Origin of the sequence: Cellulosimicrobium sp. NPDC057127, from assembly GCF_042670945.1 — a bacterium.
Lineage (GTDB): Bacteria > Actinomycetota > Actinomycetes > Actinomycetales > Cellulomonadaceae > Cellulosimicrobium.
On the sequence record NZ_JBHUUP010000002.1, the window covers coordinates 227517 to 340661 of the forward strand.

The 113145-nt window shown below is 75.0% G+C and carries 108 protein-coding genes (2 of these 108 running past the window's edge); 74 read left to right on the forward strand and 34 right to left on the reverse strand.

The genetic code is table 11. The features are described from left to right. From ACFTZA_RS02775 to ACFTZA_RS02800, 6 genes are all read left to right on the forward strand, one after another. Positions 1–279: the end of a DUF6297 family protein gene (locus tag ACFTZA_RS02775; protein WP_378190497.1), read on the forward strand. It extends 1302 nt beyond the left edge of the window; 279 of the gene's 1581 nt are visible here — the last part of the coding sequence; its start codon lies beyond the left edge, outside the window; its stop codon occupies positions 277–279. A 124-nt stretch (positions 280–403) separates the two neighbouring features. Next, positions 404–673, forward strand: coding sequence for a 30S ribosomal protein S15 (gene rpsO / locus ACFTZA_RS02780; RefSeq protein ID WP_075829509.1), 270 nt, complete (start codon positions 404–406; stop codon positions 671–673). Positions 674–936: 263 nt separating this feature from the next. Beyond that, positions 937–3192 (forward strand): polyribonucleotide nucleotidyltransferase, encoded by a 2256-nt coding sequence (locus ACFTZA_RS02785; RefSeq protein WP_378190499.1) that lies wholly within the window; start codon positions 937–939, stop codon positions 3190–3192. Between the two features lies 1 nt (position 3193). Continuing rightward, the gene (locus tag ACFTZA_RS02790) at positions 3194–4525 is read left to right on the forward strand and encodes a M16 family metallopeptidase (RefSeq protein WP_378190502.1); all 1332 of its coding nucleotides are present in this window, start codon (positions 3194–3196) and stop codon (positions 4523–4525) included. A gap of 205 nt (positions 4526–4730) precedes the next feature. Beyond that, the gene (gene dapB, locus ACFTZA_RS02795; protein WP_378190774.1) at positions 4731–5495 is read left to right on the forward strand and encodes a 4-hydroxy-tetrahydrodipicolinate reductase; all 765 of its coding nucleotides are present in this window, start codon (positions 4731–4733) and stop codon (positions 5493–5495) included. Then, a complete protein-coding gene (locus ACFTZA_RS02800) occupies positions 5492–6010 on the forward strand; it encodes a hypothetical protein (protein WP_378190504.1) in 519 nt (172 codons plus the stop codon). The genes dapB and ACFTZA_RS02800 overlap by 4 nt, the downstream gene beginning before the upstream one ends. 4 nt (positions 6011–6014) lie before the next feature. Here ACFTZA_RS02800 and ACFTZA_RS02805 read toward each other — a convergent pair whose 3' ends face one another. The 4 genes from ACFTZA_RS02805 to ACFTZA_RS02820 all read right to left on the reverse strand — a co-directional run bounded on the left by ACFTZA_RS02805 (position 6015) and on the right by ACFTZA_RS02820 (position 9279). Continuing rightward, positions 6015–6524 carry a GNAT family N-acetyltransferase gene (locus ACFTZA_RS02805; protein ID WP_378190507.1) on the reverse strand — a complete coding sequence of 170 codons (510 nt, stop codon included), beginning with the start codon at positions 6522–6524 and terminating at the stop codon, positions 6015–6017. An 80-nt stretch (positions 6525–6604) separates the two neighbouring features. Continuing rightward, complete coding sequence (locus ACFTZA_RS02810) at positions 6605–6925, reverse strand: AzlD domain-containing protein (protein WP_378190509.1); 321 nt, start codon at positions 6923–6925, stop codon at positions 6605–6607. Then, on the reverse strand, positions 6925–7716 hold the full coding sequence (locus tag ACFTZA_RS02815; protein ID WP_378190511.1) for an AzlC family ABC transporter permease: 792 nt from the start codon (positions 7714–7716) through the stop codon (positions 6925–6927). Before ACFTZA_RS02815 ends, ACFTZA_RS02810 begins: the two co-directional genes overlap by 1 nt. A 78-nt stretch (positions 7717–7794) precedes the next feature. Then, positions 7795–9279 (reverse strand): NAD-dependent succinate-semialdehyde dehydrogenase, encoded by a 1485-nt coding sequence (locus ACFTZA_RS02820; RefSeq protein WP_378190513.1) that lies wholly within the window; start codon positions 9277–9279, stop codon positions 7795–7797. Positions 9280–9375: 96 nt separating this feature from the next. On the opposite strand from ACFTZA_RS02820, the gene dapA reads away from it, so the two are divergent. Genes dapA through ACFTZA_RS02835 form a run of 3 tightly spaced genes read left to right on the forward strand, consistent with a single transcriptional unit; the run spans position 9376 to position 12811 of the window. Further along, on the forward strand, positions 9376–10311 hold the full coding sequence (dapA, locus tag ACFTZA_RS02825) for a 4-hydroxy-tetrahydrodipicolinate synthase (protein WP_378190515.1): 936 nt from the start codon (positions 9376–9378) through the stop codon (positions 10309–10311). A gap of 50 nt (positions 10312–10361) precedes the next feature. Beyond that, the gene (locus ACFTZA_RS02830; protein ID WP_378190517.1) at positions 10362–12047 is read left to right on the forward strand and encodes a ribonuclease J; all 1686 of its coding nucleotides are present in this window, start codon (positions 10362–10364) and stop codon (positions 12045–12047) included. Between the two features lie 8 nt (positions 12048–12055). Beyond that, the gene (locus tag ACFTZA_RS02835; RefSeq protein ID WP_378190519.1) at positions 12056–12811 is read left to right on the forward strand and encodes a DUF4328 domain-containing protein; all 756 of its coding nucleotides are present in this window, start codon (positions 12056–12058) and stop codon (positions 12809–12811) included. On the opposite strand, the gene ACFTZA_RS02840 is transcribed toward ACFTZA_RS02835, so the two are convergent. Next, a complete protein-coding gene (locus ACFTZA_RS02840) occupies positions 12792–13397 on the reverse strand; it encodes a TetR/AcrR family transcriptional regulator (protein WP_378190521.1) in 606 nt (201 codons plus the stop codon). The two genes, ACFTZA_RS02835 and ACFTZA_RS02840, sit on opposite strands and share 20 nt — an antisense overlap. A gap of 100 nt (positions 13398–13497) precedes the next feature. Here ACFTZA_RS02840 and ACFTZA_RS02845 point away from each other — a divergent pair, with 100 nt between their 5' ends. Next, the gene (locus tag ACFTZA_RS02845) at positions 13498–13908 is read left to right on the forward strand and encodes a hypothetical protein (protein WP_378190523.1); all 411 of its coding nucleotides are present in this window, start codon (positions 13498–13500) and stop codon (positions 13906–13908) included. On the opposite strand, the gene ACFTZA_RS02850 is transcribed toward ACFTZA_RS02845, so the two are convergent. Next, on the reverse strand, positions 13877–14791 hold the full coding sequence (locus ACFTZA_RS02850; protein ID WP_378190525.1) for an MBL fold metallo-hydrolase: 915 nt from the start codon (positions 14789–14791) through the stop codon (positions 13877–13879). The genes ACFTZA_RS02845 and ACFTZA_RS02850 overlap by 32 nt on opposite strands. 318 nt (positions 14792–15109) lie before the next feature. Between ACFTZA_RS02850 and ACFTZA_RS02855 the strand changes: the two genes are divergently transcribed. From ACFTZA_RS02855 to ACFTZA_RS02870, 4 genes are all read left to right on the forward strand, one after another. Continuing rightward, positions 15110–17827, forward strand: coding sequence for a DNA translocase FtsK 4TM domain-containing protein (locus ACFTZA_RS02855; protein WP_378190527.1), 2718 nt, complete (start codon positions 15110–15112; stop codon positions 17825–17827). A gap of 61 nt (positions 17828–17888) precedes the next feature. Further along, positions 17889–18512: a CDP-diacylglycerol--glycerol-3-phosphate 3-phosphatidyltransferase gene (pgsA, locus tag ACFTZA_RS02860; RefSeq protein ID WP_378190529.1), complete on the forward strand. Its 624-nt coding sequence runs from the start codon at positions 17889–17891 to the stop codon at positions 18510–18512. Then, a complete protein-coding gene (locus tag ACFTZA_RS02865; RefSeq protein ID WP_378190531.1) occupies positions 18509–19027 on the forward strand; it encodes a CinA family protein in 519 nt (172 codons plus the stop codon). The genes pgsA and ACFTZA_RS02865 overlap by 4 nt, the downstream gene beginning before the upstream one ends. A gap of 365 nt (positions 19028–19392) precedes the next feature. Continuing rightward, entirely contained in the window at positions 19393–19734 is a 342-nt protein-coding gene (locus ACFTZA_RS02870; protein WP_378190533.1) for a helix-turn-helix domain-containing protein, read from the forward strand. 33 nt (positions 19735–19767) lie between these two features. Here the strand turns inward: ACFTZA_RS02870 and ACFTZA_RS02875 are convergent, their stop codons facing one another. After that, positions 19768–20601 carry a DNA-formamidopyrimidine glycosylase family protein gene (locus ACFTZA_RS02875; RefSeq protein ID WP_378190534.1) on the reverse strand — a complete coding sequence of 278 codons (834 nt, stop codon included), beginning with the start codon at positions 20599–20601 and terminating at the stop codon, positions 19768–19770. Between the two features lie 17 nt (positions 20602–20618). Beyond that, positions 20619–25721, reverse strand: a complete 5103-nt coding sequence (locus ACFTZA_RS02880; protein WP_378190536.1) for a DEAD/DEAH box helicase — start codon at positions 25719–25721, stop codon at positions 20619–20621. 99 nt (positions 25722–25820) lie between these two features. Between ACFTZA_RS02880 and ACFTZA_RS02885 the strand changes: the two genes are divergently transcribed. The 5 genes from ACFTZA_RS02885 (at position 25821) to ACFTZA_RS02905 (ending at position 31268) form a co-directional block, all read left to right on the forward strand. After that, complete coding sequence (locus ACFTZA_RS02885; protein ID WP_378190538.1) at positions 25821–26054, forward strand: DUF3046 domain-containing protein; 234 nt, start codon at positions 25821–25823, stop codon at positions 26052–26054. A gap of 28 nt (positions 26055–26082) precedes the next feature. Beyond that, positions 26083–28479, forward strand: coding sequence for an alkaline phosphatase family protein (locus ACFTZA_RS02890; protein WP_378190541.1), 2397 nt, complete (start codon positions 26083–26085; stop codon positions 28477–28479). Beyond that, positions 28476–29279 carry an MBL fold metallo-hydrolase gene (locus ACFTZA_RS02895; protein WP_378190543.1) on the forward strand — a complete coding sequence of 268 codons (804 nt, stop codon included), beginning with the start codon at positions 28476–28478 and terminating at the stop codon, positions 29277–29279. The genes ACFTZA_RS02890 and ACFTZA_RS02895 overlap by 4 nt, the downstream gene beginning before the upstream one ends. Positions 29280–29547: 268 nt before the next feature. After that, entirely contained in the window at positions 29548–30666 is a 1119-nt protein-coding gene (gene recA / locus ACFTZA_RS02900) for a recombinase RecA (protein ID WP_378190545.1), read from the forward strand. A 134-nt stretch (positions 30667–30800) separates the two neighbouring features. Beyond that, complete coding sequence (locus tag ACFTZA_RS02905; RefSeq protein WP_378190547.1) at positions 30801–31268, forward strand: regulatory protein RecX; 468 nt, start codon at positions 30801–30803, stop codon at positions 31266–31268. Positions 31269–31292: 24 nt separating this feature from the next. On the opposite strand, the gene ACFTZA_RS02910 is transcribed toward ACFTZA_RS02905, so the two are convergent. The 4 genes from ACFTZA_RS02910 to ACFTZA_RS02925 form a co-directional block, all read right to left on the reverse strand. Next, on the reverse strand, positions 31293–32204 hold the full coding sequence (locus tag ACFTZA_RS02910; protein ID WP_378190549.1) for an amino acid ABC transporter permease: 912 nt from the start codon (positions 32202–32204) through the stop codon (positions 31293–31295). After that, complete coding sequence (locus tag ACFTZA_RS02915; protein WP_378190551.1) at positions 32201–32890, reverse strand: amino acid ABC transporter permease; 690 nt, start codon at positions 32888–32890, stop codon at positions 32201–32203. The genes ACFTZA_RS02910 and ACFTZA_RS02915 overlap by 4 nt, the downstream gene beginning before the upstream one ends. Positions 32891–32982: 92 nt before the next feature. Further along, positions 32983–33852 carry a glutamate ABC transporter substrate-binding protein gene (locus ACFTZA_RS02920; protein ID WP_378190553.1) on the reverse strand — a complete coding sequence of 290 codons (870 nt, stop codon included), beginning with the start codon at positions 33850–33852 and terminating at the stop codon, positions 32983–32985. A gap of 77 nt (positions 33853–33929) precedes the next feature. Beyond that, the gene (locus ACFTZA_RS02925) at positions 33930–34754 is read right to left on the reverse strand and encodes an amino acid ABC transporter ATP-binding protein (protein WP_378190556.1); all 825 of its coding nucleotides are present in this window, start codon (positions 34752–34754) and stop codon (positions 33930–33932) included. Positions 34755–34856: 102 nt separating this feature from the next. On the opposite strand from ACFTZA_RS02925, the gene miaB reads away from it, so the two are divergent. Further along, a complete protein-coding gene (miaB, locus tag ACFTZA_RS02930; protein WP_378190559.1) occupies positions 34857–36518 on the forward strand; it encodes a tRNA (N6-isopentenyl adenosine(37)-C2)-methylthiotransferase MiaB in 1662 nt (553 codons plus the stop codon). Between the two features lie 20 nt (positions 36519–36538). Here miaB and ACFTZA_RS02935 read toward each other — a convergent pair whose 3' ends face one another. Together ACFTZA_RS02935 and ACFTZA_RS02940 are read right to left on the reverse strand one after the other, a co-directional pair. Beyond that, entirely contained in the window at positions 36539–37051 is a 513-nt protein-coding gene (locus ACFTZA_RS02935; RefSeq protein ID WP_378190561.1) for a YbjN domain-containing protein, read from the reverse strand. Then, complete coding sequence (locus ACFTZA_RS02940) at positions 37048–37635, reverse strand: YbjN domain-containing protein (protein ID WP_378190564.1); 588 nt, start codon at positions 37633–37635, stop codon at positions 37048–37050. The genes ACFTZA_RS02935 and ACFTZA_RS02940 overlap by 4 nt, the downstream gene beginning before the upstream one ends. A 74-nt stretch (positions 37636–37709) precedes the next feature. On the opposite strand from ACFTZA_RS02940, the gene ACFTZA_RS02945 reads away from it, so the two are divergent. Genes ACFTZA_RS02945 through dapF form a run of 3 tightly spaced genes read left to right on the forward strand, consistent with a single transcriptional unit; the run spans position 37710 to position 40326 of the window. After that, the gene (locus tag ACFTZA_RS02945; RefSeq protein WP_378190566.1) at positions 37710–38297 is read left to right on the forward strand and encodes a hypothetical protein; all 588 of its coding nucleotides are present in this window, start codon (positions 37710–37712) and stop codon (positions 38295–38297) included. Beyond that, complete coding sequence (gene miaA / locus ACFTZA_RS02950; protein ID WP_378190568.1) at positions 38294–39316, forward strand: tRNA (adenosine(37)-N6)-dimethylallyltransferase MiaA; 1023 nt, start codon at positions 38294–38296, stop codon at positions 39314–39316. Before ACFTZA_RS02945 ends, miaA begins: the two co-directional genes overlap by 4 nt. Further along, entirely contained in the window at positions 39313–40326 is a 1014-nt protein-coding gene (gene dapF / locus ACFTZA_RS02955) for a diaminopimelate epimerase (protein ID WP_378190570.1), read from the forward strand. The genes miaA and dapF overlap by 4 nt, the downstream gene beginning before the upstream one ends. Before the next feature lie 19 nt (positions 40327–40345). Here the strand turns inward: dapF and ACFTZA_RS02960 are convergent, their stop codons facing one another. After that, the gene (locus ACFTZA_RS02960; RefSeq protein ID WP_378190572.1) at positions 40346–41005 is read right to left on the reverse strand and encodes a class I SAM-dependent methyltransferase; all 660 of its coding nucleotides are present in this window, start codon (positions 41003–41005) and stop codon (positions 40346–40348) included. Positions 41006–41158: 153 nt separating this feature from the next. Here ACFTZA_RS02960 and hflX point away from each other — a divergent pair, with 153 nt between their 5' ends. The 3 genes from hflX to ACFTZA_RS02975 all read left to right on the forward strand — a co-directional run bounded on the left by hflX (position 41159) and on the right by ACFTZA_RS02975 (position 45997). Further along, positions 41159–42706 (forward strand): GTPase HflX, encoded by a 1548-nt coding sequence (gene hflX, locus ACFTZA_RS02965; protein WP_378190574.1) that lies wholly within the window; start codon positions 41159–41161, stop codon positions 42704–42706. A 124-nt stretch (positions 42707–42830) separates the two neighbouring features. Then, the gene (locus ACFTZA_RS02970) at positions 42831–44951 is read left to right on the forward strand and encodes an ATP-dependent DNA helicase (RefSeq protein WP_378190576.1); all 2121 of its coding nucleotides are present in this window, start codon (positions 42831–42833) and stop codon (positions 44949–44951) included. 26 nt (positions 44952–44977) lie between these two features. Then, on the forward strand, positions 44978–45997 hold the full coding sequence (locus tag ACFTZA_RS02975; RefSeq protein WP_378190578.1) for an L-lactate dehydrogenase: 1020 nt from the start codon (positions 44978–44980) through the stop codon (positions 45995–45997). A gap of 1 nt (position 45998) precedes the next feature. Here ACFTZA_RS02975 and lexA read toward each other — a convergent pair whose 3' ends face one another. Further along, a complete protein-coding gene (gene lexA, locus ACFTZA_RS02980; RefSeq protein ID WP_378190580.1) occupies positions 45999–46757 on the reverse strand; it encodes a transcriptional repressor LexA in 759 nt (252 codons plus the stop codon). Positions 46758–47067: 310 nt separating this feature from the next. Here lexA and ACFTZA_RS02985 point away from each other — a divergent pair, with 310 nt between their 5' ends. Both ACFTZA_RS02985 and nrdR read left to right on the forward strand, forming a co-directional pair. Then, entirely contained in the window at positions 47068–47442 is a 375-nt protein-coding gene (locus tag ACFTZA_RS02985) for a LysM peptidoglycan-binding domain-containing protein (RefSeq protein ID WP_378190582.1), read from the forward strand. Between the two features lie 426 nt (positions 47443–47868). Next, complete coding sequence (gene nrdR, locus ACFTZA_RS02990) at positions 47869–48444, forward strand: transcriptional regulator NrdR (protein WP_378190584.1); 576 nt, start codon at positions 47869–47871, stop codon at positions 48442–48444. A 25-nt stretch (positions 48445–48469) separates the two neighbouring features. Here nrdR and ACFTZA_RS02995 read toward each other — a convergent pair whose 3' ends face one another. Then, a complete protein-coding gene (locus ACFTZA_RS02995) occupies positions 48470–49513 on the reverse strand; it encodes an aldo/keto reductase (RefSeq protein WP_378190586.1) in 1044 nt (347 codons plus the stop codon). Between the two features lie 145 nt (positions 49514–49658). On the opposite strand from ACFTZA_RS02995, the gene ACFTZA_RS03000 reads away from it, so the two are divergent. Then, positions 49659–49850, forward strand: coding sequence for a DUF5302 domain-containing protein (locus ACFTZA_RS03000; RefSeq protein ID WP_378190588.1), 192 nt, complete (start codon positions 49659–49661; stop codon positions 49848–49850). A gap of 41 nt (positions 49851–49891) precedes the next feature. Here ACFTZA_RS03000 and ACFTZA_RS03005 read toward each other — a convergent pair whose 3' ends face one another. From ACFTZA_RS03005 to ACFTZA_RS03015, 3 genes are all read right to left on the reverse strand, one after another. Further along, complete coding sequence (locus ACFTZA_RS03005) at positions 49892–50326, reverse strand: pyridoxamine 5'-phosphate oxidase family protein (RefSeq protein WP_378190590.1); 435 nt, start codon at positions 50324–50326, stop codon at positions 49892–49894. 90 nt (positions 50327–50416) lie between these two features. Beyond that, positions 50417–51616, reverse strand: coding sequence for a phosphoglycerate dehydrogenase (gene serA / locus ACFTZA_RS03010; RefSeq protein WP_378190592.1), 1200 nt, complete (start codon positions 51614–51616; stop codon positions 50417–50419). Between the two features lie 90 nt (positions 51617–51706). Beyond that, positions 51707–53995 (reverse strand): HelD family protein, encoded by a 2289-nt coding sequence (locus ACFTZA_RS03015; protein WP_378190594.1) that lies wholly within the window; start codon positions 53993–53995, stop codon positions 51707–51709. Between the two features lie 209 nt (positions 53996–54204). Here ACFTZA_RS03015 and ACFTZA_RS03020 point away from each other — a divergent pair, with 209 nt between their 5' ends. From ACFTZA_RS03020 to ACFTZA_RS03040, 5 genes are all read left to right on the forward strand, one after another. Next, complete coding sequence (locus ACFTZA_RS03020; RefSeq protein ID WP_378190596.1) at positions 54205–55548, forward strand: PP2C family protein-serine/threonine phosphatase; 1344 nt, start codon at positions 54205–54207, stop codon at positions 55546–55548. Further along, positions 55545–57182, forward strand: coding sequence for an ATP-binding protein (locus ACFTZA_RS03025; protein WP_378190598.1), 1638 nt, complete (start codon positions 55545–55547; stop codon positions 57180–57182). The genes ACFTZA_RS03020 and ACFTZA_RS03025 overlap by 4 nt, the downstream gene beginning before the upstream one ends. Then, a complete protein-coding gene (locus ACFTZA_RS03030; RefSeq protein WP_378190600.1) occupies positions 57179–57619 on the forward strand; it encodes a response regulator in 441 nt (146 codons plus the stop codon). The genes ACFTZA_RS03025 and ACFTZA_RS03030 overlap by 4 nt, the downstream gene beginning before the upstream one ends. 152 nt (positions 57620–57771) lie before the next feature. Then, positions 57772–58698: a proteasome assembly chaperone family protein gene (locus ACFTZA_RS03035; protein WP_378190602.1), complete on the forward strand. Its 927-nt coding sequence runs from the start codon at positions 57772–57774 to the stop codon at positions 58696–58698. Between the two features lie 288 nt (positions 58699–58986). Next, positions 58987–59190: a cold-shock protein gene (locus ACFTZA_RS03040; RefSeq protein ID WP_378190604.1), complete on the forward strand. Its 204-nt coding sequence runs from the start codon at positions 58987–58989 to the stop codon at positions 59188–59190. A gap of 103 nt (positions 59191–59293) precedes the next feature. Here ACFTZA_RS03040 and ACFTZA_RS03045 read toward each other — a convergent pair whose 3' ends face one another. Then, the gene (locus ACFTZA_RS03045; protein WP_378190606.1) at positions 59294–60304 is read right to left on the reverse strand and encodes a spermidine synthase; all 1011 of its coding nucleotides are present in this window, start codon (positions 60302–60304) and stop codon (positions 59294–59296) included. A gap of 80 nt (positions 60305–60384) precedes the next feature. Here ACFTZA_RS03045 and ACFTZA_RS03050 point away from each other — a divergent pair, with 80 nt between their 5' ends. Genes ACFTZA_RS03050 through ACFTZA_RS03060 form a run of 3 tightly spaced genes read left to right on the forward strand, consistent with a single transcriptional unit; the run spans position 60385 to position 62561 of the window. Next, the gene (locus ACFTZA_RS03050) at positions 60385–60843 is read left to right on the forward strand and encodes an SAV_6107 family HEPN domain-containing protein (protein ID WP_378190608.1); all 459 of its coding nucleotides are present in this window, start codon (positions 60385–60387) and stop codon (positions 60841–60843) included. Between the two features lie 22 nt (positions 60844–60865). Continuing rightward, positions 60866–62122 carry a DNA polymerase IV gene (locus ACFTZA_RS03055; RefSeq protein ID WP_378190610.1) on the forward strand — a complete coding sequence of 419 codons (1257 nt, stop codon included), beginning with the start codon at positions 60866–60868 and terminating at the stop codon, positions 62120–62122. 37 nt (positions 62123–62159) lie between these two features. Next, positions 62160–62561 (forward strand): DUF3040 domain-containing protein, encoded by a 402-nt coding sequence (locus ACFTZA_RS03060; RefSeq protein ID WP_378190612.1) that lies wholly within the window; start codon positions 62160–62162, stop codon positions 62559–62561. Here the strand turns inward: ACFTZA_RS03060 and ACFTZA_RS03065 are convergent. Genes ACFTZA_RS03065 through ACFTZA_RS03075 form a run of 3 tightly spaced genes read right to left on the reverse strand, consistent with a single transcriptional unit; the run spans position 62509 to position 67095 of the window. Then, positions 62509–64830: a transglutaminaseTgpA domain-containing protein gene (locus ACFTZA_RS03065; protein WP_378190614.1), complete on the reverse strand. Its 2322-nt coding sequence runs from the start codon at positions 64828–64830 to the stop codon at positions 62509–62511. The genes ACFTZA_RS03060 and ACFTZA_RS03065 overlap by 53 nt on opposite strands. Continuing rightward, a complete protein-coding gene (locus ACFTZA_RS03070; protein WP_378190616.1) occupies positions 64827–66167 on the reverse strand; it encodes a DUF58 domain-containing protein in 1341 nt (446 codons plus the stop codon). Before ACFTZA_RS03070 ends, ACFTZA_RS03065 begins: the two co-directional genes overlap by 4 nt. Position 66168: 1 nt before the next feature. Continuing rightward, entirely contained in the window at positions 66169–67095 is a 927-nt protein-coding gene (locus ACFTZA_RS03075; RefSeq protein WP_378190777.1) for an AAA family ATPase, read from the reverse strand. Positions 67096–67573: 478 nt separating this feature from the next. Between ACFTZA_RS03075 and mraZ the strand changes: the two genes are divergently transcribed. From mraZ to ACFTZA_RS03190, 23 genes are all read left to right on the forward strand, one after another. After that, positions 67574–68008, forward strand: coding sequence for a division/cell wall cluster transcriptional repressor MraZ (gene mraZ / locus ACFTZA_RS03080; RefSeq protein ID WP_075829536.1), 435 nt, complete (start codon positions 67574–67576; stop codon positions 68006–68008). A gap of 171 nt (positions 68009–68179) precedes the next feature. Then, positions 68180–69214 (forward strand): 16S rRNA (cytosine(1402)-N(4))-methyltransferase RsmH, encoded by a 1035-nt coding sequence (gene rsmH, locus ACFTZA_RS03085; protein ID WP_378190617.1) that lies wholly within the window; start codon positions 68180–68182, stop codon positions 69212–69214. Beyond that, on the forward strand, positions 69211–69669 hold the full coding sequence (locus ACFTZA_RS03090; protein WP_378190619.1) for a hypothetical protein: 459 nt from the start codon (positions 69211–69213) through the stop codon (positions 69667–69669). Before rsmH ends, ACFTZA_RS03090 begins: the two co-directional genes overlap by 4 nt. Before the next feature lie 347 nt (positions 69670–70016). After that, positions 70017–71738 (forward strand): peptidoglycan D,D-transpeptidase FtsI family protein, encoded by a 1722-nt coding sequence (locus ACFTZA_RS03095; protein WP_378190622.1) that lies wholly within the window; start codon positions 70017–70019, stop codon positions 71736–71738. Positions 71739–71865: 127 nt separating this feature from the next. Continuing rightward, positions 71866–73560, forward strand: a complete 1695-nt coding sequence (locus ACFTZA_RS03100; protein WP_378190624.1) for a UDP-N-acetylmuramoyl-L-alanyl-D-glutamate--2,6-diaminopimelate ligase — start codon at positions 71866–71868, stop codon at positions 73558–73560. Then, entirely contained in the window at positions 73557–74990 is a 1434-nt protein-coding gene (gene murF, locus ACFTZA_RS03105) for a UDP-N-acetylmuramoyl-tripeptide--D-alanyl-D-alanine ligase (RefSeq protein ID WP_378190626.1), read from the forward strand. Before ACFTZA_RS03100 ends, murF begins: the two co-directional genes overlap by 4 nt. Next, positions 74987–76069 carry a phospho-N-acetylmuramoyl-pentapeptide-transferase gene (mraY, locus tag ACFTZA_RS03110; RefSeq protein ID WP_378190628.1) on the forward strand — a complete coding sequence of 361 codons (1083 nt, stop codon included), beginning with the start codon at positions 74987–74989 and terminating at the stop codon, positions 76067–76069. The genes murF and mraY overlap by 4 nt, the downstream gene beginning before the upstream one ends. Further along, complete coding sequence (gene murD, locus ACFTZA_RS03115; RefSeq protein WP_378190630.1) at positions 76069–77514, forward strand: UDP-N-acetylmuramoyl-L-alanine--D-glutamate ligase; 1446 nt, start codon at positions 76069–76071, stop codon at positions 77512–77514. Before mraY ends, murD begins: the two co-directional genes overlap by 1 nt. A gap of 2 nt (positions 77515–77516) precedes the next feature. Further along, the gene (gene ftsW / locus ACFTZA_RS03120; RefSeq protein WP_378190632.1) at positions 77517–78854 is read left to right on the forward strand and encodes a putative lipid II flippase FtsW; all 1338 of its coding nucleotides are present in this window, start codon (positions 77517–77519) and stop codon (positions 78852–78854) included. Between the two features lie 146 nt (positions 78855–79000). Further along, complete coding sequence (murG, locus tag ACFTZA_RS03125) at positions 79001–80134, forward strand: undecaprenyldiphospho-muramoylpentapeptide beta-N-acetylglucosaminyltransferase (protein ID WP_378190634.1); 1134 nt, start codon at positions 79001–79003, stop codon at positions 80132–80134. Beyond that, positions 80131–81579: a UDP-N-acetylmuramate--L-alanine ligase gene (murC, locus tag ACFTZA_RS03130; protein ID WP_378190636.1), complete on the forward strand. Its 1449-nt coding sequence runs from the start codon at positions 80131–80133 to the stop codon at positions 81577–81579. Before murG ends, murC begins: the two co-directional genes overlap by 4 nt. A 221-nt stretch (positions 81580–81800) precedes the next feature. After that, on the forward strand, positions 81801–82604 hold the full coding sequence (locus tag ACFTZA_RS03135; RefSeq protein WP_378190638.1) for a cell division protein FtsQ/DivIB: 804 nt from the start codon (positions 81801–81803) through the stop codon (positions 82602–82604). A 193-nt stretch (positions 82605–82797) separates the two neighbouring features. Next, entirely contained in the window at positions 82798–84144 is a 1347-nt protein-coding gene (ftsZ, locus tag ACFTZA_RS03140) for a cell division protein FtsZ (protein ID WP_378190640.1), read from the forward strand. Further along, positions 84141–84956 (forward strand): polyphenol oxidase family protein, encoded by an 816-nt coding sequence (locus ACFTZA_RS03145; protein ID WP_378190642.1) that lies wholly within the window; start codon positions 84141–84143, stop codon positions 84954–84956. Before ftsZ ends, ACFTZA_RS03145 begins: the two co-directional genes overlap by 4 nt. Before the next feature lie 142 nt (positions 84957–85098). Beyond that, positions 85099–85581: a cell division protein SepF gene (locus ACFTZA_RS03150; RefSeq protein WP_378190644.1), complete on the forward strand. Its 483-nt coding sequence runs from the start codon at positions 85099–85101 to the stop codon at positions 85579–85581. Positions 85582–85652: 71 nt separating this feature from the next. Further along, positions 85653–85937, forward strand: a complete 285-nt coding sequence (locus tag ACFTZA_RS03155; RefSeq protein WP_378190780.1) for a YggT family protein — start codon at positions 85653–85655, stop codon at positions 85935–85937. A 126-nt stretch (positions 85938–86063) separates the two neighbouring features. Then, entirely contained in the window at positions 86064–86732 is a 669-nt protein-coding gene (locus ACFTZA_RS03160; RefSeq protein ID WP_378190646.1) for a DivIVA domain-containing protein, read from the forward strand. Positions 86733–86864: 132 nt separating this feature from the next. Further along, on the forward strand, positions 86865–87326 hold the full coding sequence (locus tag ACFTZA_RS03165) for a TraR/DksA family transcriptional regulator (protein ID WP_378190648.1): 462 nt from the start codon (positions 86865–86867) through the stop codon (positions 87324–87326). 112 nt (positions 87327–87438) lie between these two features. Next, on the forward strand, positions 87439–88119 hold the full coding sequence (locus ACFTZA_RS03170) for a signal peptidase II (RefSeq protein WP_378190650.1): 681 nt from the start codon (positions 87439–87441) through the stop codon (positions 88117–88119). Next, positions 88116–89048 (forward strand): RluA family pseudouridine synthase, encoded by a 933-nt coding sequence (locus tag ACFTZA_RS03175; protein ID WP_378190652.1) that lies wholly within the window; start codon positions 88116–88118, stop codon positions 89046–89048. The genes ACFTZA_RS03170 and ACFTZA_RS03175 overlap by 4 nt, the downstream gene beginning before the upstream one ends. Continuing rightward, entirely contained in the window at positions 89045–89557 is a 513-nt protein-coding gene (locus ACFTZA_RS03180) for a GNAT family N-acetyltransferase (RefSeq protein WP_378190653.1), read from the forward strand. The genes ACFTZA_RS03175 and ACFTZA_RS03180 overlap by 4 nt, the downstream gene beginning before the upstream one ends. A 179-nt stretch (positions 89558–89736) precedes the next feature. Then, a complete protein-coding gene (gene dnaE / locus ACFTZA_RS03185) occupies positions 89737–93270 on the forward strand; it encodes a DNA polymerase III subunit alpha (RefSeq protein WP_378190655.1) in 3534 nt (1177 codons plus the stop codon). Positions 93271–93307: 37 nt separating this feature from the next. After that, positions 93308–93715: a pyridoxamine 5'-phosphate oxidase family protein gene (locus tag ACFTZA_RS03190; RefSeq protein ID WP_378190657.1), complete on the forward strand. Its 408-nt coding sequence runs from the start codon at positions 93308–93310 to the stop codon at positions 93713–93715. Positions 93716–93743: 28 nt separating this feature from the next. Here the strand turns inward: ACFTZA_RS03190 and ACFTZA_RS03195 are convergent, their stop codons facing one another. Next, complete coding sequence (locus ACFTZA_RS03195) at positions 93744–93986, reverse strand: RNA-binding S4 domain-containing protein (protein ID WP_378190659.1); 243 nt, start codon at positions 93984–93986, stop codon at positions 93744–93746. A 66-nt stretch (positions 93987–94052) separates the two neighbouring features. Between ACFTZA_RS03195 and hisD the strand changes: the two genes are divergently transcribed. Beyond that, a complete protein-coding gene (hisD, locus tag ACFTZA_RS03200; RefSeq protein WP_378190661.1) occupies positions 94053–95378 on the forward strand; it encodes a histidinol dehydrogenase in 1326 nt (441 codons plus the stop codon). An 11-nt stretch (positions 95379–95389) separates the two neighbouring features. Continuing rightward, on the forward strand, positions 95390–95857 hold the full coding sequence (locus ACFTZA_RS03205; protein ID WP_378190663.1) for a GNAT family N-acetyltransferase: 468 nt from the start codon (positions 95390–95392) through the stop codon (positions 95855–95857). 24 nt (positions 95858–95881) lie between these two features. Here the strand turns inward: ACFTZA_RS03205 and ACFTZA_RS03210 are convergent, their stop codons facing one another. Continuing rightward, the gene (locus ACFTZA_RS03210; protein ID WP_378190782.1) at positions 95882–98110 is read right to left on the reverse strand and encodes a RecQ family ATP-dependent DNA helicase; all 2229 of its coding nucleotides are present in this window, start codon (positions 98108–98110) and stop codon (positions 95882–95884) included. 304 nt (positions 98111–98414) lie between these two features. After that, on the reverse strand, positions 98415–98843 hold the full coding sequence (locus tag ACFTZA_RS03215) for a hypothetical protein (RefSeq protein ID WP_378190665.1): 429 nt from the start codon (positions 98841–98843) through the stop codon (positions 98415–98417). Positions 98844–99036: 193 nt separating this feature from the next. Between ACFTZA_RS03215 and ACFTZA_RS03220 the strand changes: the two genes are divergently transcribed. From ACFTZA_RS03220 to ACFTZA_RS03250, 7 genes are all read left to right on the forward strand, one after another. Continuing rightward, the gene (locus ACFTZA_RS03220; RefSeq protein ID WP_378190667.1) at positions 99037–99555 is read left to right on the forward strand and encodes a Rieske (2Fe-2S) protein; all 519 of its coding nucleotides are present in this window, start codon (positions 99037–99039) and stop codon (positions 99553–99555) included. A gap of 61 nt (positions 99556–99616) precedes the next feature. Continuing rightward, positions 99617–100783, forward strand: a complete 1167-nt coding sequence (locus tag ACFTZA_RS03225; protein ID WP_378190669.1) for a histidinol-phosphate transaminase — start codon at positions 99617–99619, stop codon at positions 100781–100783. After that, entirely contained in the window at positions 100780–101379 is a 600-nt protein-coding gene (hisB, locus tag ACFTZA_RS03230; RefSeq protein WP_378190671.1) for an imidazoleglycerol-phosphate dehydratase HisB, read from the forward strand. Before ACFTZA_RS03225 ends, hisB begins: the two co-directional genes overlap by 4 nt. After that, positions 101376–101945, forward strand: a complete 570-nt coding sequence (locus ACFTZA_RS03235) for a hypothetical protein (protein WP_378190673.1) — start codon at positions 101376–101378, stop codon at positions 101943–101945. The genes hisB and ACFTZA_RS03235 overlap by 4 nt, the downstream gene beginning before the upstream one ends. 8 nt (positions 101946–101953) lie before the next feature. Beyond that, on the forward strand, positions 101954–102652 hold the full coding sequence (gene hisH / locus ACFTZA_RS03240) for an imidazole glycerol phosphate synthase subunit HisH (protein ID WP_378190675.1): 699 nt from the start codon (positions 101954–101956) through the stop codon (positions 102650–102652). A gap of 101 nt (positions 102653–102753) precedes the next feature. Further along, entirely contained in the window at positions 102754–103485 is a 732-nt protein-coding gene (gene priA / locus ACFTZA_RS03245) for a bifunctional 1-(5-phosphoribosyl)-5-((5-phosphoribosylamino)methylideneamino)imidazole-4-carboxamide isomerase/phosphoribosylanthranilate isomerase PriA (RefSeq protein WP_378190677.1), read from the forward strand. Then, the gene (locus ACFTZA_RS03250) at positions 103482–104231 is read left to right on the forward strand and encodes an SseB family protein (protein WP_378190680.1); all 750 of its coding nucleotides are present in this window, start codon (positions 103482–103484) and stop codon (positions 104229–104231) included. The genes priA and ACFTZA_RS03250 overlap by 4 nt, the downstream gene beginning before the upstream one ends. On the opposite strand, the gene ACFTZA_RS03255 is transcribed toward ACFTZA_RS03250, so the two are convergent. The 6 genes from ACFTZA_RS03255 to ACFTZA_RS03280 form a co-directional block, all read right to left on the reverse strand. Next, complete coding sequence (locus tag ACFTZA_RS03255) at positions 104228–104731, reverse strand: hypothetical protein (RefSeq protein ID WP_378190682.1); 504 nt, start codon at positions 104729–104731, stop codon at positions 104228–104230. The two genes, ACFTZA_RS03250 and ACFTZA_RS03255, sit on opposite strands and share 4 nt — an antisense overlap. A 61-nt stretch (positions 104732–104792) precedes the next feature. After that, a complete protein-coding gene (locus tag ACFTZA_RS03260; RefSeq protein WP_378190684.1) occupies positions 104793–105569 on the reverse strand; it encodes a S1C family serine protease in 777 nt (258 codons plus the stop codon). Beyond that, positions 105566–106234 carry a hypothetical protein gene (locus ACFTZA_RS03265; RefSeq protein ID WP_378190687.1) on the reverse strand — a complete coding sequence of 223 codons (669 nt, stop codon included), beginning with the start codon at positions 106232–106234 and terminating at the stop codon, positions 105566–105568. Before ACFTZA_RS03265 ends, ACFTZA_RS03260 begins: the two co-directional genes overlap by 4 nt. Positions 106235–106245: 11 nt before the next feature. After that, positions 106246–106608 (reverse strand): DUF1844 domain-containing protein, encoded by a 363-nt coding sequence (locus ACFTZA_RS03270; protein ID WP_378190689.1) that lies wholly within the window; start codon positions 106606–106608, stop codon positions 106246–106248. Between the two features lie 140 nt (positions 106609–106748). Continuing rightward, positions 106749–108263 carry a catalase gene (locus ACFTZA_RS03275; protein ID WP_378190690.1) on the reverse strand — a complete coding sequence of 505 codons (1515 nt, stop codon included), beginning with the start codon at positions 108261–108263 and terminating at the stop codon, positions 106749–106751. 68 nt (positions 108264–108331) lie between these two features. Beyond that, positions 108332–108802, reverse strand: coding sequence for a Fur family transcriptional regulator (locus ACFTZA_RS03280; RefSeq protein WP_378190692.1), 471 nt, complete (start codon positions 108800–108802; stop codon positions 108332–108334). Positions 108803–109276: 474 nt separating this feature from the next. Here ACFTZA_RS03280 and infC point away from each other — a divergent pair, with 474 nt between their 5' ends. The 5 genes from infC (at position 109277) to thpR (ending at position 112593) form a co-directional block, all read left to right on the forward strand. Next, complete coding sequence (infC, locus tag ACFTZA_RS03285) at positions 109277–110260, forward strand: translation initiation factor IF-3 (protein WP_378190783.1); 984 nt, start codon at positions 109277–109279, stop codon at positions 110258–110260. Between the two features lie 106 nt (positions 110261–110366). Further along, positions 110367–110561, forward strand: coding sequence for a 50S ribosomal protein L35 (gene rpmI / locus ACFTZA_RS03290; protein WP_069388206.1), 195 nt, complete (start codon positions 110367–110369; stop codon positions 110559–110561). 72 nt (positions 110562–110633) lie between these two features. Next, complete coding sequence (gene rplT / locus ACFTZA_RS03295) at positions 110634–111020, forward strand: 50S ribosomal protein L20 (RefSeq protein WP_378190695.1); 387 nt, start codon at positions 110634–110636, stop codon at positions 111018–111020. 32 nt (positions 111021–111052) lie between these two features. After that, positions 111053–111925 carry a TrmH family RNA methyltransferase gene (locus ACFTZA_RS03300; protein WP_378190699.1) on the forward strand — a complete coding sequence of 291 codons (873 nt, stop codon included), beginning with the start codon at positions 111053–111055 and terminating at the stop codon, positions 111923–111925. After that, entirely contained in the window at positions 111922–112593 is a 672-nt protein-coding gene (gene thpR, locus ACFTZA_RS03305; RefSeq protein ID WP_378190701.1) for an RNA 2',3'-cyclic phosphodiesterase, read from the forward strand. The genes ACFTZA_RS03300 and thpR overlap by 4 nt, the downstream gene beginning before the upstream one ends. 40 nt (positions 112594–112633) lie before the next feature. On the opposite strand, the gene ACFTZA_RS03310 is transcribed toward thpR, so the two are convergent. Then, positions 112634–113145: the 3' portion of a hypothetical protein gene (locus ACFTZA_RS03310; RefSeq protein ID WP_378190703.1), read on the reverse strand. The gene runs 142 nt beyond the window's last position; 512 of the gene's 654 nt are visible here — the last part of the coding sequence; the start codon falls outside the window, past its right edge — the gene reads right to left on this strand; its stop codon occupies positions 112634–112636.

Here is a 113145-nt window from a genome sequence, read left to right on the forward strand (position 1 = left end):
GGCGCGCTCGTCGGCGTGGGGTGCGGAGCGGGCGCGCTGCGCGGGATGCTGCGTCCCGAGCCCGACTGGTCCGGCCCGCTGCTCGCGACGCCCGCGGGCGCGGTCCCGGTCGACGCTGCGGCCGTGGCGCGACAGGGGCCCGACCTCGTTCTGCTCACGGCCGTGCCGTTCGCCGTCGCCGCGCTCCTGGGCGTGGCCGTGCCGGCCGTCGTGGCGGCCCAGGCCGTCGCGGCCCTGGTGGCGTGCGCCGTGGCGGCGCGACCGCCCCGTCGCCGCTGACGCCGGCCGCGGGGTGCGGGTCGTCCGCCTGGTAAGATCGATGCGCCGTCTGGACGGCCGCGGACCCAGAGAGCCCGGGATCACCGACCCGGCGCGCCGCGCAACGAACCCATGAAGGAGAGCCGTGCCGCTCGACACTGCCACGAAGCAGCGCATCATCACCGAGTACGCGACCAGCGAGGGCGACACCGGCTCGCCCGAGGTCCAGATCGCGCTGCTCTCGCAGCGCATCCGGGACCTGACCGAGCACCTCAAGGAGCACAAGCACGACCACCACAGCCGTCGTGGCCTGCTCCTGCTCGTCGGCCAGCGTCGCCGTCTCCTCGGCTACCTGCAGAAGGTCGACATCAACCGCTACCGCAGCCTCATCGAGCGCATCGGTCTGCGCCGCTGACACCCCGCCGCCAGCCCGGTCCCTGCAGGGGCCGGGCTGGTCTGGTGTGATGTACCCGTAAGACACCCACCGCGCCGCCGGCCCCTCGTTCGGTCCTCGGTAGTGGCCCACGGACCCGTGCCCGTCACGGTCCGCCGTGGACCTCGATCGAAGACCGCCGAGCGTCGAGCGCGACCGGTGCCCGGCACGCGAACGCGCGCGGGCACGGTCCGGAACCCCTCGACAGGGCTACCGGGCGGCGCTTCGAGAAAGGGAGGGCACCCGTGGAGGGTCCCGAGATCCAGTTCGCCGAGGCGACGATCGACAACGGTCGCTTCGGCACCCGCACCGTCCGGTTCGAGACCGGGCGCCTCGCCCGTCAGGCCGCCGGCTCCGTCGCCGCGTACCTCGACGACGAGACGATGCTCCTGTCGGCCACCACGGCCGGCAAGCACCCGAAGGAGCAGTTCGACTTCTTCCCGCTGACGGTGGACGTCGAGGAGCGCATGTACGCCGCGGGCCGCATCCCCGGCTCGTTCTTCCGTCGCGAGGGCCGTCCCTCGACGGACGCGATCCTCGCGTGCCGCCTCATCGACCGCCCGCTGCGCCCGCTCTTCGTCAAGGGCCTGCGCAACGAGGTCCAGGTCGTCATCACCGTCCTCGCCATCCACCCGGACGACGCGTACGACACGCTCGCGATCAACGCCGCCTCGGCGTCGACGCAGATCTCCGGCCTGCCCTTCTCGGGCCCGGTCGGCGCGGTGCGCATCGCGCTCGTGGACGGCCAGTGGGTCGCGTTCCCCAAGTACTCCGACAAGGAGCGCGCGGTCTTCGACATGGTCGTGGCCGGCCGTGTCGTGGGTGACGACGTGGCCATCGCGATGATCGAGGCCGAGGCCACGGACGACGCGTGGGGCCTGGTCAAGGACGAGGGCGCGACCGCCCCGACCGAGGAGGTCGTCGCCGAGGGCATCGAGGCGGCCAAGCCGTTCATCAAGGTCCTGTGCGACGCGCAGGCGGCCCTCGCGGCCCAGTCCGCCAAGCAGGTCCAGGAGTTCCCGGTCTTCCTGGACTACCAGGACGACGCGTTCGCCGCCGTCGAGGCCGAGGTCACGGCGGACCTGCGCGACGCGCTCGCGATCGCGGACAAGCAGGAGCGCGAGAACCGTCTCGACGAGATCAAGAACGAGATGGTCGGCAAGCTCCAGGCCGGCTTCGACGGTCGCGAGAAGGAGCTCTCGGCGGCCTACCGCTCGCTCCAGAAGAAGCTCGTGCGCCAGCGCGTCCTCACGGAGGGCGTGCGCATCGACGGCCGTGGCCTCGCGGACATCCGCACGCTCTCGGCCGAGGTCGAGGTGCTCCCGCGCGTGCACGGCTCCGCGCTGTTCGAGCGAGGCGAGACCCAGATCATGGGCGTCACCACGCTGAACATGCTCCGCATGGAGCAGCAGATCGACTCGCTCGGTCCGGAGACGCGCAAGCGGTACATGCACAACTACAACTTCCCGCCCTACTCGACCGGCGAGACCGGCCGCGTGGGCAGCCCGAAGCGCCGCGAGATCGGCCACGGTGCGCTCGCCGAGCGTGCGCTCGTGCCGGTGCTGCCGAGCCGCGAGGAGTTCCCCTACGCGATCCGCCAGGTGTCCGAGGCCCTCGGCTCCAACGGCTCGACGTCCATGGGCTCCGTGTGCGCCTCGACGCTGTCGCTGCTCAACGCGGGCGTGCCGCTGCGCGCACCCGTCGCGGGCATCGCGATGGGCCTCATCTCCGACACGGTGAGCACAGCCGACGGTGACGAAACTCGTTATGCGGCGCTCACCGACATCCTCGGAGCGGAGGACGCGTTCGGCGACATGGACTTCAAGGTCGCCGGCACGCGCGAGTTCGTCACGGCCATCCAGCTCGACACGAAGCTCGACGGCATCCCCGCGTCGGTCCTCGCCGGCGCGCTGACGCAGGCGCGCGACGCGCGCCTGACGATCCTCGACGTCATCGCCGAGGCCATCGACGTGCCCGACGAGATGTCCCCGAACGCCCCGCGCGTCATCTCCGTGAAGGTGCCGGTCGACAAGATCGGCGAGGTCATCGGCCCCAAGGGCAAGATGATCAACCAGATCCAGGAGGAGACGGGCGCGGACATCTCCATCGAGGACGACGGCACCGTCTACATCGGCGCCACCGACGGCCCGTCCGCCGAGGCCGCGCGCGCGGCGATCAACGCGATCGCCAACCCGCACGTGCCGGAGGTCGGCGAGCGCTTCGTCGGCACGGTCGTCAAGACGACGTCGTTCGGTGCGTTCGTCTCGCTCTCCCCGGGCAAGGACGGTCTGCTGCACATCAGCCAGATCCGCAAGCTCGTGGGCGGCAAGCGCGTCGAGAACGTCGAGGACGTCCTGTCCGTCGGCCAGAAGGTCCAGGTCGAGATCGGCGAGATCGACCCGCGCGGCAAGCTGTCGCTGCACGCGGTCGTCGAGGACGGCGCGGAGGACTCCGAGGGTGCGGCGGCGGACGCCGCCGCGACGGAGCCGGCCGAGGCCTGACGTGACCTGGCACCTCCCGCTCGTCCCCGCCGGCGAGCCCGGTGCCGAGCTGACCGCCGGGCAGGCCGGTGCGACGATCCGTCGCAGCGTCCTGCCCGGCGGGGTCCGCGTGCTCACCGAGACCATGCCGGGCCTGCGCTCGGCCACGATGGGCGCGTGGGTCGGCGTCGGCTCGCGCGACGAGACCGACGGGCACTTCGGCTCCACGCACTTCCTCGAGCACCTGCTGTTCAAGGGCACGGCGCGCCGATCGGCGATGGACATCGCCGAGGCGTTCGACGCCGTCGGCGGCGAGGCCAACGCCGCGACCGGCAAGGAGCACACGTGCTACTACGCGCGCGTGCTCGACACCGACCTGCCCATGGCGGTGGACGTCATCACGGACATGGTGACGTCCGCGCGTCTCGACCCCGCGGAGCTCGAGACGGAGCGCGGCGTCATCCTCGAAGAGCTCGCGATGAACGACGACGACCCGTCGGACGTCGTGCACGAGGAGTTCGCCGCCGCCGTGCTCGCGGGGCACCCGCTCGGGCGCCCCATCGGAGGCACCCCCGACACCATCACCGCCGTCCCGCGCGACGCCGTCTGGGAGCACTACCAGTGGCACTACCGGCCGGAGACGCTCGTCGTCGCCGCCGCGGGCGGCGTCGACCACGACGCGCTCGTGGACCAGGTCGAGCGCGCGCTGCGCGACGGCGGCTGGTCGCTCGACGCGTCCGCCGCGCCCCGTGCCCGGCGCGACCCGCGCGACCCCGCGCTCGAGGGCGTGGGGTCGGTCGGCGTCGAGCTCACCGTCCGCCGTGCGGTCGAGCAGGCGAACGTCATCATCGGCGGCACCGGCCTCGCGGCCACGGACGAGCGGCGCTTCGTCCTGTCCGTCCTCAGCGCGGCGCTGGGCGGCGGCATGAGCTCGCGCCTGTTCCAGGAGATCCGCGAGCGGCGCGGGCTCGCGTACTCGACGTACTCGTTCGCGTCCGGGCACGGCGGGACCGGCACGTTCGGCCTCTACGCCGGCTGCGCGCCGTCGAAGGTCGACGAGGTCACCGCGCTGCTGCACGGCGAGCTCGACCGCCTCGCGGACGACGGCATCACGCAGGCCGAGCTCGACCGCAGCATCGGCCAGCTCGCGGGCGGTCTGGTCCTCGGTCTCGAGGACTCCGGCTCCCGCATGAGCCGGCTCGGCAAGGCCGAGCTCGTCTACGGCGAGCTGCTGAGCCTCGAGGAGTCCCTGACGGCGATCCGCGAGGTCACCGCGGACGACGTCCGCAAGCTCGCGGGCGAGCTCGCGTCGCGCCCGCGCTCGGTGGTCCGCGTCGGACCCTTCGGCGACTGATCCGCCGGACCCCGCACGACGGCCGCCCCCGGTTCCCCCGGGAGGTGGCCGTCGTCGTCCGCGGGAGGGTGACGGGCGTCCTGGCGACGGACGTCCCGTTAGGCTGGCGCCCGTGACCTCGCACGACGACGCCTCGCCGACCACCGCCGTCCCGACCACCGACGCTCGCGGGGAGTACGCCGCGCAGCCCGCCGCGGCGGGCGCCGTGACGCCGGTCCGCGTGGCCGTGCTCGGCGCCGCCGGGCGCATGGGGTCGACCGTCTGCGCGGCGGTCGACGACGCCGCGGACCTCGAGCTCGTGGCCCGTCTCGACGCGGGCGACGAGGTGTCCGCGGAGACGCTCGGTGGCGCGGACGTCGCCGTCGACTTCACCGTGCCGGGCGCGACCGAGGCCAACGTCCATGCGCTCATCGACGCGGGCGTCCACGCCGTCGTCGGCACCACCGGCTGGACGGACGCCAGCCGCGGGCGCGTCGCCGACCACCTCGCGCGCGCGGCGGACCAGGGGCGTCCGGGACTCGGGGTGCTCATCGCCCCGAACTTCGGCCTGTCGGCCGTGCTCGCGATGACGTTCGCCGCCAAGGCCGCCCGTTACTTCGAGTCGGCCGAGGTCATCGAGCTGCACCACCCCGACAAGGTGGACGCGCCGTCGGGCACCGCCCGGCACACCGCCGCCGCGGTCGCCGCGGCACGGGCCGAGGCCGGGCTCGCGCCCGCGCCCGACGCGACCGAGACCGGCTGGGAGGCGCGCGGCGCGGACGTCGACGGCGTGCGGGTCCACGCGGTGCGGCTGCGCGGCCTCGTCGCGCACGAGGAGATCCTCTTCGGGAACCCGGGGGAGCAGCTCGTCATCCGTCAGGACTCCTTCGACCGGGTGTCGTTCATGCCGGGCGTGCTGCTCGCCGTGCGTGAGGTCGGCTCGCGGCCCGGCCTGACGGTCGGGCTCGAGAACGTCCTGGACCTCGCGTGAGCGGAGCGGACGGCCCGGAGCGCGACGCGCGCCGGGACCGCTCGGGCGGCTCCCGCCGCCCGAGCAGGGGCCTCGTCGGCGCGCTGCTCGTCACGGCGCTGCTCGCGCTGTACGTGTGGCAGATCGCCGGGCGTGCGTTCGCCCTGATGGGCACGGGCGAGCCCGTGGCCGTCGGCATCGGGGTCGCGGTGCTCGTCGTGCCGCTCCTCGTGATCGGTCTCGTCGTGCGCGAGCTGCGTCTCGCGACGACGGTCCAGCGCATGGCCGACGAGCTCGCGGCCGCGGGGCGCCTCCCGGTGGACGACCTGCCCCGTTCGCCGGGCGGGCGGATCGACCGGGACGCGGCCGACGCCGCGTTCGTTGCCCAGCGCGCCGCGGTGGAGGAGGACCCGCAGAGCTGGGAGGCGTGGTACCACCTCGCGTTCGCGTACGACGCCGCGCGCGACCGCCGGCGGGCGCGCGAGTCCGTGCGCCGCGCCGCCGCGTTCTACCGCTCCGCCGGCCACGGCGGCTGACCGGTCAGATCTGCGCGGTCCACCGGTGCTCGACGACGTCGCGCACCCCGGTCGCGAGCGTGCGGGCCCGGCCGTCGGGCCCGAGCCCCGCACCCCCGAGGAACGCCTCGCGCGCCGTGTCGCCGTCGAGGACCCAGGTGACGACCTCCTGAGCCCCGTCCCGGCGCAGCCGGTCGACGGCGGCGGCGAGCAGGCGCGACCCGTGCCCGCCGCGCTGGTGACGTGGGTCGACCTCGAGGGCGAGCACCTGCCCGGGCGACACCGCCGCGAAGCCCACGACGTCCGCTCCCGCGCACGCGACGAGGACGGCGAAGCCGGGGCCGGGCGGGGAGGAGATCGCGGCCGCCCACTGCTCGCGCATGCGGACGCCGTCGAGGGCGTCGAGCACGTCGGCGCCGAGCGTGCCGTCGTGCGCGACGCGCCACGCCCGCACCTGGATCGCCGTCATCGCGACGTCGTCACCGGGCACGGCCGGCCGCACCGAGACGTCGGCGGTCTCGCGGAAGAGGCTCACGTCGTTCACCCTACGTCCCTCGGGACGCCGGGTGGCACGGTGCGCAGGGACGGCCGGTGGACGGCCCGACGACCGTGGGCTCAGCCCCACCCGAGCGCACGCAGCCCGGCGGCCGTGACCGCGGCGAGCAGCACCACGACGACGAACGGCGCCCGCAGCGCGAGCGCGAGAGCGGCGACGGCGACGGCGGGCAGGCGCGCGTCGACGGTCAGCGCCCGGCCGTCGCCGACGGCCTGCACCGTGACCAGCGCGGCGAGGAGGGCGGCGGTCACGAGCGCGGCGGTGCGCGAGACGCGCTCGTCCGCGAGCCAGTGCTCGGGGACGAGGTGACCGGCCAGCTTCAGCACGAAGCAGACCGCGGACGCGGCGAGCACGACGAACCAGACGGTGGCGGGGGACATCAGGGCTCCTCCTGTGCGGTGCGCGACCGGCGGCGGGCGTCGACCTGCCCGACGACGATCGCGGCCGCGGCCGCGGCGAGCACCGGGACGCCGGGCGGCGCCACGGGGATGAGGGCGGCCGAGACGACGACCGCGGCGGCCGCCGCGGCCTGCACGGCGCGCGTCGCGAGACGCGGCCACAGCAGCGCCAGGAACGCCGCGGCGGCGGCCGCGTCGAGCCCCCACGAGCGCGGGTCGCCGAGGGCGTCACCGGCGAGCGCACCGACGAGGGTCATGAGGTTCCACAGCACGAAGACGCCGACGCCCGTGACCCAGAACCCGGCGCGGGCGGCTCGCCGCGAGCGCTGCGCCGTCGCGACCGCGGCCGACTCGTCGATCGTCAGCTGCGCGGCCGCGACCTTCTGCCACGCGCGCAGGGCCAGGAGGGGCCCGAGCTGGGCGCCGTACAGGGCGTTGCGCGCGCCCAGCAGACCGGCGGTGGCGACCGCGGCACCGGCGGTGCCCCCGGACCCCACGATCCCGACGAGCGCGAACTGCGACCCGCCCGAGAACATCAGCAGGCTCAGGGCGCTCGTCTGCGCGACGTCGAGACCGGCCACGACGGACAGCGCCCCGAAGGACACGCCGTACAGGCCCGTCGCGACGGAGACGGAGACGGCCTGGCGGACCGCCGCGCGGGTCTCGGCCTCGACCGCGGTCCCGGCCGCCTCGGCCGCCTGGTCGGCGAGGTCGCGCGCGGGAGCGGGACGCGTCGGGCCGTCGTCTCGAGGCGCGTGGGCGGGCACGGGCACGGTCGTCACTCCGTCACAGGGGTGGCGCGGCCCTGTCGTGACCGTCCGCGCCGGGGAGCGTCAGGCTACCAACGCGCCTCACAGCGCGACGTACACCGTCTCCTGGAACTCCTCGAGGCCCGCCTCGCCGCCCTCGCGGCCGAGCCCGGACTGCTTCACGCCCCCGAAGGGCGCGCTCGCGTCGGACACCATGCCGCGGTTGATGCCGATCATGCCCGCCTCGATCTCCTCCGAGACGCGCACGGCCCGGTCGAGCGACCTCGTGTACGCGTAGGCGGCGAGCCCGTACTCGGTCGCGTTCGCCAGCTCGACGCCTTCGTCGTCGTCGCCGAACGCGACCACGGGCGCCACCGGCCCGAAGATCTCCTCGGTGACGACGCGCGCGTCGGGGTCGACGCCGGACAGCACGGTGGGGGCGTAGAAGTGACCGACGTCGCGCACGCGCTCGGCGCCGGTGAGCACCTGGGCACCGCCGTCGACGGCGGCGTCGACGAGCTCGGCGACGCCGTCCACGGCCTTCGCCTCGATGAGCGGGCCGACGCGGACGCCGTCCTCGAAGCCCGGGCCCACGCGCAGCTCGGAGAAGGCGGCGGCGAGCCGCTGCGCGAACTCCCGCGCGACGCCGTCCTGGACGAGGAAGCGGTTCGCCGCGACGCAGCTCTGCCCGGCGTTGCGGAGCTTGGCGACGACGGCGCCCTCGACCGCCGCGTCGAGGTCCGCGTCGTCGAACACGACGAACGGGGCGTTGCCGCCGAGCTCCATCGACGTGCGCAGCACCTGCTGGGCGGCTCCCTCGAGGAGCGTCCGGCCGACCGGCGTCGACCCCGTGAAGGACAGCTTGCGCAGGCGCGGGTCCGCCAGGAGCGGCTCGCTGACCTGCGACGCCCGCGAGGACGGGACGACGTTCACCACGCCGGTCGGCAGGCCGCGCTCGGCCAGCTCGGAGCGGATGACCTCGGCGACGAGCGACGTGGTGAGCGGGGTCAGGCGCGCCGGCTTGATCACCACCGGGCACCCGGCGGCGAGCGCCGGCCCGATCTTGCGGGTCGCCATCGCGATGGGGAAGTTCCAGGGCGTGATGAGGAGCGCCGGACCGACGGGGCGCCGGTGGACGAGCTGGCGGTTCCCGCCCGCGGGCGCCGTGCGCACGAGCCCGTCGGCACGCACCGCCTGCTCCGCGTACCAGCGCAGGAAGTCGGCCCCGTACAGCACCTCGGCGCGCGCCTCGGCGAGCGGCTTGCCGCCTTCGGCCGTGATGAGCGCCGCGACGTCGTCGGCGCGCGCGACGAGGCGCTCGTGCACCGCGCGCAGCACCTCTGCGCGCTCCCTCGGCGGCGTGGCACGCCACGCCGGGGCCGCGCGGTGCGCGGCGTCGAGGGCCCGCAGCGCGTCCTCGCGTCCGCCGTCGGCGACGTCGAACAGCGACTCCTCGGTCGCCGGGTCCTCCACCTCGAACGTGGCACCGCCCTCGGCCGGTCCCCAGTGGCCGTCGACGAGCAGCCCCGTGGGGACGTGCGCGACGAGCGCGGGGGACAGGTGCGACGCGGCGGCAGGGCGAGACATGCTCCGAGTATCGCCCTGGGCGGTCAGCGGTCGCACGCGGGCCGGGCGTCGTCCGCACCGCTCGGGCGGGGACCGGCGGCACGGTAGTTTGTGCACATGGTCCTTCCCGCGACGCCTGCGCGGCCCTTCGGCGCCGTCCTCACCGCCATGGTCACGCCCATGAGGCCCGACGGTGCGGTGGACCTCGCGGCGGCGGCCCGTCTCGCGAGGCGGCTGGTGGACGACGGCAACGACGGCCTCGTGCTCAGCGGCACGACGGGCGAGTCGCCGACGACGCACGCCCCCGAGAAGGCGGACCTCGTGCGTGCCGTGGTCGACGCCGTCGGGGACCGCGCAGCAGTGGTCGCCGGGGCCGGCTCGAACGACACCGAGCACGCCATCCGCATGGCGGTCCAGGCGGCCGAGGCGGGGGCGGACGGGCTCCTCGTCGTGTCCCCGTACTACTCGCGCCCCAGCCCGGAGGGCCTGTACCGGCACTTCGCCGCGGTGGCGGACGCGACGCCGCTGCCGGTCATGCTGTACGACGTGCCGGCCCGGACGGGCGTGCGGATCGCCCCCTCGACCTACGAACGCATCGCCGCGCACGAGCGCGTCGTCGCCACCAAGGACGCGACGGGCGACGTCTACGCCGCGGCGCGGCTCGCCGCCTCGTCAGGCCTCGCCGTCTACAGCGGCGACGACGGCCTGCTCCTGCCGTTCCTCGCGCACGGCGGCGCGGGCGTCGTGTCGGTGGCCGCGCACGTGGTCGGCGGCCGGTTCGCCGAGGTCGTGCGCCGCTTCGACGCCGGCGACCACGCGGGCGCGCTCGAGACCTTCCTCACCACCACGCCCGTGATCGACGCCGTCAACGGCACCGGGTTCCAGGCCGTCATGGCCAAGGCCGCCGTCGAGCTGCTCGGCGTCACGGACAACCGGCACCTGCGCCTGCCCAACGTCGCGGCGACCGACGAGGAGTCCGCGCGCGTGCGCGACGCGCTCGTCGTCGCCGGCCTGCTCCCCGCCGCGGCACCGGCCGCGCACCCGGCGCCGTAGCGCGCCCCCCACGACACCGTCCCATCGGCTCAGCCACGACAGGAGGCCCCGTGAGCCACCCCCATCCCGAACTCTCCCTGCCGCCCGCCCTCCCCGCCGGAGGGCTGCGCGTCGTCGCCCTCGGCGGTCTGGGCGAGGTCGGCCGCAACATGGCCGTCCTCGAGTACGACGGCCGCCTGCTCGTCATCGACTGCGGCGTGCTGTTCCCCGAGGACAACCAGCCGGGCGTCGACCTGATCCTGCCGGACTTCGACTACATCAAGGACCGCCTCGACGACATCGAGGCGATCGTCCTCACCCACGGCCACGAGGACCACATCGGTGCCGTGCCGTACCTGCTGCGGCTGCGTCGCGACATCCCGCTCGTCGGCTCCCAGCTCACGCTCGCGTTCGTCGAGGCGAAGCTCAAGGAGCACCGCATCTCGCCGGTCACGCTCGCGGTCAAGGAGGGGCAGGTCGAGCAGCTCGGCGTGTTCGGGTGCGAGTTCGTCGCGGTCAACCACTCCATCCCGGACGCGCTGGCCGTCGCCGTGACCACGGGCGCCGGCACGGTGCTGCACACGGGCGACTTCAAGATGGACCAGCTGCCGCTCGACGGGCGCATCACCGACCTGCGCGCGTTCGCGCGCCTCGGCGAGCAGGGCGTGGACCTGTTCATGGTCGACTCGACCAACGCCGAGGTGCCCGGCTTCGTCACGCCCGAGGTCGAGATCGGCCCGGTCCTCGACAACGTGTTCGCCGCGTCCGAGAAGCGCATCATCGTCGCGTCCTTCTCCTCGCACGTCCACCGCGTGCAGCAGGTGCTCAACGCCGCGCACCACCACGGCCGCCGCGTCGCGCTCGTGGGCCGCTCGATGGTGCGCAACATGTCGATCGCCGCCGAGCTCGGGTACCTCCACGTCCCCGAGGGCGTGCTCATCGACCTCAAGAAGGTCGACTCGCTGCGCGACGACGAGACCGTCCTCATGTGCACGGGCTCGCAGGGCGAGCCCATGGCGGCGCTGTCCCGCATGGCGAACGGCGACCACCAGGTCCAGGTCGGTCACGGCGACACCGTGATCCTCGCGTCCTCGCTCATCCCGGGCAACGAGAACGCCGTCTTCCGCATCATCAACGGGCTCACGCGCCTCGGCGCGCGCGTCGTGCACGGCGGCAACGCCAAGGTGCACGTCTCGGGTCACGCGAGCGCGGGCGAGCTCCTGTACTGCTACAACGTGCTCCGGCCGAAGAACGTCATGCCGGTCCACGGCGAGGTGCGCCACCTCGTCGCCAACGGGGCGCTCGCGGTCCGCACCGGCGTGCCCGCCGACCGCGTCGTCCTCGCGGAGGACGGTGTGGTCGTCGACCTCGTCGACGGCAGGGCGTCCGTCGTGGGCGCGGTCCCGTGCGGGTACGTCTACGTCGACGGCTCGAGCGTCGGGGAGATCACCGACGCCGAGCTCAAGGACCGCCGCATCCTCGGCGAGGAGGGGTTCGTCTCGGTGTTCGCCGTGGTGGACTCCGCGACCGGCAAGGTGCTCGCGGGCCCCCAGATCCTCGCGCGCGGCTTCGCCGAGGACGACGCGGTGTTCGAGGGCATCCGCCCCGACGTCGTGCGCGCCCTCGAGGACGCGATCGCGGGCGGGGCGACCGACACGCACCAGCTCCAGCAGGTGATGCGCCGCGTGATCGGCCGCTGGGTGTCCAACCGGCTGCGCCGCCGTCCGATGATCGTCCCCGTCGTGGTCGAGGCGTAGATCCGACGGTGTCGCAGCACGACGCCTACCAGGTCCAGCCCTCGCACCAGCCGCCCGCCTACGGACAGCCGCCCGCCTACAGGCAGTACGCGCCGCCCGGTGCCGGGTACGGCGGCGCGGCCCGGCCGTGGGACGGGCCCGGACCGGCCCTGTCGGTGCCCAGCGGTCTCGCGACCGCGACCGTCGTCCTCGCCGTCGCGGTGACCGCCGTGCAGGTGCTGTCGTGGCTGACCTCCTTCGGCGCCGTGGAGCGGTACACGCAGGCGGCGTCGGTCGGCGTCCCGAGCGCTGAGGTCTTCACGGCGTACGACACCGTCGCGACGCTCCTCCTGCTGGTCCAGCTCGCGGCGGGGGTGGTCACGTGCGTGTGGCTGTGGTCCAGCCGCAGCATCGCCGAGGCCGTGGCGCCGGAGCGCGGCCACGCGCGCAGCAGGGTGTGGGTCTGGCTGGGGTGGATCGTCCCGGTCGTCTCGCTGTGGTTCCCGTACCAGGTCGTGCGCGACGTGCGCGCGGCGACCGTGGCGTCGCCGCGCCCGGGCCTCGGGTGGTGGTGGACCGGGTGGCTCGTGTTCGGCGTCGCCACGAACGTCGCCGCGCAGGTGGCGAGCTCCGGGCCCGCAGCCTCCCCGGAGGTCTACAGCGTGCTGCCCGTCGCCGAGTCGGTCGGGACGGCCGCCGTCGTGCTCGCGCTCGTGCTCTGGGCCCGCATCGTCCGCGAGGTCACCGCGGGTCAGCGCGCCGTGCTCACCACGTCGCCGCGCTGACCAGACCGCGGCCGACGGCGCGGGTCGTCGCGGCGTAGCGTGCGGCCCGCTCGTCCTCGTCGCCGGGGACGAGGCCGGCGAGCTCGAGCGACACGAGACCGTGCACGAGCCCCCACAGGCCGAGCGCGAGGTCCTGCGCGACGGCCGGCGTGCTCCCGGGTGCGGTCGCCGGCAGCACGCGCAGGACCGCGTCGCGCAGGGTGAGGAACGTGGCCCGCTCGACGGCGTCCTGCGCCTCGTGGGCCGGGCGCACGCCCCGGCCGAACATGACCGCGTAGAAGTGCGGGTCCGCGAGCGCGAAGGCGCGGTACGCGTCGGCGAGCCCGCCGAGGTCCGCCGCGGCGTCGTCGGTGCGCGGCGCGGTGCCCAGGTGCGCGGCGAACCGTCGGAACCCTTCCGCCGAGACCGCGGCGACGAGGTCGTCGCGGCTGCCGAACAGCGCGTAGACCGCGGACGCGCTCGTGCCGGCCTCGCCGGCGACCGACCGGACGGTGACGGCCGGCTCGCCGCTCTGCGAGATCCTGCGCGACGTGACGTCGAGGAGCCGTTCGCGCAGGGCGGCGTCGTGCACGCGGGGTCGGGCCATGCGAGGAGTCTAGGCCGTTGACGACAGTTCGCGAACAGTGTTCTATAACAGTGTTCGCACCGCGCCGTCGTCCGGCGCCCCGTCGTCCCGTGGAGGTCCCGTGCTCGAGCTCACCGACGCCGCGCGCGTCACCGCAGGGATCGTCCTGCTCACCGTCGTCGGCATCGAGTCCGGAGGGGCCTTCCTGGTCAAGGTCGTCACCGGCCGCGTCGCCGCCACGCCGTTCCAGACGTCGTTCTTCCGTGCCGGGCACGCTCACGCGGGCGTCCTCGTGATCCTGGGGCTCGTGTGCCTGCTGCTCGCCGAGAGCACCGGGCTCACGGGCTTCTGGCGCTGGCTCGCCGCGACCGGGGTGCTCGTCGCGGCGATCCTCATGCCCGCCGGGTTCTTCCTCTCCGCGACGGGCACGGGCCGCGAGGCGCCGAACCGAGCCGTCGTGCTGCTGCCCGCCGGGGCCGTGGTCCTCGCGGCCGGTCTCGTCACCCTGGCTGTGGGCCTGCTCGCCGGCTGACGAGCGCGTCGAGCTGCTCGGCGTGCCACGCGGCGACGTACCTGCGGAGGCGGTCGTCCACGACCTCGTGCTCCGGGTCGCGGGCGGCCCGCTCGAGGGCGGCGAGGTACGCCCGGTCGGCGGCGAACCGTGCGGCGACCGCGGCCGGGCCGAGCGCAGGGCTCCCGTGGCCGGGTACCAGGACGTCGGTGCCGCGCGCGGACTCCTCCAGCCGGTCCAGCGCTGCGCGGTACGCGCCGACGGGGTCCGTGGAGGTCACGTCGACGAGCGGGACCTCCACGTCGGACAGCATGTCCCCGGCGATCAGCACGCGCTGCGCGACGAGCGCCGCGTGGCCCGGTGCGTGCGCGTCGTGCTCCACGACGCGGACCGCGGGTGTGCCGTGCCCGGACCCGCCGGGTGCGTGCCGGTGCGGCGGGAGCCACGACGTCCCCGGTGCGAGAGCCTCGAGCGCACCGACGAGCGCGGGGTCGTGCCCGGGCGCGTCGGCGTCGGCGGCCGCGCGCACCGCGTCGGCGTCGTGCGCGAGCGCCTCGACCGTCCGGGCGGTCGCCCAGCGCGGGACGACGCCGAACCCCGGGTGCCACAGCACGTGGTCCCAGTGCGCGTGCGTCGCGAACCCCGCGGCGACGCGCCATCCCCGGTCGCGCACGGTCGCGGCGAGCGCCGCCGTCTCGGCGACGCTCACGCCGGGGTCGACGAGCAGAGCGCCGCCGTCGGCGTCGACGACGAGCGTCGACGTCGTCGACCACAGCGCGGCGGTCGCCACGTGCACGCCCGGCGCGACCTCGACCAGCTCGCGCAGGGTCTGCCGCGCCTCCGGGTCGTCCGGGACCACGTCGTCCCCTCTCGTCGTCCACTCCTGCGGCGTCTTCTCCTGCACCTCCGGTCCTGCACGTCCCCGCTCGCGCGGCTCCGTCGGACGTCCGACCGGTGAAGGGCGGAACGGGGGAGGGGGGCAGACACGCGCCGGCGGGTCCGCGCCGGCGTCGTCCCTCCCGGGTAGGTTAGGACCACTATGGCGACCCGCACGCCCCCTCAGGCACGTCGGACCGCGAGCAACCGCACGGCTGCGCCCAGGACGGCGCGCGGCGGTACGCAGGCGGCCCGCGGCTCGTCGCGCGCAGGCGGTGCCCGTCCGGCGTCGTCGACCACCAAGCGGGCGCCCGCCCGCGGGCCCGCAGCGCGTCCGCCGTGGCCCGTGCGTGCCGTGCGCGGGACGTGGCTCGGCGCGGCGCACGGCGTCGGGGCGCTGACACGGACGATCGGCAAGGGAGCGAAGGACCTGGACCCCGCACACCGGCGCGACGGCGTCGCGTTCCTCCTGCTCGCCCTCGCGGTGGTCGTCGCGGCGCGCGAGTGGTGGGGCATCTCCGGCGACTTCGGCACGGCCGTGCACGGCGTCGTCGCGGGCACGTTCGGCCTGGCGGGCGTCGCCGTCCCCGTGCTCCTGCTGTGGCTCGCGGTACGGATCATGCGTCACCCCGAGCGCGCGCAGGCGAACTCGCGCGTCGCGATCGGGCTCACGCTCATCGTCGTGTCGGTCTGCTCGCTCGTCCACCTGGCGGAGGACCTGCCGGCCCCGCGCGACGGCTTCGCCGCGGTGCAGGACGCGGGCGGGATCATCGGCTACCTGGTCGCGACGCCGGTCGCCACGGGGCTCACCGAGTGGTTCGCCGTGCCGATCTTCCTCCTGCTCGGCTTCTTCGGGCTCCTCGTCGTGACGGCCACGCCCGTGCACCGCATCCCGAGCAGGCTGCAGGCGGTGTACGACACGCTCACCGGCAACCACCGCGGCGACGCGGACGACGTCGCGGACGACGCGGACGGGCTCGCGCTCGCCGAGGGCGTGTCGCGCCACGACGGCACCGAGGAGGAGACGGGCGGCCGCCGCCGCGGACGCAAGCCGCGCAAGACCAAGGCTCAGCGCGCCGCCGAGGCGGCGGAGCTGGAGCGCCCCGAGGGCGGCTTCGCGGGAGACGAGGCGTTCGAGACCGCGGCGTTCCTCGACCACGAGGACGGCGGCCCGCGTCGGCAGCGCAACCGCCGGTCCGGGGACGCCCCCGCCTCCGCGGAGCCCTCGTGGACCCCGACCACCGCCGGGCCGACCGCAGGAGCGGCCACCGGGCCGACCGAGGTCGTGCCGGCCCTCGGGGGAGGGGCGGCCCAGGACACCGCGGCCGCCGGGCTCGGTGCGGTCGCGGCCACCCCCGACGACCAGGCCGGGACCGCGCCGGTCCCCCCGCCGCCGAACACCCCCGTGCCGCGCGGCGTGCAGCCCATGCTCGAGGGCGACACGGTCTACCTCCTGCCGAACGAGGACTCGCTCGTCAAGGGCGCCCCCCACAAGGTCCGGTCCGCGGCGAACGACCGTGTGGTGGACGCCCTCACGCAGACGTTCGAGCAGTTCGAGATCGACGCGAAGGTCACGGGCTTCACGCGCGGCCCGACGGTCACGCGCTACGAGGTCGAGGTCGGCCCCAAGGTCAAGGTCGAGCGCATCACGTCGCTGTCGAACAACATCGCGTACGCCGTGGCGAGCGCGGACGTGCGCATCCTCGCGCCCATCCCCGGCAAGTCCGCGATCGGCATCGAGATCCCGAACACCGACCGTGAGACGGTCGTGCTCGGCGACGTTCTGCGCTCGTCGGCGGCACGCCGCACCGAGCACCCGATGGTGATGGGCGTCGGCAAGGACGTCGAGGGCGGCTACGTCGTCGCGAACCTCGCCAAGATGCCGCACATCCTCGTCGCGGGCGCCACCGGCGCGGGAAAGTCCAGCTTCATCAACTCGATGATCACGTCGATCCTCATGCGGTCCACGCCGGAGCAGGTGCGGCTCGTGCTCGTCGACCCCAAGCGCGTCGAGCTGACGATCTACGAGGGCATCCCGCACCTCATCACGCCGATCATCACGAACCCGAAGAAGGCCGCCGAGGCGCTCGAGTGGGTCGTGCGCGAGATGGACGCGCGCTACGACGACCTCGCGGCGTTCGGGTACAAGCACATCGACGACTTCAACGCGGCGGTGCGCTCCGGCAAGGTCAAGCCGCTGCCGGGGTCCGAGCGCAAGATCGCCACGTACCCGTACCTGCTCGTGGTCGTCGACGAGCTGGCCGACCTCATGATGGTCGCACCGCGCGACGTCGAGGCGTCGATCCAGCGCATCACGCAGCTCGCGCGCGCCGCGGGCATCCACCTCGTGCTCGCCACCCAGCGGCCGTCGGTCGACGTCGTCACAGGGCTCATCAAGGCGAACGTGCCGTCGCGGCTCGCGTTCGCGACGTCGTCGCTCGCCGACTCGCGCGTCGTGCTCGACCAGCCGGGCGCCGAGAAGCTCATCGGCCAGGGCGACGCACTCTTCCTGCCCATGGGCGCGGCCAAGCCGATGCGCGTCCAGGGCGCGTGGGTGTCGGAGTCCGAGGTGCACGCGGTCGTCGAGCACGTGAAGTCCCAGCTCAAGCCCGTGTACCGCGAGGACGTCGCGCAGGTCTCCGCGAAGAAGCAGATCGACGAGGACATCGGTGACGACCTCGACCTGCTCCTGCAGGCCGCCGAGCTCGTGGTGACCTCGCAGTTCGGCTCGACCTCGATGCTCCAGCGCAAGCTGCGGGTCGGGTTCGCCAAGGCCGGGCGCCTCATGGACCTCCTCGAGTCGCGCGAGATCGTGGGACCGTCCGAGGGGTCCAAGGCGCGCGAGGTCCTCGTGACGCCGGAGGAGCTCCCGTCCGCGCTCGCGCTCATCCGCGGCGAGCCGGCCCAGGAGGTGTTCGACGGCCAGGCCGACGCGTCCCCGGCCGCCGCCGCGCCGGCAGGCCACGGCGGCGGGCACGACTACGGCGAGGGCACGGACGGGCACATGCCCGCCGCGGCGCAGGAGTACCACGACGGCGCGGACGTCGAGTCCGGCTGGCGCTGACGACCGGCGCCCCGGGTGGCTCGTGACGAGCGCACCCGGGGTCACCCCCTAGGCTGGATGCGTGGTCACCGCCGTCCCGTCCCCATGGAACTCCGCGAACGTCGTCACCATGGTGCGGATCCTGCTCGTCCCGGTCTTCGCGTGGACGCTCCTCGTCGACGGCGGGGAGTCGGTCACGTGGCGGCTCGTCGCGACCGGGGTCTTCGCGCTCGCGGCGATGTCCGACCGCCTCGACGGCTACCTCGCCCGGCGCTACGACCTCGTCACCGACCTCGGCAAGCTGCTCGACCCGATCGCGGACAAGCTGCTCGTCGGCACGGCGCTCGTGCTCCTCGCCTGGCCGCTGGGCGAGCTCCCGTGGTGGGTCCCGGTCGTCATCCTCGCGCGCGAGCTCGGCATCACGCTCATGCGCCTGGCGGTGCTCAAGTACGCCGTGATGCCGGCGTCGCGCGGGGGCAAGCTCAAGACGGTCCTGCAGTCGGTCGCGATCACGCTCTTCCTCCTCCCGCTGTCGCACCTGCCTGGCTGGGTCGGGATCGTGGCCTGGGTCGTGCTCGCGGCGGCCGTCGTCGTCACGGTGGTGACGGGCGTCGAGTACGCCTACCAGGGGTGGCGGCTGCGCCGGCGCGCGCTGCGCGCCGAGGAGGTCACGGGGCGCACCGCGGGCGGGCCGCGCACGCCGTGACGCCGGCTGCGCGCCTGGTCGAGACCCTCGCGCGCCGCGGGTGGACGATCGGCGTGGCCGAGTCGCTCACCGGAGGCCTCGTCGCCGCGTCCCTGGTCGACGTCCCCGGGGCGTCGCGGGTCCTGCGCGGGGGCGTGGTCGCCTACGCGACGGACCTCAAGGCGTCGGTCCTCGGGGTCGACCCGGAGCTGCTCGTGCGGCGCGGCGCGGTGGATCCCGACGTCGCGGCGCAGATGGCCGCGGGCGTCGTGCGCGTCCTGCACGCCGACGTGGGCGTCGCGACCACCGGTGTCGCCGGCCCGGACCCCCAGGACGGGCACCCGCCGGGGCTGGTCCACGTCGCGGTGCGCACCCCGGAGAGCACGGCCGGGCGCACGCTCCACCTCCCGGGCGGCCGGGACGCGGTGCGGCGCGCGAGCGCGCACGCCGCGCTGGTGCTCGCCCTGCGGCTCGTGGAGGACGACGAGGACGACGAGGACGGCGGCGAGGACGGCGGTGCGGGCCCGAGCGCGTGACGCCGTCGCGCGCGTCGCGTGGAGGGTTCGTGGACACCTGCGCAGCAGGATGCTCGCACGCGCGGCACGGGAACAACCCCCCGCGCGAGGGCGTTGGACAGCACGTGATCGCCAACAGGACCGCCACCAGGCCGGTGGGACGAGTCGACGCCGCGCAGGGACGTCCCGGTCGCCGTCCCGGGAACGTGAGCGGCGCGGCGTCGGGGTACGGTAGGACGACCCCCGCCGTCGGGGGCCGCAGTAGCAGCAGCAACAGCAAGAACGGCAGTACCAGCACGAACAGCAGTTCCAGCAAGAGTTCGCGCACCCAGGTGGCAGCCCGGCCGGCTCCCGCCAGCGCACAGGACACGGAAGGGGGTCGCCAGATGATTGTTCTTCGACGAGAGATCGGGGACGTGCTGCGAGACGCTCGCCAGCGTCAGGGGCGCACCCTGCGAGAGGTGTCCTCCGCCGCACGCGTCTCGCTCGGATACCTCAGCGAGGTCGAGCGCGGTCAGAAGGAAGCGTCGTCCGAGCTCCTCGGCTCAATCTGCGAGGCGCTCGACGTCCCGATGTCCCTGGTGCTGCGCGAGGTCAGCGACCGGGTCGCCGTGGCCGAGGGCCTGCTCATCCCGGACACGATCCCCGCGGACTTCGCGACGGCCGTGCTCGGGCGTCAGAACCCCGAGGGGACGACGCGGCGCGAGGACCTGCAGCCGGTCGGCTGACGCGGGTCGTCGCCCGACGCCGGTGGCCGCTCGTCAGGCAGGCGGCCGCTGGCACGCAGGACAGTAGAAGATCGGCCGGTCGTAGGGCGGTTCGTTCGCCCGACCGACCTCGACGGGCGTGCCGCAGCGATGGCACGCCCGTCCTTCGCGTCCGTGGACGTGCCGCGCGTAGCCGGACCGGCGCGCGAAGCCGTGCTGCACGCTGTGCTGCATGAGGCGGCGTGCGGTGAGCAGGACGTCCGCGAGGTCGGGAACTTCCCGCACCGGCGTCCATGGCCAGATCTTCAGGGCGTGCAGCGGCTCGGCCGTCCAGATCGTGCCGAGCCCCGCGACCGTGTGCTGGTCCAGCAGAGCTTCCGCGAGCGGGACGCCCGTCGCGACCCGCTCGGGTCGGTGCCGCGGCCCGAGACCGCCGGCGGCGTCGTCGGCGAGCAGACGTTCGACGGCCTCGCGCACGCCGTGCTCGGGGAAGTCGTCGGCGAGGACGTCCGGGCCGAGAGGGCCGACGATGCGGTGCTCGTCGGTCGTGCGCAGCACGTGGAGCATCCCGATCCGCACGCCGATCGCCGTCCACCACGAGTTCGCGAGGACGACCCGCACCGTCGGCCCGGCGGCTCGTGCGGACGACGTGCCCGTGCGGGCGACGTGCCACTCGCCCTCCATCCGCAGGTGCGTGTGCAGCGACCAGCCGTCGTCGAAGCGCACGAGCAGGTGCTTGCCGTACGGGGCGACGGACGTGACCGTCCGGCCCACCAGGTCGTGCTCCGCCGCGCTCGGCCAGCGCAGCTCCGAGCGCACGATCTCGCGGCCCGTGAGCGCCTCGTCGAGGCGGGTCGCGGTGAGACGTACGACGTCGCCCTCGGGCACGGGTGCAGCTCCTCGGCTCAGGCGGCGCGCAGGCCGCGCGGCGTGGGGCGGAACCCGGCCTCGACGAGCGCCCGGGCGGTCTCGTCGGCAGGCGTGCTTGCCGTGCCGGCACCCGCGAGCGCGTCGACGCCGTCGATCCGCTGGACCACGACCTTGCCGAGCCGGCCGGCCCGCACCGCGTCGGCGAGAGCGGCGCAGGCGGCGACGAGACGGGGACCGGCGACGAACGACAGGACCGAACGTCCGCCGCGCTCGACGTACAGCGCGAGGTCCCCTTCGCTGAGGACCACCACCGCGCCCGCCTTGCGTCCCGGTCGGTGCCCTCGGGCGCCGTCCTCGGCCGGGCCTGTCCCCCTCGGGCCCGCGGCACCACCGGTCACCGCACCACCGGTCACCGCACCACCGACCGCCGCGCCCTCGTCGACCGGTCGCGCCGCGCGAGCGCCGCCCGCGGTGCGTGTCGGCCACGCGAGGGCGGCGCCGTAGGGGTTGGCGGGATCGGTGGCCGCCAGCACGAGGGTCCCCGGCCGCGTGCCGCCGCGAGCGGTGGCCCCGGGGCCCGCGTCGAGCGCGCGCTCGCGGTCCTGCCCGTCGGTGCGCAGCTGGTCGACCGCTCCCGGCAGGGCGAACTGGGACCCGCCGAGGTGCTCGACGAAGTACCCCCGCCGCGCGGCGCCCGTCGCCTCGAGCTCGGTCAGGACGCGGTAGACGTTCCGGAACGACCCCGCGACGCCCTCGGCGGGCGCGACCGCGCGCGTCAGGACGCCGTGCCGGTCCAGCAGGACGCGGGCGAGGGCGTGCGCGCGGCGTGTCGGGTCGGGCTCGCGCGCGGGCAGCGCTGACCACCGTCCTCCGCCGCCGCGCAGGGTCGAGTCGGGGGTGGACGGCGGCCGCAGCCCCGCGAAGCGCGACCGAGCCATCGGGCGGGCGCGGTTCGGTGCGCGCGGCGCGCGGTGCGCGCCGCCGGACGAGCCGAGGCGCGACCGCAGCGCGCCGAAGCCGTCGTTGCTCACGTGGCCGGACCACACGAGCTCCCACAGGGCGTCGAGCGTCGGGCCGACGTCGGCGCCGGCGCGCTCGGCGAGCGCGGGCAGGAAGTACCCGCCGGATCCGCGCAGGAGGTCGAGCAGCGCCTGCGGCAGGTCGCCGTCCGGCACCGGCGCCTCGTCGGGGAGCGTCAGCGGCGCCCACTCGGCCAGGTGCAGGCTGACGAGGCCGTCGCCGCCTCCCGAGCCGGGCAGCGCCGCATGGCCGCACCACACGACCTCTCCCGCGGTCGTCAGCTCGTCGAGCATCGTGGGCGTGTAGTCGGCGACCCGGGCGGGGAGGACGAGCGTCTCGAGCGCCGACGCGGGCACCGCCGCACCCGAGAGCTGCTCGACGACCCGCAGCACGCCGTCCGCGCCGCGCAGCCCGCCCAACGCCTGCCAGCGCGGGAGGAACACCCCGAGCGTCTCGGACGGCACCGGCTCGACCTCCGCGCGCAGCGCCGCGAGCGAGCGCCGTCGCAGCACGCGCAGCACCTCGGCGTCGCACCAGTCGTCCCCGGTCCCGCCGAGCGACTCGGGCCGCAGACGGCCGCGCACGACCAGCCGGGCGGCCTCCAGCCGCTCGAGCGCGTGGAGCACCACCGCGACGCCGAGGCCCAGACGCGCGGCCAGGTCGTGGGCCGTGAACGGGCCGCGCGTGCGCGCGTGCCGCCGCACGAGGTCGCCGAGGGGGTCGGGCACGGGCTCGGTGAACACCTCGGGGATGCCGACCGGCAGCGCGACCCCGAGCGCGTCGCGCAGGCGGCCGGCGTCCTCGACGACCGCCCACTGCCGGGCGCACTCCTCGGGCACGCCGGCGAGCCGCACGGCGATGACGCGGCGGGCGGACTCCAGCTCGCGCAGCCACTCGCCGACCGCGACCCGCACGTCCGCCCGGGTGCGCGCCGCGAGCTCGTCGACCGTGAGCGGTCCGAGCCGGCGCAGGACGTCCCACAGGTCCTCGGCGTGGCGCGCCTGGCGTTCGGGCACGAGCGCCCCGAGCTCGCCCTCGGTGCGCTCGATCGCCGCGGGGTCGAGCAGGTCGGCGAGCTGGGCGCTGGCGCCGTCGCCGCCGAGCAGCTCGGCGAGCAGGGTCGGGTCGAGCGAGAGCGCGGCCGCGCGGCGCTCGGCGAGCGGCGCGTCGCCGTCGTAGAGGAACTGTGCGGTGTACCCGAACAGCAGCGACTGGGCGAACGGCGACGGCGTCGGCGTCGTCACCTCGACGAGGCGGACGCGGCCGTGCTCCAGGTCGCGCATGAGCTCGGCGAGCGCGGCGACGTCGAAGTCGTCCTGCAGGCACTCGCGCGCCGCCTCGAGCACGATGGGGAACTCAGGGTACTCGGACGCGACCGAGAGGAGCTGCGCCGAGCGCTGGCGCTGCTGCCACAGCGGCTGGCGCCGGTCCGGGCGGCGGCGGGGCAGCAGGAGCGCCCGGGCGGCGGCCTCCCGGAAGCGGGACGCGAACATCACGGACCCGCCGAGCTCGGTGCGCACCGCGTCGAGCACCTCGTCGGCGTCGACGAGCAGGTCCTCGACCGGCACCGGGACGTCCCCGCCGGCGCGCGAGGCGCCGTCGGCCTCCGCCGGGGCCGCGTCGAGCCACGAGTCGCCCGTGTCCGGCAGGCGCAGGACGATCCCGTCGTCCGCGTGCATCGCCGCGGCGTCGACCCCGTACCGCTCGCGCAGCCGCGCGGCGAGCACGAGCGCCCACGGCGCGTGCACCTTCGCGCCGAACGGCGAGTGCACGACGACGCGCCAGTCGCCCAGCTCGTCGCGGAACCGCTCGACGACGACGGTGCGGTCGTCCGGCACGCGGCCCGTCGCCGCGCGCTGCTCGTCCAGGTACGCCACGAGGTTGTCCGCGGCCCAGGCGTCGAGCCCGGCGCGGGCGAGCCGCTCGCGCGCCGCGTCGCCGTCGCGCGCGACGAGCGCGTCGGTCTCGCGCACCCACGCCCCGAGCGCGCGGCCGAGCTCGGCGGGTCGGCCGGGGGAGTCGCCCTTCCAGAACGGCAGGCGCCCGGGGATGCCCGGCGCTGGCGTGACGAGCACGCGGTCGGGCGTGATGTCCTCGATGCGCCACGTGCTCGACCCGAGGGTGAACGTGTCGCCGACGCGCGACTCGTAGACCATCTCCTCGTCGAGCTCGCCGACGCGCTTGCCGCCGCGCGGCGCACGCTCGCGGGCGGTCCCGTCACCGTCCGCGCCCTCGGCGACACCCGTGGCGGCGGCGTCGGTCGCGAGGAAGACGCCGTACAGCCCCCGGTCGGGGATCGTGCCGCCGCTCGTCGCCGCGAGGCGTAGCGCGCCCGGACGCCCCGTGAGCCGGCCGGACGCGCGGTCCCACACGATGCGGGCGCGCAGCTCGCCGAAGTCCTCGCTGGGGTAGCGCCCCGCGAGCATGTCGAGCACCGCGTGCAGCGACGCGTCGCCGAGGTGCGCGTACGGCGCGCTGCGCCGCACCACCGCGGCGAGCTCGTCGACCGTCCAGGCGTCCACCGCGACCATCGCCACGACCTGCTGCGCGAGCACGTCGAGCGGGTTGGAGAGCACGTGCAGCTCCTCGATGCCGCCGGTGCGCATGCGCTCCGCGACGACCGCCGACGGCACGAGGTCCCCGCGGTGGGTCGGGAACACGACGCCGTGCGAGACGGCGCCCACCTGGTGGCCGGCGCGGCCGATGCGCTGCAGCCCCGACGCCACCGACGGCGGCGCGCCGACCTGCACGACGAGGTCGACGGCGCCCATGTCGATGCCGAGCTCGAGGCTCGACGTCGCGACGACCGCGGGCAGGCGCCCGTCCTTGAGCTCGGTCTCGGTGCGGGTGCGCTCCGCGCGGCTCATGGACCCGTGGTGCGCCCGCGCGATGACGGGCTCGACGCCGGAGCTCGCGCCGGACTGCGCCTGGACCTGGGCGGCCGTGACCGTCGCCGGGTCGAGCACGTCCTCGCCCTGGCGCTCGGCCCACAGCTCGTTCATCCGCGCGGTGAGCCGCTCCGCCCCGCGGCGCGAGTTGGTGAACACGAGCGTCGAGCGGTGGTCGGAGACGAGGTCGACGACGCGTTCCTCCACGTGCGGCCACACGGACGGCCGGGCCGGGCGCGCCGACTCCGACCCGGTGGGCCGGGACGTCGCGGGGCCCGACAGGTCCCGCTCGCCGGGCGGGAGCGGGACGAGCCCGGGCAGCGACTCCGGGCCGACCGTCGTCGCGCCCGGTGCTCCCGGACCGGTGCCCGACGCCGGGCCCGCCGACGCGCCGGGGACCGGCGCCGACAGGTCCGCGAGGTCCGGGACCGGGACGACGACGTCCACCTCGATGCGCTTCGTGGCCGGCGGCTGCACCACGACGACCTCGCGCCCGCCGTCGGGCTCCGGGCGGTTGCCGCCGAGGAACGTCGCGACCGCCTCGACGGGCCGCACGGTCGCCGACAGGCCGACGCGCTGCGCGGGCGGGCGCTCGTGCGCCTCGAGGAACGCGTCGAGCCGCTCGAGCGACACCGCGAGGTGCGCGCCCCGCTTCGTCCCCGCCACGGCGTGGATCTCGTCGACGATCACGGTCTCGACCCCGACGAGCCCCGCGCGCGCCTGCGACGTGAGCACGAGGAACAGCGACTCCGGCGTCGTGATGAGGATGTCCGGCGGGTGGGTCGCGAGGCGGCGGCGCTCGCTCGTGGGCGTGTCGCCGGTGCGCGTGCCGACCACGACGTCCGGCACGTCCTGACCGAGCCGGACCGCGGCCTGGCGGATGCCCGCGAGCGGGGAGCGGAGGTTGCGCTCCACGTCCGCGGCGAGGGCCTTGAGGGGGGAGACGTACACCACGCGCAGCCGCTGCTCGCGCTCCGGGAGCGGCGTCGTCACGATGCGGTCGAGCGACCACAGGAACGCGGCGAGCGTCTTGCCCGACCCGGTGGGCGCCACCACGAGGGCGTGCCGGTCGCCCGAGACCGCGTCCCACGCCCCGGCCTGCGCGGCGGTCGGGGCGTCGAAGGCGCCCGAGAACCACGCGCGCGTCGGCGCGGCGAAGCGCGCGAGCGGGTCGCCCTCGTCCGTGCCGGGCGACGTGCCGGGCGAGGAGGCGCGCGGAGCGGTCGTCACCGCGCCATTCTCGCCGCGACCACCCACACGCGCCCGGCCACCGACGTCCAGGGCGAACCCGCGGACGCCCGACCGCCGCGCACGTGGCAGGCTGGGTCCGTGCGCTACCGCGAGTTCTGGGAGCTGGTCGACGAGGTCTTCGGCGACGCCTACGGGCGCACCCTCGCGCGCGACCAGGTGCTCACCGAGCTCGGCGACCGCACCGCCGCTCAGGCCGTCGAGGACGGCGTCGAGCCGCGCGTCGTCTGGCACGCGCTGTGCGACGCGCTCGACGTGCCCGACGCACGGCGCTGGGGCCACGACGACCACCGGCAGGCTCCGCCCGCGCGCTGAGCACGACGCGCCGTCGCATCATGGGCCCATGACCGACGCACGACGCGCGACCGGGCGGGCGGGCCCCGTCGTCACGGCGGCCGACGTGCGCGGGGCGGTGTGGTCGCTCGTGTCGACCGGGGCCGGGCTGGGCGTCGCGGTGTGGGTCGTGCCCGGCGTCGAGGCCACGACGGCCGCCTCGCTCCTGCTCGCGGCGCTCGCGGTGGGCGTCGGGGACGTGCTCCTGCGGCCGCTTCTGCGCCGCCTCGCCCGCGTCCTGGGCGTCGTCGGCGCGCTCGTGTCCGGCGTCGCCGCGCAGGTGCTCGTCGCCGGGGCCGCCCTGGGCTACCTGCCGGGCTTCCGGATCTCGTCGTGGGGTGCGGTGCTCGTGGTGCTCGTGCTCGCGGGCCTCGTGATGGCGGTGGGGCGCTGGCTCGTGGGGGCGAGCGACAACGAGTACGTGCTCGGGGACCTGCTGCGGCGTGCGCGCCGGGAGGCCGCGCGAGCAGGCGCGGACCCGTCCGGGCGTGCCGCCCCGCCGGCCCCCGGGTCCCCGGAGCTCGCGTCCCCGGAGCCCACGTCCCGGGAGCCCGGGTCCCCGGAGCCCGCGTCTCCTGGGCCCGCGGGACGCCCGGCGGGCCTGCTCGTCGTGATGCTCGACGGCGTCGCCCGCCCCACGCTGGACTACGCCCTGCAGGCGGGGCTCGTCCCGACGCTCGCGCGCTGGCTCGGCAGCGGGAGCCACCGGCTCACCTCGTGGTGGGCGAGGGTGCCGGCGACCACGCCGGCGAGCACCCTCGGTCTCCTGCACGGCACGACCGAGCACGTGCCGGCGTTCCGGTGGTGGTCGCGCGACCTCGGCCGGCTCGTCGTCACCAACCGGCCGGCCGACGCGGCCGCCGTCGAGGCGCGGGCGAGCGACGGCGCCGGCCTCCTCGCCGGCGGCGGCGCCGCGGTCGCGACGATGTTCTCGGGCGACGCGGCGACACCCCTGCTCGTGATGAGCCGGGCGTCGGCGGGGCTCGGGCCGGGGCAGCTGTTCGTGCGGTTCTTCGCGAGCCCGTTCGTGCTCGTGCGCGCGGTCGTGGTCGCGAGCGGCGAGCTGGTCAAGGAGCTGTACCAGGGCTGGCAGCAGGCGGTGCGCGGCGTGCGCCCGCGTGTCTCGCGGCTCGGCTGGTACCCGGTGCTGCGCGCGGTGACGAACGTCGTGCTGCGCGACCTCGGCACGACCCTCGTCGCCGAGCAGCTCGTGCGCGGGACCCCGGTCGTGTGCGTGGACCTGGTCGACTACGACGAGATCGCCCACCACGCCGGCCCGCTGCGCCCCGAGGCGCTGCGGGCCCTCGAGGGGCTCGACCGCGTGCTCGGTCTCTGGGAGCAGGTGGTCGCGGTCGCCCCGCGCCGGTACGAGGTCGTCGTGCTGTCCGACCACGGGCAGTCGCTCGGCGCGACGTTCGAGCAGGTGGTGGGCCGGTCGTTCCTCGCCGAGGTGCGTCGCCTCATGGCGCTCCCGGCGCCGGCCGACGGGTCCGACGGCGCACACCCGCGCGGGGCGACCTCCCGCGCCCACGCGCGACGTCGGGCCACGGCCCCGGACACCGAGGAGTGGGGACCGGCGAACGCGGCCCTGCACGCCCTGCGGAGCGGTGACGGACGCGCCGACGAGGCGGGCCGGATGGTCGTCGGCCCCGACCGCACCGAGCGCACCGGCCGCACCGGCCGCACGGACCGCACCGACCGCACGGAGCCCGCCGGGCACGACGCGGACGCGGGCGGAGAGGCGCAGGAGCTGCCCGAGGTGGCGGTCGTCGGGTCCGGCAACCTCGGCATGGTGTGGTTCCCGCGCACCCCACGACGCCTCACCGGGGACGAGGTCCGCGCCCGCTGGCCCGCGCTCCTGCCCGGTCTGGTCGAGAACCCCGCGGTCGGGGTCGTCATCGTGCACGAGCGCCCGGCGGGGCGGCCCGGCACCGTCGTCGCGCACGGCCCGGGCGGCACGCACGACCTCGTGACGGGCGAGGTCCACGGCCGCGACCCCCTCGCGCCCTACGGGACGCGCGCGGTGCCCGACCTCCTGCGCGTCGCCCGGCTCCCCGACGCGGGCGACGTCGTCCTCGTCTCCCGCGTGGACGACGTGGGCATGGTGCACGCGTTCGAAGGTCTGGTCGGCTCGCACGGCGGGCTGGGCGGCGCCCAGAACGCCGCGGTCCTCGTCCGTCCGGCGCACCTGCACGTGCCCGACGACGAGCTCGAGGAGGTGGACGGCGAGCCGGTCCTCGTGGGCGCGGAGGCCGTGCACCGCCGGCTCGTCGCCTGGCTCGAGGACCTCGGGGTGCGCGCGCCGTCGCCGACGCCCGAGGCGGTCCCGGGCGGGGCGGTGCCGGGCGAGACGGTCCCGGGGGTGGCGCGCCCGGGCGAGGCGCTGACGAGCGAGGGGGACCGGTGAGCCTGGACGTGACGTGGCTCGGGCACTCGACCGTGGTCCTCGACGTCGCGGGCCCCGCCAGCGCCCGGATCGTCACCGACCCGCTCCTGCACCGCCACGCGGGGCTGCTGCGGCGCCGCGGCCCGCAACCGGCGGAGGTGTGGCGCGACGCCGACGCGGTGCTGCTCTCGCACCTGCACCACGACCACGCGGAGCCGAGGTCGTTGCGCCTCCTGGACGGCGTGCCCGTGCTCACCGCGCCCGCGAACGCGCGGTGGCTGCGCGAGAAGGGTCTGCGCGGGGTGGGTCTCGGGCAGGCGTGGCACCGGGTGGACGCGGGGGGCGACCAGGAGGCGGCGGTCGAGGTGCGGCTCGTCCACGCGGTGCACGGGCACCGGCCCATGCCGCACCGCCCGAACGCCGCGAACGGTCACCTCGTGCGGCTCCGCGTCCCGGGGGAGCCCGGCGCCGGGCTCCGGATCTGGGTGGTGGGCGACACCGAGCAGTACCGGGGGATGGCGCGGCTGCCGCGGCTCGCCGGCGGACCGGTCGACGTCGCGCTCGTGCCGGTCGGCGGCTGGGGACCGCGCCTGTCGGGCGGCCACCTCGGCCCCGTGCAGGCCGCGCGCGTGTGCGCGCAGGTGGGGGTGGGCGTGGCGGTCCCGGTGCACTGGGGCACGCTCCACGCGCCCGGCGGCCGGCACCTGCCGCGCGGCTGGATGGACCACGCGGGCGCCGCGTTCCGCGCAGCGGCGCACCGCGAGGCGCCGCGCACGCAGGTCGTCGTGCTGCGGCCCGGGGAGTCGTGGTCGACGGGATGACGGCGACACGCCCGGAGCCGGTCGGTGCCGCCGGAGTCGAACAGGTGTTCGGCTAGAGTTCTCCACAGCAACCCGCTGCGGCGGCCCGTGCGCACGGTCCGCCGCGACGGTCCACAGGCCCGCAGGCCGCCGGGGGAGGGTGTCGGTGGCTGCCCGTACTGTCGGGCACGACGAACGACAGACCTGAACGGTCGGGGCCGTGGGCCCCGGCGAAAGAGCACGGCGTCCGGTGACCGCACCGGGTGCCCCGTCCACGAAGGTGACCGACATGCCCGCACCCGCAGACCGCGAGAAGGCGCTCGAGGCGGCTCTCGCCCAGATCGACCGGAGCTTCGGCAAGAACTCCGTGATGCGCCTCGGGGACGAGGGGCGCGCTCCCGTCGACGTGATCCCCACCGGCTCGATCGCCCTGGACGTCGCGCTCGGCATCGGCGGCCTGCCGCGCGGTCGCGTCATCGAGGTCTACGGCCCCGAGTCGTCCGGCAAGACGACGGTCGCGCTGCACGCCGTGGCGAGCGCACAGCGTGCCGGCGGCATCGCGGCGTTCATCGACGCCGAGCACGCGCTCGACCCGGAGTACGCCAAGAAGCTCGGCGTCGACACGGACGCGCTGCTCGTCTCGCAGCCGGACACGGGCGAGCAGGCGCTCGAGATCGCGGACATGCTGATCCGCTCCGGCGCGCTCGACATCATCGTCATCGACTCCGTCGCGGCGCTCGTGCCGAAGGCCGAGATCGAGGGCGAGATGGGTGACAGCCACGTCGGCCTCCAGGCGCGCCTCATGTCCCAGGCGCTGCGCAAGATCACCGGTGCGCTGAGCGCCTCGGGCACCACGGCGATCTTCATCAACCAGCTCCGCGAGAAGATCGGCGTCTTCTTCGGCTCGCCCGAGACCACGACCGGTGGCAAGGCGCTGAAGTTCTACGCCTCGGTGCGCCTCGACATCCGCCGCATCGAGACCCTCAAGGAGGGCACGGACGCGGTCGGCAACCGCACGCGCGTCAAGGTCGTGAAGAACAAGATGGCGCCGCCGTTCAAGCAGGCCGAGTTCGACATCCTCTACGGCGTCGGCATCTCCCGTGAGGGCGGTCTCATCGACATGGGCGTCGAGCACGGGTTCGTGCGCAAGTCGGGGTCGTGGTTCACCTACGGCGGGGACCAGCTCGGCCAGGGCAAGGAGAACGCGCGCGCGTTCCTGCGCGACAACCCGGACCTGTCGAACGAGCTCGAGAAGAAGATCAAGGAGAAGCTCGGCGTCGGCGCCCGGGTCGACGCACCGGCCGACGCGGCCGCGGGCGCGTCGGCACCGGACGACGCCGCAGCCGCCCCCGCCGCGGGCAAGGCACCCGCCACCGCGGCGGCGAAGGGGAAGAAGTCGCCGTTCTGACGGGCGACGAGCGGGCGCGCGAGCGCCGCGCGGGGGGCACGCCCTCCGCGCGGCGCTCGCGCCCGTCCCTGCACGAGCTCGTCGAGAGCGGCGAGATCTCCGACGCCGAGCTGGCGGAGCGGGCGCGCGAGACCGTGCTGCGTGTCCTCACCGCGGCGCCGAAGAGCCGGGCCGAGCTCGCGCAGTCCCTCGGCCGCAAGGGTTACCCCGAACGGGTCGTCACCCCGCTCCTCGACCGGTTCGAGGACGTCGGCCTCGTCGACGACACGTCCTACGCCGAGATGCTCGTGCGCACCCGCCACGGCGAGCGCGGTCTGTCCAGGCGCGCGATCGCGACGGAGCTGCGCCGGCGCGGTCTCGACGAGGAGACGTCCGCCGCCGCGCTGGAGCAGGTCGACGACGACTCGGAGGTCGACGCGGCGCACGAGCTCGCGCGGACGCGGCTGCGACGCACCACCGGCCTCGACAGGGACGTGCGGATCCGCCGTGCCGTCGGGGCGCTGGCCCGCAAGGGGTACTCGCCGTCGCTGGCGTTCGAGGTCGTGCAGCGCGAGCTCGACCGCGAGGCGAGCGACGGTGACGACGTCGACGGGCCGTGGTGACGGCTCCTCGGCGCAGGGGTAGCGCTAGCGCCCCGGGCGACCGCCGTCGCCGCCGGCCGTGACCACCTGGCCTCCCTCGGCGGGGATCGTCGGGTTGTCGACGCCCGGACCGGTCGCCGTCGCCCCGGCCGTGCGTCCCTTGAGGAACCGTGACAGCCACTGCGCGAGGGTCGTCAGCAGGAAGTTGATGACGATGAACACGACCGCGGCGATCGTGAGGGACTGCAGGTTGTTGCCGTTGCCGTTGCCGAAGATCTGGGCGGCGCGCAGGAGCTCCGAGTAGACGATGATCTGGCCGAGCGCGGTGTCCTTGAGCACGACGACGAGCTGGGAGACGAGCGCCGGCAACATCGCGATGAGGGCCTGCGGGAGCTGGATCGAGCGGAGCGTCTGCCCGCGCGTGAGCCCGACCGCGAGCCCGGCCTCGCTCTGACCGCGGGGCAGGTTCCCGACGCCCGACCGCACGAGCTCGGCGATGACTGAGCCGTTGTACAGCACGAGCGCGAGCACGACGGCGAGGAACGACGGGTTGGGCACGTCGCCGAAGCCGAAGAGCAGCCAGAAGAAGATCATGAGGAGCAGCACGGGCACGGCGCGGAAGAACTCCACCACGATCCCGCACAGCCACCGCAGCACCCGCAGGTGGGACAGGCGTCCGGACCCGAAGAGCAGCCCGAACACGACCGCCCCCACGATGGCGAAGCCGGCGGCCCGCAACGTGTTCTGCAGGCCGGGGAGGTAGTAGTTCTCCCAGGCGTTCGCGGTGAACACCGGACCCCACAGGTCCCACGAGAGCTGGCCCTTGCGCTCCAGCTCGAGCAGCACGAGCACCGCGATGCCGAGGACGACGGCCGCGCCCACGACGTTGCCGATCGCGATCCGGCGCCGTGCGCGCGGGCCGGGTGCGTCGAACAGGACGGACTGCTGGGAGCTCATCGGCGCACCGCCAGACGGGTCGAGAGGGACGTCGTGAGGAGGCCGATCGGGATGACGAGGATGACGAACCCGAGCGCGAACATGAAGAAGATCGCGAAGATGACGCTCGAGTTGTTCTCGATCATCTCCCGCATGAGCGTCGCGGTCTCGGTCGAGACGCTCGCCGCGACGGCGACGGTCGAGTTCTTCAGCAGGGCGATGAGGGTGTTGCCCAGCGGGGCGATCGCCCCGCGGAACGCCTGGGGCAGGATGATGAGCCGCGCGGCCGGGAGGAACGGCAGCCCGATCGCCCGCGCGGCCTCGGCCTGGCCCAGGGGGACCGTGTTGACGCCGGACCGGATGGCCTCGCACACGAACGCGGCGTGGTAGACGGTCAGGCCCACGACGGCGAAGCGGAAGAAGTTCGACGCGAAGTCCGGCGCGAGGCTGATCTGCAGCTGCGTCCAGATCCCGAGGACCATGAAGGTCATGATGATCGTCAGCGGCGTGTTGCGCAGGACGTTGACGTACGCCGTGCCGGCCCACCGCAGGCTCGCGATCGGGGAGATCCGCATGAGCGCGAGCACGGTGCCGAGCAGGAGCGAGAGGATCGCGGCCCAGAACGTCAGCTGGATGTTGACCCAGAACGCGCCGACGACGTCGTACTGCGTGAAGAGCTCGGCGATCTGGGACAGGTAGTCACCCACGGTTCCTCTTCCTCCGGGTGGCGAGCGGCCTCAGGGCCGCGACGGGCAGGCGAGGGGAGCGGCGCGGTGCGCCGCTCCCCTCGGGACCTGGATCAGGCGCAGGGGTCGACCGACGGCGGGTTCTCGTTCGCGTTCGGCGTGTATCCGGTGCCCTCGGTGTTCGAGCTGACGAACTCCTCCCACGAACCGTCCTCGATCATCTGCTCGATCGCGGTGTTGACGTCCTCGCAGATGTCGTTGTCCTGGGGCAGGCCCACGCCGTACCGCTCGGTGGAGAACGGCTCGCCGACGACCTTGACCTTCCCCTGGTTCGCGGGCTGGGCCGCGAGGCCGGCGAGGATGATGTCGTCCGTGGTCACCGCGTCGACCTGACCGGCCGTGAGCGCGGTGACGCACTCGGCGTAGCCGGGGCGCTCGAGGAGCTGCACGCCGGCGGCGTACTCGTCCTTGATGCGCTGGGCGGAGGTCGAGCCCGTGACGGAGCACAGGTTCTTGCCCTCGAGCGACTCCGGCCCGGTGATGTCGGTGTTGTCCTCGGCGACGAGGAGGTCCTGCCCGGCGACGAAGTAGGGTCCGGCGAACGCCACCGACTCCTTGCGCTCGTCGGTGATGGAGTACGTCGCGAAGATCATGTCGACCTGGTTGGTCTGGAGCATGGTCTCGCGCTGGGCGGACGGCGCCTCGACCCACTCGATCTGGTCCTCGGAGTACCCGAGCTGCTCGGCGACGTAGGTGGCGACGTCGACATCGAAGCCGGTGTACTCGCTGCCCTCCTGGTACCCGAGGCCAGGCTGGTCGTACTTGATGCCGATGCGGATGGTGTCCTCGGCGTCGTTGGTGTCGGCCTGCTCGGGGTCGGTCGTCGTGCTGTCCGCCCCGATCTCGCTGCTGTCGCCGCACGCGGCGAGCGTGAGAGCCGTCAGCGCGGCCAGGACGGCGGCGCCTGCGTGTCGTGTGCGCATCGTTCGTACCCTTCGTGAGAGGTGGTCGCCTGCCGAGGTGTGCCTCGGAGGACGCCCGGTGTGGGGGCTGGCGGACGTCAGTGGGTGAGGATCTTGGAGAGGAAGTCCTTGGCGCGGTCGCTGCGCGGGGCCGTGAAGAACTCCTCGGGGGGCGCCTCCTCGACGATCTGGCCGTCGCTCATGAACACGACGCGGTTCGCGGCCTTGCGCGCGAATCCCATCTCGTGCGTCACGACGATCATCGTCATGCCCTCGGCGGCGAGCGCGACCATGACGTCGAGGACCTCGTTGATCATCTCCGGGTCGAGCGCCGACGTCGGCTCGTCGAAGAGCATGACCTTGGGCTGCATGGCGAGGGCGCGTGCGATCGCGACGCGCTGCTGCTGCCCGCCGGAGAGCTGGGCCGGCATCTTCTGCGCCTGGTTCTTCACGCCGACGCGGTCGAGCAGCGCGAGGGCGCGCTCCTTGGCGTCCTTGGACTTCTCCCGACGCACCTTCACCGGACCGAGCGTCACGTTCTCGAGGATCGTCTTGTGCGCGAAGAGGTTGAACGCCTGGAACACCATGCCGACGTCGGCCCGCAGGCGCGCCAGCGCCTTGCCCTCCTCGGGCAGCGGCTCGCCGTCGATGCGGATCTCGCCGGTGTCGATCGTCTCGAGACGGTTGATCGCACGGCAGAGGGTCGACTTGCCCGAGCCCGAGGGCCCGATCACGACGAGGACCTCGCCGCGGCGCACCGTGAGGTCGATGTCCTGGAGCACGTGCAGGTCGCCGAAGTGCTTGTTCACCCCGCGCAGCTCGACGAGAGGGGCTCCGAGGTCGGGGGCGCTCGGGGGCGTGCTGTGCTGGACGTCCTGCGCGCTCCCGTGCGCGCCGGACGGCGAAGAGCTCTCGTCGGCCATCCCTGGACCATAGGACCAGTGTGTTGCGGGGTGCCACCCGATCGGGCAACAGTCGGGCAACAGTTCCGTAACATGCACGGGCGCGCCGTACCCTGGGCGGTGATGTCCACGATCGCCCCCGCCCCCGTTCCGACCGCCGAGGCCGTGCCGTCCGAGACCACGGCGCCCGGGCGCGCCGCCCGCACGTACGTGGTGCGCACGCTCGGCTGCCAGATGAACGTCCACGACTCCGAGCACATGGCGGGCATGCTGGAGCAGGCCGGCTACACGCGCGCCAGCGCCGAGGACGAGGCGGCGAACCGGGCGGACGTCGTGGTCGTCAACACGTGCGCGGTGCGCGAGAACGCCGCGACGCGCCTGTACGGCAACCTGGGCCAGCTCGCCTCGGTCAAGGCGCAGCGACCGGGCATGCAGATCGCGGTCGGCGGCTGCCTCGCGCAGAAGGACCGCGGCACGATCGTCGAGAAGGCGCCCTGGGTCGACGTCGTGTTCGGCACGCACAACCTCGACGCGCTGCCCGTGCTGCTCGAGCGCGCGCGGCACAACGAGGCGGCGCAGGTGGAGATCGCCGAGTCGCTGCAGGTCTTCCCGTCCACGTTGCCCACACGGCGCGAGTCCGTCTACGCCGGCTGGGTGTCCATCAGCGTCGGCTGCAACAACACGTGCACGTTCTGCATCGTGCCGCACCTGCGCGGCAAGGAGCGCGACCGTCGTCCGGGCGAGGTGCTCGCCGAGGTGGGCGCGCTCGTCGAGGCCGGTGCCATCGAGGTCACCCTGCTCGGCCAGAACGTCAACAGCTACGGCGTCGAGTTCGGCGACCGCGGCGCGTTCGCCAAGCTCCTGCGCGCGTGCGGCACCGTCGAAGGGCTCGAGCGCGTGCGCTTCACCTCGCCCCACCCGGCGGCGTTCACCGACGACGTCGTCGCGGCCATGGCCGAGACGCCCAACGTGATGCCGCAGCTGCACATGCCGCTCCAGTCGGGCTCCGACCGCGTGCTGCGCGCGATGCGCCGGTCCTACCGGTCCGAGCGCTTCCTCGGCATCCTCGACCGCGTGCGCGCGGCGATGCCTGACGCCGCGATCACGACCGACATCATCGTCGGGTTCCCCGGCGAGACGGAGGAGGACTTCGCGGAGACGATGCGCGTCGTCGAGGCCTCGCGGTTCTCCTCGGCGTTCACGTTCCAGTACTCGCCGCGGCCGGGCACGCCCGCGGCGACCATGGAGGGCCAGCTCCCCAAGGAGGTCGTGCAGGAGCGCTACGAGCGCCTCCAGGCCCTCCAGGAGCGGATCGCCGGCGAGGAGTCGGCGCGCCAGGTGGGGCGTACCGTCGACGTGCTCGTCGGCGAGGGCACGGGTCGCAAGGACGGCGCGACGCACCGCGTCACCGGCCGCGCACCCGACAACCGGCTCGTGCACCTCGCGCTCCCCGCCGACGTCGCCCCTGCGGCGTCCGTCGGCGACGCGCGCTCGGACGCCGCGCACGTCGCCGACGACCCGCGCCTCGCGGAGACGGTCGACGCACGGCTGCCGCGCCCTGGCGACGTCGTGACCGTGGAGGTCACGCGGTCCGCGCCCCACCACCTCATCGCCGACTCGGCGCTCGCGGGCGGCTCGTTCGCCGTGCGGCGCACGCGGTCGGGCGACGCGTGGGTCGCGCGCGAGCGGGCCCGCCTGGGCGGTGCCGACGACCATGGGCACGGGCACGGCGGGGCTGCGCCCGCCGGCCCGGTCTCCCTGGGCCTGCCGGCCGTCCGTCGCTGAGCCCGGGCGCAGCCGGAGGCTCAGTCCTCGACGACGCCCGGCGGCAGGTGGGCCGCGACCGCCTGGAACAGCTGTACGGCGGTCCCGAGGCCGCACGAGACCGTCTGGGCGAGCTGCGCGTCGGTCGCGCCGTGCTCGAGGTCCACGGACACCTCCGCGTACACCGCGAGGCGGCCCGCCTCCTCGCGGACGTAGACCTTCGGCCAGATGCGTTCGCGGTTCCAGTCGTTGACGGCCTGGAGCGTCGGCAGCCGCGCCTCGACGGGCAGCGTCGTGGACCAGCGGCCGCGGATCTGCAGGATCTCCGAGCGCTCGCCGAGCAGGAGGAACCAGAAGCGGTGCCCGTCCCAGGTGCCGGTGATGTCGCCGTCGTCGTCGACGCGGAAGTGGTAGCCGCGCCGGGTGAGGTGGTCGCCGACGCGCGACATGGACAGCGGCCGCGGCACCTCGCCGAGGCCCGCGGCCTGCTCGGGCGGCTTCGGTCGGCGGTTGCCGAACAGGCGGGCGAACCACCCGGTGCGTGCCGCGCTCACGGCGCCTGCCTCGCCGGGTCCGGGTAGTACTCGTCGAGCGCGTCGAAGAACATGGACCCGGTGCTCAGCCCGCACTGGAGGAGCTGGTCGAGCTGGTCGTCCGTCACCCCGTGCTCGAGGTCGACGGTCACCTCGGTGAACACCTGGATCATGCCGTTGTCGCGCACGCGCGTGTAGGTCTTGGGCCAGATGCGGTCCGCGTTCCACTCGTTGCAGAACTCGAGCACCTCCTCGAGCCGCTCGATCGCGAGGTCCCGGTTCCACTGACCCCGCACCTGGAGGATCTCGTCGCTCTTGCCGAAGAGCAGGAAGTAGAACAGGCGGCCGTGCCACAGGCCCCCGACGTCGCCGTCGGAGTCCACGAAGTAGCTGTACCCGCAGTCGTTGATCCACCCGACGACGCGGTCGAGAGCGAGCGGGGTCGGCACGCGCCGGTCCTCCGTCACGACCTGGCCGAGCTCGCGCTCGAGCAGCTCCTCCACCTGGGACCGCAGCGCCTCGTCGCCGTCCGTCCCGCCTCCCGACGGGGCGGGCGTCGGACCGTCCTCCTGCCGGTCGTCGTCGCGCTCACCGAAGAACCTCACCGTCCCACCGTACTCGTGCCCGGTGCGGCACGTCGCCCGGTCGCCGCCCGCCGCGGTCTCGCTACGGTGTGGGCGTGACCCTGCGCGCCGTCGTCCTGCCCGCCACGCCCCTGCTGGTCCCGGGCGCCGCCGGTCGTGCCGAGGTGCTCGTCGCCGTGCGCCGGGCCGTCCTGGACGCGCTGCGCGCGCTGCCCGCCCACGGCGCGCCGGTCGTGGTCGCGGCGGGTGGTCCCGGGGGCGACCTCGTGCGCGGGCCGGCCTCGGCGTCGGTCGCCGCGTTCGGCGTCGCGCCGGCATGGGCCGACCCGGCGTGGTCAGCGTCGTCGCCCCCCGAGGAACCGGGGGTGCGCGCCGCGTCGCCCGGCGCCGCCGTCGCGCTCCTCGCGCTCGCCGCGGCAGGGCGCCACGGCTCCGCCGACGTCGTCGAGCTCGGCACCGGCGTCGACCGTGCGGAGGCCGCGGCCCTCGGGCGAGGGCTGCGCGTCGAGGGCGCGACGGTCGTCGTCGCGCACGACCCGCGCTGCCCGGCCCTGGAGGCCGTGCTCGACGGCTTCGCCGCGCCGGGCGACGAGCGGGAGCGGACGACGTACCCGGGCGTCGACGACGGCCCGGCCTACGACGTCGTGCGGTGGACGACGCCACCGGTACCGTTCTGCGGGTGAACCGCGAGCACGACCTGCCGGCCGAGAACCGGGGGCCCGTCGTCGTCGCCGTCGTCGGTCCCACCGCCACGGGGAAGTCCGACCTCGCGCTCGACCTCGCCGAGCGGCTCGGGGAGCCCGGCGCGGCCGCCGAGGTGGTCAACGCCGACGCCTACCAGCTCTACCGCGGGATGGACGTCGGCACGGCCAAGGTGCCCGAGGCCGAGCGCCGCGGGGTGCGCCACCACCTGCTCGACGTGCTCGAGCCCGCCGAGGACGCGTCGGTCGCGCGGTACCAGGAGGCGGCGCGGTCGGTGCTCGACGACGTCGCCGCCCGCGGCGCCCGCGCCGTCGTCGTCGGGGGATCGGGCCTGTACGTGCGGGCGCTGCTCGACGACATGCGCTTCCCCGGCACGGACCCCGCCGTGCGCGCCGTCCTCGAGGAGCGTGCCGAGCGCGAGGGCACCCGCGCCCTGCACGACGAGCTCGCCCGCCTCGACCCCGGCGCCGCCGCGAGCATCGGGCCCGCCAACACGCGGCGCGTCGTCCGGGCGCTCGAGGTCATCGAGCTGACGGGCGAGCCGTTCACCGCCAACCTGCCGAGCCAGGAGTACGTGCGCCCCACCGTGCAGATCGGGCTCGACTGCGACCGCGCCGTGCTCGACGCGCGCGTGGCGAGCCGGGTCGAGCGCATGTGGGCCGAGGGCCTCGTCGACGAGGTGCGCCGCCTCGACGCCGCGGGCATGGGGCGCACCGCGCGGCGCGCCGTCGGGTACGCCGAGGTGCTCGCGCACCTGCGCGGGGAGACGAGCGAGGACGCCGCGCGCGAGGCCGTCGCCGCGAACACGCGGCGCCTCGCGCGCAAGCAGATGGGCTGGTTCGGGCGCGACCCACGGGTGCGCTGGCTCGACGCGCAGTCGCCGACGCTCGTCGAGGACGCGCTCTCGCTCGTCGCCGCCGCGGACGCGGGCGACCGGCCGCCGGGCGGTCCCGACGCGGCAGGAGCGGGCACACCCGTGCGCCGTAGTCTGGGCTCATGACGCGCACCCGGTTCACCAAGGGCCACGGGACCCGGAACGACTTCGTGCTCCTCGCCGACACGACCGGCGAGCTCGACCTCACCCCCGAGCTCGTCCGGGCGCTCGCGGACCGGCGCGCAGGGGTGGGCGCCGACGGCGTGATCCGGCTCGTGCCGACGGCCCTCGTGCCCGAGTCGCACGACGTGCTGGCCGAGGACCCGCACGCCATCTGGTTCATGGACTACCGCAACGCCGACGGGTCCGTCGCGGAGATGTGCGGGAACGGCGTCCGCGTCTTCGCGGCGTTCGCCGAGCGCCTGGGGCTGGTGAGCTTCGCCGGCGGCACCGAGGTGCCGGTCGGCACGCGCGCGGGCGTCAAGCGCGTGCGCAAGGAGGACGACGGCTGGTACGCCGTCGACATGGGCCGGTGGTACCTGCCCGGAGGGCGCGACGCGCTGCGCGACGGCTACGACGCGACCGTCGTCGTGCGGGGCTGGGAGGTCCCGCGCCCGGCCCTGAGCCTCGACCTCGGCAACCCGCACACCGTGCTCGCGCTCGCCCACGACTCCCTGCTCGACGACGCCGACCTCACCCGAGCGCCCGTGGTCGAGCCCGTGCCGTCGCGCGGCACCAACGTCGAGCTCGTCGTCCCGCTCGGTGAGACGGTCGCGGACGACGGGACGGTCGTCGGCCACGTGCGGATGCGCGTGCACGAGCGCGGGGTGGGGGAGACGCCGTCGTGCGGCACGGGCGCGTGCGCCGCGGCGCTCGCGGTGCGCGTCTGGGGCGGCCAGGACGCCCCCGACACGTGGCTCGTCGACGTCCCCGGCGGGACGGTGCGGGTGCGGGCGCTCGCCGGGGACCACGTCGAGCTCGCCGGGCCGGCCGAGCTCGTCTGGTCGGGAGAGATCGACCTCGCCGCGCTGCTCGCGGACGGTGGCCCCGCGCGGGACGCGGGGGACGCGGGGGACCTGGGGGACGAGGCGGCGGACACGTCGTCCGACGAGGGTGCGGTCGCCCCGGCGCGGTGAGGCGGCGCCTGGTCGCCCCTCAGACCACCGGGGCCACGACCTCGAGCACCCGGAACCCCTTCGCGCTCGCCGCCCGGTCCACGCGCACTCCCGGCAGCGGGCGCTCCAGGTGCTCCGCGAGCCAGCGCTGCAGCGAGTCGGCGCCGAGGTTGCGCTGCACGACGAGGTGCGCGCTCGCGCCGGGGGCCAGCCGCGGGAGCCAGCGCAGCAGCATCGCGTGGAGCACGTCCTTGCCCACGCGGATCGGCGGGTTGGACCACAGCGCGGCGAGCGCGACGTCGTCGGGCACCTCGTCCGGTGTCACGGCGCGGACGCCCGGCAGGCCCAGGCGGTCGGCGTTGCGGCGCACGAGGTCGAGCGCGCGCTCGTTGACGTCGACCGCCCAGACGGTCGCCGCGGGCGCCTCGAGCGCCATGGTGAGCGCGACCGGACCCCAGCCGCAGCCCAGGTCGAGCACGTGGGCGGGGGCAGCGGTCGCGGCCGTCGCGGCGAGGGCCTCGTCGAGCGGCGGCACGGTTCGCAGCAGCACCTGAGTCCCCAGGTCGAGGCGCCCGGGGGAGAAGACGCCGGACGCGACCTCAACCTCGACGTCCCGGCCCGCGAGGCGCACCGCGAGGGTGCGGCGCTCCGCCGGCGAGGCGGGGCGCGCGGTGAAGTAGTGGTCCGGCTCGTCGCTCACGAGGGCCGATCCTACGGCGCGCTCCCGGGACCGCACCGCACCCGGGCGCGAGGGGCCGGCGGGGGAAAGCGCTGGCTCCGGGACGAAAACCCGTGCCACGCTTGTTGCACCACCTGGACGCAGCACGTGTCCGGAACCGACGGAAGGCGGCACATGACCCAGACCCCTGCGAACCCCACGACGGCTCACCAGGAGCCGGCCGACGTGCCGCGGGACCTCGCGAGCGACGTCGTGGCGCGGGTGCTCGCTCGGGCCGGGACGGCGCGCGCCGAGGGCGGCACGGTCCACGCGCAGCACGACGGCGAGCAGCTCGACCTCGCCGAGCGCAGCGCGCTGCGCCGCGTCGCGGGCCTGTCGACCGAGCTCCAGGACGTCACCGAGGTCGAGTACCGGCAGCTGCGCCTCGAGAAGGTCGTGCTCGTCGGGCTGTGGAGCCCTGGCAACGACCCCCGCGAGGACGGCGCGGCGCGGACCGCGCAGGAGGCGGAGATCTCCCTGCGGGAGCTGGCTGCCCTCGCCGAGACGGCGGGCTCCCAGGTGCTCGACGGCGTGATCCAGAAGCGCGCGAAGCCCGACCCCGGCACGTACCTCGGGTCCGGCAAGGCCGAGGAGCTGGCGGACGTCGTCGCCGCGACCGGCGCGGACACGGTCGTCGTCGACGGCGAGCTCGCCCCGTCGCAGCGCCGCGCGCTGGAGGACATCGTCAAGGTCAAGGTCGTCGACCGGACCGCGCTGATCCTCGACATCTTCGCGCAGCACGCGAAGTCCCGGGAGGGCAAGGCCCAGGTCGAGCTCGCCCAGCTCGAGTACCTCCTGCCGCGCCTGCGCGGCTGGGGCGAGTCGATGTCGCGGCAGGCCGGCGGGCAGGTCGGTGGCGCGGGCGCCGGCATGGGCTCGCGCGGCCCGGGCGAGACGAAGATCGAGCTCGACCGCCGCCGCATCCGCAACCGCATGGCCAAGCTGCGGCGCGAGATCGCCGCGATGGCGCCCGGGCGGGAGACGAAGCGCTCGTCGCGCCGGCGGCACGCGGTCCCGTCCGTCGCGATCGCGGGCTACACCAACGCGGGCAAGTCGAGCCTGCTCAACGCGGTCACCGGCGCCGGCGTGCTCGTCGAGAACGCCCTGTTCGCGACGCTCGACCCGACGGTCCGGCGCACCCGCACCGAGGACGGGCGCGTCTACACGCTCGCCGACACGGTCGGCTTCGTGCGCGCGCTGCCGCACCAGCTCGTCGAGGCGTTCCGTTCCACGCTCGAGGAGGTCGGCGACTCCGACCTGCTGCTGCACGTCGTCGACGCGTCCCACCCGGACCCGGAGGGCCAGATCGCCGCGGTGCGGCACGTGCTCGCCGACATCCCGGGCGTGGAGGACGTGCCCGAGGTGGTCGTGCTCAACAAGGCCGACGTCGCCGACCCCGAGGTGGTCGACCGGATCCGGCGCCGTGAGCCGCGCACCGTCGTGGTCTCGGCGCACACGGGCCAGGGCGTGGAGGAGCTGCGCGCCCTCATCGCGCGCGAGCTGCCCCGCCCGGACGTCACGATCGACGTCGTCGTGCCCTACAGCCGCGGCGACCTCGTGCACCGTGTGCACACCGAGGGCGAGATCGACCACGAGGAGCACACGGCCGAGGGCACGCTGCTGCGCGGACGCGTCGCGGAGGCGCTCGCCGCCGAGCTCACGGGGGCCGCGGTCCGCGCCTGAGGCCGTACCGCCGTCCCGACGGCGCCGCGCGCACGGTCCGGTCCTGCGCGCGGCCCGTCGTGCGTCCTCCACAAGGACGCCACCGGGCGCGGGAGAGGTCGGTGCCCGACCGTAGACTCGGCGGGTGCCGCCCGCCCCGCCCGCCTCGCCCCGCTCCGCCGACGACACGGCGGAGGCGGACGCCGTCGCGCCGCGCGACGCCGCGACGCTGGCGGGTGTGCCGGACGTGGACACCCTGCTCGACCTGGCGGTCGGGCGCCTCGGCGGGGCCCGCCGCGACGGGCAGCACGCGATGGCGCGCGCCGTCGCCGGGTCGATCCACGAGGGCGAGCACCTCGTGGTCCAGGCGGGCACCGGCACCGGCAAGTCGCTCGGCTACCTCGTGCCCGCCGTGCGGCACGCGGTCGCCACGGACGAGCGCGTCGTCGTGTCGACGGCGACCCTCGCGCTCCAGCGCCAGGTGATCACGCGCGACCTGCCCCTCGTCGCGGAGGCCGTCGGGGACGAGCTGCCCCGGCCGGCGACGATCGCGCTGCTCAAGGGGTGGCACAACTACCTGTGCCTGCACAAGATCGCGGGCGGCTACCCGTCCGATGAGCCGACGCTGTTCGACCTGCCGGGGGAGTCGGCCGGTGCCGCGGACCATCCGCCGGCCCGTGGGGATGCGGGCGCGGCATCCCTCGGGGAGCAGGTGGTGCGTCTGCGCGAGTGGGCGCAGGAGACGGGCACCGGGGACCGGGACGACCTCGTGCCCGGCGTGAGCGACAAGGCGTGGCGCCAGGTGTCGGTCACGGCGCTCGAGTGCCTCGGCCAGCGCTGCCCGCTGCTCGCGGAGTGCTTCCCCGAACGGGCCCGGGCGTCGGCGCGCGAGGCCGACGTCGTCGTGACGAACCACGCGATGCTGGGCATCGCCGCCATGGGCTCGCCCGGGGTCCTGCCGGAGCACGACGTGCTCGTGGTCGACGAGGCCCACGAGCTCGCCGACCGCGTGACCGCCGCGGCGACGGTCGACCTGTCCGTCCCGGCGATCGAGGGCGCCGCGCGGCTCGCCCGGCGTCACGGTGGGGTGACGACCGAGGCGCTCGACGCGGCCTCGGCCGCGTTCGGCACCGTCGTCGGTGCGCTCCCCGCCGAGCGCTTCCCCGAGGGGCTGCCCGAGGGTGCGCGCACGGCCGTCGCCGCAGTGCGCGACGCTGCGCGCGAGGTGCTCACGCGGCTCAAGCCGGAGACCGGCGCGACGAAGCCCGCGACGCCCGACACGGGGCTGAAGATGGCGCAGTCGGCCGTCCTCCAGCTGTTCGAGGTCGCCGAGCGCATGGCCGCCGACCCCACGGGGCACGACGTGCTGTGGTGCTCGCGCCCGGGGGAGGGCGCGTGGTCGTCGCCGGACCGCTTCGGCGAGGGCGCGAGCCGGCTGCACGCCGCGCCGCTCGGCGTCTCCGGTCTCATCCGCACGCACCTGCTGACCGAGCGCACGGGCGTCTTCACCTCGGCCACGCTCGCGCTGGGCGGGACGTTCGACGCCGTCGCGCGCACGTTCGGCCTCGGCGGCCCGGGCACCGACGACGACAGCCCGCCGTGGCGCGGGATGGACGTGGGCAGCCCCTTCGACTACGCCCGGCAGGGGATCCTGTACGTCGCCAAGCACCTGCCGACGCCCGGCCGGGAGGCGGCGACCGAGCACCAGCTCGACGAGATCGCCGCGCTCGTCGAGGCGGCCGGTGGGCGCACTCTCGGCCTGTTCTCCTCGCGACGGGCCGCGGTCGCGGCCGCCGAGGCGATGCGCGAGCGGCTCGACGTGCCCGTGCTGTGCCAGGGCGACGACCAGCTGCCCACACTCGTGCGCCAGTTCGCCGAGGATCCCGCGACGTGCCTGTTCGGCACCCTCTCCCTGTGGCAGGGAGTGGACGTCCCCGGTCCGTCGTGCCAGCTCGTGCTCATCGACCGCATCCCCTTCCCGCGACCGGACGACCCGGTGCGCTCCGCGCGGGCGCGCGCGGTCGAGGCGGCCGGGGGCAACGGGTTCATGCAGGTCTCCGCGACGCACGCCGCGCTGCTGCTCGCGCAGGGTGCCGGCCGGCTCGTGCGCTCCACGAGCGACCGCGGCGTGGTGGCCGTGCTCGACCCGCGACTCGCGACGGCGCGCTACGGCACGTTCCTCACCCGCTCGATGCCGGAGTTCTGGCAGACGACCGACCGAGACGTCGCCACCGCTGCGCTGCGCCGTCTCGTCGCCCTAGGCTGACCCCGGACCGACGAGACGGAGGCAGGATGAGCACGGCACCGCAGGACCACGACGGCACGCGCCCGACCCCGGCCGGGGCCGGTGCGGGGACCCCCGGGTCGCGCACCACGAAGCTCGCGATCGTCGGCGCCGGCGCGGTCGGGTCGACCCTCGCCTACGCCGCACTGATGCGCGGCGCGGCCCGGACCGTCGCGATGCTCGACGTGAACCGCGCGAAGGTCGAGGCCGAGGTGCTGGACCTGCAGCACGGCATCCAGTTCATGCCGATGGCGCGTGTCGAGGGGTCCGACGACGTCGCCGTGTGCGCGGGGGCGGACGTCGTCGTGGTCACCGCCGGCGCGAAGCAGAAGCCGGGGCAGACGCGCCTCGATCTCGCCGGGACGACCATCGGTCTCATGCGGTCGATCCTCCCCGGCCTCGTCGAGGTCGCGCCGGACGCCGTCTACGTCATGGTCACCAACCCCGTCGACATCGTGACCTACGCGGCGCTCAAGATCTCCGGGCTGGCCCCGCAGCAGCTGTTCGGCAGCGGGACGGTCCTCGACTCCTCACGACTGCGCTTCCTCGTCGCGCAGCAGTGCGGCGTCGCGGTCCAGAACGTGCACGCCTACGTCGCCGGCGAGCACGGCGACAGCGAGATCCCGCTGTGGAGCTCCGCGACCATCGGCGGTGTTCCGCTCCTGGACTGGTCCGGCCTGAGCGGTCGTCCCGCGCTGACCGAGGACGTCCGCGACGAGATCGCGCGCGAGGTCGTGCAGTCCGCGTACCGGATCATCGAGGGCAAGGGCGCGACCAACTACGCCGTGGGGCTGGCGGGCACGCGCATCATCGAGGCCGTGCTCGGCGACGAGCACCGCATCCTGCCCGTGTCGACGCTGCTCGACGGCGACCACGGGATCGACGACGTGTGCCTGTCCCTGCCGACGCTGGTCGACCGTCGTGGTGCCGTCGAGCGGGTGGAGGTGCCGCTCGCCGCCGACGAGCTCGCGGGCCTGCAGGCGTCGGCCGAGTCGCTGCGGGCGGCGGCGCGGCGCTTCGGGCTCTGAGTCAGAGGCTGCGCAGCACCGACACGACCCGGCCGAGCACCTGTGCCTCGTCGCCGAGGATGGGCTCGTAGGACGCGTTGTGCGGCAGCAGCCAGACGTGGCCGTCGGCGCGCTTGAACGTCTTCACCGTGGCCTCGCCGTCGATCATCGCGGCGACGATCTCGCCGTTCTCCGCCACGTTCTGCCGCCGGACGACCACCCAGTCGCCGTCGCAGATCGCCGCGTCGACCATCGAGTCGCCCTGGACCCGCAGGAGGAACAGCTCGCCGTCGCCCACGAGCTGGCGCGGCAGCGGGAAGACGTCCTCCACGACCTGCTCCGCGAGGATGGGACCGCCGGCGGCGATGCGGCCCACGACGGGCACGAACGACGGGGTCGGGTGGGCCTCGTCGTGCACGGCGACCGCGGGCGCGGGCGCGGCCACCGTGTCCACGGCCGTCAGCGCCGTCCGCGGTGCGTCCTCCGACGCCGCGGCCGGGTGCACGACCTCGATCGCGCGCGGGCGGTGGGGATCGCGCCGCAGGAAGCCCTTGCGCTCGAGCGTCGTGAGCTGGTGCTTGACGGAGGACGGGCTCGTGAGACCCACGGCCTCGCCGATCTCTCGCATGCTCGGCGGGTAGCCGCGCGTCTCGACGCAGGAGCGGATCGTCTCGAGGACCAGGCGCTGGCGCGGCGTGAGGCCGTCCTCGCCGGCGGTGCCGTCCGGCAGCTCCCGCACCTCGGCGAGCCCGCCGCTCGTGTCCCTGCCTCGTCCCGCCATCGTCGTCTCCCTCGTCGTCCCGCCGGCGGCGCTGCTCGCCGTCGGCGGGGCACCTGCGGCCGTCCCGTCCGTGGCGCCCTCGCCGGACGGACATGTCCGGCGAAGCGGCCTGGTCCCAGGCTAGGGGAGAGAGCCGCGCGAATCAAACACCTGTTCGACAGGCACTCGACTGTGTCGGCGGATCGTGGTAGACATTCGTACAGGTGTTCTACGTACAGGTGTTCGACCTCGCCAGGTCGACGACGTGCCGTGCGGGGCCGGAGCGACCGGGGAAGGCGCTCCGGCCCCGCGGGGCGGGACGGAGATCGAGATGACCAGCACGACCACGACGTGGGCCTACCCATCATCCGCCCACGGGTCTCGCCGCGCGGGCGTGCCGCCGCGCGGCGGGGCGGCAACGCTGCGCCTCACCCGCCGGGGGCGGCTCGTCCTGGTGCTCCTCGTCGTCGCGGTCGCGCTGCTCGCCGTGCGCGCGGGCGTCGCCGTCGCCGGGGCGCCGGGCGAGCCGGTCGAGGTCCGCGTTCACGTCGTGACGGCCGGGGAGACCCTCTGGGGGCACGCGCAGCAGCTCGCCGGCCCGGGGGACGACGTGCGTGACGTGGTGGCGCGGCTCGCAGAGCTCAACGGGTTGTCGTCGTCGGGCCTCGTCACGGGCCAGCGTCTCCTGCTGCCGGTCGAGCCCTGACCGCCGCACCTGCGTGCGGCGGCACCCGGCTCCCGTCGCAGCGCGGCGACGTCGGGTGGTCCGCCCGGTCGATCGCGCGCGGGGCTTGCGCTCTGCCTTAGGGAGCCCTAAGTTAGTGCTACCTCACACGCCGGGCTGGGGGGCCGGGCAGGAGGGAGGAGGGCGCGCGAGATCGCGACTCCTGAGCACGTCGCCGCGCGCGAGGCGAGTCGCGCGCGAGATGGGGACGGGGGCGTCCCGACGGGGGCGGTCGGCAACGGCCGCCCCCGTTCTGCTGCGCCCGCGGGTGCGCCCGTCCGCAGGACGTCGACGAGCCGCCCGTCGTGCCGCGCGGCGTGTTGCGCCGTCGCCTCGCGACGGCATACGTTCGTCGCGCCCTGCCGCGCGCGTGCGCCGGTACGGCGACCCCTGCTCGAGGAGACCGCCATGCACTGCCCGTTCTGCCGCCACGCGGACTCCCGCGTCGTCGACTCGCGCACGTCCGACGACGGTGCGTCGATCCGCCGCCGCCGGCAGTGCCCGCAGTGCCAGCGTCGGTTCACCACCATCGAGACGGCGAGCCTGTCCGTCGTCAAGCGCTCCGGGGTCACCGAGCCCTTCTCCCGCGAGAAGATCGTCACCGGCGTCCGCAAGGCGTGCCAGGGCCGTCCCGTGAACGAGGACGACCTCGCGCTGCTCGCGCAGCGCGTCGAGGAGACGATCCGTGCCAGCGGCAGCGCCGAGCTCGACGCGTACGAGATCGGTCTCGCGATCCTCGGCCCGCTGCGAGAGCTCGACGAGGTCGCGTACCTGCGGTTCGCGAGCGTCTACCAGGCGTTCGACTCGCTCGAGGACTTCGAGAGCGCGATCACGTCGCTGCGCGTGGACCGGGCCGAGCGGGCCGAGGCGCGGGCAGCCGGCGCCGACCGCGGCCCGGGCGACGCGGGCGAGCCCCCGGCGAGCGGGGCCGGGACGACCGCAGGCAGCGACACCGCCGCGGGCGAGACGGCCACGACGCGCTGACGGTCCGCGCGACAGCGCCGTGCGGTCAGAGGTCGCTCGACCGCGAGGCCCAGAGGTTGATGCCGGTGTCGGGCGGGATCGCCGCCACGGCCGCGACCTCCTCGGCGGAGAGCGGGGCGTCGTCGAGGGCCGCGAGGCTGTCGTCCAGCTGGGCGGTCGTGCGCGCGCCGACGAGGACGGTCGTGACGCGCGGGTCGCGCATCGCCCAGGCGATCGCCGTGCGCGCGAGCGGACGCCCGTGGGCGCGAGCGAGCGCGTCGAGGCGCCTCACGTGGTCGAGGTTCTCCGGCGAGAGGAACTCCGGGCGCAGCGGGCCGCCGCGCGCGGCGCGCGAGCCGTCCGGAGTGCCCCGCAGGTACCGGTCGGTGAGCATGCCCTGGGCGAGCGGTGAGAAGGCGACCACGCCCATGCCGGCGCCGCTCGCCACGTCGAGCACGCTGCGCCCCGACGTGTCGGGCTCCTCGATCCAGCGGTTGAGCATCGAGTACGAGACCTGCGTCACGACGAGGTCGACACCGACGTCCGCGGCGACCGCGAGGGCCTCGAGCGTGCGCCGGGCCGAGTAGGAGGAGATGCCCGCGTAGCGCGCGCGACCGGAGCGCACCGCGGTGGCGAGCGCGCCGACGGTCTCGGCGATCGGCGTCGACGGGTCGAACCGGTGGCTGTAGAAGACATCGACGTGGTCGAGCCCGAGCCGGCGCAGCGAGGCGTCGAGCGAGGAGAGCAGGTACTTGCGCGACCCGCCCTCACCGTACGGGCCGGGACCCATGCGGTAGCCGGCCTTGGTGGTCACGACGAGCTCGTCCCGCACCGGACGCAGCTCGCGGGCGAGCAGGCGTCCCACCGTCTCCTCGGCCGCGCCGCCCGGCGGGCCGTAGTTGTTCGCGAGGTCGAGGTGCGTGACGCCGCGTTCCACGGCGTGCAGCACGATCTCGCGCTGGTTCGCCACGGGGTCGGCGTGGCCGAAGTTCTGCCACAGCCCGAGCGACACGACGGGCAGCCTGAGTCCGCTGCGGCCGAGGCGGCGGTGCGGGAGCCCCGGGCCGGGCGGGGGCGTCGGTGCGGTCACTCCACGACGCTACCCGAGGACCGTGTCACCGGACGGGGCCCGGCGCAATTGCGCTGGCGCCGCGCACGGCCGGTGGGGCACGCTGGGCGGGCGGTGGACGGCTCGTCGACGGGCCGCCACCGACCATCGACCCGAGGAGACCGCCATGGCGTCCGACGAGCAGCATCCCACCCCGACCGGCCCGAGCGAGGAGGCCCGCGCGAAGTTCCGGGAGGCGCTGGACCGCAAGAACGCCGCCCGGCACCGCAGCGCTGACGGCGGGAAGAACACCGGAGCGGTGCACGGCTCGGAGACGGTCGGCCCCGTCCAGCGCACGTTCCGCCGCAAGTCCGGCTGAGGGCCTCGCCCAGGGTCCGCACGGGCCCTGGGCGCTCCCGTCTACGCCATCCCGTCCGGTCGGCGTCGGAACCGACGTCCGCTGACGTCCTGCGGCTCGACGCGTACCCATTCCTCCGTGGGCACGTCCACGAACGGGACGAGGGCGTCGTCGCCGTCCGGGGGCCCCAGGGCGGCGACCTCGCGCGCGGTCTCGAGACGGCGGGCGGTGCCGCGGACGACGACGCTCCACGCGGCGTCCGGCGTGACCTCGTCCCACTCGAGCGCGACGCGGGCGTTCGTCACGAGGGAGGCCAGCTTCGTGCCCGGCACCGTGCGGAAACCGAGGACGTCGCCGACGGCGCGCACCGTCACGGGGTAGATGTCGGGGGCGCCGCCCACGCTCACCGCGAGCCGGGCGACGCGCGTCCCGGCGACGAGCGTCCAGCACTCCTGCGCGTCGAGCGCCGTCGCGGCGTCCTGCGAGTACCCGGTCATACCTCATGCTGACGCCTGCGCGCCGTGACGGCGAGCGGGCGTCGGACCTCGGCGGGAAGGACCTTCGCCCCGCCGAGGACCAGCCCGGGATCAGTCGAGGACGCGCAGGGCGATCGTCTGGTCCATCGCGGCGAGCGCCTCCACCACGGCCGGCTCGACGCGCGAGCCGACGTCGGTCACCACGTACCCGAGGTCGCCGCGCGTGGCCAGCAGCTGGCCCTCGATGTTCGTGCCGTGCTCCGCGAGCGTGGCGTTGACGGCGGCGAGCACGCCGGGCGTGTTGCGGTGCAGGTGCGTGATGCGGGTGATGCCGGTCGTCTGCTCGAGGGCGAGGTTCGGCACGTTGACGCTGAGCGTCGTCGAGCCCGTCGTCAGGTAGTCACGGAGCTTCGTCGAGACGAACTGCCCGATCGCCTCCTGCGCCTCCTCGGTGGAGCCGCCGATGTGCGGCGTGAGGATGACGTTCGGCAGGCCGCGCAGCTCCGAGTCGAACGCGTCGCCCTTGCGCTTGGGCTCCTCGGGGAAGACGTCGACCGCCGCCCCCGCCACGTGACCCGCGAGGATCGACTCGCGCAGCGCGTCGTAGTCGACGACGAAGCCGCGCGAGAGGTTGAGGAAGATCGCGCCCGGGCGCATGCGGGCGAACTGCTTGGCGCCGAACATGCCCGCGTTGCCGGTGCGTCCGTCGACGTGCAGCGTCACGACGTCGGCGGTCTCGAGCAGCTCGTCGAGCGTGTCCATGCGCCGCGCGTTGCCCAGGGCCAGCTTCTCGGCGGTGTCGTAGAAGACGACCGACATGCCGAGGTTCTCGGCGACGACCGACAGCTGGGTGCCGATGTTGCCGTAGCCGACGATGCCGAGCGTGCGCCCGCGCACCTCGTGCGCGCCCGTGGCCGACTTGTCCCACACGCCGTCGTGCAGCGCGCGGTCGCGCTCGGTCAGGCGGCGCGTGAGCGCGATGATCTCCGCGAGCGCGAGCTCCACGACGGACCGCGTGTTCTGGAACGGCGCGTTGAAGACGGCGACGCCCTGCGTCGCGGCGGCGCGCAGGTCGATCTGGTTCGTGCCGATGCAGAACGCGCCGAGCGCGACGAGGTCGGGTGCGTTCTCGAGCACGTGCGCGGTGACGTTCGTCTTCGACCGGATGCCGAGCAGGTGGACGCCCTGGAGCGCCTCGACGAGCTCGGACTCGTCGAGCGCACCGGTGCGGACGGTGACGTCGATGCCCGCCGCCTCGAGGTTCGAGGCGGCGAGGGGGTGGAGGTTCTCGAGGAGGAGGGCGCGTAGCACGTCACCATGGTGCGCCTCGTCCGCGCGGTGGACCAAACGGGTCTTGACCCTCGGACGGCGCGGGCGCGCGGCGGAGCGGGCCGCGCGGCGTCAGGCGGTCGGTGCGGCCAGCCCGGCCGGCAGCTCGTCGGCGTGCACCACCACGAGCCGCTGCGTGGGCCGCGTCATCGCGACGTAGAGGTCCGACGCCCCGGACTCGCCGGCCGCCACCGCGGCGGGGTCGACGAGCACCACGGCGTCGAACTCCAGACCCTTGGCCTGCACCGGGTCGAGCACGACCACCGGGGCGTCCGGGTCGTCGTCGGCCACGCCCAGGTGGGCGCGCACGGCGGCCGCCACCGCGGGGACCGCCACCACCGCGACACGGCCCGCGCCGGCCGCGACGAACTCGGTGCGGACCGCCTCGACCTCGCGTCCCACGACGTCGAGGAGCGCGCCCGGTTCCGCACCGACCGGGACGACCCGCAGCGAGCCCTCGACCTCGCGGGCCGAGGTGAGCGGGGAGACGGGCAGCCCGGCGGCGACGGCGACGCGGCGTGCGGCGTCGGCCACGGCGGCGGGCGTGCGGTAGTTGACGGTGAGCTCCGCGAGGCGCCAGCCGTCGCGCAGCACGGGGTCGAGCGCCGCGGCCCACGACCGTGCCCCCGCGAGGGAGGACGTCTGCGCGACGTCGCCGACGATGGTGAACGACCGGGTGGGGCAGCGCCGGACCAGCATGCGCCACGCCATCGCCGACAGCTCCTGCGCCTCGTCGACCACGACGTGGCCGTAGGTCCAGGTCCGGTCCTGCGCGGCGCGCTCGGCCGTCGTCAGGCGGGGCCCGGTCGCCGCGAACCGTCCGGCGAGCACCTCGGCGTCGACCAGGCCGCCGCCCGCGCCGGACGAGGTGAGCACCTGGCGCGCGTACTCGAGGTCCTGCGCGCGCTGCGCGGCCTGCGCCGCGGCCTCGGCGCGCGAGGCCTGGTCGTCCTCGCCGAGGAGCTCGGCGGCCTCGTCGAGCAGCGGGACGTCGGCCGGGGTCCAGGGCGCGCCCTTCGGCCGGGCGAGCAGCTGCCGCTCCGCCGCCGAGAGCTCGGGGGCCGCCTCCGCGAGCCGGTGCGGCTTGACGTACAGGTCCTCGACGAGCCGCTCCGGGGCGATGGGCAGCCACGCGAGGTTGAGCGCCACGCGCACGTCACGGTGCGCGCGCAGGTCCTCCAGGACGAGGGAGCGGTCCTCGCCGGCGAGCGGCTCGCCGAGCGCGGCGGCGTACTGGTCGGCCAGGCGCGCGAGCATGTCGCGGACGAAGCCCACCCGGGCGAGGTTGTGGGGCTTGTGCGTCCGGCGCGCCTTCGCGATCGCGTCGCGCACGTCGCGCCGCCGGACCACGAGGTCGCGGCCGTCGAGGCGGAACGGCACGTCCGCCGCCGGCACGCGCTCGCGCGCGCGCACGGCGCGACGGACCACGTCGGCCATGACGGCGCGGCCCTTGACGCGCGCGACGTGCGGGTGCTCGTCACCGTCCGCGACGAGCCCGGGCAGCAGGTCGGCGACCGTCGTGCTCACCACGCCCGTCTCGCCGAGCGACGGGAGCACCTGGTCGATGTAGCGCAGGAAGGAGTGGCTCGGGCCCACGAGCAGCACGCCGGAGCGCTCGAGCACGCGCCGGTGCGCGTACAGCAGGTAGGCGGCGCGGTGGAGCGCGACGGCCGTCTTGCCCGTGCCCGGTCCGCCCTGCACGACGAGCGCACCGCCGAGCTCGGAACGGATGATCGTGTCCTGCTCGGACTGGATCGTCGCCACGATGTCGCCCATGCGGCCGGTGCGCCCGGCGGCCATCGCGGCGAGGAGCGCGCCCTCGCCGGAGAGCGTCGAGCCCGCGACGTCCGCGCTCGCGTCGAGGTCGAGGAGCTCGTCCTCGATCCCGGTCACGCTGCGTCGCTGCGTGACGAGGTGCCGGCGCCGCACGACGCCGTCGGGCCGGGCCGCGGTCGCGCGGTAGAACGCCTGCGCCGCGGGCGCCCGCCAGTCGGTGAGGAGGCTGCTGTGCTCGGCGTCGGTGAGGCCGATGCGCCCGACGTAGCGCCGGGTGCCGTCGTCCAGGTCGAGGCGCCCGAACGCGAGCCGGTCCTCCACCGCGTCGAGCTGAGCGACGCGGTCCTCGTACAGCGTCGCGAACGCGTCGCGCTCGCTGCGGTTCTGGGGCGACCCGGAGGGCCCGGAGCGCCGCACGCGGTCCAGCCGCCCCCGGGCGGCGGCGCGCAGCTCGTCCAGGCGCGCGTAGAGGGTGTCCACGACCTCCTGCTCGAGCCTGAGCTCGTCCGAACGTCCCACGCTGTCCCTTCGTCGCGCTCCCGCGCCGCCTCCCGCGCCGCGCCGGCCGCCGGCGCGGCCGTCCATTATGGCGCACGCGCCGGCCTGTCCGGGCCCGCTCCCGGCCGCGCGACCCGTCGTCCGGCCGTCGTCCGGCCGTCGTCCGGCCGTCGTCCGGCCGTCGTCCGGCCGTCGTCCGGACACCGTCCGAACGCCGGCCGGACCGCGTCGACACCGCTCATGCCGCACGGACGGCTAGGATCGGGGGCCATGGCGACCAGTGGGGAGCGCTCGTCGTGACCGCCTCGGACCCGCGCGCTCCCGTCCCGAGCCCGGCGCCCCGCCCCGATGCGGGCGGCGCGGGAGCCACGCCCCTGCCCACCCTCGTCGCGCCGGGCGACGTGCTGCGGATCCTGCTCGTGGAGGACGACGACGGCGACGCGATCCTCGTCGAGGAGCTGCTGTCCGACGCGAGCCTCAAGGTGGAGCTCCACCGCGCGACCACGCTCGACCACGCGCTCGAGCTGCTGCCGGCCCGCCCCGTGGACTGCGTGCTGCTCGACCTCGGGCTGCCCGACTCGGTCGGCCTGTCCGCCGTCGAGCGGCTGCGGGCGGGCACGAGCCCGCCCGCGCTCGTCGTCCTCACGGGGCACTCCGGCATCGACCTGGGCGTGCAGGCCGTGGCCGCCGGCGCCGACGACTACCTCGTCAAGGGCGAGGTCGACGGCGACCTGCTCGGCCGGTCCGTGCGCTACGCGGTCCAGCGCCGCAAGTCCGAGGACCAGCAGCGCGCGCTGTACCGCAGCGAGGTCCGTGCGGCCGAGACCCGACGCCTGGAGCGTGCCCTGCTGCCGACGCCGCTCGTCCAGGACGAGCGGCTCTCCGTCATGGTGGGGTACGTCCCCGGCGGCAACGGGCTGCTCGGCGGCGACTTCTACGACGCCGTGGAGCGGCCCGACGGCTCGATCCTGTGCGTCATCGGCGACGTCGCGGGTCACGGACCCGACGAGGCGGCGCTCGGCGCCACGCTGCGCACCGCCTGGCGCACCATCGTCCTGTCGGACGCCGAGCCTGCTGCCGTGCTCCCTCTGCTCGAACGCGTCCTCGTCCCCGAGCGGTCCCGGCCCGAGGTCTTCGTGACCCTGTGCCAGGTGGTCGTCGATGCGCAGCGCCGCCATGCCGACGTCTACCTCGCGGGGCACCTGGCGCCGCTCCTGCTGCGCGACGCGGCCACCGAGATCCGGCCCACGGCCCGCGGGCGCGCCCTCGGCATCCCCATCGATGGCGGGTGGACGCCCCAGCGTGTGCAGCTCGGGGGCAAGTGGGCGCTCGTGCTCTACACCGACGGCCTCGTCGAGGCCACCCTGTCGGACCGCGCCGCCCCGGACGCCCCCGCGCCCGAGGGCGCGCCCTCCCGGCCGCGTCGCCTCGGCGCCGACGGCCTGCTGCACACGGTCGACGCCGCGCTCGCCGACGGCGCCGAAGGCCTCGTCGAGCGCGTGATCCGTCGCGTCCGCGACCTGCACGGCGGGCCGCTCGTGGACGACGCCGCGATGCTCGTGGTCGGGCGCTTCGGCGACGGGGACGGACCCGGGGAACGGACCGCGACGCTCGCCGACTCCGACGAGTGGTCGCGGTGAGCGGCGCGCGGTCGTCCGGCACCCTGCGTCGCCGGCTCGGCGCGGCGCTCGTCGGCGCCGGCCTCGTCGTCCTGCTCGTGCTGGCCACCTCGGCCTTCGCGCTCTCGCGCGTGCTGACCCTCCAGGACGAGGTGACGGGGCCGTACTTCGACGCCGTGACGCAGGGCGACACGATGTCCTACGCGCTGCTGGACGCCGAGACGTCCGTGCGGTCCTACGTCCGCACAGGGGACCCGACGGCGCTCGAGTCGCTGTACCGCGCCCTCGGCGACGACGAGCACCCGGTGGTCCCGGACCTCGGGGCGATCGACGGTCTGCGGCCCGACCCCGGCCTGGTCGCCGCGGGGGAGGCGGCGCGCGCGGCCGTGGACGAGTGGCTGACCGTGTACGCGGAGCCCGCGATCGCCGCCGTGGAGGACGGGGGCGTCGGCTCCGTGCGGGCGGTCGACCGCGCGCGCGGCGCGGAGCTCTTCGCGCAGGCGCGCCTCGCGACGGCGGACTACGTCACCGAGGTGCGCGACGAGCGGCTCGACCGTCTCGACGCCCTCGAGCGCTGGGACCGCGTGCTGTTCGGCAGCGTCCTCGTGCTCGTCGGTGCGGGGCTCGCCGTCGGGATCGTGCTGTGGGTGTGCCTCAAGCGCTGGGTGACCGAGCCCTTGGCGGCGCTCGCCCACCGCATCCGGCGCGTGAGCTCCGGACGTCTCGACGAGCCCGTCGAGACGTCCGGCCCGGCGGAGATCGCCGACCTCGCCCGCGACGTCGAGCAGATGCGCGTGGCCCTCGTCGGCCAGGTCGCGGAGATCCGCGCGTCGCACGAGGAGGCGGCGCGCTCGCACGAGCTCCTCGCGGAGCAGGCGCAGGAGCTCGAGCGCTCGAACCGCGACCTCGAGCAGTTCGCGTACGTGGCCTCCCACGACCTCCAGGAGCCGTTGCGCAAGGTCGCGAGCTTCACCCAGCTGCTGAAGAAGCGGTACGGCGGCGAGCTGGACGAGCGCGCCGACCAGTACATCGACTTCGCCGTCGACGGCGCCAAGCGCATGCAACGGCTCATCCAGGACCTCCTGGGCTTCTCGCGCGTCGGCCGCACCGGGACCGAGCGCGTGGACGTCGACCTCGAGCAGGCGCTCGCGACCGTGCTCGACGACCTCTCGGAGACCCTGGAGTCGTCCGGCGCGTCCGTGACGCACGACCCGTTGCCCGTCGTCGTGGGCGAGCGCGCGCTGCTGCACCAGCTCCTGGCGAACCTGGTCGGCAACGCGGTGAAGTTCCGGCACCCCGACCGCGCGCCGCGCGTGCACGTGGGCGTCCTGGCCCACGACACCCACTGGGAGCTGTCGGTCGCGGACAACGGGATCGGGATCGACCCCGAGTACGCCGACCGCGTGTTCGTCATCTTCCAGCGGCTGCACCCCAAGGACGTGTACGAGGGGACCGGGATCGGTCTCGCGCTGTGCAAGCGCATCGTCGAGTACCACGGCGGCCGGATCTGGATCGAGCCCCGCGAGGACGGCGTCGGCGGGACCACGGTGCGCTTCACGCTCGCCCACGCGTACACGTACGCCGAGGTCGGCTACGCTCGCTCCGACCACGAGCCCCCCGGCGGGGTGCGCGACGACGAGGAGATCACCGCATGAGCCACGGCACCAGGCCGATCGACGTCCTGCTCGTCGAGGACGACCCTGGTGACGTGCTGATGACCCGCGAGGCGTTCGAGGACCACAAGGTGACCAACCGCCTGTCCGTGGTCTCCGACGGCGTCAGCGCGCTCGAGTTCCTGCGCAAGGAGGGCGAGCACTCCGGTGCGCCGACGCCCGACCTCATCCTGCTCGACCTCAACCTGCCGCGCATGGACGGGCGCGAGGTGCTCGCCGCGCTCAAGGCCGACGACGCGCTGCGCAAGATCCCGGTCGTCGTGCTGACCACCTCGGAGGCCGAGGAGGACGTCGTGCGCAGCTATTCGCTGCACGCCAACGCGTACGTGACCAAGCCCGTGGACTTCGACCGGTTCATCGACGTGGTGCGCCAGATCGACGACTTCTTCGTCTCGGTCGTCCGCCTGCCCGGCCGCTGACCCGCGGCCCTGCCACGCGTCGGGAGCGTCCCGGGCGCGTCCACGCGGGGCTCGCGACGCCGGGAAGGATCTGCGCACGCCCGGCGTTGTCGACCACAGGCCCTCCGGCCGTCGTGTCGCCGGACGGGCAGCAGACGTGACGAGGAGGAAGCATGCTGGATCCTCGGGGGATCTACGAGCTCGACCAGGACGCGGTCGAGCGCCTGTGGCCGAGCCCGCCGGAGCGCGGCGCGGGCCCGGTCCTGCTGCACGCGGTCGCCGGGTTCGTCGACGCCGGCAGCGCGGGCGAGGTCGCGGTGGAGCACCTGCTGGAGCTCGGCGAGGTCACGCGGGTCGTGACGTTCGACGTCGACCAGCTGCTCGACTACCGCTCGAAGCGCGCGACCATGACGTTCAGCACCGACCACTGGTCCGACTACGACGAGCCCCACCTCGTGATCGACCACGTGCGTGACGCCGAGGGCACCGGGTTCCTGCTCCTGCACGGCGCGGAGCCCGACGTCCAGTGGGAGCGCGTCGTGGCGGCGGTGCTGGACGTCGTCGAGCGGCTCGGCGTGTCGCTGACCGTCGGGTTCCACGGGATCCCCATGGGCATCCCGCACACCCGGCCGCTGTCGGTCACCGCGCACGCGACCCGCACGGAGCTCCTCGGCGAGCACTCGTCGTGGTTCGGGACGGTGAAGGTGCCCGCCAGCCTCGCGGCGCTCCTGGAGCTGCGGCTCGGGCGCGCCGGTCACGACGCCCTGGGCTACACCGTCCACGTGCCGCACTACCTCGCGCAGTCGTCGTACCCGCCCGCGGCCGTGGTCGCGCTGGACCACGTCCAGCGCGTGACCGGGCTCGACCTCTCGACGGGCCTGCTCGCCGGGGCGGCCCAGGACGCGACCGCCGAGGTCGAGCGCCAGGTGCGCGACTCGGAGGAGGTGGCGGCGGTCGTGCAGGCGCTCGAGGAGCAGTACGACGCGTTCGCCCGCGCGGTCGGGCGCACGAGCCTGCTCGCGGAGTCGTCGCCCATACCGACGGCCGACGAGCTGGGCGACGAGTTCGAGCGGTTCCTCGCGCAGCAGTCGGGGGACTGAGCGGCCCATTGACGGCGCCCCGGGGCGGCGAGCGCCGTCCCGCCACGGAATGTCCGGAAAAATGGTCACGAGAGGTGGCCGTCCGACGTGGCGTAGCACACAGTGTCCGTGCCACACTGGCACGCGTTGCAGTGGCGTACTTGCGCACGAACCGGTGGCGGGCACGGTTCCGGCCCTGCCCGGCTGGTCCACCGGCGAAGGACGTGGGACATGGCATTGCGGCGCACGGGGTGGACGAAGGGTCCGCTCGCTGGTGTCCCCGGATGGACAGAAGGTCAGAGGAACAGCATGGCGCAGGGTTCTGTGAAGTGGTTCAACTCCGAGAAGGGCTACGGCTTCATCGCGCAGGACGGCGGCGGTGCCGACGTCTTCGTGCACTACTCGGCGATCGAGACGCAGGGGTACCGCACGCTCGACGAGGCGCAGCGGGTCGAGTTCGAGATCACTCAGGGGCCCAAGGGCCCGCAGGCGGAGAACGTCCGCCCGCTCTGACGGCCGTCCCGGCGCCCCGCGGGGGCGCCCACGGTCCTCGCGCAGGAGCCGCGTCCCGAGCCGGGGCGCGGCTCTCGTGCCGTCCGGGCGGGCGCCCGCCTCGTCAGCGGGTGCGGCCGGGCGTCGCGGGCTCGTGCCCGACGGCGTCGGGCGGGTCCTCGAACGGCGCCGCCGCGCCGACGAACGCGTCGAGCTCGGGACCGACGACGACGTGCGCGGGGACCGGGAGCGTCCGGGCCGCACGAGCCAGGCCCGGCGAGGCGAGGTCGGGGCCGCCCGGGCCGGGCCGTACCGCGACGAGCACGACGTTGCCGTAGCGGCGTCCCTTGAGCTGGGCCGGCTCGGCGAGCGCCGCCCGGAGCGGGGGCGGACCGGGCGTGCCGACGGCACCCCGTCCAGCGCCCGGGCCCGTCCCGCCCGTCGTCCCCGTCCCTCCGACGACCGCCGCGAGCCCGGCGAGCTCCCGGCGGGCGGCGGTCAGGGGCGGGCGGTCGGCGCAGTTGACGAGGTACGTGCCGCCGGGGCGCAGGACGCGGCGCACGTCGAGCGCGGCGCCGCTCGTCACGAGGTGCTCCGGCGTGGAGTCGCCGGCGAAGACGTCGCGCACCACCACGTCGAACGACGCGTCGGCGAAGGTCGACAGCGCGTGCCGGGCGTCGTCGGCGCGCAGGCGCAGGCGCGGCGAGCGGGGCAGGTCGAACCACGTGCGGACGAGCTCGAGGAGCCGCGCGTCGAGGTCCACGCCGACCTGCGTCGAGCCGGGGCGCGTGTGCTCGACCCACCGCGCGAGGCTGCAGCCGGCGGCGCCCAGGTGCAGCACGCGCAGCGGCCCTGGCGGGAGCCGGTCGATCACGGCCGCCATCTGCTGCATGTACTCGAACGCGAGGAAGCCGGGGTCGTCGAGGTCCACGTGCGAGCTCGGGACGCCGTTGACGTAGAGCGTGACCGCACCGGCGTGGTCCGGGTCGGGCTCGAGCCGTGCCGAGCCGGTGGTCGTGGGCACCTCGTCGGTGGGCAGGTCGCCGGCCCGTCGCGCTGCGCGCGCACCACGACGGCGCGGTGTGGGTGGCTCGGCGGACGCTGTGCGGGAGGTCCGGGGGGCGCGGCGAGCCATGGGTCCACGGTACGTGGTCCGCTGCCGGGACGTTGACAGAGATCGAACACGTGTTCGATAGTGGAGCCAGGAGGTGCGCGATGGTCAGCACGACGAGGTCCCCGGGGGAGCAGGCGCGGCGCGGGCCGGCGCGCGTCCCGGTCGACGTCACTCGCCTGCTCGCCCGTGCCGACGCCGAGCTCGTCGCCGCGACGCTCGCGAGCGACCCGGACGAGCGATTCGTGCACGCGCACCTGGGCGCGCTGCGCGCCGCCGCGGCCGTCGTCGCGCTGCGCGGGCACGCCGAGCGCCGTGGCCGGGCGAGGCCCGTCTGGGACCAGCTGGCCGACGCCGAGCCGTCGCTCGCCGCCTGGTCGGTGTACTTCGCCGGCGGTGCGCGGGTGCGCGCAGCCGTGGACGCGGGCCGGGCGGACGTCGACCCGCGCCGGGCCGACGAGCTCCTGGCGTGCGCCGAGGACTTCCGGGACGAGGTCGCGATGCTCGTCGACCCGGACGCCGGGTTCCTGCGCGCGCCGGGGCCGCGGACGGTCGCGTCGTGAGCCGCGCCGCGCGGGACCCGGCATGAGCCGCGGCCCGCGGGCCGTCGTCCGTCGCGACTGGGGCGACGACGAGGAGGGGTGCTCGATCCTCCACGTCGACATGGACGCGTTCTTCGCGTCCGTGGAGCTCGCACGCCGGCCCGAGCTGCGCGGCCGCCCGGTCGTCGTCGGCGGCGCGGACCGCGGCGTCGTTCTCGCCGCCACGTACGAGGCCCGGGCCTTCGGGGTCCACTCCGCGATGCCCATGGCGGTCGCGCGACGGGCGTGCCCGCAGGCGGTCGTCGTGCCGCCGGACCACAGCCGCTACCACGAGGTCTCCCGGTCCGTCATGGGGATGCTCGGGGAGATCACGGCGCTCGTGGAGCAGGTGAGCGTCGACGAGGCGTTCCTCGACGTCAGCGGCGCCCGGCGCCGCCTCGGCCCGCCGACCACGATCGGCGCCGCACTGCGCCGGCGCGTCCTGGCCGAGCACGGCATCACGTGCTCGGTCGGGGTCGCGACCACCAAGTTCGTCGCGAAGCTGGCCTCCACCCATGCCAAGCCCGACGGCATGCTCCTCGTCCCGGCAGCCTCGACGGTCGCGTTCCTGCGCACCCTTCCCGTGGGCGCGCTGTGGGGCGTCGGCGAGCGCACGGAGGCCTCCCTCGCCCGCTGGGGCATCCGCACCGTCGCCGAGCTCGCGGACACCGACGTCGCCGTGCTCCAGGCGGCGGTGGGCAAGGTGTCCGGTGCCCACCTGCACGACCTCGCGTGGGGGCGGGACCCGCGCCCGGTGCAGCCCGAGCGCTCGGAACGCTCGATCGGCGCCGAGACGACCTTCGAGCACGACCTGCGCGACCTCGACGCCGTCCAGGCCCGCGTGCTCGAGCTCGCCGACCGGTGCGCGTCGCGGCTGCGCCACCAGGGCCTCCTCGCCCGCACCGTGAGCGTCAAGGTGCGTACGAGCGACTTCCGGACCGTGACGCGGGCGCGGACGCTCGGCGCCCCGACGGACGTGGCGCGCGAGATCTACCTGGTGGCCCGCGAGCTCGTGTCGGCGGTCGACCTCGGCGGGCTCGCGGTGCGCCTCGTCGGCGTGCGTGCGGAGGGCCTCGCGCCGCGCGCCGGGGCGGTCGTCCAGCCGACGCTCGAGGAGGCCGTCGGGGAGCACGGTCGCGCCCGACGGCGCGCCGAGGAAGCCGTGGACGCCGTGCGCGGGAGGTTCGGGGTGAGATCCATCGCGATGGGGCCGCGGGGACCCCGCTCGACTACCACCCCCGCAGATGTCGAACTATCCTGAGGGGGACACTCGACCACCGCGAAGAAACGGGGTGCTCATGCCTCTGTCTGAGTACGAGCAGCGGGTATTGGAGCAGATGGAGCGAGCGCTCACCTCGGACGACCCGCGGCTGGCGAACACGTTCCAGGCACCGCGACGACGCTCGGTGCTGCGCTACGTCCTCGCCGGAGCGGGCGTGGTGGGCGGGCTGCTGCTCCTCGTCCTGGGCGCCGCCACCTCGCAGACGTGGCTCGGCGTCGTAGGTTTCGTCCTCATGTTCGCGGGCGTGGTGCTCGTGTTCCAGTCCCCGCGCGCCGCGCGCAAGGGCCCGGTGGGGACCGTCGGCGCCGACGGTCGTGTGCGCCCGGTCCCCGCGGCGACCAAGCAGGCGGCCCGCAAGCCGTTCCTCAGCCGACTGGAAGAGCGGTGGGAGCGTCGTCGCGAGCAGGGCGGTCGCTGAGCGTCCTCTCGACCCCGGTCACCGCGGTGTCGACCAGCTCGCGGAGCCCTGCGGGCTGCGGGACGGCCCCGCGCGCGTAGCGCTCGGTCTCCAGCGCGGTGCAGAGCGCGACGAGCGCCTCGACCGTCTCGTCGGGCAGATCCGTCCCCGAGCGCGCGCGCACTGCGGTCGCGACGGTGCCCGGCACGGTGCGAGGAGTCGCCGACGCCGGCCACGTGACGCCGAGCGCGGTGAGGCGCCGGACCAGCTCGCGCCAGGCGTCCTCGGCGTCGTGGAGCGTGTGGACCCGGGTCCGCCGTCGCAGCGCGAGCCAGGCGGCGCCGGCACCGAGCACGAGCACCACCACGAGGCCCGCGACCAGCATCCACGGTGTCCCGCTGCCGTCGTCCGCCGACGGCGCCGGGAGGCCGCCCCCGACGGTCGGTACCGGGGTCACCGGCTCTGACGGGACCGGCTCGGCCCCGGGCGTGAGGGCGTCGTCCGGGGCGAGGAAGCCCGGGGTCGCGGTGTTCCCCGACGGCGTCGCCCAGCGCGGCGCCGGGCCGGTCTGCTGCGCGGGCGTCGGCTCGAACCGCACCCAGCCGAGCCCGGCGAAGTACAGCTCGGGCCATGCGTGCGAGTCGCGGCCCGTCACCCGGTACACGCCGTCGCCCTCGTGCTGCCCGGGCAGGAAGCCGACGCCCAGCCGTGCCGGGATGCCGAGCATCCGCGCCATCATGGTCATCGACGTCGCGAACTGCACGCAGTACCCCGTGCGGTCCTGGAGGAAGTCCCAGACCGCGTCACCCGAGTCGCCGGGAGACACCTGGGTCGAGTACGTGAAGGTCGACGTGTCGCGGAAGAAGGTCTGCAGGGCGAGCGCCTGGTCGTACCGGGACTGCGCGCCCTGCACCACCTGCGCCGCGAGGTCGCGGATCTCCTGCTCGTGCGCGGACGCCGGGACGTCCACGTAGTTCGGGTCACCGGGGTCGTCCCCGCCCGCCGCCCGCAGCACCTCGGCGTCCAGCGCGCGGGGGTAGACGGTCACCGCGTACGTCGTGCCGGCGTCCGTCGACCTGTCCCCGACCACCTCGTCGCGCACCGCGTCGTAGCGCCAGTCGCCCTCGGCGTCGAGCGTGCGGGGCTCGGTGGGCAGCGGGAGCTTCGTGTCGCGCAACGACTGGAGCGTGAGCTCCAGCCGCGTCGCGGTCCCGCGTCCCGCGTCCTGCGGCCACAGGAGCTGGTCGGCGCCCTCGACGGGAGTGCCGTCGCGGTCGTCGCCCCGTCGCCAGTTCGTGCCGTCGAACCCGGTGAGCGTGAAGACCCGCAGCGGGCCCACGTCCCCGGCGTCCGTGCGGTAGCGCAGCACGACCTCGTCGGAGCGCTCGGCGAGGTCGCGGCGCATGTCGAGGTCCTCCGAGAGCCGCACGGTGCTCCCCGTCGAGGAGAACAGGCGCGACCACGACGAGGAGGCGACCTCGGGCAGCGTCGTGCTCGCCGAGCCCACACCGAGGGAGACCACGGCGACGGCGAGGGCGGTCCCGACCGCCGTCGCGACCCGCGCCCCGGCGACCGGTGCCCGGCGGCGGGCCCCGTCGCGGCCCGACGTGCGGCGCGCCGCACGGTGGGGGTTGTCGACCGCGAGGAGGGCGACGAGGGCGGTGACCGTGAGCACGAACGCCACCGGCGGGACGTCGCCGACGAGGACGAGGCCGGGGATCCACAGCGCGAGCAGGGGGACGCCGACGCCGGCGCCCAGACGCAGCCCTCCGGCCATGAGGTCGGCGACGAGGAACACCACGACGGCGCCGCCGACCGCCAGCAGCTCGATCGGCAGGCTGGGGTCGATGGGCGCGACCTCCGCGAGCGTCAGCTCGCGCGCGGTCTGCACCCGCGTGAGCAGGCGGTCGACGTTCGACAGGCCGATGAGCGCGGAGAAGCGGTCCGTCGGCCCGCCGTACAGGCCGAGCAGCGCCCACGCGCCGACGACGAGCCCGGCGGCCGAGGGCAGGAGCGCCGCCGGCGGGGCGAGCACCTCGCCGCGTCCTCCGGAGGATCGTTCGAGCGCGTACCGGGACAGCCCCGTGACGAGGGCCAGCACGGCGAGAGTGCGCAGCGCGGTGCGGGTCCACTCGCCGGGGCCGATGACCGTCCCGAGCGCGAACGTCGAGGCGGCGACGGCGACGGCGACGCACGCCGTCGTCGCCAGCACGCGTGCGCCGAGCCCGTCACGGCCGGCGGCCCGCCCGCCCCTCGAGGTGGGCGTGGTCGTCGTGGTCGTCGTGGTCATCGTGCCCCCTCCACGAGCTGGGCCCAGGCGTGCTCGAGGGGAGTGCCCGCGTCGGCCAGCACCACGTGCCAGCCCGTGGCCCGCAGGGCCGCCACGGTCTCCTGCGCCTCGGCGAGCTGCGAGGACGACGACCGCGGCCGCACCACGAGCGCCCAGTGCAGCATGTCTCCCGCGAGCGAGCCGACGGTGTGCCGGGCCACCGGCCCGAGCGGGCCCACGACGGCGACCGTGATCTCGCCCGGTCGGCGCGCCGACCGCAGGGCCTCGGCGGTCGCGACGGCCGCGCGGTCCGCGTCCGACAGCCCGTGGTGCCCGCGCAGGTCGACGGTCGCGTCGAGGACGTCGGCGGGCCCCTCGCCGGCGCGGTTCGTCGTGAAGCCCGAGGTGTCGACCACGGGGGCGAGCGACGTCGGGACGAGCCGCACCGGGTGCCCGGCCTGCAGGAGGGAGACGCCGACGGACGCGGCGCACTCGACCGCCCACTCGCCGTCGGCGAGGGCGTGCCCACCGCGCGAGGCGAGGTCCGGGTGCGGCAGGAGTCCGCGGTCGAGGAGCACGGTGACCGGCGGCAGGCTCGCGCTCTCGTCGGCACGGACCATCAGCTGCCCGTGCCGGGCCGCGCTGGCCCAGTGCACGCGTCGCGGGTCGTCGCCCGTGACGTAGTCGCGCAGCACCGAGTCGTCGCTCGAGGACAGGCGTGCGCCCGTCGTCGAGCGCTCCTGCTCCCCGAACGCGCGCGTGCCCCGCACCGGCAGCTGCACGGTCCGCGGCCACACCGCGACCGACGTGGCCTGCCCCAGCTCCTGCGTCGCGCTGACGAGCCCGAACGCGTCGACGCGCGTGGCGAGGAGCGGGCCGAGCGGCCACCGTCCTCGGCGCAGCGGGCGCAGGGTGTACCGCACGGCGACGTGGTCGTCGCGCGTGGCCACCTGCGCGCGCAGCGAACCCCGGTCGCACAGCTCGTGGGCCGCCTGCTCGCTGATGCGCAGGCGCGCGAGGGCGCTCGCTCCCGCGGCGGTGCGGCGCGCGGCCTCCACCGTCAGCCGCGCCGAGGTGACCTGGCCCCGCGTGGCGGGGTTCGGCTGCACGCGCCGCGCGACGCGCAGGGCGCCGCGGCCGCGGTCGATGCGCCGGACGGTCATCCAGCACCACGACGCCACCACCACGAGCACGCCGGCGGCGCCCAGCCCCACGACGTCCGGGAGCCCGAGCGTGACACCCGTGGCGAGGAGCACCGCGCCGGCGACGAGCAGCGCCGTGCCGCGCCGGGTCAGGCGTGCGCGCGAGAGCCCGCGGCGCAGGCTGCGCAGCCTCGTCAGGCCGGGGAGAGGGCGCACGTCAGCGCCGCTCGGTCGCGTCCCGGGCCGGGATCGGCGTCTGCGCAACGATGGACGAGACGACGGCGGCCGCGTCGTGGCCGGCGAGCCGGGCCTCGGTGGTGATGACGAGCCGGTGCGCGAGGACCGGGACCGCCAGGTACTGCACGTCGTCCGGCAGCACGTGGTCGCGTCCGGCCATCGCCGCCACGGCCTTCGCGGCCCGCAGCAGCTGCAGCGACGTCCGGGGCGAGGCGCCGAGGCGCAGCGCGGTGTGCCGGCGCGTCGCGGTCACGAGGTCCAGGACGTACCGCTTGACGGCGGTCGAGGCGTGCACGGACCGCACGACCCGGGCGAAGCGGGGGATCGACGCCCCGTCGGTGACGGGCGCCAGGCGCGCCAGGGGGTCGTCCGCCTCCTGCCGCTCGAGCATCTCGAGCTCCGCCTCGATGTCGGGGTAGCCCACGGTGAGCCGTGCCATGAAGCGGTCGCGCTGCGCCTCGGGGAGCGGGTACGTGCCCTCCATCTCGACCGGGTTCTGCGTCGCCACGACGAGGAACGGGCTCGGCAGGACGTGCGTGGTGCCGTCCACGGTCGTCTGGCCCTCCTCCATGCACTCCAGGAGTGCGGACTGCGTCTTGGGGGAGGCCCGGTTGATCTCGTCGCCGATGACGATGTTCGCGAAGACCGGGCCCGGCCGGAACTCGAACTCGTGGGTCGCCGCCCGGTAGATGTTGACGCCGGTCAGGTCGCTCGGCAGCAGGTCGGGCGTGAACTGGATCCGCCCCACGTGGCAGTCGATGGTGCGCGCGAGCGCCTTCGCGAGGGTGGTCTTGCCGACGCCGGGCACGTCCTCGAGGAGCAGGTGGCCCTGGGCGAGGAGGACCGCGACGGTCACGGTGACCAGGTCGGGCCGGCCCGTGACGACGGACTCGATGCCCGAGCGCATCCTCGCGGTCGTCTCGACGAGCTCGTCCAGCGCGGACGGGTCGTGCTCGTGGGGCGGCGCGACAGGGGCGATGTCGGGGAGCACGGGAGACCTCCGTCGTCGGTGGCGCGGGCCTGCGGCCAGGACCGCAGGTGCCACGAGCCTAGTTGACGCCGACGTGCGCGACCGCCGGGCCCCTCCACCTCCCTCCCCGTCGCCGTCGCCCGGGCGCCCGGGGGCACGACGAGGGCCGTGCCGAGGGCCGCCGGGCCGGCGTCCCCGTGCCGGCCGGTACCGCGACGCGCGCGTGGGGACCCCTCCCCTCCACGCCGCTCCACCGCGCCTGACCTGCGGAGATCGTGCGAACAGGGGTGAAGTTCTCGCGTTTCGCCGAGAGTGGTGGAGGGTTGTGGAGTACCGTGGAGGAACTGGGAGCAGGAGGGGAGGTGCCAGGTGCATGTCCGGTGTTCTGGACGACGTGCTCGGCAGCTCCTCCGGCCTGCTCCTCGGGACCTTCACACCTCGTCTGGACGACAAGGGGAGGCTGATCCTCCCCGCGAAGTTCAGGCCCCGGCTGGCGCCGGGTCTCGTCATGACGCGAGGACAGGAGCGATGCCTGTTCCTCCTGCCGATGGACGAGTTCCGGCGCATGTACGACCAGATCCGGCAGGCGCCGGTGACGAGCAAGCAGGCGCGGGACTACCTGCGCGTGTTCCTGTCGGGGGCGAGCGACGAGATCCCGGACAAGCAGGGCCGGGTCTCGATCCCCGCGCCTCTGCGGGCGTACGCGGGCCTGGACCGCGACGTCGCGGTGATCGGCGCGGGCACCCGCGTCGAGATCTGGGACGCCGAGGCCTGGGAGACGTACCTCGCGGAGCAGGAGTCGGCCTACTCGGACACCGCCGAGGAGGTGTTCCCGGACCTGCGCTTCTAGGACGGTCACGGGCACCCGTCCGGTGAGGTCTCCTCCCGCCCGGTCTGGCGCACTTCCCCGGTGCCAGAAAGGACGCGGAGGGAGACCTGACCGGACGGTCCCGGACCCCGGCACCACCGCAGGACGACCGCACGACGACACGACCCACGGGACAGCACGAGAGGAGGACCGATGACCACGGACCGCGACGACGCCTCCGAGCGTCACGTGCCGGTGCTCCTCCAGCGCTGCGTGGACCTCCTGGCGCCGGCGCTCGCCGAGCCGGGTTCCGTCCTCGTCGACTGCACGCTGGGCATGGGCGGGCACACCGAGGCGGTGCTCGAGCAGGTGCCGACGGCGCGCGTCGTCGGGATCGACCGCGATCCGCACGCGATCGAGCGCGCGACGCGCCGCCTCGAGCGGTTCGGCGACCGTTTCCGCGCCGTGCACGCGGTGTACGACGAGGTCGCGGACGTCGTCGCGCAGGCCGTCGGTGCTCCGGTGCAGGGCGTGCTCATGGACCTGGGCGTCTCGTCGCTCCAGATCGACGAGCGCGAGCGCGGCTTCTCGTACGCGCACGACGCCCCGCTCGACATGCGGATGGACCCCACCGTCGGCCGCACGGCCGCGGACGTCCTCAACACCTACGACGAGCGCGAGCTCACGCGCGTGCTGCGCGAGTACGGCGAGGAGCGGTTCGCGCAGCGCATCGCACGGGCCGTCGTGCGTCGGCGCGAGGACCGGCCCTGGGAACGCAGCGCCGAGCTGGTCGACCTCGTGCGGGCCTCCATCCCCGCCGCCACCCGCACCACGGGCGGCAACCCGGCGAAGCGGACCTTCCAGGCCCTGCGCATCGAGGTGAACGGCGAGCTCGAGGTCCTCGCGCGCGCCGTCCCCGCGGCGGTCGACGTGCTCGCCGTGGGCGGCCGGATCGTCGTCGAGTCCTACCACTCGCTCGAGGACCGGCTCGTCAAACGTGGGCTCGCCGCCGGCGCGACGGTGAGCGCGCCGGCGGGTCTGCCCGTCGTCCCCGAGGCCGACGAGCCGTACCTGAGGCTCCTCACCCGCGGGGCGGAGGAGGCGCCGCCGGGCGAGCGGGAGACCAACCCGCGGTCGGCGTCCGTCCGGCTGCGGGCCGCCGAACGACTACGGCCCACGCCGGAGCACCGCCGCCCGCGCACCACCAGCACGAACCGACCGGGACGACCGGGGGAGAGGACACCATGAGCGCACTGAGGTCGACGGCGGCCGCCCGTCCGCTGCCCCGCACCGCGCGCCCGGGAGCGGCGCCGGCACCCCGTCCCACGCTGACCGCCCTGCCGGGCGGCGCCACCGAGCGCGCCGCGCGCTCGCGCCTCGAGCTGGTGCGCGCACCGCTCCAGGCCCGCTCGCGCGTCCCGTTCCTCGTCGTGTGCATGTCGGTCCTCGGACTGGCGCTCCTGTGTGCTCTCCTGGTGAACACGACGATGGCGCAGAACTCCTACGAGATGTCGAACCTGCGCCGAGAGGTGGGACAGGTGCGACAGGACACGCAGCGGCTGCAGGCGGCCGTCCTCGACGCGGAGGCGTCGCTGCCGGACCAGGCGCGCAGGCTCGGCATGGTCGAGTCCCCGGCGCCGAGCATGGTCCGGCTGTCCGACGGCGCGGTGGTGGGCGCGACGGGGGAGGGGACCGGCCAGTGACACCAGGGGGCGGCGACCGCGGCAGGGGGCCGCGGACGGCGGCCACCGGGTCGCACGGCGATCGTGCGTCCGCGCGACCGGGACCGGCGCGTGGTGCCTCGTCCCGGGCGTCCGCGTCGCGGGGCGAGGTGCCGCGCGCGTCGACCGCTCGTGCGTCCACGTCGACCGCCCGTGCGTCCACGCCGCGAGCCTCCGGGTCGAGGACCCCGACCTCGCGGCCGGCCGCGTCGCGGCCCCTGACGGCGCGCGCCGCGGCCGGCCCGGCCGCACGAGGCGGCGGACCGCCCCGGCCGCCGGTGCCCCCGGTCCCGGAGCCCGGCCGTCCGGAGCAGCGCCAGCGCTGGCTGATGGGGGTCGCCACGCTCGTGGTGCTGCTGTTCGTGGCGCAGCTCGTCAACGTCCAGGTGATCAAGGGACCGGCGCTCGCGGAGGAAGCGCGGGAGGTGCGGCTGCGCAGCTCCACGACGCTGGCGCACCGCGGCGACATCACGGACGCGGACGGCGTCGTGCTCGCCACGTCCGTCGACCGCTACACGATCGGCGCCGACCGCACGGCGATCCAGTCCTTCACGCCCGGAACCAGGACGCTGCCCGACGGCACGCCGCTCGAGGACGGCGGAGCCGCGGGCGTCGCGAAGCTCCTCGCGCCCGTCCTCGGCGAGTCCGCGCCGGACCTCGCGGCGCGGCTCAACGGCGAGGGGTACGTCGTCCTCGCCAAGGAGGTCACGCCGGACGTCCAGCGCGAGATCGCGGAGCTGCGCCTCTCGGCGTACATCCGGGCCGACGCGACGAGCGAGCGCACCTACCCGGCGGGCACGGTCGCCGGGAACCTCGTCGGGTACGTGGACTCGGAGCAGACGGGCATGGGCGGCATCGAAGCCGCCTACGACGACGCGCTCGCCGGCACGGCAGGATCGCGCGAGTGCGAGGCCGGCCGCGGCGGCGAGCTCATCCCGACCGGTCACTGCGAGACCGTCCCGGCCGTGCCGGGCCAGAACGTGCGGCTGACGGTCGAGCGGGACGTGCAGTGGAAGGCGCAGGACGCCGTCGACCGTGCCGTGGGCGAGACCGGCGCGGACTTCGGCATCGCGGTCGTCCAGGACACCCGGACGGGGGCGATCCTCGCGCTCGCCGACTCCGGGACCGTCAACCCGAACGACCGCACGACGGCCGCGGTGGCGCGGCCCAGCCGTGCCGTGTCGAACATCTTCGACCCGGGCTCCACCGGCAAGGTCGTGACGATGGCCGCGGCGCTCGAGGGCGGTTTCGCCGAGGCGGGCACGCAGTTCGAGGTGCCGTACTCGTACACGACGCCGAACGGGCAGACGTTCAGCGACTCCCACGAGCACGAGCTGCAGCGGCTGACGCTCGCGGGCGTGCTCGCCGAGTCGTCCAACACCGGGACCGTCCAGGTCGGCGAGCGCATCCCGAAGCAGGTGCGCTACGACTACCTGCACAAGTTCGGCTTCGGGCAGCCCACGGGGCTCGGTCTGCCCGGGGAGTCCGCGGGCATCCTGCACCCGGCGGACGAGTGGGACGGGCGCACGGAGTACGCCGTGCTCTTCGGCCAGAGCGTGTCGGTCAACGCGGTCCAGGCGGCGAGCGTGTTCTCCACGGTCGCCAACGGTGGCCTGCGCAGCGCGCCGCGCCTGGTCGCGGGCACGACGGCGCCCGACGGGACGTTCACCCCGGCCCCCGTCGAGGAGCCCCGGCGCGTGGTGTCGCAGGAGACGGCCGACACCGTGCTGCGGATGATGGAGTCGGTGGTCGAGGAGGGCACCGGGTCGGCGGCGGCCGTCCCGGGCTACCGGATCGCGGGCAAGACCGGCACCGCGGAGGCGGCGGGGGCCGACGGGCAGCTCTCGGGCATCATGGCCTCCTTCATCGGCGTCGCCCCCGCGGACGACCCGCGGTACACGGTGGGCGTGTTCCTCAAGAACCCGCGCACGTCCATCTACGGCGGCGTCGTCGCGGCCCCGGTCTTCAGCGAGATCATGGGCTTCGCGCTCGAGAACGAGAACGTGGGCCCGAGCACCGAGCCGTACGTCCCGCTGCCCACGACGTGGTGACCGTCGTGCCGCCGCCGAGAGGCCGCGAGGACGCCCGCGGCAACGTGCCCGGTGAAGGTCCCGTGAAGCGCTGCGCGCGGCCGTCGGCATGGCGGGGGCAGCGGTACCGGCACGGTAGGTTCTACACGTGACATCCCCGATCGACCGCATTCGTCCTGCCGTGGCGACGCCCCGCACGGTGGGGGACGCGGCGGTCCGGTTCGGGCTGCGGGTGGTGGAGCCCCGTGGCACGTCGGACGTCGCCGCGGTCGAGGTGTGGTCCGTCGCGTCGGACGACCGCGCGGTGGCCGAGGGAGACCTCTTCGTCGCGCTGCCCGGAGGACGGTCCCACGGGGCGCGGTTCGCCGCGGCGGCGGTGGCGCGCGGGGCGCGCGCGGTGCTGACCGACGCCCACGGAGCCGCCCTCCTGCGCGAGACCGCCGACGGCGCACCCGGGGTGCCGGTGCTCGTCGCCGACGACCCGCGCGGGCTGCTCGGCCCGCTCGCCGCGTGGGTGTACGGCAGCCCGGCCGAGCGGCTGACGACGTTCGGCGTCACGGGGACGAACGGCAAGACCACGACGACGTACCTGCTCGACCACGCGCTGCGCGCCCTCGGCTGGACGGGCGGTCTCGTCGGTACCGTCGAGATGCGCTCGGGCGACCGGGTGCTGCCGAGCCGGCTCACCACGCCCGAGGCCGCGGACCTGCAGGCGCTGCTCGCCGCGATGCGCGAGGACGGCGTGGACACGCTGGCCATGGAGGTGTCGTCGCACGCGCTCGCGCTGCACCGTGTCGACGGGATCGTGTTCGACGTCGTGGGTTTCACGAACCTCAGCCAGGACCACCTCGACTTCCACGGTGACCTGCAGGCCTACTTCGACGCGAAGGCCGCGCTGTTCACGCCCGAGCACGCGCGCCGCGGTGTCGTCGTCGTCGACGACGCGTGGGGCGAGCGCATGGCCGCGGCCGCCCGGGTGCCCGTGGCGACGCTGCGTGTCGCCGGGCCCGCGAGCCTCGAGGAGGTCGCGGCGGGCGGCGCGCAGCCCGCGGGTGCCGCCGCCGACTGGACGGTCGTCGACACCGCGGCGCGTCCCGACGGCGGCACGGACCTGACCGTGCGGCACCGCGACGGGCGCGCGGTGCGCACGAGCACGTCGCTGCCCGGACCGTTCAACGTGGCGAACGCGGCGCTCGCCGTGGTGATGGTGCTGGAGGCCGGGTCCGACGCGCGCGACGTCGAGACCGCGCTCGCGGGAGCAGGCGGCCTGTGCCCGGCCGTGCCGGGCCGCATGGAGGTCGTCTCGGCACCGCCGCACCGGCCCCGCGTGGTGGTCGACTTCGCGCACAACCCGGACGCCCTCGGCCTCGCCCTCGACGCGCTGCGCCCGACGACGGCCGGCCGCCTCGCCGTGGTGTTCGGCGCGACGGGTGACCGGGACCGCGGGAAGCGGCCCACGATGGGCGCGGTGGCCGTCGACGGCGCCGACGTGGTCGTCGTGACCGACGACGACCCGCACGGCGAGGACCCCGCGGCGATCCGCGCCGAGGTGCTCCCGGGCGCCCTCGCGGCCCGTGACGCGGCCCGCACCGGTCCCGAGCCCCGCGACGTCGTGGTGCGCGAGGTCGCGCCGCGAGCACGCGCGATCCGCGAGACGATCGCGGCGGCGGGCCCGGACGACACGGTCCTCGTCGCGGGCCGCGGCCACGAGGTGTGGCAGGAGATCGCGGGCGTGGACCACGCGCTCGACGACCGCGTGGAGGCGCGCGAGGCCCTCGCGGCGCGCGCGGCGGGTGCCGACCAGCACGAGACGACGCACGACCCGAAGGAGCACCACGCATGATCCAGCTCACTGCGGCCGAGGTGGCCGCAGCGACCGGCGGTCGCCTGTCCGCCGATCCCGAGGTGCGGGTGAGCGGCCCCGTCGTCGTCGACTCGCGCGGGGTCGTGCCGGGCGCGCTCTTCGTCGCGCTGCCGGGCGAGCGTGTCGACGGGCACGACTTCGCGTCCGGCGCGGTCGAGGCCGGCGCGACGCTCGTCCTCGCGGCGCGCGAGCTGGACGTCCCGTGCGTCGTCGTCGACGACGTGCAGGCCGCGCTCGGGGAGCTCGCGCGGCACGTGCTCGCCACCCTGCGCGAGCGCGGCGACCTGCGGGTCGTCGCCGTCACCGGGTCCGTGGGCAAGACGACGACCAAGGACCTGCTCGGTCAGCTGCTGCGCGAGCAGGGCCCGACCGTCGTGCCGCAGGGGTCGTTCAACAACGAGATCGGGCTGCCGCTCACCGTGCTGGAGGCGGACGCCTCGACGCGCTTCCTCGTGCTCGAGATGGGCGCGAGCGGGATCGGGCACCTGACGTACCTCACGCGCATCGCCCCGCCGGACGTCTCGGTCGTGCTCACGGTCGGCAGCGCCCACCTGGGCGAGTTCGGCGGCATCGAGGGGGTGGCGCGCGCGAAGGCGGAGATCGTCACGGGCCTCGCACCCGGGGGGACGGCCGTGCTCAACGCCGACGACCTGCGCGTCGTCGCGATGGCCGACGTCGCCCCGGGCGAGGTGGTCACGTTCGGCACGATCCCGACCGCCGACGTGCGCGCCGAGGACCTGCGGATCGACCGGGCGGGGCGCGTCTCGTTCACCCTGCGCGTCCGCGGCGCGGGCGGGTCCGCGACGACGGCGCCCGTCGCGCTCGCGCTCGTCGGCGAGCACCACGTGACGAACGCCCTGGCGGCGGCCACGGCCGCGCTGCGGCTCGGCGTCGCGGTGCCCGACGTGGCCGCGCGGCTGTCCGGCGCGCGCGCGTTGAGCCCGCACCGCATGCAGGTCACGGACCGCCCCGACGGCGTGACGGTCATCGACGACTCCTACAACGCCAACCCCGACTCGATGCGCGCCGCGCTCAAGGCGCTCGCCGTGGTCGCGGGCCGCGACCGCCGCTCCGTCGCGGTGCTCGGCGAGATGCTCGAGCTCGGTGACGGCGCGCGCGCCGCCCACGAGGAGATCGGCCGGCTCGCGGTACGGCTCAACATCAAGCTCCTCGTCGCGGTCGGCGACGGCGCGGGCGGGATCCACGACGGCGCCGTGCAGGAGGGGTCCTGGGGCGACGAGACGCTGTTCGTGCCCGACGTCGCGACCGCCGCCGCGCTCCTGCGCGACGAGCTGCGCCCGGGCGACGTCGTGCTCGTGAAGGCCTCGAACGGATCCGGTCTGTGGCGCCTCGGCGACGAGCTCGTCGCGGGCGCGGGCGGGGGCGGCGCGCAGGGAGCGAGCGCATGATCGCGGTCCTCGTCGCGGCGGGCGTCTCCCTGCTCGTCGCGCTGCTGGGCACGCCGCTGTTCATCCGCTTCCTCGTGCACCGCAACTACGGGCAGTTCGTCCGGCAGGACGGCCCGACGGCGCACTTCACCAAGCGCGGGACGCCCACGATGGGCGGGGTCGTGATCATCGGCGCCACGCTCCTCGGGTGGGCGATGTCGTACGTGGTGTCGGGGCGGCTGCCAAGCGTCTCCGCGCTCCTGGTGCTGTTCCTCATGACGGGTCTGGGCCTCGTCGGGTTCCTCGACGACTTCACGAAGATCAAGAAGCAGCGCAGCCTCGGTCTCACGGCGCGCGCGAAGATCGTCGGCCAGGGGGCGGTGGGTATCGCGTTCGCCGTGCTCGCGCTGCAGTTCCCGAACGAGCACGGGCGCACGCCGGCATCGACGCGCATCTCGTTCCTGCGCGACACGAACCTCGACCTCGCGTTCGCCGGAGCGACCGTCGGGCTCGTGCTGTTCGTGATCTGGGCGAACTTCCTCATCACCGCCTGGTCGAACGCGGTGAACCTCACCGACGGGCTCGACGGTCTCGCCACGGGCGTCTCGCTCATCGTCTTCGGCACGTACATCCTCGTGGGGATCTGGCAGCTCAACCAGACCTGCCAGCGCCTCGCGTCGGCCGGGCCGCGGTGCTACGAGGTGCGCGACCCGCAGGACCTCGCGATCGTCGCCGCGGCCGTCATGGGCGCCTGCTTCGGCTTCCTGTGGTGGAACGCGAGCCCCGCGAAGATCTTCATGGGCGACACCGGCTCGCTCGCGCTCGGCGGTGCCCTGGCGGGTCTGTCGATCCTGTCGCGCACCGAGATCCTCGCCGCGATCATCGGCGGTCTGTTCGTCATCATCGTGATCTCGGACATCATCCAGATCGGCTTCTTCAAGATGACCGGGCGCCGCGTGTTCAAGATGGCGCCGCTGCACCACCACTTCGAGCTGTCCGGCTGGGGCGAGGTGACGATCGTCATCCGGTTCTGGTTGATCGCCGGCCTGTTCGCGGCGCTCGGCATGGGCATCTTCTACGCCGAGTGGGTGGTCGGCTAGTGCGCGACCCCCAGGACCTCGCGGTCCCGCTCGCGGACGCCCGCGTCCTCGTCGCCGGCCTCGGCGTGTCCGGCCGGGCGGCAACTGCCGCGCTGCGTCCGCGCGCCGCCGCGGTCGTCACGCTCGACGACCGCGCCGAGGACGCCGACGTGCGCGACGTCGAGCAGGTCGCGCTCGACGACGTCGACCTCGTCGTCGTCTCGCCCGGCTGGCCGCCGAGCCACCCGCTCGTCGTGCGCGCGCAGGAGCGGGGCGTGCCCGTCTGGAGCGAGGTGGAGCTCGCGTGGCGGCTGCGCGTCGTCGGGCCGTCCGGCGATCCCGCGCCGTGGCTCGCGCTCACGGGCACGAACGGCAAGACGACGACCGTGGAGATGCTCGAGACGATCCTGCGCACCGCGGGGCTGCGCGCCGCCGCGGTCGGGAACGTCGGCACGCCGGTGGTCGAGGCGGCGCTCGACCCGACGCTCGAGGTGCTCGCGGTCGAGCTGTCGAGCTTCCAGCTCCACTTCACGCACACGACGTCGCCCGAGGCCGGCGCGGTGCTCAACGTCGCGCCCGACCACCTGGACTGGCACGGCGGGCTCGACGCCTACGCCGCCGACAAGGGGCGCGTCTTCGAGGACGCGCGGGTCGCGTGCGTGTACAACGTGGCCGACGCGCGGACGGAGTTGCTCGTGCGCGAGGCCGACGTCGTGGAGGGCGCGCGTGCCGTCGGGTTCACGCTCGGCGCGCCGTCGCGGGGACAGCTCGGTGTCGTCGAGGACGTGCTCGTCGACCGCGCGTTCCACGCGCCCGTCGACGCGCGCGACCGCCACGCGTCCGCCGCCGAGCTCGGCACCCTCGACGACCTCGCGCACCTCGCCGGGGCCGACGGGCGCGTGCCCGCCCACGTCGTCGCGAACGCCCTCGCCGCGGCGGCGCTCGCGCGGGCCCACGGCGTGCCGGCGGTCGCCGTGCGCGACGGCCTGCGCGCGTTCCGCACGGGCGCCCACCGCATCCAGCAGGTCGCGACCGTCGACGACGTCGCGTACGTCGACGACTCGAAGGCGACCAACGCGCACGCCGCGTCGGCCTCGCTCGCGGCCTTCGCGGCCGGGACGGTGGTCTGGGTCGCGGGTGGTCTCGCGAAGGGCGCCTCCTTCGACGAGCTCGTCACGGCGCGCGCCGACCGCCTGCGGGCGGTCGTCCTCATCGGTGCGGACGCCGAGCCCTTCGCGGGTGCACTGTCCCGACACGCGCCCGATATCCCCGTGGTGCGCGTGGACCCTGGCGACACTGGGTCCGTGATGACCCGCGCCGTCGACTCCGCCCGCCGCCTCGCGCGCCCCGGCGACACGGTGCTGCTCGCTCCCGCGGGGGCCTCCATGGACCAGTTCCGCTCCTACGCCGCGCGCGGAGACGCGTTCGCCGACGCCGCGCGGGCCCTTCACCCCGAGCACGGGTAGCCGTGACGCAGACCGTGGGAGCCCGGGGAACGGCCGCGCGCGGCGCGGCACGCGGCACGACCGGCCGGGGGAGCGCACGCGTCCCGCGGCCGACCCCGCGCGCCGCCGAGCGCCCGGACCGGCCCGTCGACCGGCCCTGGCTCGGGCAGTGGAACAGCACGGTCACGAGCTACTACCTGCTCGTCGGGGCGACGGCGCTGCTGACCGTCATCGGCCTCGTCATGGTCTTCTCGAGCTCCGCGGTCACGGAGATCGCGGCGGGCCGGTCCCCGTTCAAGGTGCTCCTGAACCAGGGGAAGTTCGTCCTCATCGGCCTCCCCGCGCTCCTCGTCGCGGCGCGTCTGCCCGTGCGCTGGTACAAGGCGTTCGCGTGGCCCGCCCTGCTCGTCTCCGTGGGCCTGCTCGTCGCGGTGCTGTTCGTGGGGTCGAGCCGCGGCGGGAACACGAACTGGATCCCGCTCGGCGCGTTCACGTTCCAGCCGTCGGAGATCGCCAAGCTCGCGCTCGCCCTCTGGCTCGGCCTCGTCCTCGGACGCAAGCAGCACCTCCTCGGACGCTGGTCGCACGTGATCGTCCCCGCCGTCCCGGGCGCTCTCGCCGTCGTCGGCCTCGTGCTCGCGGGCCACGACCTCGGTACGGCGCTGGTCATCATGGCGCTCGTCGCGGGAGCGTTCCTCGTCTCCGGGTCCAACGTGCGCCTGCTCGGCCTCGGGGCCGCCGTGGCCGCGTTCGTCGTCGGGTACGGCTTCATCCTCAACCAGGACGGCGGGGACCGGCTCGGGCGGATCATGGCCACCTACGGCGAGTGCACGGACAGGCTCGGCGAGTGCTACCAGTCCCTGCACGGACTCTGGGCGCTCGGGACGGGCGGGATCACCGGCGTCGGGCTCGGGGCGAGCCGGGAGAAGTGGAGCTACCTGCCCGAGGCGCACAACGACTACATCTTCGCGGTCATCGGCGAGGAGCTGGGCCTGCTCGGCACGCTCCTCGTGCTCGGGCTCTTCGTCGTGCTCGGTCTCGCGATGAGCCGCGTCGTGCGCCGCCACCCCGACCCGTTCGTCAAGATCGCCACCGCGGCGATCGCGTGCTGGATCGTGGGGCAGGCGTTCATCAACATCGGGGTCGTCATCGGCCTGCTGCCGGTCATCGGTGTCCCCCTGCCGCTCGTGTCCGCGGGCGGCACCGCGCTCATCATGACGATGGCGGCGCTCGGGGTCGTGATCTCGTTTGCGCGGTCCGAGCCCGGCGCGCCCGAGGCGCTCGCAGCGCGGGGGAGCGCGGTGCGACGTTCGCTCGCCGTGGTCGGGCGCGCGGCGCGACCACGGCGCCGGACCACCTGACCGGTGCGCGTGCGGGCGCGAGGCCGTCGCGTACGTGACGAGCGGCACGCAGGACAGCACGGCGGGCGGGCACGCTCGGAGCACGACGCCCAGGACGATCGACAGGACGACGCGGCACCGGCCGCACAGGAAGGACGACGAGGTACGTGACGAACATCGGTGCGGTGGTGCTCGCGGGCGGCGGGACGGCGGGGCACGTGAACCCGCTCCTCGCGGTGGCGGACGAGCTGAGCGCGCGCGAGCCGGGCCTGGTCGTGACCGCGCTCGGCGTGGCCGGGGGCCTGGAGGACGACCTCGTGCCCGCCCGTGGGTACCCCTTGCGCCACGTGCCGCGCGTCCCCCTCCCGCGGCGTCCCAGCGCCGAGTGGATCAACCTGCCGGGACGCTTCAAGGCCGCGGTCGACGCCGCGGGTGCCGCGATCGACGAGACCGGAGCCCGCGCCGTCGTCGGGTTCGGCGGGTACGTCTCCACCCCGGCCTACGTCGCGGCGCACCGGCGCGGCGTGCCGATCGTCGTGCACGAGCAGAACGCCCGCCCGGGGCTCGCGAACCGTGTCGGCGCGCGCTGGGCCGCGCACGTCGGCGTCACGTTCGCCGGCACGCCGCTGCGCGGCGGGGTGGTCACCGGGCTGCCGCTGCGGCGCGAGATCGCCGACCTCGTCGCCGCGCGGGCGGCGGACGCGCGCGGGGTGCGTGAGCGCGCCGCGGCGAGCCTCGGGCTCGACCCCGCGGCCCGGACCGTCGTCGTCACCGGCGGGTCGCTCGGGGCCCAGAGCCTCAACGAGGCGGTCTCGGGGGCGGCGGCGGAGCTGCTCGCGGCCGGCGCGCAGGTGCTGCACCTGACGGGCAAGGGCAAGGACCGTCCCGTGCGCGAGGCGGTGGCACGCGCGGCGCGTCCCGGCGCCCCGGCGTACGACGTGCGCGAGTACCTCGCCGAGATGCAGCTCGCCCTCGCGGTCGCCGACCTCGTGGTGTGCCGCGCCGGCGCGGGCACCGTGAGCGAGCTCGCCGCGCTCGGCGTGCCCGCCGTCTACGTGCCCCTGCCCATCGGCAACGGCGAGCAGCGCCTCAACGCCGGCCCCGTCGTCGACGCCGGCGGCGGCCTGCTCGTCGACGACGCCGCGCTCGACGCGGACTGGGTCGCCCGCCACGTCCCGGAGCTGCTGGGCGACGCGCCCCGCCTCGACGCGATGGCCGCCGCCGCGGCGGGTGCCGGCGTGCGCGACGGTGCCGCGCGCGTCGCCGACCTCGTGGCCGATGCCGTCGGGGGCCGGGCATGACCGGTCCCGACGGCGCGGCGCCCCTCTCGCTCGACGCGCTCGGCACGGTCCATCTCGTCGGCGTCGGCGGGGCGGGGATGTCGGTCGTCGCGCGCCTGCTCGCGGCCCGGGGCGTCCCCGTGCAGGGCTCGGACGCGCGCGACAGCGACACGCTCGCCGCGCTGCGTGCCGACGGCGTGCGGGTCTGGGCGGGCCACGACGCCGGCCACGTCGAGGCCGCGGACACGGTGGTCGTCTCGAGCGCGGTCCGGGAGACCAACCCCGAGCTCGCCGCTGCGCGCGCCGCCGGGCTGCGCGTGCTGCACCGTTCCGAGGCGCTCGCCGCGCTCATGGCCGACGGCCGCGCGGTCGCCGTCGCGGGCGCGCACGGCAAGACCACGACCTCGGCGATGCTCGCGACGGTCCTGCGCGGGGCGGGCCAGGACCCGTCGTTCGCGATCGGGAGCTCGGTCATCACGGCCGACGGCCCGGTCGCCGGCGGGCACCTCGGCGGCGGGGACGTGCTGGTGGCGGAGGCCGACGAGTCGGACGGCTCGTTCCTCAACTACGCGCCCGACGTCGCCGTGGTGACGAACGTGGAGCCCGACCACCTCGACCACTACGGCTCCCGCGAGGCGTTCGAGCGGGCGTTCGTCGACTTCGCGGGGCGCATCCGGCCGGGCGGCGCTCTCGTCGCGTGCGCCGACGACGCGGGCTCGTCCGCTCTCGCCCGGGCCCACGCGGCGCACGGCGGCGCCACCGTCACGTACGGCACGAGCGCGGGCGCCGACCTGCGCGTGTCCGACGTCCGCCCCGAGCCCGGCGGCGGCGTCGGTGCGACGATCGAGGGCGCCGTGGGCGGCCTGGGCGTCCCGCCGTCGCGGCTGCGGCTGCGCGTGCCGGGCCACCACAACGCGCTGAACGCGACCGCCGCCGTCGCGGTGGCGGTGCTCCTCGGCGTCGAGCCCGACACGGCGGTCGCGGCCGCGCTCGACTTCCTGGGGACCGGGCGGCGCTTCGAGGCCCGCGGGACGGCCGCGGGCGTGCGCGTCGTCGACGACTACGCCCACCACCCGACGGAGATCGCGGCGCTGCTCGCCGCGGCACGGCCCGTGGCGGGGGGCGGTCGGCTGATCGTGCTCTTCCAGCCGCACCTCTACTCGCGCACGCGCGCGTTCGCGCACGAGTTCGCGGACGCGCTGGGGGCCGCCGACGTCGTCGTGGTCACGGGTGTCTACGCGGCGCGCGAGGACCCGGACCCGACGGTCGACGCCCGCACCGTCGCCGACCTCGTCCGAGCCGGTGCGGCGACCGCCGTGGAGGACCGGCTCGAGGCCGCGCGCGTCGTCGCGGACGCGGCACGCCCCGGCGACCTCGTGCTCACGGTGGGGGCCGGCGACGTGACCGACCTCGGCCCCGTGGTCCTGGACCGGCTCCGCGCCGGTGCCGGGGGACCGGACGCCTGATGCGGCCCCCGCCCCGTCCACGTCCGGCCGCGCCGCGGCCCGCGCGCCCGCGCGCTGACGCGCCACCGCCGCCATCGCCCCGTCCTCCGGCGCCGCCGAAGACGTCCTCGACCGCCGGGACGGACCTCGTGCGCACCGGCACCGGTGCGACGCCGGCGCAGCCCGGTGCGTCGGCCAGGTCGCCGAGGTCACCGAGCACGACCACGCCCCCGAAGCCGCCAATGCCGCCGAAGTCTTCGAAGCCCCCGAAGCCCGCGGCGAGCGGCCCGGCCGCGGACGCCGGGGTCGTCTCGCACGGGATGGCGCAGCGCCTCGCCGAGCGCGACGCGATGCGCCGCCACCGGCTGCTGCGCCGTGTGCTGGGGTGGACCGCCGCGCTCCTCGTGGTCGCGGGTCTGGCCTGGGTGGCGCTGGTGTCGCCGGTCCTGGGCCTGGACACCGAGCGCGTCACGATCAGCGGCCAGGGGACGGTCGTCGACCCCGCGCAGGTCGCCGCCGTCGTCGGGGAGGCCGCCGGCACGCCGCTCCCGCGCCTGGACACGGTGGCGCTGCGCGACCGCGTGCTCGACCTCAACGGCGTGCGCGACGTCGAGATCCGCCGGGCCTGGCCCACGGGGCTCGACGTGCGGATCGAGTCCCGCGAGCCGGTGGTCGCGGTCCCGGTCGACGAGGGGTTCGCCCTGCTCGACGCCGACGGCGTGCGCGTGCGCACGGATCCGGCGGCGCCCGAAGGGCTGCCGCAGGTCGAAGTCCCGCTCGACGACGCCGACCCGCTGGCGCTGGACGCGGCGATCGTCCTGCTCAACGCCCTGCCACCGGAGCTGCGCGCGGAGGTCGAGCACGTGTCGGCGTCCACGCGGGACGCGGTCGTCATGGGGCTGCGCGACGGGGACACCGTCGAGTGGGGGAGCGCGGAGGACGCGGCGCTCAAGGTGCGGGTGCTGCAGACGCTGCGCGCCGTCCCGGAGAACGCGGAGGTGACGGTGTTCGACGTCTCCGCGCCGACGCTGCCGGTGACGCGGTGAGCCGCGGCACCGGTGCGGGAGAGCTCGTGCAGGACGAGGACGGCGACGTCCTCGGGACGAACGACGACACGCGCGCGCGGGTCGTTGATGAACGGTACGTCGGCACCTACCGTCGACACGTGAACAACCTGACATAACTCTAACCCTCTAGTTGAGGGTGAAGGTTCAGGGCGACAGATCGAGAGGCATCGACGTGGCAACTCCGCAGAACTACCTGGCAGTGATCAAGGTGGTCGGCATCGGCGGCGGTGGCGTGAACGCCGTCAACCGGATGATCGAGGTCGGCCTCAAGGGTGTCGAGTTCATCGCCATCAACACCGACGCGCAGGCGCTGCTGATGTCGGACGCCGACGTCAAGCTCGACGTCGGTCGCGAGCTCACGCGCGGTCTGGGTGCCGGCGCGGACCCCGAGGTCGGCAAGAAGGCGGCCGAGGACCACGCGGACGAGATTGAGGACGTCCTGCGCGGCGCGGACATGGTCTTCGTCACCGCGGGCGAGGGCGGCGGCACGGGCACCGGCGGCGCGCCGGTCGTCGCGCGCATCGCCCGCTCGCTCGGCGCGCTCACCGTCGGTGTCGTCACGCGCCCGTTCACGTTCGAGGGCCGCCGCCGCTCCGTGCAGGCCGAGCAGGGCATCGAGAACCTGCGCAACGAGGTCGACACCCTCATCGTCATCCCCAACGACCGCCTGCTGTCGATGTCCGACCGCAACGTCAGCGCGCTCCAGGCCTTCCACCAGGCCGACCAGGTGCTGCTGTCCGGTGTCCAGGGCATCACCGACCTCATCACGACGCCGGGCCTCATCAACCTCGACTTCGCCGACGTCAAGTCGGTCATGCAGGGCGCGGGCAGCGCGCTCATGGGCATCGGCTCGGCGCGCGGCGAGGACCGCGCGGTCCAGGCGGCCGAGCTCGCCATCTCCTCGCCGCTGCTCGAGGCGAGCATCGACGGCGCCCACGGCGTGCTGCTGTCGATCCAGGGCGGGTCCGACCTCGGCCTGTTCGAGATCAACGAGGCGGCGCGGCTCGTGCACGAGGCCGCGCACACCGAGGCGAACATCATCTTCGGCGCCGTCATCGACGACGCGCTCGGCGACGAGGTGCGCGTCACCGTCATCGCCGCCGGCTTCGACGGCGGGGCGCCGCAGGCGCGTACCGACGGCCGCGGGCTCGGCCAGGTCGCCGGCGGTGCGCCGCGTCCCGCGACGAGCTCGGTCCCCGCGGTGCCCGGTGCGCGGCCGCCGGCGGCCACGGCCCCGGCGACGGGTGCCCACGTGCTGCCCCGCCCGCTGGTGCCGATCCCCTCCGAGGGCGACGACGTGCCGGTGACGCTCGACGGCGGCCCCGGTCCCGTGCCGGTGCAGCCCGCCGCCCCGGCCCCCGCGTTCACGGTCGTCGGCTCCGAGACCGACGCCGGGTACGAGACGGACCACGCGGCGCACGCCCAGAACCCGGCGGTCGACGTGCCGCCGCGGATGTACGACGAGGAGCCCGCCCGCCGCAAGGTGGAGGAGCTCGACGTGCCCGACTTCCTCAAGTGAGCTCCGCGCCGGTGCTCGAGGTCGACCTGGGCCCCGGTGTCCGGGCGGGCTTCACGACGCGCGCCGGCGGGGTGTCGCCGCGCCCGTGGGACTCGCTGAACCTCGGGCTGGGCGTGCAGGACGACGCGGCGAGGGTGCGGGAGAACCGCGACCGCGCGGCGGGATGGCTCGGGCGCCCTGTGCACTACGCCACGCAGGTGCACGGGACGGGCGTCCTCGTCGTCGGCGCGGCCGGGCGCCGTCCGGTCCGGGCGGGCGTCGGCGAGCCGGTCGCGGAGACGGTGCCCGACACGGCGCCGGACACGGTTGCGGACACGGTCGGCGACGCGGACGCGCTGGTGGGCGTCGACGGCGCGGGGGTCGGGGTGCTCGTCGCGGACTGCGTCCCCGTCCTCCTCGCCGACGTCGGGGCGCGGGTCGTCGCGACGGCGCACGCGGGGCGTCGAGGTCTCGCGGCCGGCGTGGTCCCGGCCGTCGTGCGCGCGATGGCGGAGGCGGGCGCGGAGCCGTCCCGGGTGCGCGCCGTCGTCGGCCCGTCCGCGTGCGGCGCGTGCTACGAGGTGCCGGCGACGATGCGCGACGAGGTGGCCGCGACGCGTCCGGCCGCGTGGTCGACGACCTCGTGGGGGACTGCCGCGCTCGACCTCCCGGCGGGCGTGGTGGCGGACCTCGACGCGTGCGGGGTGGGCGAGGTGCGGCGCACCGGGGTCTGCACGCTCGAGGACGAGCGCTTCTTCTCGCACCGGCGGGCAGCGCGTGCGGGCACCACGACCGGCAGGTTCGCGGGGATCGTCGCGCTCCGGACGTCCTAGCGCACGCCGTCGGGGCCGCACCGCCACGGTTCACCCGGCCCGGGCGTGTCGCGCACGCGCGCCGCGACCTGCTCGGTTACGGTGAGGCGACTGGTTTGACGACCGGTGACCCGACGGTACGAGTGAGGACGGAGCAAGGCCCATGGCGGGAGCGCTGCGCAAGACCATGCTGTATCTGGGCCTCGCGGATGATCGCGGCGAGGTCGACCAGGAAGAGTACGTCGAGGAGTACGACGAGACGGGGGCGGACGTGCCGCACGACTACCAGGCTCAGGTGACGCCGCTCCACCGCGCGCTCGGCCCGCGGGAGGTGCCGCAGACGACCATGTCGCCCTCGGAGCTGCGACGGATCACGACCGTCCACCCGCGCTCGTACAACGACGCCCGGGTCATCGGCGACGCGTTCCGCGACGGCACCCCGGTGATCATGAACCTCTCCGACATGGACGACGCGGACGCCAAGCGCCTGGTCGACTTCTCGGCGGGGCTCATCTTCGGGCTGCACGGAGCGATCGAGCGGGTGACGAACAAGGTGTTCCTGCTCTCGCCCGAGCACGTCGAGATCACGGGCGAGGACCAGGCCGGCCCGCAGGACACGCGAGCGGGCTTCTACAACCAGAGCTGACGCACGGCCGGTGCCGGCGCGTCGGGTGGCCGTGAGGGGGCCCGGCGCATGGCACAGTTGACCCCGTGATCCTGGACCTCGTCACCGGCATCCTCGGGTTCGTCCTGTGGCTGTACCTGCTGCTGCTCATCGGCCGTCTCATCTTCGACTGGGTGCAGGTGTTCGCCCGCGAGTGGCGGCCGCGCGGCGTGATGCTCGTGCTCGCCGAGATCATCTACACCGCGACGGACCCGCCGCTGCGCCTGCTGCGGCGGCTCATCCCGCCGCTCACGCTCGGGCAGATCCGCCTGGACCTCGCCTTCATCGTGCTCTTCCTCCTCGTGACGATCGCCCTGCAGGTCGTGCAGAGCATCTGAGCGCTCCCTCCGGGTCGCGGCGCGCGAGGCCGCGGTTCCCGGCCCCCCTGGGCAATCTCCGCTACTTTGGATCCTGGTGATCTCGAGGTCGCCCGGACCGATACGCAAACGCTATGAGGTGAACCGATGGCACTGCTCACTGCAGAGGACATCCTGAACAAGAAGTTCTCGGCGACGAAGTTCCGCGAGGGATACGACGTCGAAGAGGTCGACGACTTCTTGGACGAGGTGGTGAGGACCCTCAACTCCGTGCAGGAGGAGAACGAGGACCTCAAGTCGAAGCTCGCCGCCGCGGAGCGCCGGGTCGCCGAGCTGAGCAGGGCCGACGCTTCCTCCGCCGCGGCGGCGCCGCCGGTCGTCGAGACGCCGAAGGCGCCGGAGCCGGAGCCGGCCCCGGTCGCCGCACCGTCGCAGGCCATGGTGACGAAGAACGCGGCCGAGCCCGAGTCCGCCACGGGCATGCTCCAGCTGGCCCAGAAGCTGCACGACGACTACGTGCGGTCGGGCCAGGAGGAGGGCGACCGGCTCATCGCCGAGGCGAAGGAGGAGGGTTCGCGCATCGTCCGCGAGGCGGAGGAGACCTCCCACCGCACGCTCTCCCAGCTCGAGCAGGAGCGGTCGCTCCTCGAGCGCAAGATCGACGAGCTGCGCCTGTTCGAGCGCGACTACCGCACGCGTCTCAAGAGCTACCTCCAGAACCTCCTCGGGGACCTGGACAACCGGGGCAGCGCCCTCCCGCCGCGCAGCAACGTCGGCGGGTCCGGTCGCAGCAGCGACCTCGCGCCCGGCATCTAGCCTCAGCGTCGCATCGTCCGGCAGCGGCCGGTACGCGCGGCACCTGCGCTCCCTCCCCGCGGGGACGGCGTGGTGTGTTGTGCGTACCGGCCGCTGCGTCTACTCTCGCGTGACTCGACCCAGGAGGGCGACATGACGAAGCTCAGCACCGCGGCCAGGTCGGCCGTGCGCGACCAGTTCCCGAACCTCGCGAAGGACGTCCCGTCCTTTCCCGTGCGCGACGGGGAGGACCCGTGGACCGTCCAGGAGGTCGAGGAGCTGGCGGCCGAGCTGCTCTCCGAGAAGGAGCGGCTCGAGGGCGAGCTCGCCGCGGCGGACGCCGAGCTCTCGAACCTGCTGCGGAACTCCGGGGACGGTGCGGGCGACGACCAGGCCGACTCGGGGTCGAGCGCGCTCGAGCGCGAGCAGGAGCTCACGCTCGTGAACAACGTCCGCGACCTGCTCGCCCAGACGCGGCACGCCCTCGCGCGCATCGCGGCGGGGACGTACGCGACGTGCGAGGCCACGGGCCTGCCGATCGGCAAGGCGCGGCTCCAGGCGTTCCCGCGCGCGACGCTGTCGGTGGAGGCGAAGCAGCGCGAGGAGCGTCGCTGACCTCCGTCTGAGGTTCTCGCGCCGCGCGGCGCTGCCGTCGGTGCGGTCGGTGGACGGCTCGGTGCCGACGTCAGGTCGGTCGGAGGCCGCCCACGTGGCAGACTTGCCGCCGATGTCCACCTCCGCGCAGCCCGAGCCCGTCGACCCGGCGCCCGACGTCTCGTCCCACCGGCCCGCCGACGCCGCCCCTCCCGCGCCGGCCCCCGCCGGCGACGAGCAGCAGGGTCGTCCGCGACCCCGCCGACGCCTCGTCGCCTGGACGGTCGTCCTCGCGGTCGCCGTCCTCGCGCTCGACCAGCTCACCAAGTGGTGGGCCGAGTCGGCGCTCGTGCTCGGCGACGACACCATCCCGCTCGTCGGCGACCTCCTCGGCCTGCGCCTGCTGTACAACCCCGGCGCCGCGCTCTCGATCGCGACCGGCATGACGTGGCTCCTGACGATCGTCGTGGTGGCGGTCGTCGTCGTCATCGTGCGCATGGTCAGCCGCATCGGCTCGCGCGCCTGGGCCGTCGCGCTCGGTCTGCTGCTCGGTGGGGCGCTCGGCAACCTCCTCGACCGGTTCTTCCGCGAGCCCGGCTTCGCCCGCGGGCACGTGGTCGACTTCATCGACTACGCCGGGTTCTTCGTCGGCAACGTCGCCGACGTGGCGATCGTGGGTGCCGCGGTGATGATCGCGGTGCTGTCGGTCATGGGGATCGGCCTCGACGGCACGCGGCAGGGGCGCGACGACGAGGCCGCGCCCACGGGCGACGGCACCGCGGACGACGCGGCGTCGGCGGGGGAGGACCGGTGAGCCTGCGCGCGCTGCCCGTCCCGGACGGGCTCGCCGGCGAGCGCGTCGACGCCGGCCTGTCCCGCCTCCTCGGCCTGTCGCGCACGCGCGCGGCCGAGCTCGCCGCAGACGGCGCGGTGCGCCTCGACGGCCGGGTGGTCGGCAAGTCCGAGCGTCTGCCCGCCGGCTCGTGGCTCGAGGTCGACGTGCCCGACGCCGCGCCCGCCGCCGTCGAGGTCGTCGCGGAGCCGGTGCCGGGCATGGGCATCGTGCACGACGACGACGACCTCGTCGTCGTGGACAAGCCCGTGGGTGTCGCGGCGCACCCGTCGCCCGGCTGGACCGGTCCGACGGTCGTCGGCGCGCTCGCCGCGGCCGGCTACCGCATCTCCACGTCGGGCGCCGCGGAGCGCCAGGGCGTCGTGCACCGCCTGGACGCCGGGACGTCCGGCCTCATGGTGGTCGCGAAGAGCGAGGTCGCGTACACGGCGCTCAAGCGCGCGTTCAAGGAGCGCACGGTCGACAAGGTCTACCACGCGCTCGTCCAGGGCCACCCCGAGCCGACGACGGGCACGATCGACGCGCCGATCGGGCGCCACCCGAGCGCCGACTGGAAGTTCGCCGTCACGGCCGACGGCAAGCCGTCGGTCACCCACTACGAGGTGCTCGAGATGCTGCCCGCCGCCTCGCTCGTCGAGGTCCACCTCGAGACGGGGCGCACGCACCAGATCCGCGTGCACTTCTCCGCCCTGCGCCACCCGTGCGTGGGCGACCTGACGTACGGCGCCGACCCGGTGCTCGCGTCGCGCGTCTCCCTGACGCGTCAGTGGCTGCACGCGGTACGGCTCGGGTTCGAGCACCCCACCACGGGCCGCCGGCTCGAGGTCGAGAGCTCCTACCCCGACGACCTCGCGCACGCGCTCGAGGTCCTGCGCGGGGCGTACGCGTGAGCGCCGCCACGCCCGCGGCGCCGGGGACGCCCCGGTTCGTCGTCGAGCGCGTGCGCGACACCGCCGGGCTGGCCGAGGCGCACGCGCTGCGCCTCGCCGTCTTCGTCGACGAGCAGCACGTCCCGGTCGAGGAGGAGATCGACGACCTCGACACCGCCCCCACCACGACGCACGTCCTGGTGCGCGACGCCGCGGGCGCCGTCGTGGGCACCGGCCGGCTGCTCACCGACCCGGCGCACCCGGGCGAGACGCACGTCGGCCGCGTCGCCGTCGCGGCGTCGGCGCGCGGCACCGGCGCCGGCGCCGCGGTCATGCGCGCCCTCGAGGAGCTCGCTCTCGCCGAGCACGCGGTCCCGGGCCCGGACGGCCGCCCGACCGTGCGCGTGGAGCTCTCCGCCCAGGTCCGGGCTGCGGGCTTCTACGAGCGGCTCGGCTACACGGTCCACGGCCCGGTCTACCTCGACGCCGGCATCGACCACCGCGACGCCGCGAAGGCCCTCACCGCCTGACCCGGCGTCCGGTCGCCGCGCGCGGCTCTGACGTCCTTCGCACGGCCCCGGCCCCCGGGGCTCGTGACCCACCACCGCGCGGCGGCGACCCGCCACACGGAACCGGTGCTGCCAGAGACGTGACCGACGCGTCGTCCGCCATGGCCGGTGATGTCCGTGGCCGCGCCTAGGATCGACGCATGCCGAGCACGACCGAGGACTTCGTCCACCTGCACGTCCACACCGAGTACTCGATGCTCGACGGCGCGGCGCGTATCGGGGACCTGTTCGACGAGGTCGACCGGCTCGGGCAGAAGGCCGTCGCGACGACGGACCACGGGTACGTGTTCGGCGCGTTCGAGTTCTGGTCGAAGGCGCAGGCGAAGGGCATCAAGCCGATCATCGGCGTCGAGGCGTACGTCACGCCGGGCACGAGCCGGTTCGACCAGACGCGCGTGCGGTTCGGCGAGAAGGGCCAGGAGGCGGACGACGTCTCGGCGCGCGGTGCGTACACGCACATGACGCTGCTGGCGAAGGACAACGAGGGCCTGCACAACCTGTTCCGGGCGTCGTCGCTCGCGTCGCTCGACGGGCAGATGGGCAAGTGGCCGCGCATGGACCGCGACCTGCTGCAGCGCTACGGCAAGGGTCTGATCGCGACGAGCGGGTGCCCGTCCGGCGAGATCCAGACGCGCCTGCGCCTCGGCCAGTGGGACGAGGCGGTGCGGACCGCGGGCGAGCTCCAGGACATCTTCGGCCGGGACGGGTTCTTCATCGAGCTCATGGACCACGGCCTGGAGATCGAGACACGTGTCGTCAAGGACCTCCTGCGGCTCGCCGAGACGATCGGCGCGAAGGTCGTCGCGACGAACGACCTGCACTACGTGCGCGAGGAGGACGCGTCGAGCCAGGAGGCGCTGCTCGCGATCAACTCGGGCTCGACGCTCGACGACCCGGACCGGTTCAAGTTCGACGGCACCGGGTACTACGTGAAGTCCGCGGCGGAGATGCGCCGCGTGTTCGCCGAGCTCCCCGAGGCGTGCGACAACACGTTGCTCATCGCCGAGCAGTGCGAGGTGTCGTTCAACACCAAGGCCAACTACATGCCCCGTTACCCCGTGCCGGACGGCGAGGACGAGACGAGCTGGTTCGTCAAGGAGATCGAGCGCGGTCTGCACCGGCGCTACCCCGGCGGCATCCCGGACGCGTCGCGCAAGCAGGCGGAGTACGAGACCGACGTCATTGTCCAGATGGGCTTCCCGGGGTACTTCCTCGTGGTCGCCGACTTCATCAACTGGGCCAAGGAGCAGGGCATCCGCGTCGGCCCGGGGCGCGGGTCGGCGGCGGGGTCGATGGCCTCGTACCTCATGGGCATCACCGAGCTGGACCCGCTCAAGCACGGCCTGATCTTCGAGCGGTTCCTCAACCCCGAGCGCGTGTCGATGCCCGACGTCGACGTCGACTTCGACGAGCGCCGGCGCGGCGAGGTCATCCGGTACGTCACGGACAAGTACGGCGACGACCGCGTCGCGCAGATCGTCACGTACGGCACGATCAAGGCGAAGCAGGCGCTCAAGGACTCGTCGCGGCTCCTGGGCTTCCCCTTCGCGATGGGGGAGAAGCTCACCAAGGCGATGCCGCCGGCGGTCATGGGCAAGGACATCCCCCTGTCCGGCATCTTCGACCCGAAGCACGAGCGCTACGCCGAGGCGGGCGAGTTTCGTCAGCTGCACGACACGGACCCGGAGGCCCAGCGTGTCGTCGAGCTCGCGCGCGGCATCGAGGGCCTGAAGCGCCAGTGGGGCGTGCACGCGGCGGGCGTCATCATGTCGAGCGAGCCGCTCATCGACATCATCCCGATCATGCGCCGCCTCCAGGACGGCGCGGTCATCACCCAGTTCGACTACCCGACGTCCGAGGGCCTCGGCCTCATCAAGATGGACTTCCTCGGGCTGCGCAACCTCACGATCCTGGAGGACGCGCTCGAGAACATCGAGATGAACGGCAAGGACCCGATCGCGATCGAGACGCTCGAGCTCGACGACCGGGCGGCGTACGAGCTGCTCGCGCGCGGCGACACGCTCGGCGTGTTCCAGCTCGACGGCGGTCCGATGCGCGCGCTGCTGCGCCAGATGCGCCCCGACAACTTCGAGGACATCTCCGCCGTCATCGCCCTGTACCGGCCCGGGCCGATGGGCATGAACTCGCACACGAACTACGCGCTGCGCAAGAACGGCCTGCAGAAGATCGAGCCGATCCACCCGGAGCTCGCGGAGCCGCTCGCCGAGGTCCTCGACGAGACGTACGGCCTCATCGTGTACCAGGAGCAGGTGCAGAAGGCCGCGCAGGTCCTCGCCGGGTACTCGCTCGGCCAGGCCGACCTGCTGCGTCGCGCGATGGGCAAGAAGAAGAAGGAGATCCTCGACAAGGAGTTCGTGCCCTTCCACGCGGGCATGAAGGAGCGGGGGTACTCCGACAAGGCGATCCAGGCGGTGTGGGACACGCTGGTCCCGTTCGCCGGCTACGCGTTCAACAAGGCGCACTCGGCGGGCTACGGCCTCGTGTCGTACTGGACCGCGTTCCTCAAGGCCAACTACCCGACGGAGTACATGGCCGCGCTGCTCACGAGCGTGCGCGACGACAAGGACAAGTCGGCGCTGTACCTCAACGAGTGCCGGCGCATGCACATCACCGTCCTGCCCCCGGACGTCAACTCCTCGGCGGCCAACTTCACGGCGGTCGGCGACGACATCCGCTTCGGTCTCACCGCGGTCCGCAACGTCGGGCGCAACGTCGTCGACGCGATCGTCGCCACGCGCGAGGAGAAGGGGGCGTTCACGTCCTTCACGGACTTCCTCGACAAGGTGCCGGCGGTCGTCTGCAACAAGCGCACGATCGAGTCGCTCATCAAGGCCGGCGCGTTCGACTCCCTCGGCCACGGCCGCCGGGCGCTCCTGGTGGTGCACGAGCAGGCCGTGGACTCGGTGATCAGCGTCAAGCGCAAGGAGGCGGAGGGTCAGTTCGACCTCTTCGCCGACTTCGGCGCGCAGGACGACCCGGCGATGTCGTTCAGCGTCGACGTGCCGGACCTGCCCGACTGGGACAAGAAGCAGCGGCTCGCGTTCGAGCGCGAGATGCTCGGCCTGTACGTGTCCGACCACCCGCTGTCGGGTCTCGAGCACGTGCTCACGCGCGCGGCCGACACGGGGATCGCCGCGCTCATCGCGGACGAGGGCCGCCCCGACGGGTCGACCGTCACCGTCGCCGGCCTCATCACCTCGCTGCAGCGCAAGATGAGCAAGAACGGCAACCCCTGGGCCGCCGTGACCATCGAGGACCTCGAGGGCGCGGTCGAGGTGATGTTCTTCGGCGAGACGTACCTCGCGTACTCGACGATCCTCGCCGAGGACCAGGTGGTCGTGCTGCGCGGCCGGGTGCGGCGGCGCGACGACGCGATGCAGCTGCAGGCGATGGAGGTGTCGTTGCCGGACGTCTCGGTCGGCCCGGAGTCGCCGATGGCGGTCAAGGTGCCGCACACCCGGTGCGTCGAGCCCGTCATCGCCCGGCTGCGCGAGGTGCTCGCGACGCATCCCGGCTCCGCCGAGGTCCACGTGCAGGTGCTCGAGCCGGGCAAGACGACGATCGTGCGCGCCGGCGACGCGCTGCGCGTGGAGAAGTCGCCCGCGCTGTTCGGCGACCTCAAGGCGCTGCTGGGGCCGTCGTGCCTCGTGTGACCCGCCCGGCCTCGCGCCCCGACCTGGAGCCGGCCGCGTGATCCGCCTCAACCCCGAGCAGCGCGTCTTCGTCACCGAGCGGCACCTCGCCACGCTGACGACGTTGCGCGCCGACGGGACCCCGCACGTCGTGCCCGTCGCCTTCACGTGGGACCCGGACGCCGGCGTGGTGCGGATCACGTGCAACCGGTCGTCGGTCAAGGCACGCAACGCGCGCCGTCGGGGCCCGGACGGCGCGCCGCCGCGGGCAGCCGTGTGCCAGGTCGACGGGGGCCGCTGGATGACGCTCGAAGGGACCGTCGAGGTCGTCGAGGACGAGGCGGAGGTCGCCGACGCCGTGGCCCGCTACGCGCGTCGCTACCGGCAGCTGTCGCCCAACCCGGAGCGGGTCGTGCTGCGGCTCACGCCGGACAAGGTGATGTCCTCGACGTACATGGCGGGATAGGCCGCACCGCCCGCGCCGGCGAGGGAGGTCAGGCCACCGTCGCGCCCTGCTGACCCTGCGGGTGCTCGACCGTCACCGTGTCGCCGCGTCGCAGCTGGCGGCCCCGGCGCGTGTCGACCTCGCCGTTGACGCGGACCTCCCCGTCGGCGACGAGGTCGCGCGCCTGCGCGCCGGACTCCGCGAGCCCCGCGAGCTTGAGGAACTGCCCCAGGCGGATGACGTCGTCGGCGATCTCGACCGTGGGGAGGGTGGCGTCCGCAGGCTGGTCCATGGGGACATCGTCGCACCTCGTGCCCGCACGTTCCGTGCTCGGCCGGTGCCCTCCTAGACTCGTCGCATGATCACCCGCATCGACCTGCGTGGCCGGACCTTGAGCGCCCGCGAGCTCGTCGACACCCTTCCGCGCGCCGAGGTCGGCGTCGAGGACGCCGCGCAGCAGGTCGCGCCGATCCTCGAGGCGGTGCGCGAGCGCGGGGCGAGCGCGCTGCGCGAGTACGCCGAGCGCTTCGACGGCGTGCGGCCCGAGCACCTGCGCGTGCCGCCGCACGCGCTCACGACGGCGCTCGCGGAGCTCGACCCGGCGGTGCGCGCGGGTCTCGAGGAGGCGATCCGGCGCGTGCGGCTGGTGCACGCGGCCCAGCGTCCGCAGGACTTCACCGTGCAGGTCGCGCCCGGCGCGCAGGTCCGCCAGCGCTGGGTCCCGGTGGGACGCGTGGGGCTGTACGTGCCGGGCGGTCTCGCGGTGTACCCGTCGTCGGTCGTCATGAACGTCGTCGCGGCGCAGGAGGCGGGCGTGGCGAGCCTCGCGGTCGCGTCCCCGCCCCAGCGCGAGGGCGGCGGGCTGCCGCACCCCACCATCCTCGCGGCGTGCGCGCTGCTCGGCGTGGACGAGGTCTACGCCGTCGGTGGCGCCCAGGCGGTGGCGATGCTCGCGTACGGGGCGTCGGGTGAAGCGCCGCAGGACGGCGACGTGCTGTGCGAGCCGGTCGACGTGGTGACCGGCCCGGGGAACGTGTTCGTCGCGGCGGCCAAGCGTCTCGTGCGCGGGGTGGTCGGCATCGACGCCGAGGCCGGGCCCACCGAGATCGCGATCCTCGCGGACGCGACCGCCGACGCCGGCCACGTGGCCGCCGACCTCATCAGCCAGGCCGAGCACGACCCGCTGGCCGCCGCGGTCCTCGTGACGCCCTCGGTCGAGCTCGCCGCGGCCGTCGAGGCGCGGCTCGTAGACCTCGTCCCGGAGACGAAGCACGCGCAGCGCGTCGCCCGGTCGCTCGGCGGTCCGCAGTCCGCCGTCGTCCTCGTGGACGACGTCGAGCACGGGCTCGCCGTCGTCGACGCCTACGGCGCCGAGCACCTGGAGATCCAGACCGAGGGCGCAGCGGCGCTCGCGGACCGGGTGCGCAGCGCGGGCGCGGTCTTCGTCGGTCCGTGGTCGCCCGTGTCCCTGGGGGACTACATGGCGGGGTCGAACCACGTGCTGCCCACGGGTGGCTGCGCCCACTTCGCGAGCGGGCTCGGCGTGCACAGCTTCGTCAAGGCGGTGCAGGTGATCGAGTACGACCGCGAGGCGCTCGGGGAGCTCGCCGACCGCATCGTCGCCGTCGCGAACGACGAGGACCTGCCGGCGCACGGCGAGGCCGTGCGCGCCCGTTTCCACTGAGGCGGTCGCCGGTGACGGTCGACGTCGTCGTGCGGCGGGCGCGTCCGGGCGACGCACCGGCGCTGGTGGCGCTGCGCGTCGAGCTCATGCGCGCGATGGGCGAGCCCGACGCCGAGGCTCCGGAGTGGCAGGAGCGCGCTCTCGTGTGGTTCCGGGCGGCGCTCTCCGGCGAGGACGCGGCCGCGTTCGTCGTGGACGACGACGGCGAGGTGGTCGCGGGTGCCCTGGTGACGCTGAGCAGGGGTGCGCCGTCGGCGCGGAACGCGCGCGGGCTCACGGCGCACGTGACGAACGTCTGCACGCTGCCGCGCGCGCGGGGCCGGGGCCTGGCGCGCACGTGCGTCGAGGCGGCCGTCGGGTGGGCGCGCGCGGCGCGAGCCGACTCCGTCGCGCTGCACACCACGCCCGAGGGGGAGAGGCTCTACCGCTCGCTCGGGTTCACCGACACGACGTACACGGAGCTGCGGCTGCGCTGGTGAGCCGCGGCCCCGGGCGCGGCACGCTCAGCGCACCCCGAGCACGAACGGGTGGACGGCCTCGGCGCCCGCCTGGCGCAGCAGGCGTGCGGCGACCGTGAGGGTCCAGCCCGACTCGGTCCAGTCGTCGACGAGGAGCACGCGTCGCCCGGGGAGGCCGGCCAGCGCCGCGGGCGAGAGCTCGAGCTGCAGGCGCGCCGCGACGCCCGCGAGCCGCGTCGCCGAGTTCACGTCGTGCCGGCCGGGCTCCTCGCGGCCCGGCACGGGCCCGATCGCCCCGATGAGCGGGCGACCCAGGTAGGCGGCGAGCCCGCTCGCGAGGTGGTGGGTGAGGTGCGGTCGCGTGACCGAGCGCACCGCCACGACGCCGTCGAGGAGCAGCCGGCGCTCCGCGGGCGCTTCCGCCTCGGCGCCCTCGTCGCCGTCGGCCGGGGCGGGGTGCGGGTCGTGGAGCGCGTCCCACTCGTCGAGCACGCGCGCCGCGGCCCGGCGCAGGGGGACGGGCGTCTCGCCGTCCGGCGCGCCGGGCGCGAACAGCTCGCGCAGCGGCGCGGACCAGCCGAGCCCGTCGAGCCGTGCGACCGCGCGCCCGGTCTCCGCCTGCTCCTCCGCGGCGATCCGGCCGCGCACGTCGATCCCGAGCCGGTCCATCCCGCTCGGCCACTGCCGGCGCGCGACGACCTCGACGCCGGGGCGGTCCATGTCGGCCCGCGCGGCGGCGACCGTCTCGGCGTCCGGCGCCGCGGGCAGCTCCACGCCGCCGCAGCGGTCGCACCGCCCGCACTCCCACCCCTGCTCGAGCTCCGGGTCGTCGAGGGCGGCGCGCAGGAACGCCATGCGGCAGCCGGTGGTCGCCTGGTAGTCGAGCATCGCGCGCTGCTCGGCCTCGCGGGTCTGGTCGACGCGCGCGTACCGCTCGGCGTCGTAGGACCACGGGCGCCCGGTGGCCTCCCAGCCGCCCTTGACGCGCCGCACCGCGCCGTCGACGTCGAGCACCTTGAGCATGCCCTCGAGACGCGACCGCTTGAGGTCGACCTGCGTCTCGAGCTGCGCGACCGACTGCGTCCCCCCGCTCCCGAGCGCGTCGAGGGTCGCACGCACCTGTGCCTGCGGCGGGAACGCGGTGGACGCGAACCACTCCCAGATGCGGCGGTCCTCCTCGCCGGGCAGCAGGACGACGACCGCGTCGTCCACCCCGCGACCTGCACGGCCGACCTGCTGGTAGTAGGCGATGGGGGAGCTCGGCGCGCCCAGGTGCACGACGAACGCGAGGTCGGGCTTGTCGAAGCCCATGCCCAGCGCCGACGTCGCGACGAGCGCCTTGACGCGGTTTTCCTTGAGGTCCTCCTCGAGACGCTCGCGCTCCGCCGGGTCGGTCTGGCCGGTGTACGACGCCACGGCGAGGCCCGCCGCGCGCAGCTGGCTCGCGACCTGCTCGGCGGCCGACACGGTGAGGCAGTAGACGATGCCCGAGCCGTCGACGTCCTGCAGCGCCTCGGTGAGCCACGCGACGCGCGAGGGCTGGTCGGGCAGGGGGAGCACGGCCAGGTGCAGCGACTCGCGGTCGAGCGCGCCGCGCAGGACGAGCACCTCGTCGGACGCGCCGGGCTGCGCCGCCTCCGCACGCACACCGAGCTGCTCGGCGACGTCCGCCGTCACGCGCTCGTTGGCGGTCGCCGTCGTCGCCAGCACCGGGATCCCGGTCGGCAGGTCGGCCAGGAGCGTGCGGATGCGCCGGTAGTCGGGCCGGAAGTCGTGCCCCCAGTCGGAGATGCAGTGGGCCTCGTCCACGACGACGAGGCCGGCGTCCGCGGCGAGCCGCGGCAGCACCTCGTCGCGGAACCCGGGGTTGTTGAGCCGCTCGGGCGAGCACAGCAGCACGTCGACCTCCCCGGCGGCGATCGCGGCGTGCACGTCCTCCCACTCGGTGACGTTCGCGGAGTTGATCGTCACGGCGCGGATCCCCGCGCGCGCCGCGGCCGCGATCTGGTCACGCATGAGGGCGAGCAGCGGGGAGACGATGACGGTCGGTCCCGCGCCGCGGTCGCGCAGGAGCCGCGTCGCGACGAAGTACACCGCAGACTTGCCCCACCCGGTGCGCTGCACGACGAGCGCGCGGCGCCGGAACGCGACGAGCGCCTCGATCGCACGCCACTGGTCGTCGCGCAGCCGCGCGTCGTCCCGGCCCACGAGCGCGCGCAGCGCCGTCTCGGCGTCCTCGCGCAGCGACTCCCCGTCGAGCAGCCCGCGCAGCATGGCGAGCTTCGCGCGCTTGACCGCGTCGCCGTCCCCGCGCGCAGCGGCGGGGCCCGCGGCGGGCGGCGCGCCGGCACCGGGGGACGGCCGCCCGTCCTGCTCCGCAGGAGCCGTGACCGGCCTCCCGGCGTCCGGGGCGCCCGTCCCGGCCGGCTCCCACGGGTCGCCGTACGGGTCGTCGAGCGGCGGTTCGTCCGCGGGGTCGAAGGGCAGGTCGGCGTACGGGTCGGTGGAGCTCACCCGCCCGATCGTAGGCGCACCCGACCATGGGGCGGCAGGTCGTCCCCAGCCCTGCGCCGTCGCCTCAGGGCGTCCCGGTGCGCGACCTGCGTCGTTCCACCACGAGCGCGACGCTCCCGGCGACGACCGCCACCCACTCGGCGACCGCGGCGAGCACCTGCTGGGTCCCCCCGACGGTCTCGTCGACCCCGAAGAACCCGACGGTCGTCGACACGTAGAAGGCGGCCAGCGTGAGGGCGCCGAAGCCGATCGCCGCCAGGAGCGGCAACCAGTGCCGCCACGTCAGCACGAGAACCCCCAGCACGACGCCGGACACCGCGTTCAGCAGGAACAGGGGGCCGACGACGACGATGTCCCGGTACCCCTCGAGGTACAGCACGAGGTGGACGTCCGCGGACAGCAGGAGACCGGCGGCGGTCAGGCCGCGCAGGACCCACGCGCCCCGGGCGTGCGCCGGGCGAGGGGGCGGGCCCGGCGGGCCGGACGTGGCCATCGCGGCTCCCTCCGCGGGGACGACGAGCGCGCGCCGACGTGCGACGGGGCGCGTCCGACGGCGACGGCCCCGGGTGGCGCGTCCCGGAGCACGCGGAGCGCCCCGGTGCTTCAATTGAAGCGCCGTGCGCGACGTCGCGCACGGCGGACCCGGACGCGGACAACGGGCGGGCCGGACGGCAGGGGAGGCCGACATGGACGCACAGCACGACGACGCGCCGCGGCGGACGGCCGTCGCCCGGCCGGGCGTCCACGTGCCGCGCGCGTCGGTCCCCGTGCCCGGCCCCACGCGCCGTGCCGTGCTCGCCGGGTCGGGCGCGGGCGCGGCGCTCGCGGTCCTCGCGGCGTGCGGGGGCGGGCCTGCGACCGGCGCCCGCGACGAGCCGGCGGGTACCGGGAGCCAGGGCTCCGGCGTGCCGGCCGGCGAGGTGCTCGCGCAGGCCGACGACGTCCCGGTCGGCGGGGCGGTCGCCGTCACCGTCGACGACGCCCCGGTCCTGGTGACCCGGCCGGCGGAGGAGACGTTCGCGGCGTTCAGCGCGGTCTGCACCCACCAGGGGTGCACGGTCGGGCCGGGGGAGGGCGAGCTGGTGTGCCCGTGCCACGCCTCGCGGTTCGACCTCGCGACGGGTGCGGTCCTCGGCGGTCCGGCGCCGTCCCCGCTGACCGAGGTCGCCGTGACCGTCGACGGCGGGCGCGTCACCTCGGCCTGAGGCGTGCCCGCGTGCCGGACGTCACGGCGGGCGCGGTCCCCGGCGTTCGTAGACTGTGCAGGTGACCCCACCCCCCGCCGCCGGCGGCACCGGGCTGCCCCTGCGCCCCGAGCTCGCCGGGATCGAGCCGTACGGCGCGCCGCAGCTCGACGTGCCCGTGCTCCTCAACGTCAACGAGAACCCGTACGCTCCTGCTCCGGCCGTGGTCGCGACGATCGCGGAGGCGGTGCGCGAGGCGGCGTCGGGGCTCAACCGCTACCCGGACCGCGACTTCCTCGCCCTGCGCGGCGACCTCGCGGCGTACCTCGCCGCGGAGTCCGGCGTGGGCCTCGACGCCGCGCAGCTGTGGGCCGCGAACGGCTCGAACGAGGTCATGCTCCACGTGCTCCAGGCGTTCGGCGGCCCCGGCCGGACGGCCGTGTCGTTCGCGCCGACGTACTCGATGTACCCCGAGTACGCCCGTGACACGCACACGCGCTGGGTCGTGGGGCGCCGCGCCGAGGACTTCACGCTCGACCCGCAGCACGCCCGCGAGGTGATCGCGCGCGAGCAGCCGTCGGTGGTCCTGCTCGCCAGCCCGAACAACCCCACCGGTACCGCGCTGCCCGCGACGACGGTCGCGGCGGTGTGCGAGGCGGCGCTGGAGGTCGCCGTGCCCACGGGGTCCGACGGCGCCACCGCGCCCGCCGTCGTCGTGGTCGACGAGGCGTACGGCGAGTTCCGCCGGGCGGGCACGCCCTCCGCGCTCGAGCTGCTCGCCCGGTACCCGAACCTGGCGGTCTCGCGCACGATGTCCAAGGCGTTCGCCCTCGCCGGCGCCCGCGTGGGGTACCTGGCGGCGGCGCCCGCCGTCGTCGACGCCCTGCGCGTCGTGCGGCTGCCGTACCACCTGTCGGCCGTGACGCAGGCCGTCGCGCGGGCCGCGCTGGCGCACTCCGGCGAGCTGCTCGCCCAGGTCGAGGCCCTGCGCGCCGAGCGCGACGCGACCGTCGCGTGGCTGCGCTCGCTGCGGCACGCCGACGGCCGCGCGCTCGAGGTCGCGGAGTCCGACGCGAACTTCGTGCTCTTCGGGACGTTCCCCGACCGCCACGCGGTCTGGGCTGCCCTGTTGGAACGCGGCGTGCTCATCCGGGAGACTGGACCGGACGGATGGCTGCGGGTGTCGATCGGCACCCGCGACGAGATGCGGGCGTTCCGCGACGCCCTCGTGGAGGTGGCAGGACTGTGAAGCGCACCGCGCGCATCGAGCGCGCGACGTCCGAGTCGAGCGTGGTCGTCGAGCTCGACCTCGACGGCACCGGCCGGACCGAGATCTCGACGACGGTCCCCTTCTACGACCACATGCTCACCGCCCTGGGCAAGCACTCGCTCGTCGACCTCTCGGTCGAGGCGACCGGCGACACCCACGTCGACGCCCACCACACGGTCGAGGACGTCGCGATCGCCATCGGCGAGGCCCTCCGGGTCGCGCTCGGCGACAAGCGCGGCATCTCCCGCTTCGGCGACGCCACGGTGCCGCTCGACGAGGCGCTCGCCCTCGCCGTCGTGGACGTGTCCGGGCGCCCGTACCTCGTGCACTCGGGGGAGCCGGAGGGGCAGGAGTACCACCTCATCGGCGGGCACTTCACGGGCTCGCTCACGCGTCACGTGCTGGAGTCGATCGCCCACCACGCCGGCATCTGCCTGCACGTGCGCGTGCTCGCCGGCCGCGACCCGCACCACGTCGTGGAGGCGCAGTTCAAGGCCCTCGCCCGCGCCCTGCGCGCCGCGGTCGCACCCGACCCGCGCGTCGAGGGCATCCCGTCGACCAAGGGAGCACTGTGACCCAGGACCCGAACGCCCCGGCCCCGCGCGACGACGACCCGGAGCTGCGCTCCGTCGCGGACGGCACGGACGGCGTCGACGCGCTCGACGGCATCGAGATCCCCGACGACCTGTCCTCGTTGACGGACGGCGAGATCCCCGAGCTGGTCGCGCTGGTGACCCAGATCGCGGGCGCGGAGCCGCTCGCCGCGGCGTGCTCGCTCGCCCAGGTGGAGGCCGACGTCGTGGCGACGGACGTGGGCGCCGTCGCCCTGCTGCGCGACCGGGCGGGCGACGCCCCCGCGCACGCCGCCGCCGCGATCACGACGCTCGTCAAGGGCGTCCCGCTCGTCCTCGTGGAGCGTCGCGGGGAGCAGCTGTCCATGACGCGGTGGACCGACGGCGCCGCCGGCGACGTGCTCGCGCCGGGTCTCGTGCTCGGCGGCGCCCCCGAGGAGCTCGAGGACCTGCTGACGGGGGCGAGCACGCTCGCGGACCTCGACGGCGTCGTGGCGAGCACGTCGATCTCTCGCTGGAAGGCCATGCGTCTGCTCACCGCGGCGGGCCGTCGGGCGCGCAAGAAGTGAGCCAGGGCGTGGACGGGAACGAGAGCCCTGCGACGGGCACGGCGGCGACCGCGGGTCCCGGCGCGCGCCGGCCGTCCGTGGTCGTGCTCGACTACGGCTTCGGCAACGTGCGCTCCGCCGTCCGCGCGCTCGAGCGCGTGGGCGCCGACGTCGAGCTGACCGCGGACCGCACCCGGGCCCAGGAGGCCGACGGTCTCGTCGTCCCGGGCGTGGGCGCGTTCGCCGCCGTGATGGAAGGGCTGCGCTCGGTGCGCGGGAACGAGATCGTGGGGCGCCGGCTCGCCGGCGGCCGCCCGGTGCTCGGCATCTGCGTCGGGATGCAGGTCATGTTCGAGCAGGGTGACGAGCACGGCACGCTCGCCGAGGGGCTGGGGGAGTGGCCCGGGCTCGTCGACCGGCTCGAGGCGGAGATCGTCCCGCACATGGGGTGGGACACCGTCGACGTCCCGGACGGCAGCGTGCTGTTCCGCGGCATCGAGGACGAGCGCTTCTACTTCGTCCACTCGTACGCGGCGCGCACGTTCACGCTCGGCGACGACCTGCCGGGGGACTCGCCGATCCGGCGACCGCTCGTCACGTGGTCCGACCACGGCGGGCGCTTCGTCGCCGCCGTCGAGAACGGGCCGCTGTCGGCCACCCAGTTCCACCCGGAGAAGTCCGGCGACGCGGGCGCGACGCTGCTCGAGAACTGGGTGCGATCGCTCTGACCGCACGCCACCGGGGCGCGGGCGACGGCGGCACCGCCGTCGCTCGCGCGCCGCACACCACCCGGCGCGGAGGTCCCGCGCCACGACCGATGGAGACTCTCGTGACCGACCGCCTCGTGCTGCTGCCCGCCGTCGACGTCGCCGACGGGCAGGCCGTCCGCCTCGTCCAGGGCGAGGCCGGCTCGGAGACCTCGTACGGCGACCCGCTCGCCGCCGCGCTCGACTGGCAGTCCGGGGGCGCGGAGTGGATCCACCTCGTCGACCTCGACGCGGCGTTCGGCCGCGGCTCCAACGCCGAGCTGCTCGCCGACGTGGTGGGCCGGCTCGACGTGCAGGTCGAGCTGTCGGGCGGCATCCGCGACGACGCCTCGCTGGAGCGCGCTCTCGCGACGGGCGCACGGCGCGTCAACCTCGGCACGGCGGCGCTCGAGAACCCGCAGTGGACGGCGAAGGTGATCGCCGAGCACGGGGACCAGGTCGCCGTCGGGCTCGACGTGCGGGGCACGACGCTCGCCGCCCGCGGCTGGACGCAGGAGGGCGGCGACCTGTGGGAGGTCCTCGACCGGCTCGAGTCCGCCGGGTGCGCGCGGTACGTCGTCACCGACGTGACGAAGGACGGGACGCTGCGCGGCCCGAACCTCGACCTCCTGCGCGACGTCGCGTCCCGCACCGACGCACCGGTCGTGGCCTCCGGGGGCATCTCGAGCCTCGCGGACCTGGAGGCACTGCGCGGCCTCGTGCCCGCCGGCGTCGAGGGCGCGATCGTGGGCAAGGCCCTCTACGCGGGTGCGTTCACGCTGCCCCAGGCGCTCGACGTCGCGGGCCGGCCGTGACGGCCGGCGACGACACGGGGACGGGCGCCGGGAAGGCGCTGCCCCCGTCCTCGGGGTTCGCGGGGGACGACGGGTCGGCCGACCCCGAGCTCGCGGCCTCGCTCGCGGAGTACCAGGCCGGTCGCGCGCCGCTCGCGGACGTCGTCGACCGGCTCGCACGCAGCCGCGTCCTCGTGCCGATCCTCGCCGAGCTCGGCCGCGCGGAGGAGGGCGAGCACGGGCACGCGGTGGACAAGGAGGCGTCCGCCGGCGTCGTGGCGCTCGAGGCGCCGGACGGCCGGCGCGCGCTGCCCGTGTTCACGTCCGTGGCCAGCATGGCGGCGTGGCGTCCCGACGCGCGGCCGGTGCCGGTCGACGCGCGCCGTGCCGGGCTCTCCGCCGTGAGCGAGGACTGGTCGCTGCTCGTCGTCGACCCTGCAGGTCCCGTGACCGCGCTCGTCCCGCGTCCGGCCGTGTGGGCGCTGGCCCAGGACAAGCCGTGGCGCCCGGCCGTGGTGGACGGCGTCGTGGACCGCGAGGTCCAGGCCGCGGTCGAGGCGGCCGTGGGCGGCCTGCCGCACGTCGCGCGGGCGTGGGCCGAGCCGGGCCGCCGCGCCGAGGTGGCCGTCGTGCTGCGCATCGACGCGGGCCTGGACCGCGCCGGTCTGGACGCGGTGCTCGCCGGCGTGAACGCCGCGCTCGCCACCGACGAGGTCGTGTCGGAGCGCGTGGACGGGCTCGAGCTGCGCGTCGGCCGGGCGGACTAGCGCCGGCGCCGTCCGAGCGCCCACGCCAGCGCGACGGCGACCGTCGCGACCGCGGCGAGGGCCTGCCCCCCGAGGATCACGCGGTTGAGGTCGAGGGCGGGCTGCCAACGCACGCCGGCGTCGTCGACGACGTAGACCCCCTTCGCCCGCACGCGGACGCCGAAGCCTCCTCCGCCGCCCGAGCCCTCGCCTCCGGCGTCCCCGCTCGCGTCGCCCCCGCCGGAGCCGCCGGGAGCCGCGCCGTCCCCGGACGAGGTGCTGGTGCCGGGCTCCGGCCGGCGTCCGCGGTCGGCGGCGCCCTTGCCCGAGAGCGACCCGGACCCGGACCCCCAGCCGGACCCCGTGCCGCCCCAGACGCCGGCGACGGGGATGACGAGCGTCCCGCCGCGCTCGTACGGCTCGCCGAAGACTCTGCGGATGCTCAGCGTGTCGCGTGCGGCCTGCGTGATGTGTGCCGGGTCGACGGCGCGAGCGTCGCCCGAGCTCTCGTGGTGTGCCATGCGCACCGAGGGTAGACCTGCACGTACCCGGTGCGCGAGGGTCCGGCGGCCGCGGTGCGGCTCACCCGTCGCAGGCGGGGGCCGGTGTGAACGAGGCCTCGTCCGCGAGCAGGTCGCGCAGCGTGCTGACCGGGACGAGCAGGCTCTTGTCGGTCGACGTCTTGGCGTACACCACGCCGATCACCCGGCCGGAGTCGTCGAGCGCCGCGGAGCCCGAGCTGCCCGGCTCGACGGGTGCGTCCGTCACCAGGACCTCGCCGAGGTTCTCGTGCAGCGGGTCGGTCGCGGTGCCGATGACCGTGCCCTTCGTCACGGTGAGCCGTCCGCCCTCCGGGTAGCCGACGACCGTCACGGGGTCGCCCGGCGCAGGGTCGTCCTCAGCCAGTGTCGGCGAGGACGGGAGGTCCTCGGCGGTGCGCACGACGGCGAGGTCGGCCAGGTCGGCCGTGCTCGCGGTCTGGGCGGCGATGTCCCGGCCGTCGTAGGTGAGCAGCTGCAGGGAGCGCGAGGAGTCGACGACGTGCTTGTTCGTGACGATCGTGCGCGCGTCCAGCGCGAACCCCGAGCCGGTGGACAACCCCTCGCAGCCGACGTTGCGGATCCGCACCGCCATCCGGCTCACGGCGTCCGAGCCGTCGGGCGACAGGTTCTCCGACCCTGCGGGCTCGTCGGGCGCCGCGAAGGACGGCACGACGGTGTCCGGCACGGGTTCGGGCAGCGCGGGCAGGACGCCGCAGCCCGACGCGAGCGAGGCGACGGCGGCGGCCGCCACGACCGCGGTGCGCAGCGGTCGGCGGCCGGGCCGGCGTCGCGCCGAGCCTGCCGTGGTCCGCGTCATCCGGCGAGCTCCTGCTGCAGCTGCGCGTTCGCGTCCGTCGCGGCCTGGCACAGCTCGTCGACCTGCCCCGAGAAGCGCTCGAGGTCCGCCGGGTCGTACGCGTCACGGTCGCCCAGGTAGCCGATGAGCTGGGACTGGGCCGTCGTGCACTGGCCGAGCGCGGCGGCGACGGTGCCGGCGGCCTCGGACACGCGGCTCTGGTAGTCCAGGTACTGCTGGGAGGCCTCGTTCTCGTCGCCGAGCTGGGCCTTCTCGTTCGCGAGGTCCGTGATCCGCTGCTGGGCCGCCGCGAGCTGCCCGCGCGCCGACTCGAGCTCCGCGTTGGCGCCGTCGAGCTCCGCCTGCAGGCGGGCGACGTCCTCGCCCAGGCCGCGCGACGTCGTCTCCCACTCGGCGCTCGACTCCTGCCACCGCGTCGTGGTCACCCACAGGTACGCGCCGACGCCGAGGGCCGCGGCGAGCAGGACCGAGAGCACGACGACCGCCGCCACGAGCCCGCGGCGCCGACGTGGCGCGGCGGGGGCGTCCGCGGGACGGTCGCCGCCCGTGGGCCGGGTCGTGACCTCGTCGCCGGAGGACGAGGCGGCGACGTCGTCGCCCGCGGTGTCCCGCGTGGGCGCGAACGACGGCGCGGGCACGGCGCCGCGCGGGACGCTCTCGGGCACGGGCGGGACGCTCAACTGACCGCGCCCGTGTACTTCTCGCCGGGGCCCTCGCCGGGTGCGTCCGGGTACGCCGACGCCTCGCGGAACGCGAGCTGCAGCGAGCGCAGGCCGTCGCGCAGCGACCGTGCGTGCTGGTTGCCGATGTCCGGTGCGCTGGCCGTGACGAGCGCCGCGAGCGCGTTGATGAGCTTGCGCGCCTCGTCCAGGTCCAGGTGGCCCTGCGCCTCGGCGTCCTCCGCGAGGCCGCACTTGACGGCCGCGGCGCTCATGAGGTGGACGGCCGCCGAGGTGATCACCTCGACCGCCGCGACGTCCGCGATGTCGCGCACGGCGTCGGCGGTAGCGCCCTGGGCGGGGACGTTCTCCGTAGTCATGGCACCATCCTCCCACCCGGTCGGCCCTCCGTCGGGACCCCGTGCCCGTGCCGTGCAGGACGTCGACGGCTCGGCGCGGGGGACGACGGCGGCCGCCGCCCGGGTGGGCGACGGCCGTCGTCAGGCGTCCTGCGGCGGCGTCAGGCGCGGACGGGCTCGCTCGCGGTCGCGGGCTGCCCCGTCTCGACCGGTGCACCCTCGGACTCGAGCGCGACGCGCAGGGCGGCACCGAGCTCGGCGTCGACGTTCGTCCAGTACTGGATCGCGCGCTCGCGGATCTCGGCGCTGCGCACGCCGCCCACGTGCCCCGTGATGGTCTCGAGGAACCGCGTGCGCGCGGGGCCGTCGAAGACCTCACGGTAGAGCGTGCCCGCCTGGCCGAAGTCGTCGTCCTCGGGGTGGAGGGTCGCGGCGGAGCGGGTGAGCTCGCCGTCGGCCTCCCAGCCCGCCGACTCCGCGGCGCGCGCCGGGTCGGCGTGCGCCCCGCCGAGGCTGTTCGGGGCGTAGACCGGCGTCGTGGCCGACGAGAAGGAGTAGCGCATCGCGCCGTCCTTGGCGTACGAGTGCCCGCCCTCGGCGGCGGCCCGCGGCGCGTTCACGGGCAGCTGGGCGTGGTTCGTGCCCACCCGGTACCGGTGCGCGTCGGCGTAGGAGAAGATCCGCGCGAGGAGCATCTTGTCCGGGCTGGTCGCGATGCCCGGCACGAAGTTGCTGGGCGCGAACGTCGCCTGCTCGATCTCGGCGAAGTAGTTCTCCGGGTTGCGGTTGAGCTCCATCACGCCGACCTCGACCAGCGGGTAGTCCGCGTGCGGCCACACCTTGGTGAGGTCGAACGGGTTGAACCGGTAGGACTTGGCGTCCTCGTACGGCATGACCTGCACGGAGAGCGTCCAGCGCGGGAAGTCGCCCGACTCGATGTGCTCGTACAGGTCCCGGATGTGGTGGTCGGAGTCCGACCCGGCGAGCTGCGACGCCTCGTCGTTCGACAGGTTGTCGATGCCCTGCTGGGTCTTGAAGTGGTACTTCACCCAGAAGCGCTCGCCCGCAGCGTTGATCCACTGGTAGGTGTGCGAGCCGAAGCCGTCCATGTGGCGCCACGACGACGGCAGGCCGCGGTCGCCCATGAGCCACGTGACCTGGTGCGCCGACTCGGGGGAGAGCGTCCAGAAGTCCCACTGCATGTCGTTGTCGCGCAGGTTCGAGCCCGGCAGGCGCTTCTGCGAGCGGATGAAGTCCGGGAACTTGATGCCGTCGCGCAGGAAGAACACCGGGGTGTTGTTGCCCACGAGGTCGTAGTTGCCCTCGCTCGTGTAGAACTTCAGCGCGAAGCCGCGCGGGTCGCGCCACGTGTCGGGGGAGCCCTGCTCGCCGGCGACGGAGGAGAATCGGGCCAGCATCTCGGTCGTCGCGCCCGGCTGGAAGAGGGCGGCGCGCGTGTACGCGCTCACGTCCCCCGTGACGGTGAACGTGCCGAACGCGCCGCCGCCCTTGGCGTGCACGACGCGCTCGGGGACCCGCTCGCGGTTGAACTGGGCCAGCTTCTCGACGAGGTAGTGGTCGTGCAGGACGATCGGGCCGTCGGCGCCGACGGTCTGCGCGTGCGCGTCGGACGCGACGGGCGCGCCGCTGTTCGTCGTGGTGAAGCGGTCGGTCATGGTGCTCCTTCGTCGAGGACCTGCGCGGTGCGCGGGTCGTGGGGGCGGTCAGGCGTGGGTCGGGGCGGTCACTCCGCGCAGTCGGGGCACAGGCCCCAGAACGTCACCTCGGCGGTGTCGACGCGGAAGCCGGAGGTGTCGCTCGGGACGAGGCAGGGTGCGTGGCCCACGGTGCAGTCGACGTCGGCGACGGCGCCGCAGCGGCGGCACACCACGTGGTGGTGGTTGTCCCCGAGCCGGCGCTCGTAGCGCGCGGGGTGGCCGGCGGGCTCGATCCGCCGCAGGAGGCCGTGGTCGGTGAGCGTGTGCAGCACGTCGTAGACCGCCTGGACCGACACCGAGCCGAGGGACGAGCGCACGCTGCGCAGCACGGCGTCGGCGTCGGCGTGCTGGCGCGTGCCGACGGCGTCGAGCACGGCGAGGCGGGCGGCCGTGACGCGCAGCCCGTGCTCGCGCAGCTCGGCCTCGTGCCGGGCGCGCTCCGCGGTCCCCGCCGCGCGGTGCGGCGCGGCCGGGGTTCCGGAGGGTGCCGTCGTCATGGGCGACACCCTACCCGTAATCTGGAACCGTTCCAATGATGGAGGTGGTCCAGCATGTCGGTCCGGGCGCCGACCGGTCGGTCGCGACGGGCCGCGTGGGCGGCGGAGCCCGCCTCTGGTAGCCTTGATGGCTGACCGACCTGCGCGATGCGCCTGGAGGTCCGGTGCGGCCCGTCGTGGTGGCGCCGGAGCCCGGGAGCGGCGTGCAGGTGCGCAAGTGGATCCCATCCCACCCGGGTCTCGACCGTCAACGCACGTCGCGACAGAGGCCGGGTCCTGGTCCGGACGGCGGTGCTCGTGGCACCTCGTCCAGGCACGGTCGTCGACCTGCGTCGACGCCGATCGATGGCCTCCACCCTGTGCTCAGGGTCGGGGGCCTTCCTCGTCCCGGGCGGTCTACCGACGACTTCCTAGGAGCATCACATCAGCGAGCCTCGCATCAACGATCGGATCCGCGTCCCCGAGGTCCGACTCATCGGTCCCGGCGGGGAGCAGGTCGGCGTCGTCCGCACCGAGGTTGCCCTGAGCCTTGCCCAGGACGCCGACCTCGACCTGGTCGAGGTCGCCCCGGACGCCCGTCCGCCCGTCGCCAAGCTCATGGACTTCGGCAAGTTCAAGTACGAGTCCGACATGAAGGCGCGCGAGGCGCGGCGGAACCAGGCGAACACCGTCCTCAAGGAGATCCGCTTCCGCCTCAAGATTGACCCGCACGACTACGGCACGAAGAAGGGCCACGTCGAGCGCTTCCTCTCCGCGGGCGACAAGGTCAAGGTCATGATCATGTTCCGTGGTCGCGAGCAGTCGCGCCCGGAGATGGGCGTGCGCCTGCTGCAGCGCCTGGCCGAGGACGTCGCCGAGCTCGGCTTCGTCGAGTCCATGCCCAAGCAGGACGGGCGCAACATGACGATGGTGCTCGGCCCGGTGAAGAAGAAGGCCGACGCCAAGAGCGAGCAGCGCAAGCGCGCGCAGGAGGCCGAGCCCCGCCTGACGAAGTCCGCCCAGCGCGCGGCGGCCAAGGTCGCCGACGAGCCCGCTGACGACACGACGGACGAGCCCGAGGCCACCGTGGTGGAGGCGGCGCCCGAGACGGCGCCGACCGCCCCTGCGCCCACCGAGGCCGCCCCTGCGTCGGACGAGGCCGCGCCCGCGACCGAGGCCACGACGGACGAGCCCTCCGCCGACGAGCCGGCGTCCGAGGCGCCGAGCCCCGCTCCGGAGCCGGCCCCTGCGCCCAGGCCGCGTCCGGCGTCAGCACGCCCGGCGTCCGGCAGCGCGTCGAAGCCGGCGGGTTCGAAGCCCGCGCCCGCCAAGCCCGCGACCCCGCGCCCGGCGCCGGCCGCCGCGCCGCGGCCCGCGTCGTCGGGCACGGCCACCCCGGCCGCCCCGCGCCCCGCGGCGCCGAAGCCCGCCGCCCCGCGGCCCGCGCCGAAGCCCGCCCCGCGCGGCAAGGCCGGCTGAGGCGGCACCGAGAACGACCCCGCACGGGGTCCGCGCCCACCGGCCCGGACCCGAACACGTCGCCCGCCCGCCGGCGGGTGACCGGACACGAGGAGAGACGGCAGCCATGCCGAAGAACAAGACGCACTCGGGCGCCAAGAAGCGCTTCCGCATCACGGGGAGCGGCAAGGTCATGCGCGAGCAGGCCAACCGCCGTCACCTGTTCGAGCACAAGCCCACCAAGCGCACGCGTCGCCTCGCGCAGGACCAGGTGGTCTCGCCCGCAGACGTCAAGTCCATCAAGAAGCTGCTCGGCAAGTGATCCGGCACGGCGGCGCGACCCGCCGCCGTCCGGCTCGTCCCTGAGCCCCAGACCTACTGCAAGGAGCATCACGTGGCACGCGTGAAGCGGGCGGTCAACGCCCAGAAGAAGCGTCGTACGACCCTCGAGCGCGCCAGCGGCTACCGCGGCCAGCGCTCGCGCCTCTACCGCAAGGCGAAGGAGCAGGTCACCCACTCCCTCGTCTACTCCTACCGCGACCGCAAGGCGCGCAAGGGCGACTTCCGCAAGCTGTGGATCCAGCGCATCAACGCGGCGTCGCGCGCCCAGGGCCTGACGTACAACCGCCTCATCCAGGGCCTCAAGGCCGCGGGTGTCGAGGTCGACCGTCGCCTGCTCGCGGAGCTCGCGGTCAACGACGTGGCGGCGTTCAACGCGCTCGTCCAGGTCGCGAAGGGCGCTCTCCCCGAGGACGTCAACGCGCCGAAGGCCGCGGCCTGAGCAGCCGCACCGACGCCACGGACGCCCGGCCGGTGCCCGACCCCCTCGACCCCACGCTGACGAACCCTCGCAGCGACCGGGTCCGGGCGGTCCGGGCACTGTCCGGGCGTCCGGCGCGTTCACGCCACGGTCAGCTGCTCGTCGAGGGCCCGCAGGGCGTGCGCGAGGCGGTGCGCCACGCGACGGACCGCGTGCGCGACGTCTACGTGACGCCGGCCGCCGCCGAGCGGTACGTCGAGATCGTCGACGACGCCCGTGCGGCCCGCCTGCACGTCCACGTCGCGACGACCGAGGTGCTCGCCGCGATGAGCGCCGACGCGCAGGGAGTGCTCGCGGTCGTGCGGGCCGAGAGCGGCAGCGCCGCCCAGCGGCTCGAGCGCGTGGTGTCCGCGCTGCCGCGCGAGCGGCCGGCGCTCGTCGCCGTCCTGGCGGCCGTGCGGGACCCGGGCAACGCGGGCACCGTGGTGCGCGCCGCCGACGCGACGGGCGCGGACGCGGTGGTCGTCGCGGGCGACAGCGTGGACGTCCACAACCCGAAGGTCGTGCGGTCCACCGCAGGCTCGCTGTTCCACCTGCCCGTCGTCACGGGCTCCGGTCTGCCCACGGCCGTGGACGCCCTGCGGGAGGCCGGTCTGCAGGTCCTCGCGGCCGACGGCGCGGGCGACCACGACCTCGACGATCTGCTGGACGTCGCCGGTACCGCGACGACCGGCCCGGACCTCACCCGTCCGACGGCGTGGGTCTTCGGGAACGAGGCGTGGGGACTGCCCGCCGAGCACCGTGCGCTCGCGGACGCGGTCGTGCGCGTGCCCATCCGGGGGCGGGCCGAGTCGCTGAACCTCGCGACGGCCGCGACCGTGTGCCTCTACGCGTCGAGCCGGGCGCACCGCGGGGCACGCGCGTGAGACTCTTCGCGGCGCTGTACCCCGACGCCGCGGCGAGCGCTCACCTCGACCTGGCGCTCGGCGGGGTGCGCGCGCACGAGCTGCTGCGCCCGGACGGCGCGCCGCTCGTGCGATGGGTGCCGCGCGAGCAGTGGCACGCGACCGTCTCCTTCTTCGGGCAGGTGCCCGACGGAGCCGTCCCCGACCTGACCGCGGCACTCGCCGAGGTGGCCACGCGCGCGGCCCCGCTCGAGCTGTCGCTGCGGGGCGCGGGCGTGTTCGACCGGCGCGTGCTGTGGGTGGGCGTGGGCGGGGACACGGCGCAGCTGCGTGCGCTGAGCGCCGACGTCGGGACGGCGGCCGAGGACGTCGGCGTGCACGTCGACCGTCGACCACGCCAGCGCGCGCACCTGACGGTGGCCCGAGCAGGCGCTGGCGCTCGCGAGGCCGAGCGTCGGGCGGAGCGCCGTGCGCGGCGCGGACGCGAGGGCGCGCCGGTGCCCTCGGTCCGCGACGCCCTGGAGGCACCTGCCGCCGCGCTCTCCGTGTACGACGGCCCGCGCTGGCACGCGGACACCCTGGCGCTCGTCGAGTCGGAGGTCGGCGCGGCCCGGCCGGTGCACCGCGTGGTCGCGACGCTCGCGCTCGGGAGCCCGGACGCGGGCGAGGACCACGCCGTCGGGCGCTGAACGTCGTCGGGTGCTGAACGTCGTCGGGCGCTGAAGGTCGTCAGGCGCTGAACCCGACCCACAGGGGCGTCACGACGAGGACGGCGAGCGTGACCCCGAGCGTCGTCGTCGTGCGCCGCAGCCACGCGCGAGGCACGGGCAGGTCCTCGCCGCCGCCGCGCGCGGCACGACGGCGCCGCGCGTGCACCGCCCAGCCGGTCGCGCACACCAGGGCGAGGAGCGGCGTCACGACCAGCGTCGTCCCGTAGGGCGCCACCACGACCGTGCTCTCCCCGTCGAGGCCCGTCGCGGCGCGCGCGAGCACGAGCACCACCGCCACGACGCCGCCGCCGACGAGCACGCCGGGCCGCAGTGAGGTCCAGAACCCCGGCGGACGCACCGTCCGACGGTCGGTCGCCCTGCTCGCCTGCCCTGCACCCGTGCCCGCTGCGGCGCGCGCCGCCCCGGTGGCGTCCGCGGCGCCCGTCCGGGCACGACGTGCTTCCGACCGCGTGCCGTCGGACTGCCGACCCTCCCGCTCACCTTCGCCCTGGGCGTGCAGGTCCGCGTCGA

Excerpts from the sequence above, each read along its gene's own strand:
- ACFTZA_RS02810 (WP_378190509.1), bottom strand. The coding sequence starts at position 6,925 with ATGTCCCCCGCCACCGTCTGGTTCGTCGTGCTCGCCGCGTCCGCGGTC.
- ACFTZA_RS02820 (WP_378190513.1), bottom strand. The coding sequence starts at position 9,279 with ATGTCTCGCCCTGCCGCCGCGTCGCACCTGTCCCCCGCGCTCGTCGCG.
- dapA (WP_378190515.1), top strand. The coding sequence starts at position 9,376 with ATGGTCCTTCCCGCGACGCCTGCGCGGCCCTTCGGCGCCGTCCTCACC.
- ACFTZA_RS02840 (WP_378190521.1), bottom strand. The coding sequence starts at position 13,397 with ATGGCCCGACCCCGCGTGCACGACGCCGCCCTGCGCGAACGGCTCCTC.
- ACFTZA_RS02870 (WP_378190533.1), top strand. The coding sequence starts at position 19,393 with ATGATTGTTCTTCGACGAGAGATCGGGGACGTGCTGCGAGACGCTCGC.
- ACFTZA_RS02890 (WP_378190541.1), top strand. The coding sequence starts at position 26,083 with ATGACCGACGCACGACGCGCGACCGGGCGGGCGGGCCCCGTCGTCACG.
- recA (WP_378190545.1), top strand. The coding sequence starts at position 29,548 with ATGCCCGCACCCGCAGACCGCGAGAAGGCGCTCGAGGCGGCTCTCGCC.
- ACFTZA_RS02910 (WP_378190549.1), bottom strand. The coding sequence starts at position 32,204 with ATGAGCTCCCAGCAGTCCGTCCTGTTCGACGCACCCGGCCCGCGCGCA.
- ACFTZA_RS02920 (WP_378190553.1), bottom strand. The coding sequence starts at position 33,852 with ATGCGCACACGACACGCAGGCGCCGCCGTCCTGGCCGCGCTGACGGCT.
- ACFTZA_RS02925 (WP_378190556.1), bottom strand. The coding sequence starts at position 34,754 with ATGGCCGACGAGAGCTCTTCGCCGTCCGGCGCGCACGGGAGCGCGCAG.
- miaB (WP_378190559.1), top strand. The coding sequence starts at position 34,857 with ATGTCCACGATCGCCCCCGCCCCCGTTCCGACCGCCGAGGCCGTGCCG.
- dapF (WP_378190570.1), top strand. The coding sequence starts at position 39,313 with ATGACGCGCACCCGGTTCACCAAGGGCCACGGGACCCGGAACGACTTC.
- hflX (WP_378190574.1), top strand. The coding sequence starts at position 41,159 with ATGACCCAGACCCCTGCGAACCCCACGACGGCTCACCAGGAGCCGGCC.
- ACFTZA_RS02975 (WP_378190578.1), top strand. The coding sequence starts at position 44,978 with ATGAGCACGGCACCGCAGGACCACGACGGCACGCGCCCGACCCCGGCC.
- lexA (WP_378190580.1), bottom strand. The coding sequence starts at position 46,757 with ATGGCGGGACGAGGCAGGGACACGAGCGGCGGGCTCGCCGAGGTGCGG.
- ACFTZA_RS02985 (WP_378190582.1), top strand. The coding sequence starts at position 47,068 with ATGACCAGCACGACCACGACGTGGGCCTACCCATCATCCGCCCACGGG.
- nrdR (WP_378190584.1), top strand. The coding sequence starts at position 47,869 with ATGCACTGCCCGTTCTGCCGCCACGCGGACTCCCGCGTCGTCGACTCG.
- ACFTZA_RS03000 (WP_378190588.1), top strand. The coding sequence starts at position 49,659 with ATGGCGTCCGACGAGCAGCATCCCACCCCGACCGGCCCGAGCGAGGAG.
- ACFTZA_RS03005 (WP_378190590.1), bottom strand. The coding sequence starts at position 50,326 with ATGACCGGGTACTCGCAGGACGCCGCGACGGCGCTCGACGCGCAGGAG.
- ACFTZA_RS03015 (WP_378190594.1), bottom strand. The coding sequence starts at position 53,995 with ATGGACGGCCGCGCCGGCGGCCGGCGCGGCGCGGGAGGCGGCGCGGGA.
- ACFTZA_RS03030 (WP_378190600.1), top strand. The coding sequence starts at position 57,179 with ATGAGCCACGGCACCAGGCCGATCGACGTCCTGCTCGTCGAGGACGAC.
- ACFTZA_RS03035 (WP_378190602.1), top strand. The coding sequence starts at position 57,772 with ATGCTGGATCCTCGGGGGATCTACGAGCTCGACCAGGACGCGGTCGAG.
- ACFTZA_RS03040 (WP_378190604.1), top strand. The coding sequence starts at position 58,987 with ATGGCGCAGGGTTCTGTGAAGTGGTTCAACTCCGAGAAGGGCTACGGC.
- ACFTZA_RS03045 (WP_378190606.1), bottom strand. The coding sequence starts at position 60,304 with ATGGCTCGCCGCGCCCCCCGGACCTCCCGCACAGCGTCCGCCGAGCCA.
- ACFTZA_RS03050 (WP_378190608.1), top strand. The coding sequence starts at position 60,385 with ATGGTCAGCACGACGAGGTCCCCGGGGGAGCAGGCGCGGCGCGGGCCG.
- ACFTZA_RS03055 (WP_378190610.1), top strand. The coding sequence starts at position 60,866 with ATGAGCCGCGGCCCGCGGGCCGTCGTCCGTCGCGACTGGGGCGACGAC.
- ACFTZA_RS03060 (WP_378190612.1), top strand. The coding sequence starts at position 62,160 with ATGCCTCTGTCTGAGTACGAGCAGCGGGTATTGGAGCAGATGGAGCGA.
- ACFTZA_RS03065 (WP_378190614.1), bottom strand. The coding sequence starts at position 64,830 with ATGACCACGACGACCACGACGACCACGCCCACCTCGAGGGGCGGGCGG.
- ACFTZA_RS03075 (WP_378190777.1), bottom strand. The coding sequence starts at position 67,095 with ATGCGCTCGGGCATCGAGTCCGTCGTCACGGGCCGGCCCGACCTGGTC.
- rsmH (WP_378190617.1), top strand. The coding sequence starts at position 68,180 with ATGACCACGGACCGCGACGACGCCTCCGAGCGTCACGTGCCGGTGCTC.
- ACFTZA_RS03090 (WP_378190619.1), top strand. The coding sequence starts at position 69,211 with ATGAGCGCACTGAGGTCGACGGCGGCCGCCCGTCCGCTGCCCCGCACC.
- ACFTZA_RS03095 (WP_378190622.1), top strand. The coding sequence starts at position 70,017 with ATGGGGGTCGCCACGCTCGTGGTGCTGCTGTTCGTGGCGCAGCTCGTC.
- murF (WP_378190626.1), top strand. The coding sequence starts at position 73,557 with ATGATCCAGCTCACTGCGGCCGAGGTGGCCGCAGCGACCGGCGGTCGC.
- mraY (WP_378190628.1), top strand. The coding sequence starts at position 74,987 with ATGATCGCGGTCCTCGTCGCGGCGGGCGTCTCCCTGCTCGTCGCGCTG.
- murC (WP_378190636.1), top strand. The coding sequence starts at position 80,131 with ATGACCGGTCCCGACGGCGCGGCGCCCCTCTCGCTCGACGCGCTCGGC.
- ACFTZA_RS03135 (WP_378190638.1), top strand. The coding sequence starts at position 81,801 with ATGCCGCCGAAGTCTTCGAAGCCCCCGAAGCCCGCGGCGAGCGGCCCG.
- ACFTZA_RS03150 (WP_378190644.1), top strand. The coding sequence starts at position 85,099 with ATGGCGGGAGCGCTGCGCAAGACCATGCTGTATCTGGGCCTCGCGGAT.
- ACFTZA_RS03160 (WP_378190646.1), top strand. The coding sequence starts at position 86,064 with ATGGCACTGCTCACTGCAGAGGACATCCTGAACAAGAAGTTCTCGGCG.
- ACFTZA_RS03165 (WP_378190648.1), top strand. The coding sequence starts at position 86,865 with ATGACGAAGCTCAGCACCGCGGCCAGGTCGGCCGTGCGCGACCAGTTC.
- ACFTZA_RS03170 (WP_378190650.1), top strand. The coding sequence starts at position 87,439 with ATGTCCACCTCCGCGCAGCCCGAGCCCGTCGACCCGGCGCCCGACGTC.
- dnaE (WP_378190655.1), top strand. The coding sequence starts at position 89,737 with ATGCCGAGCACGACCGAGGACTTCGTCCACCTGCACGTCCACACCGAG.
- ACFTZA_RS03195 (WP_378190659.1), bottom strand. The coding sequence starts at position 93,986 with ATGGACCAGCCTGCGGACGCCACCCTCCCCACGGTCGAGATCGCCGAC.
- hisD (WP_378190661.1), top strand. The coding sequence starts at position 94,053 with ATGATCACCCGCATCGACCTGCGTGGCCGGACCTTGAGCGCCCGCGAG.
- ACFTZA_RS03210 (WP_378190782.1), bottom strand. The coding sequence starts at position 98,110 with ATGCTGCGCGGGCTGCTCGACGGGGAGTCGCTGCGCGAGGACGCCGAG.
- ACFTZA_RS03215 (WP_378190665.1), bottom strand. The coding sequence starts at position 98,843 with ATGGCCACGTCCGGCCCGCCGGGCCCGCCCCCTCGCCCGGCGCACGCC.
- ACFTZA_RS03220 (WP_378190667.1), top strand. The coding sequence starts at position 99,037 with ATGGACGCACAGCACGACGACGCGCCGCGGCGGACGGCCGTCGCCCGG.
- ACFTZA_RS03255 (WP_378190682.1), bottom strand. The coding sequence starts at position 104,731 with ATGGCACACCACGAGAGCTCGGGCGACGCTCGCGCCGTCGACCCGGCA.
- ACFTZA_RS03260 (WP_378190684.1), bottom strand. The coding sequence starts at position 105,569 with ATGACGCGGACCACGGCAGGCTCGGCGCGACGCCGGCCCGGCCGCCGA.
- ACFTZA_RS03270 (WP_378190689.1), bottom strand. The coding sequence starts at position 106,608 with ATGACTACGGAGAACGTCCCCGCCCAGGGCGCTACCGCCGACGCCGTG.
- ACFTZA_RS03275 (WP_378190690.1), bottom strand. The coding sequence starts at position 108,263 with ATGACCGACCGCTTCACCACGACGAACAGCGGCGCGCCCGTCGCGTCC.
- ACFTZA_RS03280 (WP_378190692.1), bottom strand. The coding sequence starts at position 108,802 with ATGACGACGGCACCCTCCGGAACCCCGGCCGCGCCGCACCGCGCGGCG.
- rpmI (WP_069388206.1), top strand. The coding sequence starts at position 110,367 with ATGCCGAAGAACAAGACGCACTCGGGCGCCAAGAAGCGCTTCCGCATC.